We start from the raw sequence: 114,775 nt of genomic DNA, 5'->3' as shown, positions 1-114,775 counted from the left end.
ATGGAGCGGCCACGCTGCCTGCGTTGCAGGCAGCGACCGCCGCGATGCACCTGGCGGCGCTGCCGCAGTTGCTGCCGGTGCCGGGTGTGCGGGAGCCCGCTCCAGTCGCCACGGTGGGCCTCAGTGCGACCGCTCCGTGGCTGGCGACGGACACAGATGGGGCGGTCCCTTCAGCCCCGGCCGGCACGACCGGCACGCTGCACCTGCAGAACGTACTGTATGCGCCGGCGTGGCTGCCTGCCGCTACCCAGTTGTCTTCAGTGGATGCCCTGTTTCTACCGGGCACAGTGCGCTGGACAATCGGTCCCGCAGTGCTCGGCCCCTCGTCTGCGGCGATCCATTTCAGTGGCAGCGTGGAGGTGCCGCTTCGCTGTGACCCGTCCAGCGTGTGCCCAGCACAGTTCCAGCTCAACACCCCCGCGGTGGACGTGGCCATGCTCGCCTCGGACCTGAACCCAAGCAACCAGCCGCTGTTCGCGGAACTGCTGCAGCGGGTCGACGCCGCGCGCATCCGCCTGCCGGCGGTAAGCGGCTCGATCCATGCTGCGACGCTTGGCTTGGGACGGCTCCCGGTGCGCGACGCGTCGCTCGTGCTCTCAACGGTGGCGCCGGCCACCGGGCTGCGTCACCCAGAGGCGACCGGCTCCGAGGAGCAGCAGGCTGAGACCGGCCAGCTGCCTGGCGGCCCGCGCGTGACCATCAGCAGCCTGGACGGCCAGACCGTGGGTGGCCACCTGCACCTGGACGGAAGCCTTGACTGGCACGGCAATACGCCGCACTACACTGTGCGCGCCCGGTTGACTGGTGCGGACGCCCGGGGCGTGGCAGCACTCTGGCATGAGAACTGGGGCCCTGGAACGCTGAGCGGCAACGCAGAGTTCACGACCACCGGCACCCAGGCAGCGGATCTCACCAGCCACATGGATGGGCAGTTCCAGGCGTCGTGGGTACAGGGGGCCTCGCGGGCGGAGGGGCAGCTGCGGCGGCTGGCACGCTTCCCCTGCAGGTCACGCATTTCAGCAGCTGGGACGCAACAGGCCAGCTTGGTGACGACGGCATCGTCGTCCACCGGGGGCTGCTTCCGGACGGCTCTGCCCTTACGGGCAGCATCGGCTGGGACCGGGCGCTGCGGCTTTCGCTGGCGTCGAGCCACCCGGCAGCGGGGGCGAAACCGCTCTCCATCACCGGGACCCTGGCAGCGCCCGAAGCGACACCACCCGCCGGGCCCTAGCGCGCGGTGCAGAACGCCCTCCGACACCACCCCGGAACGCGCTCGAAGATTTACTGGATGATGCGCTGGTGGGCGCTGGCCTCGATCTCGGGCACCGTGCCATCGTTCACATCGACCTCGGTGGGCTCGCCCAGCAGCAGGATGCGACGGGACAGCGAGCCTCGCGCCGGAACCCGCACCATCACGGAAACACTGGTGGACGGCGAGTGCACCACCACGGGTACTGCAGCCTCCGCATAGCCGGTGTTGCTGATCTCGACTGCCACGAGCCACTGGTCGCCGGCTCCTGTTTTGCTGGAGAACACGTTGCTGATGGCGAGGTCGGGCAGGCCCGGATCCTCCAGCACCCAGTTCCGGAAGAACCACCCCAGGTCGCGCGGGTCCAGGCTGGCGGCCGCGTTGCCGGCGGAATCCGCAGGGGTGCTGGCGGTATCCTGCGCTCCAACCCGTGTGCCTGCCTGCGCGCCGGCAGAAGTCACCGCGGATGCGGACTGGCCGCCAGCGTAGGGCACATTGGGCCCGGCCTGCTCCCGCACTGCCGTCTCGACCAGCTTCTGGAAGTAGTCAGGGGTAGTGTCGGCCGAGGGCCGGTACTGCTCCAATGCCTGGGCGAGTGCCGCGTCGCCCACGATCGAGCGCAACATCCAGAGCACGTAGGTTGCCTTGGTACGGAAGAACACGGCGTCCTGGGCGGCAGGCAGTGGCTCGCCGCCGAAGCTGCCCGGGGTCGCGGGCTCTGCCAGGGCAAGAGCATCCCGCTGCCCGCCCAGTTGTTGCAGCGCCTTGTCGCGACCCTCGGTCCGCTCGGTCCAGAGAACACGCATGAGCCCTGGAACGCCCTCGGCCAGCCATGCCTGCGGCGAGTGGAACCAGGCATGCCCTAACGCTCCGCTGAGAGACCCGGCAAGCTGCGGCGGCTCGCCGGCTTTAAGCGGCAGCAGCAGCCCGTCGCCCTGCTGCGCCGGCAGCGCCGAGGCGGAAGGCAGATCAATCAAAGTAAGGGGCGACACGGGTTTTGCGCCAAGCCACTCGGTGAAGAGCGGCTCCAGCAGGGCAACGCCCGCCTGGTAATTGGCGGCCTTGTCGACGTTGGATGGCAGCGCCCCTACGCCCAGGGTGGGGCTTTGCACCGCCAGGGCGCGGGTCGCCAGAACCAGGGAGACCGCGTCGAAACCGAGCGGGGTGGGTGGCAGCTGCACCGTGGCGATGCCCGGGAAGCCTTCCGACGGGGGCGCAACCAGGGTGATGGCCGGCACAGAGTGGCCATCGAGCAGGGCCACATTGGGCATGTCGCCACTGAACTCGGTGGTGATCGCCATGCTGACCACGGCAGAGTGATTGATCGCCCGTTGCCGACCGATCTCGCGGAAGAGACGATTGCCCTCGCCCAGGCGAACCGGTACGGAAGCGACCGGATACCAGACGGTGTCGCCAAAGCCCCGCAGGGCCGTAAAGCCCTCGCCGACGCGGTCCCAGTCGGTGTTGGCGGCAATCGCTGCCGGCGCACCCAGGCGATCCAGGCGCCCGGTGTTCTGCGGGATGGCTCCGCCGTAATCCACCACCAGCGAGATGGACGCCCCGGGGGCAAGCGGCTGCGGCAACAACACCGCCGCCTCGTTGAGGGAGCCGGTGTGATCCGCATCCGTATCCAGAGTATGGACGGCGAAGCGAAGCGGGGTGGCGTCGAGGCGCACGTGCTCAAAGTGGAGGGTCGAGCTGAGCTGCAGCGGCAGGGTTCCAAGCGGCACCGCGCCGTCGTTGCGCACCCACAGGCGCACCTCCGCCTCGAGCGAAGCCATGGAGGGTTGCAGGTGCAGTGCGAAGTCGTAGCGGGTGAACACCGGCGCGCTGCGCTGCGCGTCCGTGATGGCGCTGGCTAGCGCAGCCGGAGCCATTTCGTTGGCACCTACTGTTGCCGTCGAGGCAGCAGCGGCCGCGGAACGGGAAAAGAGCACCTTGCCATGGGGCGCAGCCTCCTGCTCCGGGCCGGCAGCGGGTGCCGACTGTGGCTGCGCGGGCTTCGGGGATGGATCGGTTGGCGCAGCGGCCGCGGCAGGCGTCGCCGTTTGCTGGACAGGCTCGGCCCAGACCGGGATCGCGATAGCGCTCCCTGCAAGCACCAACCAGAAGGCCAGGGCCTGCCGCTGCGTGCGCCGCCATCGCCCGGGGCCCGTGGTACGAAGAACAACCGGCAAACGCCGCTGCTGCTGCTTCAGAATGATCCCATACCCTTCGTTTTCTTTGGCTTGGCAGGAGCCTCGGCTGGCTGCCCCAGCGCCAGAGCCGCGTTGCGACGTTGCCGGGCTGCTTCAAACAGCACCACGGCGCCCGCTACCGATACATTCAAGGACGCAATGGCGCCGGCCATGGGGATCCGCAGCAGGTGGTCGCAGGTGCGCTTTACCAGCTCGTGCAGGCCGGCCCCTTCCCTGCCCAGCACCAGCGCACAGGGTGTGGTGAAGTCGAACTGGTCGTAGGTTTGCTCGCCGCGCTCATCCAGGCCGATCACCCAGATATTGGCAGCCTTGATCTGCTCGAGCGCGCGGGTCATGTTCACGACGCGCGCCATCCGGACGTGCTCTGCCGCACCGGCAGATGCCTTGGCGGCCACGCCGCTCAGGGGCGCGGCGCGGCGCTCGGTCGCGACCACGCCATCGACCCCGGCTCCATTGGCCGTGCGCAGCAGCGCGCCGAGGTTCTGCGGATCCTCCACCCCGTCCAGGGCCAGCAGCAGGGGAGTCTTTCCCGCCTGTGGCACCAGGAGGTCTTCAAGGTCCACCAGCGCCTTGGCCCGCACCACGGCCACAACGCCCTGGTGAGCCGCGGTGTTGGCGAGCTCGGTAAGGTGGTCCCGCGGTTCCATGCGCAGGCGGATGCCGCGCTCGCGGCAAAGCGCGGCGATGCGTTCCAGCTTGGCGTCGGCGCGGTCCCGCGCAAGGCACACATGGTCAAACGTGCGGGAGCCGGCACGCACCGCCTCTTCCACCGGGTGCAAACCGTACAAGATATCCATTGATTCCAGTGTATCGGTCTGCCTGCCGGGATGCCGTCTGCCAGTCCCGCCGCCTTACTGATGAAAATGGCCACACCCTCCACGCGGGGCGTGATTCTCCCGTTTTGGTGCGCAGGAGGCACTGCGAACGTTTTTTTCATCCAACAGCGTCCTTTCCTCACACTGCGGCGTCTGATTGTGCAGAGATGAGCACGCACGCGCAAACCCTTTCCGCTCCAGGCAACACCGCCAGTGCGGACATTGCCGAACGCCTGAAACGGCAGGATCCCCTGCTGCTCGATCAGCTCATCGTCGAGTACCAGCACCGCCTGCTCCGCTACCTGCTGTACCTCACCAGCAATCGTGAATTGGCAGAAGACCTATTCCAGGAGACCTGGATGCGGGTGCTGCTGCGTGGCGCCCAGTTCAACGGCAATTCCCGCTTCGACACCTGGCTGTTTACCATCGCGCGCAATTTGGTCATCGATTTCCGCCGCCGCCGCACCATGTCGTCGCTGGAAGAGATGGCGGAGAAGGCCGAGGACGACCGGCCGTTCGAGATCGCGAGTTCCGACCCGACGCCTTTTGACGCGTTGCTCTCGCGGCAGAACAGCGCCGTGGTGGCCGAAGCCCTGCTCTCTCTCGAACCCCTGCACCGCGAGGTGCTGGTGTTGCGCTTTCACGAGGAGTTGGCGCTGGACCAGATCGCCAAGGTGACCGGGGCTCCGCTTTCCACCGTGAAGTCTCGCCTCTACCGAGGACTCGCCGCCCTGCGCCCCTTTGTGCAGCAGGCGACCAGCCGCATGCAGGAGGAGTCTCTCGCATGAGCAACAAGCTATTTGCACCGACAGAGTTAATGAACCCGGACGTTGCCGAGCGTTCCTCCCGTCCGGATCCGGGCGAGCGTCCTGATCCGGGGCTGCTGGCAGCGCTGACCGGTGGCGACGCCGCGGCCAACCGCGCACTTTCGCTCAGAACCCGCCGCGCCGTCTACAACGAGGCCGTGCGGTACCGGAGCGATCAACGCCAGGACCGGCGTGGGCTTTCGATTGCATTCCTGATCACCGGCGCATTGACGCTCGCCCTTGCTCCGGCACTGTGGGCCGGCATTGATGACATGCTGGGCGGCGAAACGCTTCTGGATCTCCCGGGTATGCTGGTGGCACTGGCCATCACCATGTTTGCCGCGGTCGCCGCGGTGCTCTCGCTGGTGGGCAGTGAACGTCGCACGCCGCAGATGGCGCATCAGCCACTGGCCCGCAACCAGCGCCGCTAATCCGTTTCGACCCTGCTCTGCCGGGTGTCCAGGTGTCCAGTATCCATGTCCACTCCTTCCACAAACCGGGTTCGCACCACCCTTGAGACCCAGTTCCCGACGTTGACCTCGGAGTTGCAATTGATTCCCCGGTGGTCGGTAGCGGCAGCCTCCCTGGCGTTTGTGACGATGCTGTACACGTTTTGGGTGATCGTCCCGGAGCATCGCCACCACCAACTGCCGTTTGGGCTGCGCCTGTACTTCGCCCTCTCCTGGAGTGCGCTTTCTGCCCTGTACATGCTCATGGTGGGTTATGTTTGCCGCGACACCAAGCGCCGTGGCATGCGGGCAAGACTCTGGATCATCGTGTGCCTGGTGTTGCCGGGCGGGATTGGCTCTGTGCTTTATTTCCTCTTGCGTCAGCCGCTGATTACCTTGTGCCCGGCCTGTGGCAGCCGGGTGCAGATGGAATACCACTTCTGCCCGCAGTGCGCCTACCAGATCTCGGCCTCCTGCGCCCGCTGCTACAACACCATGTCCGTGACGGACCGCTTCTGCATCACCTGTGGACAGGACCGCTCGCACGAGGTGTTGCCACAGCGTTTGTACGCGTTTCCGGAAGAGGTCTAGGGCCCAGGCGCGGCATAGTTTGCGAGGCTCGTCGCCGTTGGCGAGTGCGATCTTTCAAGATCTTCTCTAGTTGAACCCCACCCCGCCGGCGACCTCACTGCCCGTCCGCCTGCTACGCAGCAGGGCGAGTCCCCTATACTCAGGCAAGGCACGCTGCAAATGACACTGACCGCGTTGATCATCGACGACGAGCAACTCGCCCGAGAGGAGCTGGAGTTTCTGCTCGAAGGCGATGAGGATCTGGAGATCCTTGGGCACGGCAGCAACGGCATCGAAGCCGTGGACCTGATTCGCACCCACCGACCCGACGTTGTGTTTCTCGATGTGCAGATGCCCGGCCTGGACGGCTTTGCGGTTCTGCGCAAGCTGCTTGAGGGTGGGGGCGGCGTGGCCTTGCCACAGATCGTGTTCGCCACCGCCTTTGACCGGTACGCCGTGCGTGCGTTCGACGTCAACGCCATCGACTACCTCCTGAAGCCCTTCGACAAACAGCGAGTGCTGCAGGCACTGGCCCGCGCCCGCACCCGCGTTCTGGAGCGGAACGCGTCCCGCGCGGGCGAGGAGGTCACAACGGCTGAGGACCTCGCTTCGACAACGAGTTCGCTTTCCTCCTCGCTGGCTGGCTCCGAGTCGCAGTTGTTTGCGTTGCTCAAGCTGATCGAGCAGAACAGCGCGAGCAAGCTGCAGGCAGCCAGCAAGATCGTGCTCCAAGCCGGCTCACGCCTGCTTCTGGTGGACCAGAAAGACATCTGCTTCGCCGCTATCGATGATGGCACCATCACGGTGACGACCTCCGTGCTCGAGGGGCAATCCCGCTGCCGTACGCTGGAGGAGCTCCTGGAGTTGCTGGATCCCTCGCTGTTCTGGCGCGCTCATCGCTCCTTCGTGGTGAATCTGAACCACATTCGCGAAGTCGTGCCATGGTTCAAGAGCAGCTACCAGCTACGCATGGACGACAAGAAATCGTCCGAGATCCCGGTGAGCCGAACCCAGACCCGTCGCCTGCGGGAGCTATTCAAGCTGTAAGTTTCATTAATCCACTTTAGCTGCTACTAGGGCGGTTACAGATAAGCGAGATACCGCCGAGCTTCTAACTCAAAGGTGGCATTCCCGACGTTATGTTGCGCGCAGAAATCAGGTTCGTACTACCACAGAACCGGTTTAGTCTCAGCTTGCCGTTTCAGCTGAGGACCTTTCCGGGCATGCAACCGACACACACACCTCGCGGAGCGATGCAGGCACTTTCCTGTTATCTCTGCTTCGCCATCGTTCTGCTCACTGCCTGCTCCAGCGCGCGCACACAAGACTCCATTGCCGCCGGCGCTGCTGCGCCGACCACGGCGTCGTCCCTCGCAAACCAGCTTGCCGGCATCGACGCGCTTGAGGGTTCGCTGACGCCTGTGCGCGACCCTTCGATCGCGCGTCAGGGCAACACCTGGTACCTGTTCTCGACGGATGCAGGCGACCCCACGCGTCTCGGCTTTGTGCCGATCCGCTGTTCGGCAGATCAGCAGACGTGGCAGGTGTGTGGACATGTTTTCGCCACGCTGCCCGCATGGATCCACGACGCGGTGCCCCATGCGGCGGGGCTGTGGGCGCCTGATATTTCGTACTTCGGCGGCGAGTGGCACCTGTACTATGCCGCCTCCTCGCTGCTCAGCCAGCGCTCCGCGATCGGCGTCGCCACCAGCCCCACGCTCGACCCCGCGGCGCCTGGATATGGCTGGACCGATCATGGCATGGTGATCAGCTCGGCTCCGGGCGACGACTTCAACGCGATCGATCCCAACATCATCCTGGATGCGAATGGCGCGCCCTGGCTCAACTACGGCAGCTTCTGGAGCGGCATCAAGCAGCAGCCGGTCGATGCGGCAAGTGGCAAGCTGGTGCCCGGGGCTGCGCGTGCTCAACTCGCCGGCAGCCCGTATACCAGCGACCATGCGATCGAGGCTGCCTCGGAGATCAGCCATGATGGCTTTTACTACCTGTTTGCCTCCACCGGCCATTGTTGCGCGGCTTCCTTTGCGGGGGATGACTACCAGGAGATCGTGGGCCGGTCCACCTCCATTCACGGACCGTTCCTGGACCAGGCGGGGGTAGACCTTATGCTCGGCGGCGGCACGGTGATGCTTTCTGGCGGCACACGATGGGTGGCACCCGGCAGCGCCACGGCATGGACCGACGCTGCCACGGGACACAGCATGCTGGTGTTCCATGCCCTGGATCGCACCAGCAATGGCGACGCCACGCTGTGGATGCAGCAGATTACCTGGCTGGGAGACTGGCCGGTGCTTGTGCCGGTTACAGATGCTCCCTGACAGGAAACCTGTTGGAAAAAGCACGAACTCAAGCAGGCGGTTTGCTGCAGCGGAAGATGTTCCCTGGCGTGAAAGCTTGTGTAGGACGGGGTTAGTTGCGCCAGCAGATACGGTCCACGGGTACACGCCCGCAGTCTCTCCAGTGAGCAGGTAGCAGTCGCGGAGTAAGTCGCCGGGCGGCTGCGGCCACGCAGTTCAGGCCTTGATGGCCGGCATCAGGGGTCCGACCACACGGTTGCGGCCGCCCTGCTTGGCCTTGTACAGGGCGCGGTCCGCCGCCGCGACCAGGCGCTCCGGGTTGCATTCGGCAGCAGCTTCCACTGCCCGCGGCTCCATCGTGGCCACCCCGATGCTTACGGTCACGCGAAGCGCCCGCAGCAGCGGCCGTCGCGGGGTCTGCACCTCGGCCTCCCCATCCACTGCCTGGGAAAGATCAGGTCGCAGCTTGAGTGTTTCCACCTGCGCGCGCAGGGTTTCAGCGATCAGACAGGCTCCGCTTGTGTCGGTGCTAGGCAGCAGGATGGCCATCTCCTCCCCTCCGTAGCGGAAGGCCGCGTCTCCCGGTCGCCGCGCGGCGGAACCGATCGCATGGCCAATCATGCTCAGGCAGGCATCGCCCCTCTGGTGTCCGTTGAGATCGTTGAAGCGTTTGAAGTTATCCACGTCCAGCATCAGCAGCGACAGCAGGCTTCTCTCGCGGAAAGCGCGCGATGCTTCGCGGTGGAGGGCTGCATCGAAAGCCCTGCGATTGCCCAGCCCGGTGAGGCTATCAGTCAAGGTGAGCGCTTCCAGCGCCTCGGCGCGCAGGCGAAGGGCACTTACATCGCGAAGGCTTACCAGCATCTGCCACGGCTGCGCTGCCGTTTGCCCCGGCATGGCGCGCGTGGCGACATCCATCCACACGTAGTGCCCGTCGCGGTGGCGGACGCGCAGCGTGCCGCGCGCGCCCTGCTCCCACTGGGCGTTGGCAACCTCCATCTGGTGCCTGGCTGTTTCTGCGTCTTCGGGATGAATCAGATCTCCGGGAAACTGCTCTTCCATCTCGCGCGGCTTCCATCCCAGCACCTCCGTGGCTGAGGGCGAGGCATAGATACAACGCCCGTCCATGGTGAGGCGACACAGGACGTCCATGCTGTACTCGGCCATGAGTTGGAAGGGATCGAGCCCGTGTGTCGCCGTGGCCGTGATTGCTTCTTCGCCGTGCCGTGCGCGCGGCATACTGACCAGGCTCAATTGAGAACTAGTGGAGTTCCCGGTCCACTGCTCCCGGATGCGCCGCAAGGAATCGTCGCTGAGCATACAAGCTCCTTTTTCTTATCCGGGCAGGGGCTGCTCAGATCGATCCAAAGCCGGGGAAGCCTTGCCTTGCTTGTGCCAGGATTGCTGGGCGATGCTGGTATCTCGGGAGTTCAGTCCACGTAGGTAAAATCGTCCGGCGCTTAAAAGTCGCCATGGAGAAAAAGCATAGATGGAAGTCAGTCAAGAATCAACATTACTTCTTAGGCGACGCACTGGATGATCCCTTGCTTTCTACCCGGGAGATAGGTTACCGGGTGCTGGTTACCGCGCACCCTGCACATATCCTGGGGCAGGCAGCGTTACAAGTGCTTTTGGTGGCGGCATTCTTCAAGCGTCATTTCCAGAGTGACGAGTTACTTGGACCACTTAGTTCGAGCACGAGTAAGTGGAGCGCCTGGCTGTTCTTTCCGTTCGCTGCAAGAAACAACAGGATTTATCTCCATGAGGCGTCTGCCTCAACAAATCGAGTATGGGTACGGGCTGGCTCTTCCCTGAACGCTTCTGCGCCCGGATGGCTTTGCATTGGGAAGCGAGGCGCAAGGTATGTGTCGCAGCGGAGCCCATCGGTTCCGGTTGGCTCGACCTGCCTCGAGAGGGTGCGGGCCGGGGCACGACAGGGGCAGGTAGCCGGTTTGCTACGCTGTCGCCTGCCGTACAACAGGCGCGCACTGGCTTTACCATAGGAGGCAATGCCGCCAAGCCGCCTGCTCAACAACATCCCCGTCCCGAAGCGCCTGCTGGCCCTGCTTGTGTCTGCGACCCTGTCGCTTTCCGCGGGTCCGGCCGCGCTGGCGTCCGCCTACGACAGCCACCCCAAGCTTGTTGTGCTCGTGGTAATCGACCAGTTCCGCGCAGACTACCTGCAGCGCTACCGGTCCGAGTTCCGGGGCCGCGGCTTCCGGCTGTTTCTGGACAAGGGTGCCTACTTCCCCGACTGCTACTACGGGTATGGCAACACCAAGACAGCGCCGGGCCATGCGACCCTGGGCACCGGAGCCTACTCCGACGGCCACGGCATCAGCGCCAACGAGTGGTGGGACCTTGCGCGCAATACGAAGCGCCCCATCACCTCCGTGGAAGACGAACGCTATGCCATTGTGGGCGCGACCGCGGCGATGGCGACGCCTGTAGCGGTGCAGCAGGAGGAAGCCAACAGCGCGTCTGCCCCGGCTGCGGCCGGGGCACAGGCTCCTGCCACCGGGCAGCCGCCGGCAGCCGCGCAGCCGGCCCCCCAAGCGCCCCGGGCGCCAGTCCCCGCAATCTGCTCGCCTCTACCCTGGGGGATGAGCTGCGGCTCGCCACCGAGGGCCAGTCGCGCGTGTACGGCATCTCGCTCAAGGATCGTGCCGCGATTCTGCCGGCCGGGGCAGCCGCAAATGGCGCTTTCTGGATCGACTCTGCCTCCGGGCGGTTTGTGACCTCCACGTACTACATGCAGCAACTGCCGGAGTGGGCAGCGGCCTTTGATGATGGTCCCGATATCCAGTTGGCCGCGGGTGCGGCCAATGTCACGAGTCTCACCAACTTCTACTCGCAGGTGGGTGCAACCAACGCCGCCAATACCTACGAGGTCAGCTTCGCGGAGGCACTGATTGCCGGCGAGCAGCTGGGCACGCATCCGGCCACCGACATGCTGACACTGTCACTGTCGCCGAATGACATTGAAGGGCACCATTTCGGGCCGGACTCACCCGAGGAGCACAGCATGGTGCTCGGGCTGGACGCCACGCTGGACCTGTTCTTCTCCTGGCTCGACACCCATGTTCCCGGCGGGCTGGCCAACGTCGTGATCGCGTTGTCGGCTGACCACGGCATTGCGCCCACGCCTGCCGTTTCTTCCGCGCTCGGGCTGCCCGGTGCCTACATCAATACGGACCGGCTGGTGGCCGATCTGAACCAGGCGATGAACGCCAAGTTTTCTCCGGGCGAGAATGTGGTGTACGTGCTGCCCCACCAGGAGCTGCCGTATCTGTCGCTGAACCGCCCCACGTTTGAGCGCGCGGGCATCAACGAGCAGGAGGCAGAGGACGCGGTGCAGGTCGCGCTCGAGCCTGCCTTCCGGACGCTGGCGCCTCCTACCGGGGAACCCAGGACAGTACAGACACCTAACCCGGCTCCCGGTGGGCCCGCTCCCGCCATCGCCGCACCGGTGGTTGCGGCCTCAACGGCCAAGGCTCCACCTGCCGAAAAGACGGGACGCACGGGTGCCGCGCCGGCAGCGCCCTATGCCGGCACGATGCGTACAGCCACATCGGCAGCACCGCTGATTGCGACCGGCCCCGCTGGCGTACCCGCGAAAACAGCGCTGAACATGACGCCGCCTGACCCGGCGCCGCCCCGCGTCGCGCCCAGCCCGCAGCTCTTTCGCTCCTTCACCCGCTTGCAAATGGCTGCCGGGCAGGTGCCGCCGACCGAGTTCGGCCAGTTGCTGGCACACAGCTACAGTCCGAACGGAGGCTGGTACGTGGCGGCGTTCCCCGTGGCTTTCCAGATGGAGGGTTCCGGCAGCGGGGGCACTACGCACTTTTCGCCCTTCTCGTATGACCGGCATGTGCCGCTTGGCTTCTTCGGCGCGCCCTTCGTTCCGGGCACCTACCTCGGCCGGGTGGAACCCGTGGACATTGCGAGCACACTGGCCTCCGTGCTCGGCGTTAACCAGCCTTCTGCGGCCGTTGGCCATGTGCTCACGCAGGCGCTCAAGCCCGCGGCCGAGTTCGCCTATCCTAAGGAGCCTGCCGCCGCGCCGCACCACGCGCGCCGTGGCCGCAGGGCCGGCGCGGCAGTTGCAGTGCCGGAGAGCAGCCCCGAAGCGCCACCGGCCGGAGGCGCCAAGTGACCACCAGCGCTTTCTCCAGCGAATCTGCAGGCTGCGCCGGCAATGCAGGGCCCGGCTCACTCGCCTCCACGAGCATGGTCGCCCGGATGGCAGGGCGCCCATGAAGCCCGACATGCACGTGGACCTTGCGGGCATTCCGCTCCAGACGCCGGTGCTGGCCGCAAGCGGCACCTTTGGCTACGGCGTCGAGTTTGAGGACATCCTTGCGCTCGACCGGATCGGCGGCTTTGTCACCAAGGGCCTGTCGATTGCGCCGATGCCCGGCAATCCTTCACCGCGCATGATCGAGACCTCTTCCGGCATGATCAATGCGATCGGGCTCCAGAACGTGGGGGTGGATGCCTATGTTACGCAGAAGCTGCAGGGCTTCAGCCGCAATCCTCCACCCTGCGCGATCTTCGCCAACGTCTTCGGCTACGCCATCGAGGATTACCTGGCCGTGATTCGCGTCCTCAACACGGCGGAAGGCATCAGCGCGTACGAGATCAACGCTTCCTGCCCCAACACGGCGCATGGCGGCATGGTGTTTGGGGCCGATGCCATCCAGCTTAGCGAACTGGTCAAGCAGTGTAAGAAGCAGAGCGAGCGGCCGATCTTTATCAAGCTTTCGCCCAACGTGACCTCCATCGCTGCCATGGCCAAGGTCGCGGAAGACGCCGGGGCGGACGGTCTCACGTTGGTCAATACGTTCCTGTCCTTGGCCATCGATCTGCGCACCCGCAAGCCCAGAATCGCCAATGTAACGGGCGGCCTGTCCGGGCCGGCGATCAAGCCGATTGCCGTGCGCATGGTCTGGGAAGCGTCGGAAGCGGTCAAGATCCCGATCATCGGCTGCGGGGGGATCCGCACGGGGGAAGATGCTGCCGAGTTTCTGATTGCGGGGGCTACAGCCGTCCAAGTCGGCACCGCCTCCTACGCGGACCCTCGCGCCGTGGAGCATGTGGCGAACGGGCTCGAGCAATGGTGTGCCCGCAACCAGGTCGCCGCCGTGCGGTCCCTGACGGGCACGTTCGAGTCGGGACGGACGCCTGCGCCAAAACCCGGCATGGTGTCCAGCGTGCCGGTGGGTGCGCCCGAGGAGCTGAAGTCAGAGGGGCTAAAGCCTGGCGAGTTGAAGCCGAAAGAATCAGCGAAGGGGTAGAACGCTTAGCCTCCAGACAGCACAACACCCTGCCGCAAGCGGCAGGGTGTTGTGAAAGGTGCGGAGTTTAAGCGATCTTGCGCGGGCCACGGTTACGCATGACACGCGCCTGGGCGCTGGCAACCTCGCTCAAGAACACGGGCGCTGGCGTCATCAGTGCGATCAGCAGCCAGGCCACAACCGAGGCAAACAGGCCTGCCACAGCGATCTCCTGCAGCGTAACCGCAAAGCTGAGGCGGTGCATCGGCAGAGCGATTGCCCAGGTGCGCAGGGGTTCCACCTGGTGGATGACCGCGATGGCGAGCAGAAAGGCCAGGATCGACAGGGTAGCCACGCCAATCAGCGTTACATCGATGGTGCGGTGAAGACGAAGGCGGTTTCGACACTGCCGGCACTCTGCGAAATGCTCCTCGAGGTCTCCCCGTACCGCCGGCGACGAGCCGGAGATGTCATAGCGCCAGGACGAAAGTATGTCGCCTACGACGGGATCAGTGCATTGACTCATGCTGCTCCTCATTAACTTTCGATGCATCCGGCCCTCGGAGTTCTTCATTTTGCGGCAAAATAGGCTGCGTCGCCAGGCAAAATGACGGTCCAGGTTCACGGGAAAAAGAAAGATTCTGTCACTATTGTAAGCCAGTCATTGAATAAGTGGCTTATTCGCAGGCGGCTCGGAACCAATCCTGCTACATCCCCGGCAAGACGGCGGCCCGCTCGGCAAAGGCACAAACAACGCGCACAGTTTACAGCGAGATCGAGGTTGTGGGTTCGTGCTGCTGAGCGATGACCAGTTTATTGGCCAGCAGGTTCATGCGATTGCGCAGGGCCCACTCTGCCGCGACCCGCGCCAGCTCGGGCATGTTGTTGCTCTCCGACAGGTGCGCCAGTACCACGTACGCGGCCTGCCCATCGTAGTTTTTCTCCAGGTAATCCGCCGCCGCCGCGTTGGACAGGTGGCCCACCCGCGACAGCACGCGCTGCTTCACCGACCAGGGATAGGGGCCATCCCGCAGCATGTCGAGGTCATGGTTGGATTCAAGCATCACCACGTCGCAGCCTCGCAGCTGCTCGGAAACATTCGGGGGCATGTAACCCAGATCCGTGGCCAGGCCGATCTTGATGCCCTCGCTCCGGAGCACAAATCCTACCGGGTCGGTGGCGTCGTGGGGGATAGTAAAGGCCGAGATATCCAGATCGCCAATCGCAAAGCGTGCACCCGCCTTGAAGAACTCCACCCCGGGCAGCGCGCAGGGGTCCGCGGCAACGCTCTTGATGGGTCCCTCCGGCAGGCTGCTTGCCTCGGCGTCGTCTGGCACCACCGCGGCCGTGCTTTGAGTCTGCCCGGCGAGGCCCTCGGCTTCCGCCTGGCCGGCCATCTCGGCCTGCTCCCGGGCGCACTCCTCGAGGGCTGCCTCCCGATAGAACGGGTTAGAGGTTTCAGCGCCGTCCGGCGCGCCCGTCTGCTCGGCCTCGGCCGCTTTGGCCGCGGCTTCTGCCTTGCGTGCAGCAAGCCAGTCAGCGTAGGTCATGCGGCGCTGCGGGGTCATCCAGCGCATCCAGGCCCGGTGGGTCGCCTCGGTGAAATACACCGGGATGCCCAGCCGACGAGCCAGGACCGACAATCCCTGCACATGATCCTGGTGCTCGTGCGTGATCAGGATAGCGCTCAGTTTGGCTGGGTCTTCGCCGGCCATCTGCATGCGCTTCAGGATCTCCCGGCAACTGACCCCGGCATCGACCAGCACCGAGGTGCGGCCACCCGTCACCACTGTGCAGTTTCCCCGGGAGCCGCTGGCCAGCACTGTCATCCGTACCATTTCTTCAAGATACTCCTTGCGTCCTCGCCCCGGCTGCCCGGCTGGAGGTTGCTGGGTTGCAGGAAACGGTTCCGGGGGAGACGGTGTCCGATTGCCGGACAGTGGGCAAAACAGGGCCGGGAGCCAGGGGCTACACGGTTGCCCTAGCATCGATCGCGTCTACTCGATGCGCACCAGCATCGACGTGACGTTATCCCGTCCGCCGGCTGCGAGCGCAGCCTCCACCAGCGCCCGGTTGCGCTCGGGGAGGGGCGCATCGCCGCGCAGCAGCCCGGCGATCGCAGCGTCCGGGAGCTCCCGGCACAGGCCATCCGAGCACAGCAGAAACACGTCACCCGGCTCCAGCAGCAGCATCTGCACCTCGGGCAGCACCGAACGCCTCGTTCCCACCGCGCGCGTAATGACGTTGCGCATGGGGGAGAGTGCCGCCTGGGCTTCGGTCAGCACGCCGTTGCGAATCTGCTCGGCGATCAGGGAGTGGTCTTCGGTGCAGGCTTCCAAGGATCCATGCCGCCATCGGTAGCAGCGACTGTCACCCACGTGCACAATGGCTGCCTTGTTGGCGGCGCAGAGCGCCAGCGCAACCAGCGTTGTGCCCATGCCCTGCAGTGCTCGCTCGTGCGCGGCCCGCGCCTGCACGCGCCGGTTCGCGGCGCAGACGGCCTGGGTCACCAGGCGCGCGGTGCGCTGGGCTTCGGGCACCGGGGCGAGGTGCTCCACAAAGGCTTCCACCGCGATCTGGCTTGCGATCTCGCCGCCCGCCATGCCGCCCATGCCATCGCACACCGCAAACAGCCCTGCCTCAAGAGAGTAGCTCCAGGCATCCTGGTTGGTGCGGCGCACCTGCCCGACGTGGGTCAGCGCAGTGGCCGTGGGGTGAAGTGCGATCGACACGGTGTTGAGCTTACACGGCAAGACGCAGTGTTGGGGAACGGAAGGAGTGGTGAAGCGGTACCATCGGGTCGGCTGGCGGCCGTTGCAGCGGCGGTACGCGCGTGCTTCGCCGTGAAGCTTCCCTACTCCGCCTGGAGGCCCACTGGATCACGATCTGTCTCGTGCCTTTAGGGGCGTCGGCCAGGCGGAGGCGCGCCGCTCCTCACGCTGCGGCCGGGTACCGCTGCGATGCACGCGACGGGGCGGAGTCGCGCTGACGCAGCAGCCTCCAGAACGACGGCCACCATTCTCCCTGGCCCATGCAAAAGCATCTTTACTGCCTTGCTCGCCTCTCGACCTCGTTGTAACCGTTGCCTCACCCGATGAATTTGCGGGTAAGATGTGCATCGTTTACTTAGTATTTACCTACATCGCCACGAGTATCTTGTGGAAGCCGAGATACGTGCCTGTCCTGCCCTACGGCGATCTCGCGAGAACCAGCCCAGCAGCCTTCGCTTCGTAGCATTGCCACCTCTCGGAGCCGCCCTGGATCCTGCGCAGAAGGCGCTGCAGGCAGGCGCGGGAGGTGTTACTGTCAGTACAAACCAATGAGCGCTTCCAAACGAATCCCGCAGCTGGACGGTCTTCGAGGTCTGGCAATCGCCATGGTGGTCATCCACCACGCGTACCACGTCAAGCTGCTGTGGATGGGCGTGGACGTCTTCTTCGTGCTGTCCGGGTTCCTGATCACTTCAATCCTGCTGAAGGAAAAGGCGAAATCGTTTGGCGGATATATCGGGAGCTTTTATGCCCACCGTGCGCGTCGCATTCTTCCTGCATATCTGCTCGCGTTGGTAATTGTAGGCGCGGTCGTTACAAATGGGTGGATACACTTCTGGCCCTACTACTTCGGCGCGATGAACTTCCTGCAGCCCCTGGGCATTCACCAGTCGGAGGTGCTTCCGCTCTGGTCGCTGGCCGTGGAAGAACAGTTCTACCTGCTCTGGCCGCTCGCTGTTTTCTGGATGAGCAGGAAGCACCTGATCTGGCTGTCTTCAACATTGTTAGTGCTTGCTCCCATCCTGCGTTTCCTGTGCACTCCTTTGTCCAAGGAGCCGTGGATGATCTACATGCTGCTGCCATTCCGCATGGACACGCTTGCCGTGGGGGCGCTGATTGCCATCGCAGGAACACTGGTGCCAAGAAAGCTCTACGCCGCTGCCCTGGCTGCCGGCCTGGGCGGGTTCCTGCTGCTCTCGCATTACCACGTGAGCACGTATGCCAACACCCGCATCGGCAACACGCTCGTCTATGAGTGCACGCTGCTGATTGCTTTTGGCATGTTTGCCTATGCACTGGAGGCAACGTCGAAAGCGCTGGCGTGGACTCCGCTCCGCTCACTCGGCACCATCAGCTACTCGGTATACCTGATGCACCTTCTTGTTCTTAGCCTGATTCCCTACAGGCCTCTGGCTATCGCTGCTGTACTGGGCTACTCCACCTTGAGCTGGTTCTATTATGAGAAGCCCATCCTCCGCTACCGTCGCGGAGAGACCGCACTCCCTGCGCAGGCACAGTCGGCCACGCGTACAAAGCTTGCCTGGGCTCCTTTTGCCCAGGCGAAAGAACCGCCTGCCCCGGCTGTGCGGACTACTCGCGATCCTGTTGCCCCTGCTGGCCGGGGTGGGATGCCGAGCCCGGGTAGCGGCGAAGCCGGTTCCAGCATCCTTTCCGCTCCCCAGCACCATCAACGCTGAAACGGTCTTTCTGGGCGACTCGATTACGCATTTCTGGCCCATGCCCAGGCATAACGCGGGAATCCCCGGGCAGACCACCCGCCAGATTGCTGCCAGATTCCAGAAGGCAGTAGTGGAGACCGGACTGCCGCAGGTGGTGCTGCTGACTGGCGCGAACGACGTGCGCGTCGATAAGCCCGATTATGCGGGGGTCATGGCCGGCATCGGGAGGATGACAGCACAGGGACAGGCGGCGGGCATACGCGTCATCCTGTGCGAGCTCACACCCATCACGTGCTGCGATGTCCAAGTCCGAACCCTGAACGCGATGATCAGAAGCTACGCCGCTGCCGAGCACCTCGTGCTGGTGGACTACTACACGCCCATGCGCGGCAAGGACGCCGCGTACTTGCAGGACGGGTTGCACCCCAACGGCCAAGGCTACGCCGTCATGGAAGACACGCTGTCACAGACGCTTCAGCCAGCGACCCTTCCGTCCCATGCCACGCAGAAAAAAGGGCGAGGTCCGAAGACCCGCCCTTCCTGATTCTCACCGACATAGCAAAAAATGCGTTGCCTTTAGTGCTAAGCCCGGTGGATGTGCTTTGCCTTACTGGCCAGGAGTGCCCAGCTTGGCTTCGGCTTCCAGCACTGTTTCCCGGGCCGCGGCATACTTGCGTGGATCGTCGCCAGCATCAGATTCGAGCTTCTGTCCGTCCTTGAGCTGCTGTTCGGCTGCGCCCTTGTCCACTTCTTCTGGCTTCACCGCGTACTCGGCCAGAACGGTGACCCGGTCGGGAAGCACTTCGGCAAAGCCGCGAGCGACGATGAAGCGCTGGTCGCCGCCCTGTGCGCCACCGATGATCAGGTCGCCGGCACCGATTGCCGTGAGCAGGGGCGCTGCACCAGGCAGCGCCTCAAGCACGCCCGCGGTCCCCGGCAGCGTCACCGAGGAGGCATCCGTATCGATCAGGATGCGCTCCGGGGTGACCAGGCGGACCTTGAGCTTGCCCTGTGAAAAGCCTGCTGCTGTTTCGTCTGCCATGGCTTAGCTCTGTGCCTTCAGCTTCTCAGCGGCTTCGAGCACATCCTCGATGGTGCCCTTGAGATAGAACGCCTGCTCCGGCACATCGTCGTGCTTGCCTTCGATGACTTCCTTGAAGGAGCGCACCGTATCCGCTACCTTGCAGTAGGCGCCGGGAATGCCGGTGAACTGCTCAGCCACGTGGAACGGCTGCGACAGGAACTTCTGCACCTTGCGGGCGCGGCTGACGGTGAGGCGATCCTCTTCGGAAAGCTCGTCGATGCCCAGAATCGCGATGATGTCCTGCAGGTCCTTGTAGCGCTGCAGAATACGCTTCACACCTTGGGCGACATCGTAGTGCTCCTGGCCCACGATGCGCGGGTTCAGGATGCGCGAGCTCGAGACCAGCGGATCGACGGCGGGGTAGATGCCGAGCTCCGACAAAGGACGCGACAGCGAAGTGGTGGCGTCGAGGTGAGCAAAGGTCGTTGCGGGCGCCGGATCGGTAAGATCGTCGGCCGGCACGTAAACCGCCTGCACGGAGGTGACGGAACCCTTCTTGGTCGAGGTGATGCGCTCCTGCAGTTCGCCCATCTCGGTCGCGAGGTTGGGCTGGTAGCCAACCGCGGACGGCATACGGCCGAGCAGCGTGGAGACCTCGGAACCGGCCTGCGTAAAGCGGAAGATGTTGTCGATGAACAGGAGCGTATCCGCGCCTTCTTCATCGCGGAACTGCTCGGCGATGGTGAGCGCCGAAAGGGCAACGCGGAGACGCGCCCCTGGCGGCTCGGTCATCTGGCCGTAGATCAATGCGGCCTTGGACTTCGGGAGATCGTTGAGGTCGATCACGCCGGCTTCCTGGAACTCCAGCCAGAGATCGTTGCCCTCACGGGTGCGCTCGCCCACCCCGGCGAATACGGAGAAGCCGCCGTGCTTGATCGCGATGTTGTTGATCAGTTCCTGGATGATGACGGTCTTGCCGACACCGGCGCCGCCGAACAGGCCGATCTTGCCGCCCTTCAGGAAGGGCTGGATCAGATCGATGACCTTGACGCCGGTCTCGAACATCTCTTCCTGGGTGGACTGCTCTTCAAAGGTCGGGGCCTGCCGGTGAATTGGCATGTGCTTCTTGGCGTTGACCGGGCCAAGCTCATCAACGGGCTCGCCGATGACGTTCAGGATGCGGCCAAGGGTTTCGCGCCCGACGGGCATCATGATGGGCGCACCGGTGTCGATCACCTTCATGCCGCGCACCATGCCCTCGGTGGCTTCCATGGCAACGCAGCGCACGCGGCCGTCGCCGATATGCTGCTGTACCTCGAGGATCACGTTGACGGGATTGGGGACGTTGAAGCCATCGCTCGTGACCTTGAGCGCCTGGAAGATGCCCGGCATCTTGGCTTCATCAAACTGCACATCGACCGCCGGTCCCGAGATCTGGACGACGTGACCGATGTTCTGATTTTCACTCGACCCGACTTTGACGTCGTTGTCGTAGTGCTCGGCCATGGTATCCGGCCCTGTCTGCTGCATCGTCTCTTCTGCCATAACTGTTTTCTCCGGCAATGCGCGCACTTGGCCGGCGCATGCCTCTGTGTGGAGTAGCCGGGTTAAACCGCGGCTGCTCCGGAAACAATCTCGATGATTTCCTTGGTGATCGCCGCCTGCCGCGCCCGGTTCATCGTGAGCGTGAGCGAATCGATCATGTCTGAGGCATTGCTGGTGGCGGCATCCATGGCCGTCATACGCGCCGCGTGTTCACTTGCGATCGACTCGAGCGATGCGTAATACAGCAACGCCGAGACGTAACGCGGGAGCACCGAGGCGTAGACGTCAGCTGCCGGCTGGTCGTAAAGGTAGTCGACCTCCGCGGTGCCGAAGCGCTTGGACTCGTCTTCGTACTGCGCACGCACGGCTTCCTGCTCCTCGTCGCGCAATGCCAGGCCTGCGGACGCGGCGGCTTCCGCCATCCTCTGCCGTTCTTCATCGGAGGGCTCAGCACTTGCCTTGACATCCGGCGCCTCGAGCGAACCTTCCTTGTCCGAGATCAGGGGCAGAATGCGTTCTACCACAACCCGCTGCGACAGCACGGACTTGAACTCGTTGTAGGCCAGGTACACGGCATCGATCTCGGCCGCGGCGTAGCGCTCAACGATGTCCTCGGCAACCACCCGCACGTCTTCGAAACGGAGACGGTCGAGCACGATCTTGGCAGCATCGTCGTTCGCCAGAAACTCGACATCTTCCCGGCGGTTGCGGTTCGGACGCGGTGCGGCGTGCGTGTCCACAAAACCTTCCCGCGCGGCTTCGGTGTCCTGCTGCACTGCGGAGAACTGGGCCGTGGCGTAGTTGCGGCGGAAAAAGTCGCGTCCCTTGCGGCCCAGTGCTTCCAGGTCAATGCGCTTGTTGCGGTCGCTCTGCTGCGTGTCGCGGATGAACTGGGTGGCCGTACGAATGATGTTTGTGGAGAACGCCCCGGCGAAACCCTTGTCGCCTGAAACGATCACGAGAAGGATGTTCTTCTCCTCGCGACGCTCCAGCAACGGACTGCGCAGCTCGCTGGTCGAAGGGTCCACCGCTTCTACCCGGCGACGCATCGAGGCCAGCACGCTGGCCAGTGCGACAGCGTAGGGGCGGGCGTTGGTCATCCGCTCCTGCGCGCGACGCAGCTTGGCCGCGGCCACCATCTTCATGGCCTTGGTGATCTGGCGCGTGTTCTTCACACTGCGAATGCGCCGTCGAAGATCGAGTACGTTCGCCATGGATTACTTAGCAACCTCTTGCTTCGACTGGAGTGCGCCCGGCTGTGAAGCAGCAGGAGTGGTTGTCGACGCCTTCTTCTTCTCGTCCTCGGTGAGCGGGGCGATGGCGTCCTTGCCCTTGGCCTGCTCGTGCTCCGCCAGGAAATCCTTCTTGAAGGACTCGATGGCGGCCTTGAGCTTGGCGCGGAGGTCATCATCAAGCGCCTTCTTGTCGGCGATCGCGCTCATCAGGTCAGCCTGTGCGTCGTCGAGGTACTTGTGGAAGGCCTGCTCGAACGCGCGAATGTCGTCGACCTTGACGTCGTCGAGCAGCCCCTGGGTGCCGGCAAACAGGATAGCCACCATGTGCTCGGCGGTCAGCGGCTGGAACTGGTTCTGCTTGAGCAGTTCGGTAAGGCGCTTGCCGCGGTTGAGCTGGTTCTGCGTGACCTTGTCCAGGTCAGAGCCGAACTGGGCGAAGGCTGCCAGTTCACGGTACTGCGCGAGGTCGAGCTTGAGGGTGGAACCCACCTGCTTGACCGACTTGTACGCAGCCGAGAAGCCGACACGGGACACCGAAAGACCGACGTTGACGGCCGGGCGGATGCCCGAGTTGAACAGGTCGGTTTCGAGGAAGATCTGCCCGTCGGTGATCGAGATCACGTTGGTCGGGATGTAGGCGGAAACGTCGCCGGCCTGCGTTTCGATGATCGGCAGGGCAGTCAGCGAGCCGCCACCCTTGGCCTTGCTCATCTTGGCCGAGCGCTCCAGCAAGCGCGAGTGGAGATAGAACACGTCGCCCGGGTAAGCTTCGCGGCCCGGGGGACGGCGCAGCAGCAACGAAAGCTCGCGGTAGGCCACGGCGTGCTTCGACAGATCGTCGTAGATCACCAGCGCGTGCTTGCCATTGTCGCGGAAGTACTCGCCCAGCGCCGTGGCAGCGAATGGTGCGAGGTAAAGCAGGGGCGCGGGCTCAGATGCCGAGGCGGCCACGATGATCGTGTAGTCCATCGCACCACGCTCGGTCAGCGTCTGCACGACCTGAGCGATCGAGGAGCGCTTCTGGCCGATGGCGCAGTAGATGCAGATCAGGTTGTTCTTGGCATTGTTGAGGATCGTGTCGATGACCACGGCGGTCTTGCCCGTCTGGCGATCGCCGATGATCAGCTCACGCTGGCCACGGCCGATCGGGATCATGGCATCGATCGCCTTGATACCGGTCAGCATGGGCTCCTTGACCGGCTGGCGATCGATCACGCCCGGCGCGAGCCGCTCTACGGGCAGCGTCTCGGTGGTGGCAATGGGGCCCTTGTCGTCGATGGGCTCGCCCAGCGCATTGACCACGCGGCCTACCATGGCATCGCCCACGGGGATGCTCATGATCTTGCCGGTGCGCTTGACTTCGTCGCCTTCGCGAATCTCGGAGCCTTCGCCCATCAGCACAACGCCGACCTGCTCCTCTTCGAGCGAAAGCGCCAGGCCATTGATGCCGTGCGGGAAGGTGACGATTTCGCCGGCCATGACCTTGTCGAGGCCATGCACGCGCGCAATGCCGTCACCAACCGAGATAACGGTGCCGACTTCGTCGACCTGCATGCGGCTGTCGTAGTTCTGAATCTCCTCCCGGAGGAGGCTTGTGATCTCGTCTGCGTTGATCTTTGCCATCGGTTCCCTTGCAGCCCTTTTCTTCTAACTTGCTCTGAACTCGTTTGCTCCGGCTCGTGTCGCACCGGCCAACCGGAATGTCCTGACTGCGGTTCCTGATTGATCAGGAACCGAATCCCGCGCTCCGCAACAGCCCTTCCAAATGCGCGCAGAAGTCAGCGCGCGAAGGGTCGCTCAGGAGGCGAGCCGTTCCTTCAACTGGTCCAGCCGCCCGCGCACCGTGCCATCGTAGACCACGGAGCCGATCTGCAACCGTGCGCCACCCAGCAGAGCCGGATCTTCACGGAAGGTCGCTTCGACCCGCGTGCCGGTCAACTCTGCAATGCGCTGCTCAATCGCCCCACGCTCCTCGGTGCTGAGCGCGCGTGCGCTGGTCCATTCCACCCTGGCGATCTTGAGGTCGCCACGCACCATGCGGTCGTACTCCGAGACAATCTCCGGAAAAGCCTCCATGCGCTCATGGCGCAGGATCACCGCGATGAAGTTCCGCAGTGTCTTCTGCATGTGGAGTCGCTCGTTGAGCTTGTCCAGCAGGGAGATCTTCTTGTCAGCCGCGTAAGAGGGGTCGAGAAATACGTTGCGCAGCGCGGCACTCTCGGACCAGGCATCCAGCAGGTCGGCAAGTTCGCGACCAGCGGCTTCGGGGTCTATCTTGTTGGTCTCGACTACGTCGAGCAGTGCGCGGGCATAGCGTGCGGCATACACGGTAGCCATCAGTTCTGCCCCCGTTTGCCGAGCTCACCGGCAAGGCCCTGCAGAAACTCATCCACCAGCGCCTTGTCTCCTTCAGTGGTCAATTGCACCCGCTCCGCAGCGCGATCCACGGCAAGGTCCGAAGCATAACGCTTCAAACCACGTTCCGCAGTTGCCTGCGCTGCCTGGATCTCGGCCTGCGCGGCGCGCACGATTCTTTGCCGCTCGGTTTCAAGTGCCTGCTGCATGGCGATCTCGTCGCGATGGCTTGAGGCTGCTGCCTGCTGGCGCAACGCGTCTACTTCGGTCCCGATGGACTGCAGCTGGCGCTCAATGCGCCCGAGACGTTCCTGAGCATCGGCGGTCTGCTGGCGTGCACTCTCAAGGTCCTTGGTGATGCCCTGCCGCTTGGCGCGGAACTTGCCCGGCAGCAACTTCACCAAGAAGTACAGGATCACCAGGATCAGGACGCCAGAGTTGAAATCTTCGAAGTATCGCGCGGCCTGGGCGGTGGAAACGCCAAGGTGCTTTGCGATGGCGGCCACGGTAGAGGAGTGGGTGTACTGCTCCAGCCCTTCCTCGGGCACGCCGCCCTCCATCTTGGTCGCAGGCCCCCCGGTGGTCTGGGGATCGTGCTGCAAGTGGCTGGTCGGCTGAGGAGCCGTTTGCGCCGTGGCTTGCGCGTGGGCGGTGATTGCCGGCACCAGCGGACACAGCAGCGCAAGCGCCAGCAGGGACGGAGCTGCAAATCCCCGAAGCCGGGTTGGGCTGTTCTTGGTGTTGCGAGCGAAACAGCGCATCAGGAGCGCGCCTCCTGTGCCTGGGGCACAGTGTCGCGTGCGGCGGGCGGCAGGATCGTGGAAAGGATCTGCTGCGCCAGCGCGTCAATCGATGCGGCCATACCGGCACGCGTCTGTTCGGCGTCGGCGGCCAGGGCAGCGCGGGCGGCACGAACCTGCCCGGTGGCGGCTTCGCGCGCTTCCGCGACAGCCTTGTCACGCGCGGCGCTCCAGGCGGCTGCCTGGCGGTCGCGGTTCTGCTGAATCTCTAAGCGTGCTGCACGCAGCCGCGCTTCGTATTCCTGGGTTTTGGCCTCGGCCAGGGCAATGGCGGCATGCGCCTTGTCCACCGCGCCAGCCGTGCGCTCACGGCGCTGGGCAAGCGTTTTGCCCAACGGCCGGTGCACCAGCACGGTGTAACAAAACACGAGAAGAAGAAAGATGACCATGGTCGGGATCGAACCGAGAAACAGGTCACCGAGTTGGCGCAGAATATCGTCCATACGAGTGTCGGATCAGGTAGAGCGGTAAAGCGGGTAAAAGGGAGCGTCGCGCGGCTTGGATTTGGCGCCAGGTGAGCTCACCGGCCCCAACATGCGCGCTCCCTATTGATACCACAGGGCGGTTGGTGAAGGCGACCGGGGGCGTGTAAACACTGCGTATGCAACAATGCGCATGCAATGCACTGGCCGCGTGCTGCATGGGCTTCTGCGGCATCTCCAGTGCGATGCCGGGCAGCGGGCGCATATCTCGCTTGGCTCGCACTTAGTCGTCGCGGAAGGGTGTCTAAGGTCACATCGACCCCGCTGGACCTGGGCCGATGCAGCCAGAGCGCGCTGGCACGCGGCGCGCTCTGGCTACATACGGCAGGTGCTATCGTGCGGCCGTGGCAACCGGTGCGCCGGCAAGCAAGGAGGCTGCCTGGTCGATCTCGTCGCGGGTGGTCAACTCGGTTGCGCACCACAGCGTGGCATTGCCGAGCTCCGGGTACCATTTCTTCAGATCAAGGCCGCCGATGATCTTCTCATCGAGCAGACGCGCCTGCAGTTCCGCAGCGGTCTCGTCGGTCTGCAGCACACACTCGTGAAAGCGGGGCGTGCCGGCAAACAGCAGCTTGCCGGATGAGGACAGGGTCCTGGCTGCGTAGTCGCCCTTGGCGAGGTTATGCTCGGCAAGTTCGCGAATACCCTCGCGCCCGTACACCGTCAGGAAGATCGTCGCCATCAGCGCGACCAGGGCCTGGTTGGTGCAGATGTTGGAGGTCGCCTTTTCGCGGCGGATGTGCTGCTCGCGCGTGGAGAGTGTCAGGACGAAGCCGCGGTTGCCGTGCTTGTCCTTGGTTTCGCCGACCAGCCTGCCCGGCATCTGCCGCAGGTACTTCTCCTTGGCTGCGATCACACCGCAGTACGGCCCGCCATAGGACAGGGCAACGCCGAAACTTTGCGCTTCCAGCGAAACAATGTCTGCCTCAAAGGGTGGCCGAACCGCGCCGAGCGAAACAGCCTCGGCGATCGACACGATCAGCAAAGCTCCCCGGGCATGCACGATCTCGGCGATGGCCGGGATGTCCTCGACCACGCCGAAGAAGTTGGGCGACTGCACCAGCACGCAGGCGGTGTCGTCGGTGATCCCGGCTGCCAGCGCAGCGAGGTCCACGCGTCCGGCCGAGGCCTTGCCTTCGGCGATGTAATCGACCTCGGTCTGGCGGGTTCCCTGGTGCTGGGCGTAGGTGTGCATCACCTCGCGATACTCGGGGTGCACCGTGCGCGCGACTGCCACGTGGTCGCGGCCCGTGATGCGAATGGCCATCATCGCAGCCTCGGCCGCGCCGGTCGAGCCGTCGTACATGGAGGCATTGGCAATGTCCATGCCGGTCAGCTCGCAGATCATCGTCTGGAACTCAAAAATCGCCTGAAGGGTGCCTTGCGTGATCTCCGCCTGGTAGGGCGTGTAGGACGTCAGGAACTCGCCGCGCTGCACCAGCGAGTCGATGACCACGGGGCGGTAGTGCCGGTAAGCGCCTGCGCCGAGGAAGCTCGAGTAGCCGTTTGCGTTGTGTGCGGCTGCCTGCTTGAAGTAGCCGATGATCTCGGACTCGCCCATCTGGGCCGGGATGTCGAGATCGCGCGTGAGCCGGAACTGCTCGGGGATGACCGAGAACAAGGCGTCGATGTTGGCCACACCGATATCCTGGAGCATGGAAACGCGTTCTTGGTCGGACTTCGGGAGGTAGCGCATAACAGGATCCTTTGCGGGCAGAGGAGCTTAGTGACCGGTTTCTTCGGAGACGAACTTCTCATAGTCCGCTGCCGACAGCAGTCCGTCGATCTCGGCAGGGCTGCTGAGCTGGATGCGCATGATCCAGGCGCCGTGCGGATCGGTGTTCAACGACTCGGGTGCGGTCGCGAGCTCATCGTTGACCGAGGTGACCTCACCGGATGCCGGGGCATACAGGTCCGAGACAGCCTTTACTGATTCGACCGATCCGAAAACCTTGCTCTTTTCGACAGAGGCGCCTACCTTCGGCGCTTCCACGAAGACGATATCGCCCAGGGTGGACTGCGCGTGATCGGTAATGCCGACGGTGCCCACACCATTCTCAACGTGGATCCACTCATGTTCACGGGTGTAGCGGTAGGTGTCCGGATAGCTCATGCTTCGGTTGATCTCCTTACGACAATGAAGGGGTTGCGGTGGGGGCAGTGGTTGCTGCCTTTGCGCGCTTGTAGAACGGCGTGGGTGTGGTCAGTGCTTTCACCATCGTGCCGCGGATGCCCACATACACCTCGCGCGGCGTGCTCACATCGGCAAAGGCTGTGGGCAGGTACGCAAGCGCAATGTTCTTCTTGAGAAATGGTGCGGGAGAGCCGCTGACCACCTCACCGATCTGCTTGCCGTCCGCGTCGAACAGGGGATACCCATCGCGGGCGATGCCGCGATCGATCATTTCGAGGCCGACCAGCCGACGATCCGGACCGCCGCCTTCCTGCACCTTGCGAAGTGCCTCGGCCCCAGTAAAGTCCACACCCTTGTCGAGCTTGGCATAACGGCCCAGGTTGGCTTCATAGACATTGATCGTGTCCGAGATCTCGTGACCATACAGCGCCATGGCCGACTCAAGCCGGAGCGTGTTGCGCGCGCCCAGGCCGCAGGGCTGGATACCGAACTCGCGGCCCGCTTCCATGATCTCGTTCCATACACGGACGCTGGTTGCTTCGTCCGACGGGATGTAGATCTCGAAGCCGTCTTCGCCGGTGTAGCCGGTGCGCGCCACCATCACGTTGTACAGGCCGCACACCTTGCCCCAGCGGAACCAATAGTTCTTGATCTCAGACAGCGGCAGGTCGGTCAGCTTCTGCAGCACCTCGGCAGCGCGTGGCCCCTGGATGGCGAGCTGGGTGTAGTGGTCCGAGTAGTCCGAGACGTGGCACTTGAACGGCTGCGCCTGCTGCCGGATCCACTGATGATCCTTCTCGCGGGTACCCGCATTGATGACGATCAGGTAGTCGTTGTCCGAAAGCTTGTGCACGATGATGTCGTCCACGAACGTGCCCTGCGGGTAGAGCATCGCCGAGTACTGCGCCTGCCCGATCTGCAGCTTTGACGCATCGTTCATGGAGAACTTCTGCACGGCATCGAGCGATTGCGGACCACGCAGCTGGATGTCGCCCATATGGCTTACATCGAACAGGCCCACGCCCGTACGGACGGCCATGTGTTCAGCCGAAACACCGGCGTATTCGACCGGCATGTCCCAGCCGCCGAAGTCGACCATCTTGGCCTTGAGAGAACGATGGAGAGCATTGAGAGCGGTCTTGCGGAGTGCTGTTTCTGTCGCCGGCACGCGGTTCCTCGCTGGGGCTCAGGGCAGAGCCTTTAAGCAATAACGGTACCATGCGGCGCCATCCGGCCAAGCAGCCGGGCGCCCATGCGGTGAGGGGAGCAGGCTGCTGCCCTGCTCCCCTGCGAAGGCTGCTTAATCGTGCGAGACCTGCCAGCCGTCATCCGTATTGATCAGGTTTGCCTTGTCGACCTTGGCGCCCGACAGGTCTGCCTGGATGGTCGGAAACGCTGTCTGCATCTCGGTGGTCTTGGCCCAGTCGGCCACCCCGCCGATGGTGTAGTGGTAGTCCACGCTGGCCACCTGCGCACCCTTGCTGTCGTCGGAGGTCGTGTAGTTGTCGATGGAGGTGACCTCACGATGGCCGAAGCAGAAGTTGCCGTATCCGGGCTGCTGAGGGTCAGGCGTCCAGGTCGAACGACCCTTGGCCGACAGGTCATAGTCGTTGACCTGCTTGGACCCGAAGATGAACACCTTTTTCTGGGCGCTGGTCCGCGTCAGCAGGCCTGCATCGGTGAGCGCATCGTAGCCAGCCGTCTGATCTCCGCTCTTGGGGTCGGCCTCGATCGGGAACTTGATCGAGCTCGACCAGACACACTCGGCGTGCGCGTTGTAGTAGTTGCCGATGGTTTTTTTGAAGTTGTCCTTGGAAGCCGCCTTCTTGCTGGAGCAGCCGGACAGCAGCACGCACGAGGCCAATGCGAGGGTGGAGACAAGATAGCTGGTACGCATGGATTGTCCTTTCGTTTTCACGAGCATGGGATGCACCCGATCAGAAAGAGGTGTTGGAAATCCTCCTGGCGGCAACGGTCCCACACAGAACAGACACTCATCCCGCAGGGCGGCGACAGTATCCGTTCGGATCACAAGCTTATGCGTGGCTGTGCCATCTAGCAACGCTGAATACAAGGGTCGGGCATAAGCCGTTTGTAACTTGCGGGAGCGAGCTTAGGCCCTTTGGTGCCCTGTCTACTGGGCTATACTAACCTCAATTTGGCGGCGTGCCTTGAATCGGCGCTTCCTTTACCGCTCGTCACGGGCGCATTTTGGCGCGGCGCCTTCGGAGCCGCGGAGCCGTGCTCAGGGAACCAGGGGAGTTCGCGTACTTTTAAGACCGCTATGGATGAGAGAGAACCCCAGGAGTTCACATCGGCAACGGCGTCACGCTTCGAGTCACAGGTGGCCCCCAGCTCCGCCCGTTGCACGGTAGTGGTGCCTTGTTACAACGAAGCAGCGCGTCTCCGGACCAACGACTTCGTGACCTTTCTCCAGAACACCGAGAACCGGGACTTGCAGCTGCTGTTTGTGAATGACGGCAGCCGCGATGCCACCCTGTCGGTCCTTCAGGATCTGCGTTCCAGGTTTCCCGCGCGTATCCGGGTGCTGGACAAACAGCCCAACGGGGGCAAAGCGGAAGCGGTTCGCCACGGCATGCTCCACGCCTTGTCACTCAAGGGTTGCGAGATCACCGGTTTCTGGGATGCGGATCTTGCCACACCTCTTGAACAGATCCCCGATCTTGAAGCAATCCTGCTGCGCCATCCGCAACTGACGATGGTGTTCGGTGCGCGCGTCCGGCTGCTTGGCCGCGCTATCCAGCGCCAGCCGCTGCGCCACTATCTCGGCCGCTGCTTTGCCACCACTGCCTCGACGTTGCTGCGCCTGCCGATCTACGACACGCAGTGCGGCGCCAAGCTGTTCCGGGTCACCCCTGAGCTGACCCAGGTGCTGGCGGCACCCTTTCAGTCGCGATGGATCTTCGATGTGGAACTGCTTGCGCGCTTCTCTGCCCGTCACCGCAGTGACGAGGTGCCACTGCGCGATCAGATTTATGAGTATCCCCTTCCGGAGTGGACCGATGTAGCCGGCTCCAAGGTTGGATCACTCGACTTCTTCAAAGCGTTCGGGGAGTTGTTCCACATTTACCAGCGCTATCTTGCACGCTAGCCTGAGCCGTTAAGCCCACCGTGCGAAAGCGTGGGCGGAGATTGCTACTGGCTCAAAGCCGTGCAACCTCCGCCCAGGCTCTGTTACTGCACTGCCCTGCCCTGCCCTGTTTCCGCAAGCCTCTCTCTAAATCTCGACGAGCAGCGGCTCAGCCCCACGGCGTGTGGACGCGCGGTAGGCTGCCCAGAACGCGGCCACAAAGAAGATGGCGAGCGTAAGCTCGATGAGCGGCAAAGGCCGGTACAGCAGGATGGTCTTGAGGGTGCTCGCCTGCGCGATTGCGGGGTGATGCCCGAGAGTGAGCCGGTTGAGGTACTGGTGCGCTGTGAGAACGTATCCAACAAAGACAAGCAGCAGCGCCGCAACACCCCAGGTGCGTGCGCGCCACAGCAGCAGCATCGCCGCCGAGGCACTGAGCACAAGCAGGATGCGCGTATCGTACTGCCGGTGATAGATCGGCAGCAGCGTGATGCATGCCAGGCCCCCAAGGGCGAGCACGTGTTTCGCGCGGCTGTTGACCATGCGTATTGCTGGAACACTCCAGAACGCCAGCAGCAGGGCTGTGATGCCCAGGGCCAGGCGGTTGTAGACTGCCACCGCCGGAAACGCCGGGGCCAGCAACGCCTGCAGATTTGCCATGTTGACGGCTTCGAAGTAGCCGCGGTGCGGATCGTTCACCGCGCCTGCGCTGCTGTTGCCGCGAAGGTTGGTTTGCAGGTCCTGCAGCCAGTGCGCCGCAGCCGGGGTGTGCGCGCACCAGTAGGTACCGGCCGCCACCACGACTACACAAGCTACTGCAATAGCCACAAAGGCGCGACGCCAGGTGCGGCCCGCAAACGGGAGGTACAGGATCAGCAGCGCTGCATCATGCGGCTTGAGCACGGCAGCAAGTGACAGGCACACCACCGCCAGCCAGGTAGCCCGGCCGCGAATGAGGCACCAGAGCCCGATGATGCAAAGCGAGATCACCGGGCCCGAGATCTGTCCGAGCATCAGCAGGATGGTGCTTGTCGCCGTCATCAGCGCCAGCGGCACAAGGCTCACCACCGAAGCGAACGATAGACAGAGTTCAGCCGTCAGCACCACCGCTGCGCTGAACGACACCGCCACAAAAGCCATCCATACCCTGGCAGCGACCGGGTATGGGAGCGCGGCCACCGGGGCCAGCACCGCGAACGAGAAAGGCGGGTAGAGCGCGGAGTACGGTTCAAACACGCGCACATCGCTGTTGTCGCCGCCGGCCTGCACAAATGCGGCTTCCGTCTCGGCTTCACTGTATGGGTTGCAGCCCTTCAGCAGGCAGCGAGCGCTGGAATACGGCTGCTTGAAATCCCGCAACTGCAGTACCGTCCGCTCGTCGTCATACCCCCTGCAGAGAAAAAACAGCAGCGCGACGATCATCAGCAGGCAGCCGAGTCCCTTGCGCAGCAACGTGATTTTTACCAGGCCGGAGCTTCGGGCGGGTACTGTGCCAAGCGGAGCCTGCTCGAACGCAGACTCCGGAGGCGCAACTGTGGTCGTACCGTGCGTCATCGTGTCCAAAGAACGAGTCATGCGATTGAACTTCCTTTCAAAGACTCGCGGTGTACTGCCAGCCTGTACGTTCTCGGAGTCGGGGGAGCGAAGCACGCATGCACCCCCGACAGCAGGCACCATGCCTTCGCCGCGATTACAGCTTGGGTCGTTCATGGTTGGTCTTTCTGGCCTGGCCTCCCTGCACGTCGCGCGCAAAGGCGAGCGGCATGGAAGGCGCGTAGCCACTGTCAGGCAGCGGCACGGGCGGCCGGCGCACGGGTCGTGGCGTGCTTGGGATGTAGCGCACGCGTTCGGGCACATGCGCCGGAAGTCCCTTCTCGAGCGACGGGCGGCCGGGTGTGGCAGGGCGCGCGAGCTTGTGACCGAGTCGCATGCAGGGCAGCTCCACCAGGTGGTAGCTGGCGATGGCGCAGGCGAACACGGCAGGCCAGGTGAGCCACGGTTGTGTCAGCACGCCAAAGGGATGCAGGCCTGGCGCGAAGTGCTGGGACAGGAAAAGCTCCTGCCATAGATACAGACCGTACGAGATGCGCCCGATGTAGCGGACCGGGGCGAGCTCCAGCAGTGTGCCAACCCACGTCTGGGGGTTCAGCACCGTGCTGACCACCAGAGCGGTCGGCAGCAAGAGCATGGCGAGATGTATCGGACTCTTCTCGGGCATCGCCATCATGAGCACCATCAACACCAGCATAGGGGACATGAGGCGAATCATCTGCTGCTTAAATGCGGGACGGCGGAGCAGCAGGGCCAGCGCCGCCGGCAACAGCAGCATCTCGGCACGCACATCACTCCGCGTGATGATCTGAAAAGGCATGGCGTGGCTGTGGGCTGTGACCCAGGCTCGCCAGCCGAAATCGAGCGCGGCGAGCGAAAGGAGGATCGTGGCGCGCCCCTTCTTGACGACCCGCAGAAACGTCGGCAGGAACAGGTAGAAGTGCTCTTCCACCGAAAGCGACCAGAAATGTGCTGTGGGCCAGCTTGCGTCCAAACCCGGTTCGTTGCCGATGTAGTTCCGCACCAGCAGCAGGGAGGCCACCAGCCCCGCGGTGAAAGGCGGCAGGCAGTGCAGCACGGTGAGTACGGCCACAACGGCGAGCATCAGCAGCGCCGCGGGCTGGATCCGCAGCACGCGACGGATGTAAAAGCCCTTGAGGTGCAGCTCGCCGGTCAGCGACTCCTCGTCCAGCAGGCGGCTGCAGATCAGCAGTCCACTGATTGCAAAAAAGAGGTCGACGGCAAACGCGTCAAGCACATGAAAGTGTTCCGTGCTGAAGCGCCAGAGGTGCATGGTCGGGGAGTGATCAAGCAGCACGATCAACACAGCGAAAGCGCGCCAGCCGTCCAGGGTCGGCAGGTACGACGATCGCTTCTTTGGTTGAATCGTTGCTTGCGTCTCCGGGAAGGGTTTGCCCCCTTCAACGAGACGCTTGATAGCTGCCGACATAATCGCTGGGCTCCCAAATCATTGTTTGCTGCGGCTGCATGCAGCGTAAAGACTACACAGACGATTTATTACCCCGGTAACATTATGTTAGTAAGATTACGATTTGCCACATACCCAGGACGCAATGGCGGCTGTTGCGAATGCCAGGTGAAGACTTACCCGGGTTAGCTACACAAACGTGTTAGCGCGAATGCTCTACAACTTTCGGGGTGGGTAGATTAGGAGCTTTGCAGGCTTTTGTGGGATTGATGCTTTGCGCGCCTTCACTCGTGATGAGCCACATGCAGGATGCTGACCATTCAGTTCCTGACACGGGTCAGCAGCGCCGCGAACTCGAAGGCGCACCGGTTACCTGCAGATAGTCCTGCACAGTATGCTCACGTGCTGGATCAACCGAGTCTTCTGCAGCAGCGGTGTGCTGCTCGCCTTCACAGCTACCGGCGGCATGGGGCACCCCTGCGAATATCACGGCGCAAGTCTGTAATGACGCGTTCGTTGCAGATAGGTCCGGGATCACTCCGCATCCGGCTTGCTAGGATGGCTTACTTGCGAGGCAGATGGAGAACGGGGTTCGCTGCCTGCTCACCCGAAAGAAGTAGTAGCTGCTTGCAGTACGTCATGGCCCATCAGTCACCATCAGGGTGACCAGCCGCCCTACTATGCGAGGCTGCGTGTCGGCTTCCAGTGCATACGCGGGTACCGCGCTCGGCGTCTATTTAGATCGGGAGTGGAGATGGGGCGCGGACATACGACGCACTTAGACCGCCTGCAGTTAAGCCGAGGGCGCTTCTTCGTGCGTCGCGGCGACAGCCCCCGGGCGCATTTGCAGGAGCGTGGTGAACACCAGCACGATGCCAGCAACGGGGGCAAGCATCGATGCCAAGCCTGCGCCCACACCATGGGTCAACTTGATAGCAACCTGGTCGAACACAAAGCTGCCAAGTTCGATCGAACACAGTGTAAGCAGCGCGAGGTGCATGGGGGTAAGCGGGCGCCGTAGTGCGTTGCTCCAGAGCAACGCCAGGGCCACAAAGCTCAGGATGTAAGCATGCTTCCAGGACACCGGAGAGACACAGGTAGAGATCAGAGCGAACAACGCCAGCGTCATGGCTCGATCGGGCAGCTGCATCTGCCTGCCAAAGCGCGCGACACAGCCCACAGCGGCCATGACCAGCAGCAGTGAACAGAGTTTGCCAAGCCTGATCAGCAGCAGCGGCACCTCGATGCTGACTGATGCTGCATCGCCTCCATGCAGCGTGACATAGAGCAATTGAATGGAAGACAACAGCGACTTGTTCTCGAAGTTTGGCAGAGCACTGGACATGGACGGCATGACGTGCAGGAAGTAGTCGACGAGTGAGGCGGGAGAGTTCACCACGCAGATCAACAACCCGGTCACTGCCAGCCAACCCGCGTAGGCGCGCAGCAAGCGCCACTCGCACCAACAGAACAGGGGAGCGACCACGAGCAGCGGGGTGAGTTTGATTACGGTAGCCAGCGCGAGCATGAACGCCGCAGCCGTGTGCCAGCCGCGCAGGTAGCACAGGATCGCCGCGGTGAGCAGCAGCAGCAGCAGGATCGTGATCTGACCCCAGATCAGGCACATGACCGTGGAGAACAGAGCAAACAATCCTATAAGCACGCCAAGACTACCCAGGCTCACCCAGGGCAACCGGAGCATCTGCGTAGTCAAGGCGGCGATCAGAAGCAGAGCCGCAACGTTGGCTGCAAGCCACCAGCGGCCACCCTCCGTCGCCGGCACCAGCGAGAAAGGGATCAGCATGTCGGCAAGCACGGGAGGGTATACGTACAGTCGCAGCCGAGGGATACCGAGGCCTCTTGCGGCATGCGCATACAGCGTAGTCTCGGTTGCAAATCGAAGCTGGGGGTCGGTGCCCGTGTCGGCGCCATCGTAGATATGCGAGCCACCATGCGCACGCGCAACAGCCGCTGCCGTGTCATAAACCTGAAAGTCAGCAAGGTTGGGCGTGTGCACCTGCCTGCCCGTAGTAATAAGGCAGACAAGGAGCACGATCAGCAAAGCAATCTGCGACCGGGACATAGCGAAACGCTAGCATGCACACGGTCCGTTGTCGAACAGTATTGATTACAGATTTCGTACCGGGACCACTCATCAGCAGACGCTTCAAGGCGCACGAGAAAAGAACAAGAGCGGGCCATCCTTCACCTGGTAAGTGCCCGTGGAGTCAGAAGTAACTTACAGTTTGAATAACTCTCCCACGAAGCAAGAGGGGCCCGGCTTGCGCCGGGCCCCTCTTGTAAGTCAATAAGTACTGTGTGCGGCGGTTACTCCGAAGCTGCAAGCTCTTCGGCTTCGCCTTCCTGGCGCATGATCTCAAGCTCACGCTCTTCGGCTTCATGCTGTGCGGCCACTTCCTGCTGTACGCGCTCTGCCGCTTCTTCCAGCTCAGGCGAGAGCTGGATGTTGCGGTAGTACTCCATGCCCGTACCCGCCGGGATGAGGCGACCGACAATGACGTTTTCCTTGAGGCCGCGGAGGTTGTCCACAGCGCCATTGATGGACGCCTCGGTCAACACTCGCGTGGTCTCCTGGAAGCTGGCGGCCGAGATGAAGCTGTCGGTCGAAAGCGAAGCCTTGGTGATACCCAGCAGCAGGGGCTTGCCCGTTGCAGGACGGCCACCCTCGGCCGTGACCCGCTCGTTCTCCGCACGGAAGCGGAACCGGTCAATCTGCTGCTCGAGCAGGAAGTTGGTGTCCCCCACTTCGTCGATCTTGACCCAGCGCAGCATCTGCCGAACGATCGTCTCGATGTGCTTATCCGAGATCGCCACGCCCTGTAGACGGTAGACTTCCTGGATTTCGTTCACCAGGAATGCCTGCAACTGGTTCTGGCCAAGTACCGCCAGGATGTCGTGCGGGTTCAGCGGACCATCCATCAAAGGATCGCCGGCACGCAGCTTCTCACCTTCCTGCACGTTGACGTGTACACCACGCGGCACCGAGTATTCCTTCTCCTCGCCATCGTCCGCGGTGACATAGATCTTGCGCTGTCCCTTGGCGACTTCGCCGAACCGGACTACGCCCTCGATCTCCGAGATGATCGCCGTCTCACGGGGCTTGCGAGCCTCGAAGAGTTCGACGACACGCGGCAGACCACCGGTGATGTCCTTGGTACGGGTCGTCTCGCGCGGGATTTTCGCCAGGATGTCACCCGGGAAGACCTCCTCGCCGTCCTGCACCATGAGGTGAGCGCGGCTCGGCATCAGGTAGCGCTTGTCCTTCTTGCCTTCGGCCTTGATCAGGATAGTCGGCTGACGCTTTTCGTCGGGAGCGTCGGCAACCACCAGCCGTGAAAGGCCGGTGACTTCGTCGATCTCGTCGTTGAGCGTGATGCCTTCCTGCAGATCCTTGAAGGCTACGGTGCCGCCAACCTCCGTAAGGATGGCGAAGGTGTACGGATCCCACTCGGCAAGTTCCTGCCCGAGCGTGACCTGCTGGCCTTCGACGACCTTGAGCTTGGCGCCGTACACGATCTGATAGCGCTCCTTCTCTCGTCCGCGATCATCGATGATCGCGACCGAGCCGGAACGGTTCATGGCAACCGTATCGCCGATCTTCGAGGTAACAGACACCACGTTGATGAAGCGGACGGTTCCAACGTTCTTGGCATCGAGCTTGGACTGCTCGTTGACGCGCGACGCGGTACCACCGATGTGGAAGGTACGCATCGTGAGCTGGGTGCCGGGCTCGCCGATGGACTGTGCGGCAATCACGCCGACTGCCTCACCGAGCTCCACCAGGCGGCCCGAAGCCAGGTTGCGTCCGTAGCAACGGATGCAGACGCCACGCTTGGACTCGCAGGTTAGCACCGAGCGAATCTTGACGCGCTCGATACCGGAGGCCTGGATGGCCGAGGCGAAGTCTTCCGAGATCTCCTGGTTGATCTCAACGATCGGCGCGCCCTCGAAGTCCTTGATGCGTTCGAGAGAAACACGACCGATGATGCGATCACGCAGAGGCTCGATGATCTCGCCGGACTCGATGATCGGGCCGACATAGATGCCGTCGGAGGTTCCGCAATCGAGCTCGGAGACGATCACGTCCTGCGCCACGTCCACAAGGCGGCGGGTCAAATAACCCGAGTCAGCCGTCTTGAGCGCCGTATCCGCTAGACCCTTACGGGCGCCGTGCGTGGAGATGAAGTACTGCAGCACGGTCAGGCCTTCACGGAAGTTCGCCGTAATCGGCGTTTCGATGATTTCACCCGACGGCTTCGCCATCAGTCCGCGCATGCCGGAGAGCTGACGAATCTGCTGCTTGGAACCACGCGCGCCGGAGTCGGCCATGATGTAGATCGGGTTCATGGCTCCTTCCTTATCCGCGTTCTTCATGTTGTTGAACATTTCATCCGCCACCTTTTCGGTGACAGACGACCACATCTGGATGACCTTGTTGTTGCGCTCACCGTTTGTGATCGCACCGTCAAGATACTGCTGCGTCACAGCAACAACCTGCTGCTCGGCTTCGCGAACAACCGTGTACTTCGAGTCAGGAATGACCATGTCATCAAGACCGACCGACAGGCCCGAACGCGTGGCGTACTGGAAGCCCAGATCCTTGATGCGATCCAGCATCTTCACCGTGGTCTCAAGACCAAGGTTCAGGTAGCAGTAGTTCACCAGCTGGCCGATGCCCTTCTTCTTGAGCAGGCCATTGATGTACGGCATACCAGCCGGCAGAGCGTCGTTCAGAATCGCGCGGCCCACCGTCGTCGAGATGTACTGACGCTCGTACTGCACAGGCTCGGTGTGCGTCAGATCCTGGTCGTCGTAGGCCGTCGTCATGTCGAGCACGGGGCCCGAGTAGCGCAGGCGGATCGGCGTCAGGGTCTCGACAGCCTTGGCTTCGAGTGCCATCAGCACTTCGTCCGTACCAGCAAAGGTGCGGCCTTCACCAACGCCACCCTTCTTGGCTTTTGTCAGGTAGTACAGGCCAAGCACCAGATCCTGCGTCGGCACCGTGATCGGCTGACCGGACGCGGGCGACAGGATGTTGTGCGAAGCCAGCATCAGTACCGACGCTTCCACCTGGGCCTCAGGCGAGAGCGGGATGTGCACTGCCATCTGGTCACCGTCGAAGTCGGCGTTGAACGCCGTGCAGACGAGCGGGTGAATCTTGATAGCCTTGCCTTCGACCAGCACCGGCTCAAACGCCTGGATACCCAGACGGTGCAGCGTAGGTGCGCGGTTCAGCAGGACCGGGTGATCCTTGATGACCTCTTCCAGGATGTCCCAGACCACGGGCTCCTGCAGTTCCACCATTTCCTTGGCCTGCTTGATGGTGGTGCAGTGACCGGTCTGCTCGAGGCGGTGATAGATGAACGGCTTGAACAGCTCGAGCGCCATCTTCTTCGGCAGGCCGCACTGGTGCAGCTTCAGCTCGGGACCGACCACGATGACCGAACGGCCGGAGTAGTCGACGCGCTTGCCGAGAAGGTTCTGACGGAAGCGACCCTGCTTGCCCTTGAGGGTGTCCGACAGCGACTTGAGGGGCCGGTTGTTGGCGCCACGCAGCACGCGGCCACGGCGGCCGTTGTCAAACAGCGCGTCCACGGCTTCCTGCAGCATGCGCTTTTCGTTGCGCACAATGACCTCAGGCGCATGGAGGTCCATGAGCTTCTTGAGGCGGTTGTTGCGGTTGATCACGCGGCGATACAAATCGTTGAGATCGGACGTCGCAAAGCGGCCGCCGTCGAGCGGAACCAGCGGGCGCAGCTCGGGCGGGATCACCGGGATCACGTCGAGGATCATCCACTGCGGCTTGTTGCCCGACTTGCGAAACGCTTCGACGACCTTGAGACGCTTGGAGTACTTGAGACGCTTCTGCAACGAGGTCTCAGTCTTCATGCGCTCGCGCAGCTCGATCGACAGCTCCATGATCTCGACGCGCTTGAGCAGTTCCTTGATGGCTTCGGCGCCCATCATGCCCTTGAAGCCACTGGGGCGGTACTGCTGATCGAGTTCGCGGAACTTGGTCTCGTCCTTGATGATCTCGCGTTCCTTCACCGGAGCATCGCCTGGATCGACGACGACATAGCTCTCGAAGTACAGGACGGATTCAAGATCACGCAGCGAGATGTCGAGCAGGTGACCGATACGCGACGGCAGGCCCTTGAAGAACCAGACGTGCGAACACGGCGAGGCCAGCTCGATATGGCCGAGGCGCTCACGACGAACCTTGGACAGCGTGACTTCCACGCCGCACTTGTCGCAGATCACGCCGCGGTGCTTCATGCGCTTGTACTTACCGCACAGGCACTCCCAGTCGGTGACCGGGCCAAAGATGCGGGCGCAGAACAGTCCATCGCGCTCCGGCTTGAAGGTGCGGTAGTTGATTGTCTCCGGCTTGGTGACTTCGCCGTGCGACCAGGAACGGATCTTCTCGGGCGACGCGAGCTGAATGCGGATGGCGTCGAAATCGGTAATCGGTCCGGATAGTTCAAATGGGCTGGAACGGTACAAGGTGTTCCTCCTGGGGCGCTCACGCGCTTTCGGTCCCGGGGCTATGCGTTTTCAGGCCACTGCTCGCCCCCGGGAGCAAGTGCTCACGGAACAGCGACCCTCACGTTGCAAATCACTCGACTCGTCCGGGGCTGCCCTCGAACAGGGCAGCCCCGTGAGTCTTAGTCGGCTGCGGCCAGCTGTGGCTCCGGCTGCTTGTTCTTGGAGCCGTCCAGGTCTTCCTGCTTCATCAGCTCGACATCCAGGCAAAGCGCCTGAAGCTCGCGAATCAGCACGTTGAACGATTCCGGCACGCCAGGCTCGATTGCCGCTTCGCCCTTGACGATGGCCTCGTAGATCTTGGTACGGCCAAACACGTCATCGGACTTCGCAGTCAACAGCTCCTGCAGGATGTACGCAGCGCCATAAGCTTCGAGCGCCCACACTTCCATTTCACCGAAGCGCTGTCCACCGAACTGCGCCTTGCCACCCAGCGGCTGCTGCGTGATCAGCGAGTATGGTCCGATCGAGCGTGCGTGGATCTTGTCGTCCACCAGATGCGACAGCTTGAGCATGTAGATGTAGCCCACGGTTACCGGCTGTTCGAACTGATCGCCGGTCATGCCGTCGAACAGTGCCGTCTTGCCGGAGCTCGGCAGCCCTGCGGCCTTGAGCAGCGCCTTGATCTCGGTTTCGCGCGCGCCGTCAAACACGGCCGTGCCAAACCAGATGCCGCGCTTCATGCCGAGGCCCACACGCATCACCTGCTCGTCGTCAAGCTCGAGCAGCTGGCGCAGCGCAGCGGTGCCTTGGAATGCCTCCTTGAAGACCTCCCGCACCTTGTTCGCGCCGTCATGCTGCTCCTGGTGTTCCTTGACCAGCTCGGCAACCTTCTTGCCCAGCTCGTGCGCGGCCCAGCCAAGATGCGTCTCGAGGATCTGTCCCACGTTCATACGGGACGGAACGCCGAGCGGGTTCAGCACGATTTCGACCGGCGTGCCATCGGGCAGGTACGGCATGTCTTCCTCGGGAAGAATGCGCGCGATCACACCCTTGTTGCCGTGACGGCCTGCCATCTTGTCGCCGACACTCAGCTTGCGCTTCATGGCGATGTAAACCTTCACGAGCTTGATCACGCCCGGAGACAGTTCGTCGCCCTTCTGCAGCTTGCCGATCTTGTCATTGGTGATCTTGCGCAGCACATCGATCTGACGCGAGGTCATCTCCTCGATCTCGTCGATCTGCTCGTTGACGCGCGGATCCTTGTCGTTGTAACGGATGCGCTTGAGGTTCTTGGTCGAGATCAGCTCAATCGCCTCGCGGTCGAGGATGTTGCCCTTGACCAGAAGACGCTTGTTGGTGCGCTCGTCATGCAGGTCAGCCTGCACTTCCTTGCCACCCAGAATGCCTTCAAGACGCTTGAGGCGCTCGTCGGTGAGAATACGGATTTCGTCCGCGAGGTTCTTTTCGAGCTTCGCGATCTGTTCCGTCTCGATCTGCAGGGCGCGTTCGTCCTTGTCCTGGCCCTTGCGGGAGAAGATGCGGACGTCCACCACGGTGCCTTCGATACCGGGGGGCACGTGAGGGAGGCGTCGCGTACATCGCCGGCCTTTTCACCGAAGATGGCGCGCAGCAGCTTCTCTTCCGGCGTCAGCTGGGTCTCGCCCTTGGGCGTTACCTTGCCCACGAGGATGTCGTTGTGTCGGATCTTGGCGCCGATCCGGATCACACCACTCTCGTCCAGGTCACGCAGCGCGTGCTCGGAAACGTTGGGGATATCGCGCGTGATCTCTTCCGGTCCAAGCTTGGTGTCGCGCGCTTCGATCTCGAACTCCTCGATATGCACGGACGTGTAGTAGTCCTCGCGTACGAGCTTTTCCGAGATCAGGATCGCGTCCTCAAAGTTGTAACCGCGCCACGGCATAAACGCGACCAGCACGTTGCGGCCAAGGCCAAGCTCACCCTGCTCCGTGCACGGACCATCCGCGATTACCTGGCCCTTGAGCACGCGGTCGCCCTTGCGCACAATCGGCTTCTGGTTGATGCAGGTGTTCTGGTTGGAGCGCTTGAACTTGATCAGTTGGTAGATGTCGGAACCCACCTCACGCGACAACTGTGTGGGGTGGTGCTCGCCTTCAACGCGGATGATGATGCGCTCGGAATCGACCGAGTCCACCACACCGTTACGGCGGGCCGAGATGACGGCGCCGGAGTCGCGCGCTGTCACACCTTCCATGCCGGTACCGACAAACGGAGCTTCTGCCACAAGCAAGGGCACAGACTGCCGCTGCATGTTGGCGCCCATCAGTGCGCGGTTCGCGTCATCGTGCTCCAGGAACGGCACGAGCGAGGCTGCAACCGACACGAGTTGCTTCGGGCTTACGTCGACATAGTCGATCTCGTCGCGCGACACGAGGACGAAGTTGCCCTGGCGGCGTGCGTTGACGAGCTCATTGGTGATGCGGCCTTCTTCGTCCAGCTCAACATTGGCCTGTGCAATCGTGTGACGATCTTCTTCCCATGCCGAGAGGTAAAAGGAGAACGGATCGAACTCGATCTCGCGCTTGCCTGCCGCGCTCAGCTCTTCGTTCTTGACCCGGGCCTGTTCCTTCTCAAGGTGATCCCCAACACGCAGACCACTTTCGCCGGCGTTGGTCACCTGCACGTAATCGATCATCTGTGCGCCACGCACGCGACGGTACGGGCTTTCGATAAAGCCATACTCGTTGATGCGCGCAAAGCACGACAGCGACGAGATCAGTCCGATGTTGGGACCTTCCGGCGTTTCAATCGGGCAGATGCGGCCGTAGTGGGTCGGGTGTACGTCACGCACTTCGAAACCGGCACGCTCACGCGAAAGACCACCGGGCCCGAGCGCCGAGAGACGCCGCTTGTGCGTGATCTCGGAGAGCGGGTTGGTCTGATCCATGAACTGCGACAGCTGCGAGGAGCCGAAGAACTCACGAATGGCAGCCATGACCGGCTTGGCATTGATGAGGTCATGCGGCATCGCCGTCGACATCTCCTGGTACACGCTCATCTTTTCCTTGATGGCGCGCTCCATGCGGACCAGTCCGATACGGAACTGGTTCTCCATCAACTCGCCCACAGCGCGCACGCGGCGGTTTCCGAGATGATCGATGTCGTCCACCGCGCCGATGTTCTTGCGCAGCTTCAGCAGGTACTTGATGGTCGCGTAGAAGTCATCCGGTGTCAGCGTCCGGTGATCGAGCGAGGTCGCGTCCTGGTTCTCGTACAGCTTGATGTTGAACTTCAAGCGGCCTACGCGGGAAAAGTCATACTTGCGCGGGTCGAAGAACATGCCCTCGAACAATGCAGTTGCGGTGTCCAGCGTTGGCGGGTCGCCTGGACGCAGCTTGCGGTAGATCTCGATCAGCGCCTCTTCCGGCTTGCGCACGGAGTCGCGACGAAGGGTGTTGGTAATGATGTTGCCGACTTCGTCCTTCTCCGGGAAGAAGACCTGGACCTGCGTGATGCCGGCCTCGGTGATCTTGTGCAGCTTGTCCGGGGTGAGCTCAAGATTGGCCTCGAGAAACACCTCGCCCGTTTCCGTGTCGAGCACGTCCGCCGCAATCATCGCGCCGTCCAGCTCCAGGCTGTCGACCTCGATCTCCGTCACACCTGCGGCGCGCAGGTTCTTGAGCAGCGAAGGCGAGATCTTGCGTCCCGCCGCGACCACTTCCGTGCCGTTCGAAGAGACAGCCTTGGCCGGCTTGACCCCCAGCAGGTTGGTCGGGGCGGTGCCTTCGGCATCCAGCGTCCACAGCATCTTGCCGTCGCGCAGGTTGATTGTGTCGACCGTGTAGAAGGCACGCAGGATCTGCTCGTCGGACCTCAGTCCAAGCGCTCGGAGAAAGATCGTGCCCAGGAACTTGCGCTTGCGATCGATACGCACATACAACGTGTTCTTCTGGTCGTACTCAAACTCGACCCACGAACCGCGATACGGGATGATCTTGCCCAGGAAATAGGTGCGGTTGTTCGCCGTCTCGAAGAAGACACCGGGCGAGCGATGCAGCTGCGACACGATCACACGCTCGGTGCCGTTGACGATGAAGGTGCCATTCTGTGTCATCAGCGGAATGTCGCCGAAGAACACTTCCTGCTCCTTGATGTCGCGCACCGACTTGGCGCCCGTGTCCGGGTCCTTGTCGTAGATGGTCAGGCGCACCGTGACCTTGAGCGGCGCGGCGTAGGTCATGCCACGCTCTTCGCACTCGGCCTGGTCGTACTTCAGCTGCAGACCCACCGGGTCGCCGCACTTGTTGCAGAAGTCAGGCGTGTTCTTGTTGTACGTGCCGCACTTGTGGCACAGCACATCGCCCGGGTGGAACGGGTCAGTGATGACCATGTTGCCGCAGTTGCAGCAGGCAGTACGCAGGTGGTGCAGCCCCTTGAGGTGCCCGCACTTGCACTCCCAGTTACCAATGGAAAAATCCACAAAGTCCAACTGTGAGATATTCCGGAAATCAGTAATTGGAAAAACAGACGTGAAGACCGAGTGGAGACCGTTGTCGTCACGCTCTGAGGGGAGCTTGTCCATCTGCAGGAAGCGCTCATAGGAGCGTCGCTGCACCTCGATGAGGTTGGGGATTTGGATAGGAGTAGGGATCTTGGAAAAGTCGAGTCGGCTGCGAAGGGCGCGGGTCTCGTTCGGCATCGATTGCTCCTCTTGGCCCGGAAACACGAGAACAAAACAGACTGCCCGGACCACGCAGCCTGCGCGAACTACCTGAAGCAGAGCGCCTACCGCTCTCGACCGTCTCGTTCAGCCGAGAACAACCCTGCGAAACCTTGTGCCACCCGCCTGCCTGATCCGGCGAGTGCCTCCCTGCGCTTTCGGTGCAACCGAACGAAGTACCAGGGGCTCTAAGTCACCATCCCCCACCCTTCGATGTGCCCCACCTCCGCACTGAAACCGCGCGGAGAGCACATGTCCTGCAAACGACAAATGGCTTGTGAGCCTAGGGCACACAAGCGCGTGGTGCAAGCGAGCTAAAGATCGATCGCGATGCTGGCTACTGCTTCCTGCCGCATGGGGTATACATAGCTGCTCCCCTTCGGGCTAAAGAGGACAGCGATTCCCTCGCACGCCATTTCTGGGGCGAAACAACACAGGATATGAGGTGAAGACGGAGTACCAAGCGGTGGCTCGGAGTGAAAAGGCACAATCTGGATCCTAACGCATCTCCGGCTACAAAGCAAACAAGAGGCTCTGACCTGCCAGGGAGCAGCAGGTCAGAGCCTCTCGCAAGCAGAAAGCTACTTGATTTCTACAGTGGCGACGCCATCGAACTTCTTCTTGACCGCTTCGGCATCTTCCTTGCTGACATTCTCCTTCAGCGGCTTGGGAGCGCCATCAACCAGGTCCTTGGCTTCCTTCAGACCGAGTGACGTGACTTCACGCACTGCCTTGATCGTGTTGATCTTGTTCGCGCCCGCGTCCTTGAGGATCACGGTGAACTCGGTCTGCTCAGGAGCGGCTTCCGCTGCTCCTGCTCCGGCGCCACCAGCCACCATCACCGGAGCTGCTGCCGCTGCCGACACACCCAGACGCTCTTCGAGCTTCTTCACCAGGGCTGCCGCATCCAGCAGGGTCAACCCAACAATCTGTTCTTCCAACTGCGCGAGATCCGCCATGTTTCTTCTCCCTTGAACTACTTACTCTAAATCGCCGGGAATGCCCGGCGTCTTACATGTTCTTGTCGTGGTTGGCTCGCGCCTACCGCGACTGGCCCGATGAACTGTCCGGTTTCCGATGTGCCCAGACCCGCACCCCGATACCGCCCGATCGTTCCAAATTCTTCAGGACGCCCCCCCGCTCTCCGCAGGACGCAATCCAAACTGTGCGCTTACGCGCCTTCTGCAGGGGCTTCTGCTGCCGCGGCTTCTGTCTGCGACTCGGCCACTGCCTCGGGCTCGGCCACTGCTTCCGTCGCTTCCGGCGCGGTTGCCTCGGGAACAGGAGCCGCCGGCTCCTCGCTTACCGGAGGCGCTGCCTGCACAGGAGCCTCGCCCGGTGCAAACTTTTCCTTCTCGACGCCCTGGTTGAGCACAACTGCCAGGTCGCGGCCGGTGGCTGCCATCACGGTAGCCAGGCGCTGCGCCGGAGCATTGATCAGGAACAGCAGCTTCGAGAACAGCTCTTCCTTGCCCGGCATTGTCGCCAACGCCTGCACCTCGGCAACATTGATCACCTTGCCGTCGACGATGCCCAGCTTGAAGGTGAACTCCGCGTTCTCCTTGACCCAGGCCGAGAGTGTCTTCGCCAGTGCTACCGGATCCCCGCTTGTGTATGCCACAGAGGAAACGCCCTTGAGACCCTGCAGCGCTGCTGCAATCTCGGTGCCCTGCGAGGCCCGGCTCGCCAGCTTGTTCTTGAGCACGCGGTAGCGTCCGCCTGCCTCGCGCACCTTGCGCCGCAGTTCAAAATCCTGTGAGACCGTCAGCTTCGTGAAGGTGCCGACGATGGCGCTGGTGGAGCCCTGCAGCTCTGCCGCAAGCGCTTCAACCTTCTGCGTCTTCTTTGCTCGTGTTAATGCCATTTCCAGACCCCAATCGTTCTAGCCGATACCTGAGCTTCCGGCCTGCCGCGTGGTGCAATCGCTGGCTGCGGAAGTACGCTCGTTTGCGGCAGATGCGGCTAGCAGTTCTACCCGAAGCGTGTCAAAACAGTGGAGCGGCAGGGTGGGCGGTGTCCGATGTGCGCGGATGCCGACCGCCGATGCGCCTAGCTCTTGGCGGCGGCGTCAGCCACGGATCCGTCGAGCGAAATGCCGGGCCCCATCGTGGAAGACAAGGTGATTCCCTTGACATACTTCCCCTTGGCAGCAGACGGCTTGGCACGCATCACGCTGGAGATCACGGTCATCGCGTTCTCGATCAGCTTCTCCGGCGGGAAGGAGATCTTCCCCACGGGTACGTGCACCAGAGCTGTCTTGTCCGTGCGGAACTCGACCTTGCCGGCCTTGATCTCTTTGATCGCGGCAGCGACATCACTCGTAACGGTGCCGGTCTTGGGGTTCGGCATCAGGCCGCGCGGACCCAGTACCTTGCCGAGACGACCGACCGACTTCATCATGTCAGGCGTGGCAATCAGGGCGTCAAAGCCCGTCCAGCCTTCCTTCTGAATGCGCTCCACCATCTCTTCGCCGCCAACAAACTCAGCGCCGGCAGCTTCCGCTTCCTTGAGACGGTCGCCCGAGGTGATCACAGCCACTGTCTTGGTCTTGCCAAGGCCGTGCGGCAGCACAACCGTGCCACGCACCATCTGGTCAGCGTGACGAGGATCCACACCCAGGCGGAGGGTCAGATCCACCGTCTCATCAAACTTGGCGAACTTGATCTTCTGGAGAAGGGGAACGGCATCGGTCAGCAGGTAAGGACGAGCCTCAACCTGGGCGCGTGCAGCCGCGATGTTCTTTGTGATTTTCTGAGCCATGATTTTCCTGTCTCCCACCGCGCAGCGATCGGCTGCTGGCCGTGGTTCTGTTGACGATAACTGGGACACATGCCACGGCTGTCGCGGTGGCATGCAAACGCGCAACCCTTTAAGTATCTCCGAAAGGAGAACAGGGCGCAACCAGGAACTAAGCCGTAACTTCGATACCCATGGAGCGGGCCGTACCCTTGATGCTCTTGATCGCCGTCTCAACCGAGGCAGCATTCAGGTCAGGCATCTTCTGGGTGGCGATCTCGCGGACCTGCTGCTCGGTCACAGTGCCGACCTTGGTCTTGTTGGGCACGCCCGAACCCTTTTGCAGACCGGCTGCCTTCTTGAGCAGGACGGCGGCAGGAGGCGTCTTGGTGACGAACGAGAAGGTGCGATCGACGTAGACCGTGATCACTACCGGAATGACCAGGCCTTCCATTTCCTTGTTGCTCGTGCGCGCGTTGAACTGCTTGCAGAACTCCATGATGTTGACCTGGGCCTGGCCGAGGGCGGGACCTACCGGGGGAGCCGGCGTGGCCTTCCCGGCAATGATCTGGAGCTTGACGTATGTTTGTACTTTCTTGGTCGGTGGCATCGCTGTATCCCTTTTTCTGGCCGACTGCCCTTCGGTTCAGGCGCGGCAATCCTTGATCTCAACTACGCAGAAGCTGTTTACGCTTCGACCTTCTCAACCTTGCCAAACTCAAGCTCCACCGGGGTGGAGCGGCCAAAGATCGTGACCATGACCTTGACCGTCTGGCGGTCCTCGTTCACTTCATCCACCAGCCCGTTGAAGTTGGCAAACGGGCCTTCGGTGATGCGGACAGATTCGTTCTTTTCAAACTTGATCTTGAGCTGCGGCTTCTCTTTACTTGCTTCCGAGCGGAACAACAGAGAAGACACTTCTTCTTCGCTCATCGATACCGGCTTATCGCCGGTACCCAGAAAACCGGTCACGCGAGGCGTGTTCTTGATGGTGTGCCAAAGATCGTTGTCGAGATCCATCTCCACCAGCACATAGCCCGGCAGAAACACTTTCTCGGTGATCTTCTTCTTGCCGTTCACCAGCTCGGTGTGCGACTCCAGTGGAATCTCAATGCGGCCGATCTTGTCCTGCAGGCCGAACGAGTGCTTGCGGGTTTCAATGGCTTCCTTGACCTTGCGCTCAAAGCCCGAGTACGCGTGGATCACATACCACTTGAAACGCTCGTTCGCCGGCGGCTCAAGCGATGCTGCGCCTTCGGCATCCACAGGCGCACCCGCTTCGAGCGCCGCGGGAGTGGTCTCCTCGACAAACTCTTCCGGGTCCTGTGTGAACTCATGCTGCTGCTCTTCCGACATCGATCCTCATATCCCGCGCGATCGGCATCCCGCTGATCTGCACGCACCACTAGAGCCCATCCGCCTGGCTGCTTAGGACGCCCCGAGCCACCGGAGTACCGCCTGAAGCGAAAACCCGAGGACCGAATCGACAATGTAAAAGAACCCAGCGAACACAAACACCGCCAGGATCACCACGGTCGTGGTCGTCTGTACTTCTTCCCGCGAAGGGGACGAAACCTTGCGCATCTCACTGCGAACCCCGGTCAGGAAGGCGCGGCTACGGACCAGGGCGTTGTCCCGGGGCGATTCACTCGCGGGCACAGGGAGAACAGCCGTTTTCGCCATTTGCTTCTCTCGCTTTTCTTGCTCGTTGACGGGCATCCGCCCACTCCAGCCGCATCGCTGCGGGTTTACTGCTGATCTTGGCGGGGGCGCTCGGATTCGAACCGAGAAGTTCGGTTTTGGAGACCGACAGTTTAACCGTTGAGCTTACGCCCCCGTGTTGCGGCCGCCCTGCGGTGGCCGCATGTAACGACTCCTCCGGATACTGGCGCCACAAGAAAGGTGCCGTCCGAAGGGCGTGACCTACTTTGTTTCCTTGTGCGGGGTGTGCTTGCGGCAGCGGTTACAGAACTTCTGGAACTCGAGGCGACCAGTGGTCGTCTTCTTGTTCTTGGTTGTCGAGTAATTCCGCTCCTTGCACTCTCCGCAGGCCAACGTAACGATTTCGCGCATTGATTTATCCTATCTGAACTTGCGGCGCTTCTCCAGCGACGCAGAAGCGGCAGGACATCCCTGCCGCCTGTTCTGCATTATTTCTGCCGCGATAACGCGGCACCCGCGCACTGCTACGCGATGATCTCAGAGATGGTGCCGGCGCCCACGGTACGGCCGCCTTCGCGGATCGCAAAACGCAGACCCTTCTCCATCGCCACCGGCGTGTGCAGCTCGATCTCCAGCGCGATGTTGTCGCCCGGCATCACCATCTCCGTGCCTTCCGGCAGCTTCGCGGTGCCCGTTACGTCCGTCGTGCGGAAGTAGAACTGCGGGCGGTAGCCGTTGAAGAACGGCGTGTGACGACCACCCTCTTCTTTCGACAGAACATAGATCTCGCCCTTGAACTTGGTGTGCGGCTTGATGGAGTTGGTCTTGGCCAGCACCATGCCGCGCTCCACGTCTTCCTTGGCGATGCCGCGCAGCAGCAGCCCCGCGTTGTCGCCGGCCATGCCCTCGTCCAGCTGCTTCTTGAACATCTCGACGCCGGTCACCACCGTCTTGCGCGTGTCGCGGAACCCGACGATCTCGGCTTCCTCGCCCACCTTGATCTTGCCGCGCTCGATGCGGCCAGTCACCACCGTGCCACGACCCGAGATCGAGAAGATATCCTCGATCGGCATCAGGAACGGCAGCTCCACCGCGCGCGCCGGCAACGGCACATTGTCGTCCACTGCCTGCATCAGCTCGTCGATCTTGGCTTCCCACTCTGCCTCGCCGTTCAGGCCGCCGAGCGCCGAGCCGCGGATCACGGGCACGTCATCGCCGGGGAACGAGTACTTCGACAGCAGCTCGCGCACTTCCATCTCGACCAGGTCGATTAGTTCCGGGTCATCCACCGCGTCGCACTTATTCAGGAAAACCACGATGTACGGCACGCCCACCTGGCGCGCCAGCAGCACGTGCTCCTTGGTCTGGGGCATCGGGCCGTCCGTTGCGGCGACCACCAGAATGCCGCCGTCCATCTGCGCCGCACCCGTGATCATGTTCTTGATGTAATCCGCGTGACCCGGGCAGTCGACGTGCGCGTAGTGACGGTTCGCCGTCTCGTACTCCACGTGCGAGGTCGCGATCGTGATACCACGCTCCCGCTCCTCAGGCGCGTTGTCGATCGTGTCGAACGAACGGAACTTGTTGTTCGGGTTGTGCTTCGACAACACCTTCGTGATCGCCGCCGTCAGCGTCGTCTTGCCGTGATCAATGTGACCAATCGTGCCTACGTTGACGTGCGGCTTGCTGCGGTCAAACTTTTCCTTGCCCATAACGACTTCTCTCCCTAGCGTTGCATGGCTCTACAGCTGATGGGGGTCTTCCGAAACCGATCGCGCGGCCGGCCGCATTCCTGGCTCAGTAGTACGCGTACACTTTTAAAAATTTGGCGCGGAGCTCAGGCGCTACCTGCTCCACCATGCTCAAGTACTGCTCGCGCACGTGGCCGCGGTCCGAGTCGCCGAGAGCAGCGTAGTGTCCCGAGGTCTCCGCGCCAAGAAGGCCACTCGCCACGATCGCCTCGAACTGACGCGCACGCAACCGGTTCCGCTGCAGCTGCTTGAGGAAATTGGCAATCTGCGGAGAGGAAAAGGTCCGGTCGAGCGAGGCGCGTACCTTGCCAAAAGTCGCTTCGTCCTGGATGGGAAGTACAGCTTGCTCAAACATGCTCTGCTATTTCAACTCCAGATCCCGAGAATCCCGCTTACCGCAAAAACCGTGTCGACACTGGGGAGACGAGGAATGCTGGAGCGGGAGACGGGAATCGGACCCGCGACCAACAGCTTGGAAGGCTGTGACTCTACCACTGAGTTACTCCCGCATCTGGAACGGTCGCCCGGTGGAAGCGCGCCCGCCTGCATCCTGTTGCCGCCAAAACCGGTACACACTTCAACTGCTACTTGTAAATTCTGGAGCTGATGATCGGGATTGAACCGACGACCTCTCCCTTACCAAGGGAGTGCTCTACCGACTGAGCTACATCAGCCCTGCTGGACACCTGCGTCTGTTTTCACAGGCGCCCCTACCATCCTACTGTGCAATCACTGCTCTTGCACTTCTTTGTTGTCGACTGCGCGCTCCGGGACCCTTGCCACCTGGGCCAGGGTGATGCGTAACGCGAAGCCAGCCAACACAACCAAAACCCCAATCCGGATGGAACCACGCTCCATCGTAGACCAGGCAACACCCGCAAGCACTGCAAGCATGGTGACGGCCACCCAGAACCGGCGTCCCTCTGCCATGCGCATCGAGCCCTTTCATCGTGCCGCGGCCGTGCTTATCAAAATGTGTGGTGCACAGGGGAGGATTTGAACCTCCGTAGCTCCTAGGAGCGGCAGATTTACAGTCTGCTGCCATTAACCACTCGGCCACCTGTGCCCGTTTGTGCTGCCTTGTTGCTTCCGGGTTTCGTGCAACCCGGACCTGGACGCGCAGCCGATGCCGCGTCCACGTACTGCCTTGAACCACCGCTGAGCTGTTGTTTTGTGGAGCTGGCGAAGGGACTTGAACCCCGACCGTCTGATTACAAATCAGATGCTCTACCAACTGAGCTACGCCAGCTTATCCCGGACGCTGCCCTGAAAGCTAGCCCACCGACTCGCCTGCCTCCTCGCACCAGGTGCGAGGAATCAAGCTTGCGGCGTAAAGCAACGCACGAGTTCTGAGCCTAGCACAGGGTGGCGGGAGGCGCAATGAAGCCGCGGGCGGAGAGCGCCGTCACCCCAATGGCAGCCACGCGGCGGTTGCACTGCCGGGTGCCTTTCGGGTGCTCTATCCCGCCGGGAGAGCACGATGCGTGCGCACCTGCATGCTACTGTGTTGCCACAGGAGACAAGCGTCGTGCCCAACCAGCAAGCAAGTGCAGGCGCCGCAGCAGGAGCCCAGGAGCCGGCCGGCGACCCGGTACAGTACCGCGGACACATTCTGCCGCTGGATGGACTGCGCGGCGCAGGCATGCTCGCTGTGCTGCTGTTTCACGCGTTTTTCGATTCGAACTACCCGGCAGCTCCCGGCTCGTGGCAGGCCTTCCTGATCCGCTTCACTTCGCTCGGCGCCGCCGGCATGACGATGTTTTTCTCGCTTTCCGGCTTCCTGATCACCGGCATCCTGCTCGACTCGGTGGAGAAGCCCCACTACTGGAAGAACTTCTACGTGCGCCGGGCGCTGCGCATCCTGCCTGCCTACCTGCTGATGCTGGTGGTGCTGTTTGCCGGCCACTTCGTCTCCGGCCGCTTCGTGCTGGCCTGCCTGCTCTACATCGGCAACATGGCCCGGCTTGTGGGCGCGCGCTCGCAGGAGTACGGGGTGATGTGGACGCTGGCCGTGGAAGAGCAGTTTTACCTCATCTGGCCCTTGTTCGTGCGCTACGTGGGCCGCAGCAAGCTTCTCTGGCTCACCCTGGCCGGCGTGGTGCTCACCCCGTTCTTCCGGCTGCTGCTCGCCTCCCACGGCATCGAGACGTTCCTGAATACGCCCTCCAACGTGGACTGCATCCTTTCGGGCGCGCTGCTGGCGATCCTGCTGCGCAATGGCACGATCCACCGCGGCAACATCCGCAAGGTCTCGCGCTGGCTGGCCTGGGTCAGCGGGCTGCTGCTGCTGCCCATCGTGCTGATCGCGCTGCACGGCTTCTCCAGCCGCCCGGTCACCGTGTTCATGGCAGCCTTCAAACAGCCGCCGATCCTGGGCCTGTTTGCCGCGTATGCCCTGTGGGCGGTCGCGCGGCACCGCAAGGGCGGTCCGGCACCCAGCCGCACGCTGCGCTTCTTTGTGTTCTTCGGCGACATCTCTTACGGGCTCTACCTGGTGCACCAGCTCGTCTTCCGCCTGTATGACAAGTACACGGTGCACTCCGTGCTGGGCGGCTTCAACAGCAATTTCGGGCTGCTGTTCGTGCGCTTCCTGATCACCAGCCTCATCGCCACGGGCATTGCGTGGCTGTCGCGCCGCTACTTTGAAGACCTGTTCCTGGCGCAGAAGAATCGCCTCGCCCCGTACAAGGGCGATCCGCAGAAGCCTTCGGTTCCGGAGCCCGGCGTGCTGCCCGGCATGGAAACCTCCTAGCGTCAGCCCGGGCGCGACCCGGAACCACGCAGGCAAACGCGATACCCTGAGTCCTACGGGAGTTTTCCCCTGGGAGTCGCTTCATGCGCTGGTCGCGTCGCCGCAGTGTGTTGCTTGGGGCGCTGCTCCTGGCCGCCGTCGTTGTGTGCCTGTTCCTGTGGCGGCAGTCCACCGCACCGCTGGTCGCCAGGGTTCTGCCCGAGTCTGAGGGCATCCTCTACTTCAACCTGTCTCCACTCCGGGCTGCCACGCACTTCGACCGCCGCCCGGTCGAGCACGATCCCGGCTATCAGCGCTTCATCGATGCGACCGGGATCAACTTCGAGCGAGATCTGAACGAAGCAGCCTTCGCGCTGGATCATCTCCCGGACAGCACCGGTCCCAATGGGGGCCTGGCCTTTTCCGAGGTGTTCGCCGGCACCTTCGACGCGGCACGGTTGAGCAACTACCTGAGCGGCATCGCGACCTCCACGGAAAGCTACGACGGCAAAACCATCTTCAACGTGCCCAGCGAGAGCCGCACTGTCCGGGTGGTCGTGCTGAATCACTCCATGGTCGCCATCAGCAACACCCCCACCACCGAGCAGATCCACTCCATCCTGGATCGCGCCCGCGGCGCATGGCTGCCCTTCAACTCTGCTGGTCCTACCCTGCTGAGTGAGCACTACCGCGACCTGCCGGTGCTGTCACTGGCATGGGGGCTGGGACAGATCGGCCTTCCGCTGGAGGATCACGGGGTGCTGAGCCTGTTCGGCGTCACCCTGCCATTCCGCCTGGACGCCACCTTCATCGCGTCGCTGCGCTGGACCGGGGCATTGCGCCTGCGGATTGAAGAGGTTGCGCCGAATGCCGCCTCGGCACGCGCCTCGGCCAAGGCGCTCTCAGGGCTGCTTGCCGTGGGTCGCATCGCCGAGAACAACCTGCCCGGCCGGCTCAGCAATGCGGACACGCAGGCGCTGCTCAACAGCGCCACCATCACCCAGCACGACGATCGCGCGATCCTGGCGGCAACCCTGCCCGAGAACCTGCTGCACTCGCTCATGCGCACCCCGGATGGGCTCGCCACGGGGACGTCGAAGCCCTAGCCAAGCTATCAAGCGTTGCTGCAAACAGAAAAGGCCACTGAAGTGGCCTTTCTGATGGGGTGAAGGGAATCTGTCGTCCAGCGACCCTACGGAGCGCCCCGCGATGAGCCTGCTGCGCCGCTCGCGGCGAGGGCCATCCGTGTCTCCTGCTGATCCATGGTCTCGCGCAGGTACTTGTGCGGGTTCACCGGCATGTTGTTGACGCGCACCTCGTAATGCAGGTGTGGCCCGGTACTCCGGCCGGCCGAGCCGACATAGCCAACGATCTGGCCCTGCCGGACCAGTTGCCCGGCGATCATGGCGAATGCCGAGAGATGGCCATAGACGGTTGTGACGCCGCCCCCATGATCGATGATCATCTCCCGGCCATAACCACCCGCCGGACCGGCCTTGGCGATCACGCCGTCTGCGGGCGCATGGATCGGCGTGCCGTACGAGGTGGCAATGTCCAGGCCCGCATGGAAGGCGCCTTCCCCGTTGAAGGGGTCAGACCGCTCGCCGAACGAGCTGGTCAGGCGACCGGTTACGGGCCAGAGGGAAGGGGTCGCCGAGCCGCCCAGCACCGTGTCGGCGTTAGTGGCGAACGGGTGCGGCTGGTAGGTAAACTGCGGCTCCATGTGGCCCACCAGGGCGGCTGTGCGCAGTTCGGCAAACTGGTCGAGCGACCGCGCATACGCCTGCTGGCTGAAACCGGCCGAGCTGTCAGGGGAGCTGTTGGCGAGCACGGGTACCGCTGCAGTGCTTACGGCTTTGGAGGTGCGTCCGTGAAAGCCATAGAGTGCGGAAATCTGCGTGGCGAGCGAGCCTAGGGACGCGGCCTGCACATCCTTCTGATGCGCCTGTACCTCGAGCTTGGCGTAGTCCTTGCGCAGGGCTTCCCGCTGCGATCGCACCTGGTCGAAACTGGCCGTCTTGAGCAACATCCGGCTGTAGGAACCGGCCATCCCGGCGATCGTGAACGCACCCACCAGCGCGGCAGCTACAAAGATATAGGCGTAGTGCAGTGGAACCGGCACCTTGCGCAGGCGTCCATCTGCTTCGCGAGCGACAAAGATGATGTAAAAGCGCTTCTTCAACGTTGAACCTGACTCCGCGTACGCAGCGGAAAGAGTTTGAAGCCGCAGGTCGCACGAAGCGGCATCTCAGCACGGCTGCTTTTCACCAACCGTCCAAGTCTGACGCTATCAGCCACGGCCGGCGGGGTCAACGGAATAGCACAGCGCGTCATCATCCGGTAATTGCCCTGATACGCACTAGGCAAAGGCTCTTTCTCTCGTTGGGAATTGATTGAAATGCCATAAATTCGCAGTTGATAACCGGATAGGTCTCGCCTAAGATCGTCGAGGTGAAAAACGACGACATATTGCAGGCAATTGATGAGGAGTTGACTCGTCTGCGCAAGGTAAGGAATCTTCTTTCCGGCGCACCGGTTGACGCCAGCTGGAGTCCCTTTTCACAGGTCCGTGCCGCCAAGAAGCGGTTTCTCAGCGACGACGCCCGCCAGCGGATCGCTGATGCCCAGAGGCGTCGGTGGGCTGCGCACCGGGCCAAGGCCTAGCATCCACATTCTCGCTTGCCATTGCCGCTCCTGGACGATCCCGAGTGCCGGCTACGCGCGCCTGTGGTCTGCGCTGGGGCTCTGAGTCGTGGCTGCCCGGCAACCTCCCCAGCGCGCGAGCGAGGACGCGGGACCTCCTGAGGGCCGCACCCAACGACTGTCCGGCGAGCGAGCGATCATTGCGGCGCTCCGCGCCCAGGCACAGGCCATGCGCTCGACCTCATCGCGGGCCGTGCGCGTCGGCATCGGGGATGACTGTGCCGTGCTTGCTGTGCCCCGGGGCCACGAGCTTACCGTCACCACTGACCTCCTGCTCGAAACCACACATTTTCGCCGCGACTGGCACACCCCCGAAGCCGTGGGGCATCGCTGCCTGGCGCGCGGCCTCAGCGACCTCGCTGCCATGGGAGCGCGTCCACTGGCCGCGTTCCTGTCCTTTGCCATTCCTCCCGAGCTGGCGGGCGCATGGGCATCCCGTTTTCTGCGCGGGCTGCTGGCACTGGCGCAAGCAGCCAAGGTACCGCTCGCCGGGGGCGACACGGCCCAGGCTCCCGGCGGTCGACCACTGTTCACCGCCGACATCCTGCTGCTCGGATCAGTCCCAACGGGCACAGCCATGCTGCGCAGCGGCGCCCGCGCGGGTGACCTCGTCTATGTCTCCGGGGCCCTGGGCGGCGCGGCAGCCGAACTGGCGACCCTTGCCGCTGGCCCGGGCCGCCTACGCAGGCTCCGGACCGCGAGTCGTGAGCACCCCCACCTGTTTCCCCAGCCCCGCCTTGCCCAAGGATTGCGCCTGCGCTCCCTTGCCACCGCGGCCATCGACCTGAGCGACGGACTGTCCACCGACCTTGCCCACTTGTGCGAGGCGTCCCAGGTAGGCGCTGAGATCGAGCAGGCGCTGCTGCCCGTGCACGCGCTCGCCCTCCGCAGCCGGGATCCTCACGCACTCGCCCTACACGGCGGCGAAGACTACGAGCTACTCTTCACCGCATCCGCCAAAATCCCCATTCCTCGCACCATCCAGGGAGTCAAGCTCCACCGCATCGGCCGCATCACGCCTGCGCCTGGTGCCAGGAAGCCGCGCCTTTCCCTGCTCCGCGCAGACGGCACCCGGGAGGTTCTTGAAAACGGCGGCTGGGAGCATTTCCGCACCCCTGCCTCGCGCTAGCGCCGCGCCGCAACCAACCGGGTCACTGGCGGCCACCTGCAACGTTCCGATCGCACACACAGGCCGGGCGCTTCCCTGCGCGGCGTTCGCTGCTTTCCCCTGGGAAGCAGTTAGCATCGAGCTATGGCTCCTGTTCGCGTCCGCTTTGCACCCTCCCCGACCGGTATGCTCCATGTCGGTAACGCCCGCACCGCTCTTTTCAACTGGCTGTTCGCACGCGGCCAGGAGCCCGGCAGCGTCTTTGTGCTGCGCGTGGAAGACACCGACGTGGAGCGCAGCGAGGAGAAACACGAGCTCCAGCTCATGGAAGACCTGCTCTGGCTTGGCCTCCGCTGGGACGAGGGCCCTGTCACCGGCGGCCCGTACGCGCCGTACCGGCAAAGCGAGCGGCTGGCCGTGTACGCGCGTCACACCGAGCAGCTGCTGACAGAGCGCAAGGCATACCGCTGCTTCTGCACGGTGGAGGAGCTCGAGGCAGACCGCGAGCTTGCCCTCGCGACGCACCAGCCGCAGAACTACGTCGGCCGCTGCCGCGCCATCCCCTTGGAAGAGTCCACAGCGCGCGCTGCGGCGGGCGAGTCGTTTGCCGTCCGTCTGCGCATTCCCGAGCATCCCCTGCGCTTCCACGACCTGGTTCGCGGCCCCGTTGAGTTTCCGCACGAAACCATCTCCGACCCTGTGCTGGTGCGTTCCGGCAATCTCAAGGAACCCGGCACGCCGGTGTACAACTACGTCGTCACCGTGGACGACGCGCTGATGGGCATCACCCACGTCATCCGCGGCGACGACCACATTTCCAACACGCCCCGGCAGGTCGCCATCTACGAAGCGTTCGACTGGCAGGTGCCTGAGTTTGCGCACCTGTCCACGATCCTCGGCGCGGACCGGGAACGGCTGTCGAAGCGGCACGGAGCCACCTCCGTTGCCAGCTTCCGGGACATGGGCATCCTGCCTGAGGCACTGGTGAACTACCTGGCCCTGCTCGGCTGGGGGCCCGCAGGCGGCGATCGCGAGATCTTTTCGGCCGAGGAGCTGGTGCAGGCATTCCAGCTGGAGCGCGTGACCGCTTCGCCCGCGGTGTTCGACTGGGACAAGCTCCACTATCTGAACCGCCACTACCTCAAAACCGGCGATCCGGCCCGAATGCTGGAATTGGCGTGGCCGTTCTTCACTGGCGCCGGGCTGCTGCCGCCGCGCGGCGCGACCCCTCCGGAGATCAGGGGCTGGGCAGCCTCGCTCCTGGCGCTTTTCCTCCACTCGGTAAACCAGCTCGATGAGCTGCCGGCCCGGGCAGGTTTTCTGTTCGCATTCGACCCCGCCAGCATCCAGGCAGACCCAGAAAACGCAGCGATCCTCGCGAGCGAGGGTGCGCAGCGAGTGCTGGCGGCTTTCGAGTCCCGTTTGGCCGCGTACACCGGACCAGTCACGGCGGAGATTTTCAAGCAGTGGATGAACGAGATCAAGGTCGAAACCGGAATCAAGGGCAAGGATCTCTTCCACCCCGTGCGCATCGCGTTGACCGGCGCTCACTCCGGCCCGGAGTTCGACAAGCTGTTACCGGTCATCGAGCATGGCGCGGAGGTGCCGCTGCCTACGCCCGTGCTGAGCGTGCGGGAGCGGATCCGGGCCTTTGCGGGCCCCGGTTCGCAGCAGGCTTGAGCGCTCTGCGCTTCGGCCCGTTTTCTGGACACAGCCAGGGTCTGGACCACTAGCTTTCGCTGTGTTCGGCTCGCGCCGCTGCGTAAAAGCTCAACACGGCGTCGCCCTGTTCGAGCACCCGGGTGCGCTGCAGGGAGCCGTACCGCTCGGCAAGGGCCGTCGCCGGAGTTGGGCTGGCAGCGGCGGCTCTGGCCCGCCCACTACTGCGGCTCCGTGCGTGCTCTGCCACGACCAGAGCACCCGGCGCCAGCAGCGCGGCCGCGCCTGTGCCCAGCAAGCCGAGCGTAGCCGCGTACGCCTCGTTGTCGTCATAGGGCGGGTCAAGAAAAACGATGTCGAACCCGCTGGGCGCGACCACGCCCTCTGCCGCTCCTGTAGAAGCCGACGCGGATGCCGCCGTGCGCACAGCCTGCGCGAGCCAGCGCTGCACCGATAAGCCTTCCACGCGCACCCGGCTGCGCACTCCCAGCACTTCCACGTTGCGTCGAATGGCCGACAGCGCGGCCGTTGCCTGCTCCACGCAGACAGCCTCGGCCGCTCCGCGACTGACAGCTTCAAGACCGTTCGCGCCAGAACCCGCATACAGATCCAGAAAGTGCGCACCGTGCAGACGCGGCTGCAGCACGTTGAACAGTGTCTCGCGCAGGCGGTCCGTGGTCGGCCGCGTCGCCATGCCGCGAGGCGTCTCCAGGATCCGGGAACGAAACTCTCCTGCAATGATGCGCATCGGGACCCTCCTGCTCCACTCTAGATGGCAGCCCACCCACTACAATCAAGAGCACGCCCGGACACCAGGCTGAAGGAGTCTCGTCAACATGCGCGCCTGGAGCTTTCCACTCGGTAAACCGTTCGGCGTTGAGCTCCGCATTCACGGCCTGTTCGTATTCCTGCTCTTCCTGGGGTCGACGCTTACCAGCACCAGCGGCCTTGGTCCCTGGCGCGGTGTCGCCTTGTGGCTGGTGCTTTTGTTCGCAATCGCGGTACGGGAGACTGCCCGCGCGCTGGCCGCGGCCGTGCTGCACATCAGCCTGCGCTCCATTCTCCTGCTGCCCATCGGAGGGTTGCAGTCGCCGCTCGACCCGGAAGCGGAGACAGAATCCCGCAAGCCGCGCGCGCAGTACACGCTGGCCATCGTGGGGCCGCTCGCCAACCTGCTGGTAGCTGCCATCATCGCCGGGCTCCTGGCCGGCGGCAGTCCGGGGGTGCCGCTGCTGGATTACCCGGTGGTGAGTGCCCTGCACCTGCTGCGCTCGCTGGTATGGTTCAACCTGGCGCTGGCCCTGCTGCACTGCATCCCGGCTTTCCCGCTCGACGCGGGACGCCTGTTGCGCGACCTTTCCGTACCCAGGCATGGCATCCAGGAAGCGAGCCGCGCTGCCGCCGGACTGGGCCGCATGCTTGGTTCCGCCGCAGCAGCGCTGGGCTTTGGCCTGCTGCTGTTCCCCAACGTTGCCCTCGCCACCATGGCCAGCCCCTGGCTGCTGCTTTGCGGCTTCTTCGTAGCCGTCGGCGCCCAGCTGGACGACCAGGGAACCGTGTTCCAGACCGTGATCGACACGGTGGCGATGCGCGACGTGATGCTCACCAGCTTCAGCACCGTTTCGCCTTCCGACACGCTCCAGGACGCACTTGAGAAAGCCGTGCACTCGCTGCAGGACGAGTTTCCCGTGGTGCGCAACGACGAGATCATCGGCGTAGTCTCGCGCGGTGCCATCCTGGCTTCGCTGCGTGGTGAAGGCAATGGGTATGTGCAGTCCGTAATGGCGCGCAATTTCCTGGTCGCCGCTCCCGAAGACTCGCTCGGCACCACCATTCGCCGCATGCGCGAAGGCCGCGTCGGCATGATCCCGGTTGCCAACGAAGAGGGGCGGGTGCTCGGCATGGTGACGCTGCAGAACCTGCGGCAGAGCATGGTGCCGCTGCTGGAGCAACGGAAACTGCGCGCCAACGGCAATGGGGCGATGTAGCCGCGCGACCCTGCAAAGTCACCGGAAGCGCGTTCTTCCATCCAAGTGCGATCAGCTGCGATGCATCCTGGTTGACCGCACCCTTCGCCCGGCAGGCAATCAGACACACACAAGGGCGCGCGCCCGGCGCGACACGCCCAAGAAAACAACATCCATGAGCGACCAGCAGCCAATCTCCAAAATCACTGCAAGCGATGCAACAGAAAGCGCGTCGGGAACGGATGCGCAGCTCGCCCCGCCCGCGCAGGACACAGAAAAACCGCTCGCACCCGGGCTGTACCTCGTGGCCACGCCGATCGGCAACCTGGAAGACATCACCCTGCGCGCCCTGCGTATTCTCCGCACCGCCGACCGGATCGCCTGCGAAGACACCCGCCAGACCGCAAGGCTGCTCAACCACTTCGGCATCACCACGCCGTCCATAAGCCTCCACGCGCACAACGAGCAGGCGCGCGCCACTGACGATCTGCTGCCCCTCCTCACCGCCGGGGGCCGCCTGGCCGTGGTCTCCGATGCGGGGATGCCGGGGATCTCCGACCCGGGCATGCTGCTGGTCCGGGCCGCTGTGGCCGCAGGGGTTCCGGTGTTTCCCGTCCCCGGTGCAAACGCCGCGCTGAGCGCCCTGATCGCGTCCGGGCTGCCCACCGAGCAGTTCACCTTTCATGGCTTTCTGCCGGAGAAGTCGGGCGGCCGCCGCACCGCGCTCGAGGCGCTCTCGGCAGCCGCGCAGCCTGGCTCGACCCACATCTTCTACGAAGCCCCGCACCGCATCCTCGACACCCTCGCCGATCTCGCGGCCATTTTTAGCGACAGTGCACGGGTGGTGGTCGCGCGCGAGCTCACCAAGCTGCACGAGGAGTTTCTCCGCGGAACAGCAGGTGTCATCCTGGCAAAGCTGGCCGACAGGGACCGGGTACGTGGCGAAATGGTGCTGCTGCTGGAACTCGCCGAAAAGACAGCCGCGCCCGCGACGCAAAGCATTGGGGCAAGGGTGGCCGAGCTACAGGCAGCCGAGGGGCTGGACGAAAAAGATGCGCTGAAACGCGCCGCCCGCGAGCGCGGGCTGGGCAAGAGCGACGCCTACCGTGAACTGCAGCGTGAACGATCAGCTCGACGCTGACCTGCCGTCAAGCAATGGCCGGGGCAACACACCCCGGCCTTCCGCACCTCGCTCCTACTTCACTTCACCCGGAACACCCAAAGCTACCGGCTGCTCCCAGGCGGGCTGGGGCCGCTCGCTCTCGGGCAGGTTGCGCCCCTTGACGCGGTCATACATGTACTCATCGCTCACCGAGCCCATGGACTCGTTGTACAGCGAAATGCCGCCAATGGCCTGGCGCAGCTCTTCAGAAAAGCGGTGCAGCGCGCGCAGGTACTCCGCGGTCGCGGGGCGCGTCACCGAGTGGGTCTTGATGAACTTCTGGTAGCCACGGTCGAGTACATGGCCAATTTCGCCGTCGATCAGCACGCCGGGCTTGACCACCATCGCAGCCGGTGCGCCTTTGACCGCCGAGATGATCGCCGCGCAGCCGTACTTGGCAACCTGCATCGCCCCGGAAGGAAAACTCTGCTTTGCCGTGGAGCCTGCGACCGCTGAGGGGCCGGAAACATCAAACTTGTAACCGCGCAGGGTAGCGAGGGACTCGTCGAAGGAAGGCTGCTTGGAAGACTGATTGTTCTTATTCAGCATGGCGGGTCTCTTTCACGAAAAAGCTACACTCAAAAATGTCGCATAGCGCGCGCCGAGTAGCAACGCCGCCATCGACATCAGACCATATAGGGATTGCACCAACGGCGCCCCAGGGGCAGCCAGGGAGAGCAGGCACACGGCATGGCAGCAGGTACGATCAGCGCGCACGCACCCGCAGATCCCGCATTTGCTTCAAATCTGGAGAAAGCACCGGCACCCCTGTTTGGCGCAGTTCCGCACGAGCGCGTCGGGGATACTCCCCTGCTTCGACTGGGCAAGCTCACCGCGCGTCTGCCCGGGGTACAGCTTCTCGGCAAGGCCGAGTGGACTAACCCCGGGGGCAGCGTCAAGGACCGTGCCGCCACCGCGATCGTCAAGGCGGCGCAGGCCCAGGGACGCATCCTGCCCGGCTCCGGCGAGCACCTGCTCGATGCCACCAGCGGCAACACCGGCATTGCCTATGCCATGCTTGGCTCGGCCATGGGCTTTGGTGTCACCCTGTGCATGCCCACCAATGTTTCGCCCGAGCGCAAGCGCATCCTCGCCGCGTACGGCGCGCAGGTTGTGTGGACTGACCCCGGCGACGGCTCGGATGGCGCGATCCGCAAGGCGCGGGAGCTGGCTGCCGCGGAACCCGGGCGGTATTTCTACGCCGACCAGTACGGCAACGAAAACAACTGGCAGGCGCACTACCACACCACGGCCAACGAAATCTGGCGGCAGACCGACGGCCGCCTCACCCACTTCGTAGCCGGCCTGGGCACCAGCGGCACCTTTACGGGCACCACCCGGCGCCTGCGCGAGCTTAACCCGGCGATCCAGTGCATCTCCATGCAGCCTGATTCGCCGTTCAACGGGCTGGAGGGCATGAAGCACATGGCCACCGCCATCGTGCCGCCCATCTACGACCCGGCCCTGGCTGACCGCAACCTTGAAATGGAGACCGAGCGTGCCCACCGCATGGCGCGCCTGCTCGGCAAGACCGAGGGGTTGCTGGTCGGGGTCTCCGCCGCGGGCAACATCGCCGCCAGCCTGCAGATCGCCGAGGAAGAAGCAGCAGCGGGACGCAGCGCCGTGATCGTAACGATCCTGTGCGATGCGGCCGACAAGTATTTGAGTGAGCGTTTCTGGGAGGAACAGTAAACCGTGTTGAAAGTGTCGCAACTGGTCTTGAACACGCTTCGAGCGCATGGTGAGGAGACGTATCCGCATGAGTGCTGCGGCGTTCTGCTGGGTCACTCGGCAGCCGATGGAAACACGGTCGAAGCCGCAGTGCCTGCCGGCAATACCCGGACCGACTCGGCGCATAACCGCTACCATATCGCTCCCGGCGAGCTGATCCGGGTGCAGCGCGAGGCCCGTGCGCTTGGCTTTGACATCGTCGGGTTTTACCACTCGCACCCCGACCATCCGGCCCAGTGGTCGCAGACCGACTTCGCCGAGGCCCACTGGATCGGCTGCTCCTACGTCATCACCGCGGTGGAGCAGGGCAAGGCGCAGCGGACGAACTCCTTCCGGCTGGAAGGCACGACCGAGGAAGACAAGCATTTTGTCGATGAAAGTGTGCATGTCCAGGCCGCGGAGACACAGCAGCCGGACAACACTGCCGCCGCGACCGAATCCTCCGCCGGCCGATGTTAGCGCCGATGCGCCGCTCGCACGGAAGCTCTTGCACCCCGACCCTCCCGCGCAACATCTAGTCCCCTGAGGAACTCATGCAGATTCACATTCCCACCCCTTTGCGTGCCTATACCGCACAGAAGTCCGTCGTCACCGTCGAAGCCGCCAACGTGACCGCCGCACTCGATCAACTGACCCAGGCCCACCCCGAGCTTCGCCGCCATCTTTTTGGCGAAGATGGCAAGCTGCGTGCCTTTGTGAACCTGTACCTGAACGACGAAGATGTCCGCTACCTGCCGGACCGCGAAGCGACCGCCGTGCACCCGGGCGACGCACTCTCGATCATCCCCTCCATCGCCGGCGGAGCCCCCTCTGTGGTGGAAGCCCCGCAGGCGGAGCTCCCCGAGCTGACCACCGATGACCTGCAGCGCTATTCGCGCCACCTGATCCTTCCCGAGGTCGGCATAGAGGGCCAGCGCAAGCTCAAGGCGGCGCGGGTGCTGTGCGTGGGGACCGGAGGGCTTGGCGCCCCGCTGGCGCTTTACCTCGCGGCAGCCGGCGTCGGCACGCTTGGCCTGGTCGACTTCGACACGGTGGACGTCTCCAACCTGCAGCGGCAGATCATCCACTCCACCCCCGATGTGGGCCTGCTCAAGGTCGACTCCGCGGCCAACAAGCTCCACGCGCTCAACCCGGCGCTCAACATTGTGAAGCACAACACGATGTTGACCAGCGCCAACGCACTCGAGATCTTCCGCGACTACGACATCATCGCCGACGGCACTGACAACTTCCAGACCCGCTACCTGGTCAACGATGCTTGCGTGCTGCTTAACAAGCCCAACGCCTACGGCTCCATCTTCCGGTTCGAGGGCCAGTGCAGCGTCTTTGCGACCAAGGAAGGCCCTTGCTATCGCTGCCTGTATCCGGAGCCACCGCCGCCGGGCTTGGTGCCTTCCTGCGCTGAAGGCGGCGTCCTGGGCATCCTGCCGGGCCTCGTGGGCGTGCTGCAGGCCACCGAGGTCATCAAGTTGATCCTGGGTGTAGGCGAGCCACTGATCGGCCGCCTGCTGCTGGTGGACGCGCTGACCACGAAATTCCGCGAGCTGAAACTGCGCAAGAGCCCGGACTGCCCGGTCTGCGGACCCAACCCCACGGTGACCGAACTCATCGACTACAACCAGTTCTGCGGTGTCGCCGGCGCCCAGGAGTCTGTAACTGAAACCGTTGCGAAACAGGGAGCAGCCTTGCCTCAGCAGAATGGCGTCACCCAGATCCCCGTCACCGAACTCAAGCGTCGCCGCGATGCGGGTGAGAATCCGTTCGTGCTCGATGTACGCGAGCCATGGGAGTACCAGATCGCCAATATCGGCGGCCATCTGATTCCACAGGGCGAGCTCGCGACGCGGCTGGCTGAAGTGCCCAAGGACAAGCTGATCGTGGTGCAGTGCAAGAGCGGCGGCCGCAGCCAGAAGGCAGCGGAACTGCTGCAGGCGCAGGGGTATCAGGTGGAGAACCTTGCCGGCGGCATCACCGGGTGGGCCAATGAGATCGACCCTAAGGTAGCCAAGTACTAAAGCAGTCAGGACGCACACAGCACGCCCGGGGCCTGGAGGACGCTTCTGTCTGCCAGGCCCCGGGCTTTTTGTGGTCCTTGATAGGAGGAATGAATGACATGCGCGAGGGTTTCAACCCCTCCCGCTTGTGACCGCTGGGAGGGTATTACGCAACAATTACAGCGCTCCGCGACCCGCCTGCTAGCCTGAGAAAGATGGCTACCGTTTCAGCAGTTTCCCCTGATGAACAAAGCACTACGGCACTTCTCGATGCGCCTTTCGAAACGCCGCACAATGCGCGTGCAGAGGCCGATGCGCAAGCGCTCGACCACGCCATGGCCCAGCAGCACACCGGCAAACTGAACTGGCAACTGGTCCTGCCGCTGGTGATCTTTCATCTGCTTGCACTGAGCGCCCTCTTCTTCTTCACCTGGTCCGGTCTGGCCATTGCCGCGGTCACCTGGGTGCTGGGCACCAACATCGGCATCGGCATGAGCTATCACCGGCAGCTCACCCATCGTGGCTTTCACACGCCCAAGTGGGTCGAGTACGGCATGGCACTCTGCGCCACTCTCGCGCTTGAGGGCGGTCCCATTTTCTGGGTCGGCGTCCACCGCCTGCATCATCAGGTGACCGACAAGCCCGGCGACCCGCACTCTCCGCGCGATGGCGCATGGTGGTCCCATCTTGGGTGGATGCTGTGGGGCAGCCTGCACAACCATGACCCCATTCTCGACCGCTACGTTCCTGACCTGAAGCGTCAGCGGTTTTACCGGGTGCTGAGCCGCTGGCACTGGGTGCCTCTGACCACCCTCGGCTTTGCCCTGCTGTTCGCCGGCGTCTTCGCACAGGGCGGCAGCCTGTATCGCGGGGTCTCCTGGGTTCTCTGGGCAATTTTCCTGCGCGTCACTATCGGTCTCCACGTCACGTGGGCGGTAAATTCGGCAACCCATATGTGGGGCTCGCGCCGCTTTGCTACCCGCGATGATTCCCGCAACAACTGGTGGGTAGCATTGTTGTCGGGCGGTGAGGGCTGGCACAACAACCACCATGCGCACCCGGTTTCCGCACGGCATGGCATGGCCTGGTACGAGGTTGACGTCAACTACTGGGGCATCCGACTGCTGGGCTTTCTCGGGCTGGCGAAAAAGATCACGGTGCAGGGTCCGGATCATCAGCCCGGTGCTCGCCCGGGATCAGCCACCACGCGCATTCTTCACGGGTAATGCGGCGAGTGGATCGCAAGAAAAGCGGGTGTGCCTTCAGGCACACCCGCTTTCTTGTTGGAACCATAACCGGGCTCTCAGGCACGGGTGTGATGGTCAGCCCAGGCTTCCGCCAGCATGGCCGCGGCCTCTTTTGCTGGAATCTTGGCCACCTTGGTCCGTCCGGAAGCAGAGCGCCCCGCGGCGAAAGTAAGCCAGCTCACAACGGCCAAAATGGCTCCGAGCACTACAAAAATCTTCTTCATAACTTCCTCTCTACGTTTGTCGGTGCAAGGGAATGGGGTAGGCAGGGTGGCTTGCTCGTGCGCCCTGTAGCGGGGGCCGGAGATCGACTCCCCCGGCAGAAGCCATCCACGTAGCTCATAAGAACAACGGGTATCAATTGGAGTTGTACCTTCGACACGGATTCATCGTCAGTCATCGAACACTTCCGCCGTTCCCAAGCCGAAGGCTCCCGTAGCTGGCGAAGTTCCTTCGCACGTATCGACCTCTCGGACGGCAAGACGAGCCTGTCGCGCGAATGATCCTGCTTCAAGCAGACGCATAGCTTTGTAGGCTCCTGCCGCAGCGATACCGTCTGTCGTCTTTTGCCCTGGTCAACGCATACGATCCGTTTTGTCCTTCTGTGCGATAAACCTTCTAGGATGAATGCAAGAGGAGTCCTGATGCCGCGTTCTCTTGTTCTTTCCCGTACCGGCGCTCCGGGCCGCGTGCTGCTTTCCTCTGCCCAGGCCCGCATGGTCCATACCTTTACACCCGGGCATGCCCTCAGCAGCTCTGTTGTGCTCGAGGTGACGCCGTAAGCGCGTGGCGTGCCGGCGACCAGCCTGCCGGCGCTGAAATCTCGGCGAAGTATGACGCAGTGGTTCTCGGCGCTGGAGCCGCCGGTCTTTTCTGCACGGGACTGCTGGTGAAACAGGGACTCCGGGTCCTGGTGGTCGACCATGCTCCCGAAGCTGGACGCAAGATCCTGATCTCCGGCGGAGGGAGGGCGAACTTCACCAATCTCAACACCGGACCGGAGAACTTTCTCTCCGAGAACCCGCACTTCGCGAAGTCCGCCCTGGCTCGCTACACGCCTCACCAGTTCGTGGAACTGGTCGATCGGTACGGCATTGGCCACCATGCCAAGGCTCCCGGACAACTCTTCTGCGATGGTTCGGCGCGTCAGCTGGTATCGATGCTGCTGGCCGAGGCTGAGGGAGCAGAGCTGAGCCTGCAGACCACCGTGCGTCAGGTTACCCAGACAGCTGACGGCTTTCTGGTGCGCCTGCTGCGCACCGGTACAGAGTTCATCGTGGCAACCACCCATCTGGTAATCGCTACCGGCGGCCTGTCGATCCCCAAGCTCGGCGCAACCGGATTGGGCTACGATCTGGCCAGACAGTTTGGCCTCAGCGTTGTGCCCACCCGCGCGGCGCTGGTGCCGCTTACTTTCGATGCTGAAGACGCCGCCCACTTCGAGGGGCTCAGCGGGGTTGCCGCTGAAACAGAGGTCACCATCTCGGTACAGCAGGGCAAGAAGCGCCCTGAGACCACGACGTTCCGCGACAAGCTTCTAATTACGCATCGCGGCCTGAGCGGTCCTTCGATCCTGCAGATCTCCTCCTACTGGCGCCCGGGGTACACGCTGAATATCGACCTGGCACCGAACCAGCTGGTGACCGCCCCCCTGCTGCGCGCCAACGCGCGACGCGACGAAGGAGCAGCCCTGGCAGCCTGGGCGGCAGTGCTGCCGCGCCGCCTGGCGGAACGCCTCCTGCGCCTTGCGCCGCCGGCTGCGTGGACCAACGATGCGTTGATGGCAGCAGAGCACCGCCTGCACCAGTGGCCGGTAACGCCAGGCGGCACGGAAGGCTACGCCAAGGCTGAAGTTACAGCGGGCGGCATCTCGACCCGCGACCTGCACGCGCAGACGCTGGAAGCGCGCCGCGTACCAGGGCTCTACTGCATCGGAGAGGTCGTCGACGTCACCGGGCACTTGGGTGGTTACAACTTCCAGTGGGCATGGGCATCCGCAGCGGCGGCGGCAAGCAGTATTGCAGCCCCAGGGAAGTCGCCCGAGTCATCGAAACGACTGGCACAGCCTCGCCTCGTCTCTTGAGCAATTGCGGCTGCCGTTCCGTTGACACACAAATAAGACCAACTGGGGCCAGGGCTTGCGCGGTGCTTGCGGTAACTCCCCCTTGTAGCCGCGATACACTGAACGTGTTCGCTCCGCGCGCCGACTTTTGTCCGCGCGAGCGCCTCAGACTTCGCTGCGATCAAGAATCCCTTACCCAGGACCGACACCCACACCATGAGCATCGATCTCCAGACATCTACCGGCAATGCGCTTGTTGAATCCGCCCGCGAAGCCGGCCTTACTCCCGCCGGCGTGGTCGCAGGCACCGATTTCCACGGCAAGCCCACCGCGCGTCTCTCGTTTCAGGCTGCCGACGCCGCCGGGCAGGAGTTCTCCGTTGCGCCCCTGTACCTGGAACTTTCCGACGGCTTTGACCCGGCCGCCGGCAATCTGCGCGCCGGTCTGAACCGCCATCTGCACGATGTGGCACGACGCCTGCGCACGGCGCAGCCTGAGACATACGTCACCATGAGCGGGCTTCCGCTGCGCTTCACCGGCTTCCAGTGGCCGTTCCATCGCTCCACCTCCGGCGCCGATACGCTGATCGTGCATGGCGTGACGTGGCTCGCGGACGGTACCGGCAGCCCGTTGCACGCCAAGATCTCGGCCAGCATGACCGTGACCTTTGCCGAGATCGTGGATGCGCTCGAGCAGCCGTACGCGGAAGACTTCATCTACAACGCGATTCGCAAGACCTTTGACTACAGCCAGCTCGAGCTGCTGAAGAGCGGCAACCGCCAACCGGTTGCCGTGACCACGCGCTACTACAGCCGCTGGCAGAAGAAGTTCCTGTTCACGGACACTTCGGAAGAGCAACGCCTGGAGTTCCTGACGCGCAAGGCTTTCTGGCTTTCGGCGGCGATCGGGCCCAATGCTCCAGTGTGGCTTGCGGATCCCCGCGATGCGCAGTACCTGAACACTACCGAGGAGCAGCTGCAGCAGGACGCCGCAAAGCTGCAGCAGGCCGGACTGGTTTCGCTTGCCGATGGGTCAGGATTCGCAGTCGCCACCGCGGCGCTCGCAGCCCGCGAGCCTGAATACCGCGCCGCGCTGGAAGTAGCACTTAACAGCATCAAGCCCGCCTTCAACGAATCGATGCGCGGTGGACACACCAATATGTAGTGTTCAGGCGGTTCGCGCCTGGCTCTGTACAGGAGCCGGGCGCGAACACACGACGAGCCTCAGCCTGCCCCGAAGCGCTCGCCCCGACTTTCCCACGGTCACCCTAAAGTTGCTTTTCGCGCCCGGGATTTTCTTCTCGCGAGTCGCCCCATGCATCTACCACTGCGGATGCAAACTCGAACACCGCCGCCCGAACGCACCAAGCGGCAGACCCTCCAGGAAAGCAGCATCTTCACGCGAGAGCCCATCCTGCTGCTCGGGCTGCTGCTCGCCGTATTTTATTTCGCACGTCCCCTCCTGATTCCGCTGGCCCTTGCACTGACTTTCAGCTTTCTGCTGGCGCCCCTGGTCTCCCGCCTAGAGGCCATTCGCCTCCGGCGCACGGTCTCGGTGCTGCTGGTGATCTTTGCCGCGACCGCCATGGTGGCAGGCATCGTCTGGCTTGTGGCTGGCCAGCTCCTCACCGTGGTGAACGATCTTCCTAGCCATGCGCCCAACATCCGCGCCAAGCTCGACAAGACCCATGTTCCCGCGCAGAGTGCGCTTGGCCAGGCGCTGGTCAGCATGGAAGGCCTGTCGCACGAGTTTTCTTCCAACCCGGAACAGCAGGATGCGCAGCAGCGTTCCCTGACCAACACGGCCACCGCGCGCGCGCGTAGCGCCGCCGGACGAGAGGCTGCGCGCAAGGCAGCCTCCACTGGCCACGCAGCCGACCCGCCGGTGCCGGTCGTGATCGTCCAGACGCCGGCATCCGAGTCTGCTTACCTGGGCCAAGTGCTGCGGCCCGTGGCCGGCCCGCTTGGTACCGCCGGCATGGTGCTGATCTTCACGATCTACATGCTGATCAAGCGGGAAGACCTGCGGAACCGCCTGCTTCTGCTTGCCGGGATGGGCCGACTCAACCTTGTTTCGCATGCGCTCGATGATGCCGCAGCCCGCATCTCCCGCTACCTGATAGCCAACGTTGCAGTGAACACCGGCTTCGGCATCGTCTTCGCCGGCGGGCTCTATGCAATCGGGGTGCCTTATGCGTTTCTGTGGGGCGCACTGCTGGCGCTGCTACGTACCGTGCCCTACATCGGTCCGCTGGTGGGTGGCAGCCTGCCGGCGATCTTCGCCCTGATCTACTTCCCGACCTGGTGGCAGTCGCTCTGCACGATTGCCCTGATCGGCCTGCTTGAGATCCTGGTGTCGAACTTCCTCGAACCTTGGCTGTACGGTGCGCATACCGGCATCTCCGAGCTTGCGCTGGTGGCCATGGCGATTGTGTGGACACTGCTTTGGGGCTGGCCCGGACTGGCACTATCCACGCCTCTGACTGTGTGCCTGATCGTGATCGGCCGCACCATGCCGCAGATGTCGTTCCTGCACATCCTGCTGGGCGACGATGCAGAGCTTGCGCCGGAGGCCCGTTTTTACGAGCGTATGCTGGCCTTCGACAATGTCGAGGCACACAATGTCGCGGAACGCTTTCTGGCGCAGCGCAACCCGGGCCGCGGCGCCGGCTCGAACGGCGCGGAGCAGCGTACGCCGCTCGAACTGTATGACACCGTACTGCTACCCGCGATCGCCCTGGCGGAAAACGACCGGCACAAGGGCGTTCTTCGTGAGGATCGTGCCTCGTTCTTTATGCAAAGTGTGGCTGAGCTGGTCTCGGAGCTGACAACCTATTCCATCAAGACACCGGGCGCAGCCGCCTCCGCACTGCCGCTCTCCGGGGCAGCGGATGCCTCGCTGGCGCAGGCGCTGCGCGAGCAGAGTTGCTGCCCGGTCGTCTGCATCCCGGCCAGTGACCAGGCTGACGAGATTGCCGCAACCATGCTCGCGCAGATCCTGGAAGCCGCGGGCCACAAGACCCTGCTGCTGCCCTCTTCGGCGCTCACCCCGGAGCTGCTGGCCCGTTTCGCGTCGGAGCCGCAGACGAGCCTCTTCATCTCCGCCCTGCCGCCGTTTGCGTTCGCCGATGCGCAGGCCCTCTATCAAAGGCTGCGTGCTGCACTTCCCAAGAACCCGATCTTGGTCGGCATGTGGTGCAGCCAGGGTGAAGCCGACCTGCTGCGCAGCCGCTTTGGGATGATCCGAGAGCGCGACACGGTGGCGACTACCCTGGACGCCGCGCTTCACGTCCTCCATGGACAGGAAGGCAAGAACCGGCGGCTTGAAGATATTTATGCGCGCAGCCCTACGCAGACGCGCCCAGCTTCCAGGGAGCGCGTCGCGCAACGCACCCCGCGTGGGGAGTGACCCAGTGGCAGCCCCTCGATCGCCCGCATGGCTGAATTGGCGCGCGACACCGACTCATTGCAGCAGCATGGGGCTTGCCTCAACCGTGACATTGCCCCCGGCGATGTTGGTGATGTTGCCTTCCAGGTCGGTGCTTGTGGATGCACCCAGGCTGCTGCTCGCCACCGAGCCATTCACCGACCAGAGCACCCACTCGGTCCTGCCGGCACGCACCAGCTGGCACGTCCAGACGCCTGAGGCAGTGGCTGCGCAACCATTCATCTGCGCGCCCACCAGCCAGCTTTCAGCGCTGGCAAATGCCGCGGCAGACTCGGTCGGCTGGTGCGAGGCGCCGGTCAGCGCGAGGTCGCCCGCATTGCTGTCATCCCACGCATACCAGTGCATGCGCTGCACGCCGTAAGCAGCATTCAGGATCAGGGCGCGCGCCACGTAGGCGGCTTGCACCTGGCTCGACAGGCCGCCCTGGGGCAGCACCCACGCGCCCTGGTCGTTCCACAAAGGCGACCCGTCGACGCTGGTGCCTGCCATTACGCTCCGCAGTGCCTGGATTGTGGCGGCAGCATCCTCGGGACCGCTGCCGGAGGTACTTGCCAGGGTGCTTCCGACAACATCTACCGAGGTACCGCCCCCGGCCATCAGAAATGCCGCCAGCCCGGTCGGCGAGAGGGCCGGCGAGACCACCAGCGCCGCAGAGTCCGCGCTATGCACGGCCGCAGCTGCATGGGCCGCCAGCACCGACATGTTCTCGCCCATCTGCGCAGGCGCTCCGGACCAGTACGCCGGGGTCTCGGGAGCGTTCCACACTTCGTACGCCCGAATGCGCCCGCTGTAACGGGTGGCCACGGCCCCCACGTAGGTATCCCAGTCCGCAAGGCTGGCCGGCATGGCGGTCGCGCCGACTCCGTACGCGGAGGGCATTACCGGGCGCGAGGAAGCCCACTGCGGCGTCATCCCGAGACACAGCGTGATTTCTGCACCGGCCTGCTGGGCCGCGGCCACCTCGGCATCCAGCGTTGCCCAGGCAAAGCTGCCGCGCGCCGGCTCCAGCGCCGCCCAGGTGACACCGGAGTCCCAGAGCCGGCGCGCGCCCGTAGCCACTCCGGGCTGCGCTGCCGGAGCCTTCACCACCATGCCGAAGAAGCTGGACGGGATCACACCGGTGGACGAGCCAGCCTGGGCCTTCTGCGCAGCCGACGAGACGCCGCCACTCGCCGCGACAGAGCAACCCATGGGCAGCAGCAGCGCCGGAGCAAGCACTCCAGCAGCAAGGGCAACAGGCTTTACGCGGCGAAGGGACCGGGACAGAGTCGCGAACACAGTGAGTAGGTGCGGCATGGCGTGTATCTCCTGTGCAGCATCATGCGGCGGTAAGACCTGCCTTTCGCGCACAATCGCCATGCCGTTTTTTGCCCTGTTTCAGGACGAAACCTGCGCTCCTTCAAATGCCCGAAGTGGGAGAAAGCTGAAAAGATTTGCGGTTCATCGCGGCCCCACCTTGAGCGCATCCCCATGCCTGCACAACCCCTGCACCAGACCTGCGCTACCTCGCAAAAAACTGCAGAAAGGCATTGCCAACCATAGAGAAGCTGGCGCTATATTCGGGGATAGATCAGGCGGGAGCACCCCCGCCTCCCTGCTGAGTTCAAACCATAAGTGTGCATTTCACTTACCCCGAAGAAGGAGCCAGAATGCAAGTTCTTTGCATGGTTACGGCTGAAACGCTCTGCGATGTGCAGTGCCCCTGTTGCTCACAAAGGTATGTTCTGTATTACGCGCGCCCCTGCAAGGCAGAGTGCGCTGAAGCTCTTGAAGACGTGCGCGCCGCGCTTATGGAGCACCATCGCATCGATCCTCTCGCAACCGCGCATCCAGGCGACGCCTTCACCGTTCCGGCGTGGGATGGACCGCTGCACACCTCGGCGGCAGCACTGCTGGGCGGCGCCCCGCTTCGCAGCACGCGGCAGCGCTCGGCACCTCTGACGTTCCCGCACAATGTCGCTCAGCGACGCGTGTCCTGAGAGCAGGCGTCGATCAAGCAAGTATCGACAAACGAAGCCACCGCACAAGAAAGGCCACCCCGAGGGTGGCCTTTCTCACTGCGTTGCAACGCTTATTCGCGGGTCGTATCCACAAATGCCTTGAGCTTGCGCGACCGCGAGGGATGACGCAGCTTGCGCAGGGCCTTTGCTTCAATCTGCCGGATCCGCTCACGTGTGACCTGGAAGCTCTGCCCCACTTCTTCCAGGGTATGTTCCGAGCCGTCTTCAAGTCCGAACCGCATCTTGATCACGCGCTCTTCCCTCGGCGTCAGCGTGCGCAGTACCTGCGACGTGTACTCCTTGAGATTGACGCTGATCACCGCGTCGGATGGGGACACGGCCTGGCGATCTTCAATGAAATCGCCAAGATGCGAATCTTCTTCTTCTCCAATCGGCGTCTCGAGCGAGATGGGCTCCTGCGCGATCTTCAGGACCTTGCGGACCTTCGCGACAGGGATATCCATGCGACGCGCAATCTCTTCCGAGGTTGGCTCGCGCCCAAGCTCCTGCACCAGTTGACGTGAGGTGCGGATCAGCTTGTTGATCGTCTCGATCATGTGCACCGGGATACGGATGGTGCGTGCCTGATCGGCGATCGCGCGAGTAATGGCCTGCCGAATCCACCAGGTGGCATAGGTCGAAAACTTGTAACCGCGGCGATACTCGAACTTGTCCACGGCCTTCATCAGACCGATGTTGCCTTCCTGGATCAGGTCGAGGAACTGCAGGCCACGATTGGTGTACTTCTTCGCGATGGAGACCACCAGCCGCAGGTTGGCTTCGATCAGCTCGCGCTTGGCCTGCTCCGCGTCCATGTCGCCCTGGATCATCTCGCGCTGTGTGCGCTTGATCTCGGACAACGGAACCCCGGTCTCCTCTTCCATTTTCTCGAGGTCGACGCGGCAGTTCTTCTGCTGGCGGCGGTATTCCTTCTTGAGCTCCTCGCTCTTGGAGGCTTCGAACTTCACATCGAGCGAACGAATCTGCCGCTCCAGCGTGCGCATGGAGTCGACCGACTTGTTGAGCTTGTCCAGCAGGCGCTTGCGCTCGCCATTGGTGTACTTCAGCTCACGCACAATGCGCGAGATGTACACGCGCTCACGGGCAATCAGCCAGCGGGTCTTGCGTGCTTCCTTCGCCTTCGCCTTGACACCGTCCAGCGTGGGCAGCTTCTCTTCAAGCAGCGCCGCCTTCTTGATGTGCTTCTGCATTGCCTCGATACGTACCGAGGTCGCCTTCACCCGAGTAACTACCACCTCTTCGGTGACTTCTTCCTCGTCGAAGATTACGACTTCCTTGATGTTGCGAACGCCGCGCTTCAGGTCCTCGCCAAGCGCGATGATCTCGCGCACCACGATCGGCGAACGCGAGATCGCCTTCATCACACGTACCTGCCCGCGCTCGATGCGCTTGGCAATTTCCACTTCGCCTTCGCGCGTCAGCAACGGCACAGTGCCCATCTCGCGCAGGTACATGCGGACCGGGTCGTTGGTCTTTTCCAGTGTTCCAGGTGTCAGGTCGAGCTCGACGTCTTCGCCGTCTTCGCTCTCTTCAAACTTGTCCCCGCCGAACTTGGGGCCGCCTTCCAGAATATCGATGCCCTGCGTCCCGATGGTGGTCATCAGGTCGTCGAGATCGTCCGGAGAATGGACGTCACCAGGGATCAGGTCATTGACCTCGTTATAGGTCAAATACCCTTTTTCCTTGCCTGCTTCAATCAGGTTCTGGATATCGTCTTCGTACTTGTCTTCCATGGCCAAGCGAGTCGTCTCTCCAGCAAAAATTTCGGACGTTTCCAGATGTCTGGTATTTAGCTGTCGCAGCTTCTCACAGGAAGGGGCCAATCTAGGCGTCCCTCAGAGGGGAGCGCAGGCCGGCACAGCGTAGCCCAAGACCTCCAGAATAGCAGCTTTTGGTAACACCAAGGCGGTCGCCCCGATGCCCGGCTCTCACCGGTGATTGAAGCTGCACGGTCCATCCGCTGTATGTATAGATGTCGCCGCGGGGAATTCGTTTCTCTATGCCGCTGTTTATCTTTGACGCGTCATGAAAGGCCGCAGCACTACAGCGCGCGCAACGAGCGTTCCAGCTGCTGCTTGCGCGCCATCAGCAGCAGGATCTGTTCCTCATCGTTGCGGCGTTCGGCGTCGGCGAGGGCGACCCGTACCGATCGCTGTTCCCGCTCGAGCGCGCTGCACTCGATTGAGCGCAACGCGGCCTCGGCGCTGCCCAGCTCGATCGGCTGCTGGCCCTCGGCAAACAGCACCTCGGCCAGCAGCGTCTTCTCCGGGCCTTCCGGCAAGGACTGCAGGGCATCCCCGCCTGCGGGGCGATGTCGCAACAGGCGCAGGGTTTCCACCGCCGCCAAGGCCGCGAAGTGCTCCGGCCGACCGTCGAGTGCCGCGGCCACGGCAAGAAACGCCGGTGAGTGGGTCTCGGCTGCCGCCGCCCGCAGCAGCTCGCGCTCGGCTTCGCTCAGCTTGGGGCCAGAGGCAGCAAGGGCTGGTTTTCTGCCGGCGGCGGCCTGCTTCAACTCTTCGCGTACCAGGGCGGAATCAATCCCCAGCCGGTGCGAAGCCTCGTTGGCAAACTCCTCGCGGCTGATGGCATTCGGCATTCTGCGGATGTGCGGCAGCAGGTAGTTCAGCGCCTGGATCTTGCCCTCGGCGGTGCTCGGCGGGTGCAGCTGCCGGGCACGATCCAGCAGGTACTCGGAGTGGCGCCGGGCGCCGCGCACCGCTGCCGTGTAGGCAGGCAAACCGCGCTCTCGCACGTAGCGGTCCGGATCGAGCCCGTCCTCAAGCGTCACCACCCGCACCTCAAACCCTTCCTCGGTCAACAGGGCAATCGACTTCTCTGCTGCATTTGCGCCTGCCGTATCCGGGTCGAAATTGACGATCACGCGCTTGGTGTAGCGGCCCAGCAGGCGCACCTGTGCCTCAGTAAAGGCGGTGCCGCTGGTAGCAAGCACGTTCTGGATCCCGGACAGCGACACCGAGATGCAGTCCATCTGTCCTTCCACCAGCAACGCAAAGTTGAGCTGGCGGATGGGCTGCCGCGCCTGGTGCAGGTTGAACAGCACCTGCCCCTTGGAATACAGCGGCGTCTCGGGGGAGTTCAGGTACTTGGGGCCGGCCTTGTCGCCACTCTCCAGCGCCCGCGCGGTAAACGCGATGACACGACCGCCCTCATTCGCGATCGGAAAAGTAATTCTCTTGCGGAACCGGGGATACAGGGGGCCCTGCGAGCCATCCTCCTGCTCTTTCGCGGTGAACAAGCCAGCTAGCCGCAGCTGCTGCGCGAAGGCCCCGCTGCGCACGTGCTCCGGGTTGGCAAGCCGCTCCAGGTGCTGCCGCAATGCGGAGGATGAGTCCGGCGCATAGCCGATCCGGAACTTCGTGAGACCGTCCGTGCCGAGGCCCCGGCCGGCCAGGTACTCGCGCGCCGCCGAGCCTTCCGGGGTCTGCAACTGCTGCTCGAAAAAAGCGCTCGTCTGCTCGTGCAGCTCGATCAGGCGCGCCCGCTCGCGGTGCTCCTGCGCCTCCTCGGGCGAGGCAAACTCGCGCTTGGGCAGCGAGATGCCCATCTTCAGGGCCACGATCTTGACTGCTTCGGGAAAGGAGCAGTTCTCGATCTTCTGGATAAACGTAAATACATCGCCCGACACGCCGCAGCCGAAGCAGTGGAAAAACTGCCGCGCGGCGTGCACCGAGAATGAACCCGACTTTTCCGAGTGGAACGGGCACAGGCCTGACCAGTTCTGCGCCCCGGCCTTGCGCAGGCGCACGTGCTCTCCAACAATCTTGACGATGTCGGCCTGGGCTTTGACGAGTTGGGCAAAATCATCGGGCATAGAGAAGAGGGTGCGAGATGGCCGGGCACACCACCAGCTACCTCCATTCTCCGACGAGTCACCCCGTCGCACCAACAGGCTCGGGGGCCAGCGCGTTGCAAAAGAAGTCCCCGTGCTGATGCGACGCACACTCGCGATTGCAGCCAGGCTCGGTCAACGTGCCAGCGGAGCGCTGCCAGCCTCTTCGAGCACCCGGCGTGCCGAGTAGCCCTGTTCCCGCAGCGCCCGGATCGACAACGCGTCATTCCGCTTGGCCAGGCGCTCGCCCTGGCGGTCCAGCATCAGCGGGCAGTGGAACCAGCCGGGCGCCGAGAGGCCGAGTGCCCGGTACAACAGCAGCTGGCGTGCCGTGGACAACAGCAGGTCCGCACCGCGCACGACCTCGGTGATGCCGGTGGCCGCGTCATCCACCACCACCGCCAGCTGGTACGACGGCACATCGTCGCGGCGCCAGATGGCGAAATCGCCAAACGCTTCACCCGCGATAAACTTCTGCGGTCCGAAGCTGCCATCCGCGAACTCGATCGCCCGCGCATCCGGCACGCGAAAGCGCCAGTTTCGACCGCTCGGTCCCGCGGCGCACCATGCCTGCCGCTCGGCAGCACCCTGGTTTTCGCCCGGCTGCCACCGCGGCCGGCAGGTGCCCGGGTATACCGGCTCGTCATCCGGCAGGGGCGAGGCTCCGCGCGCCGTCTCGTGCGGGGCGGACGCGAGCTGCTGCAGCTCGCGCCGCGAGCACTGGCAGGGGTACACCCAGCCACCCAGCACCAGGCGCTCCCACGCGCCGCGGTAGTACGCCCTGCGCTCGCTCTGCCGGCAGGGCGCTTCGTCCCAGTCAAGCCCCAGCCACCGCAGGTCTTCCACGGCAGCCTCTGCGAATGCCGCCCGGCTCCGGTGCGGATCCAGGTCGTCGATGCGCAGCAGCAGGGTGCCGCCTGCTGCGCGGGCCCGCTGATGCGCCACGGCAAACGTGCGGGCATGCCCCAGGTGCAGCAGTCCCGTAGGGGAGGGCGCGAGGCGTCCGCGGTATGGGTGGCTCGATGGAGGCAGTGCCATGGCCCAGTGTAGCGATGGGCGGCGTTGCATAAACAGGCAGGCTGGCGCAGCAGCGAATGCGTGGGCACGTGCGCACGCGCACCACCCAGGCGGAAGGGCTAGAACAGGTCGGGGATGTTGGTGAACGCGATCCGCGTAGGAGCCGACGCCCCGGCAAGCAACATGCTCGCGGTCGCCAGCGTGTTGGTCCCGTATTTCTCGTTCACCGCATCCATGGCCGAGGCCAGCCGGGTGCGCTTCGCTTCCACCCCGATGTCGGAGAACAGCGAGAGCGTGTGCAGGTTATCGGGCACGAGCTGACCCAGCCAGATGCCTACGTAGAACGGCGCCTGGTGATGGACGCCCGAGGGTCGACGCGCCCAGAGCTTTTGCAGCGCCTCCACCAGGGTCTGCGTGTCCTGGCACTCGATCACGGAGGTGCCCTGCGACCAAGTGGCCTGCGGGATGCCCGAGCTGTGCGTGCGCTGCTGCTCGGCGCGTGGCACCGCGTACTTGATCGCGAGCGTCATGTGCGTGCTCCAGAGGCGCGCAGCCCGCAGGCGCATGGCAGCCTTGTGCAGCAGCTTGTGCAGCACGGCGTAGGCGCCCTCCACATTGCGCAATGAAGGCGACAGGACATGGCTCTGCGAGATGGACTTCTGATGCTCAAGCTTGGGATCGTTGAAGTCCTCACCCTGCAGCCAGAACCACAGCTTTTCGCCTGCGGCCCCATTCCAGACGGAGCGCATGCCTTCGCGACCCAGTGCCAGCAGTTGCGTCATGGTGTGGATGCCCGCAGTATGCAGCCGGCGCTCCATCTGGGCGCCCACGCCCGGCAGGTCGCGCAGCTCGAGCCCGGCCAGCGCGGGCTGCAGGATGTCGTGCGTAAGCGCGACCAGCCCGTCCGGCTTCTCCATGTCCGAGGCGATCTTGGCAAGGTATCGGTTGGGAGCAAGGCCGATGGAGCAACGCAGCGTGGCGCCCGCGTGCGTGCGCACTGACTGTTTCACCTCCTGCGCGAGCTTGAGCGCATGCAGCAAATGCTGTTCGCGCCCCATCAGCGAGCAGGCCATCTCATCGATCGACAGCACCGCCGCGACGGGCACACACCGCTCCACGGCCTCGATGATGCGGTGGTGGTACTCGACGTACTCGCGGTGGCGTGCCTCCACAAGCACAAGCCCGGGGCACAGGCGCTTCGCATCGCCTACTTTCACACCGGTCTTGACGCCAAATGCCTTCGCCTCGTAGCTGGCCGCAATGCAGGTGCCGGAGTCCGCCACGACAGGCACCACGGCGATGGGACAGCCCCGCAGCTCGGGGCGCAGCTCCTGCTCCACCGAGGCAAAGTAAGAGTTCAGATCAAGAAACAGCCAGCGCACCAAGGGCCCCGCGGCAGCGGCCCCAGCCGTGGCGTTTTCCCGCGTGCTGTGTGCGTCCTGCGCTTGTTTCTGCACGTCCATAGGCAAGATTGGAAGCCGAAGCCTCGCAGCTTCTATTTTCGCTTTTCTTTTGCTTTTGCGCCAGAGTGAAACCGCGCTTCGGGCGACCGTCCCTGCCCATTCGGGGAACAAGCCCGGAATAGCCCCGCCGGTTACCACAACACGGCCCGGAGCAACGGAATTTCATTGCGAGGGTATCCAGTTCGGTGACAGCATAACGCTTGCACGCACAACTCGGAACAGACGAGCATCGTCTAAGTAGTTGTCGATTCTGACGAGGTAGGGCCATGTGGTTTCTTCACTTGCACGATGTCCTGGGACATCTCTCTTCCCTCAGTGCACACTGGGCTGAAATCGCCATCACTTCCGGCGCGGCGATCCTGATCGGTTGCGCCGCCTCCTGCGCCTGCAGCCCATGCAAGGAAAAAGACGACCTGTTCCACAAGCACGTTTCCTGAGCCGGACTGATTCGAGCCGCTTGCCAAAGTGGCGCCGCGGGATCCAGACTGGGGTGGCGCTCCGCAAGGCGTGCGGCCAGTCGACGGGTCGCCGCACCGCATTCACCACCGCGTGAACTGAGCAAACCCTTGCAGTCACGCGCCGACTCTCACCGTGTTCTTTGCGCGGCATGCATACGAGGCTGCGCGGTACAGCGCCCGTTGATCCACAGTTTCTAAATCAATACGCCAAGTTTTCCTCCTGCGCGTACTCTGCGCGGGACTGGCCCGATGCTTTAGCGTGGTTGGCAGAGGTGCTGTTCATGAGTGGTACTGACCCCGAGAACCAGGCGCGCGTCACGCTCGCCGCAAGCGCAAACCCCTTACCCGCAGAATCCTCGCAGACCGGCCCCATCGCGCCGGACCAGATCCTTACCGTGTCCGTGATTACCCGGCGCAAGAAACCACTCGTGCTCTCGGACTTAGGTGGACAGGTGCTCACGCATCTTGAGTTCGAACGCGAATACGCCGCGGACGCCGATGACTTCGAGGCGCTGCGGGTCTTTGCCCATGAGCATGGCTTGTCTGTCGATGAAGCCGCGTCCAGCCTTGCCCGCCGCACCCTGGTGTTGAAGGGACCGGCCTCCCGCATGGAGACGGCGTTCGGCGTCAAGCTCCACACCTACCAGCACCTCAAGCACAACAAGCACTTCCACTGCTTCGAGGGCAGCCTGTCGTTGCCCGCGGACCAGGCAGACCGGATCGAGGCCGTGCTGGGGCTCGATACCCGCCCGATCGCAAAGTCGCACATGCGGCGGCTCGAGACCGGCGTGGACGGCAACATCATCCGCGCCAACGCCACCTCTGCCAGCTTTTCACCCGTGCAGGTGGCAGCACTCTACGGCTTTCCGAAGAACCTTACCGGCGCCGGGCAGTGCATCGGCATCCTGGAGCTTGGCGGCGGCTACGAAGCAAGCGACATCACGTCGTTTTTCGACAGCCTTGGCCTCACTCCACCCTCGGTGGTCGCGGTCTCAGTAGACGGCGGCACCAATGTGCCGGGCGGTGATCCCAATGGCGCGGACGGCGAAGTGGCCCTGGATATCCAGGTTGCGGGCGCGGTGGCTCCCGGCGCCAAGCTCGCGGTCTACTTCTCGCCCAACACGGACCAGGGCTTTATCGACTGCATCACCACCGCGGTGCATGACTCCGCAAACAAGCCCTCCGTCCTGTCGATCTCCTGGGGCGGACCGGAGAGCAGCTGGAGCGCGGCATCCCGCACGGCGCTCGACAATGCCTGCCAGTCGGCGGCTGCGCTGGGCGTCACCATCACGGTCGCATCCGGCGATAACGGCTCAAGCGATGGGGGCTCCGGCAATAACGTCGACTTCCCGGCCTCGAGCCCGCACGTGCTGGCCTGCGGCGGTACCCGCCTGGCCGGTTCCGGCGCGACGATCTCGTCCGAGATCGTGTGGAACGACCAGCCCAGCGGTGGCGCAACCGGCGGTGGGGTAAGCACCGTGTTCGCGCTGCCCACCTGGCAGGCGAACGCGAACGTGCCCAAGAGCAGCACCAGCGTGGGTGGCCGCGGCGTTCCGGATGTTGCAGGAGACGCCTCGCCCGAGTCGGGCTACAGCGTTCTGGTGGACGGACAGCAGCAGGTGGTCGGTGGCACCAGCGCGGTGGCGCCCCTATGGGCCGGGCTGCTGGCGCTGGTGAACCAGCAGCGCTCGGCCTCCGGACTAGGGCCGGCAGGCTTCGTCAACCCGCAGCTCTACGCCGACACAGCGGCGCTGCGAGATATCACGAGCGGCTCCAACGGATCGTTTAAGGCTGCTACCGGCTGGGACGCATGCACGGGGCTTGGCTCGCCCATCGGAACATCGGTGCTGCAGTCATTGTCGGGCACGACGGCAGGTGTAGGCGGGACCACGCCGACGCCCAACCCGACACCTACGCCTGCGCCCACCCCGGTTCCGACACCCGCACCCACGCCCGCGCCGCCGCCGAAGCACAAGAAGAAACATCATCACGAAAGCTAGGCAGCATGAAAGAAGAAAGGCCCGCAACGCATTTCGCTGCGGGCCTTTCTTTGCGCCCCGCTTAGCGCGCTGCCAGCGTCGTCCGCAGCCACGCGGCCATTTCGCCCGCCGCGCGCTCGCTCTGAGGAAAGCGCGCTACCGAGGACGGTCCGACCGCGAAGTTGTGATGCATGTCCGGCGCGTGGATGTGCGTGACGTTCACACCGGCTGCCTTGAGGAACCGTGCATACGCAATGCCCTCGTCGCGCAGCACGTCGTACTCCGCCGTGGTCACAAGCGTTGGTGGCAGGGGCGGCAGCAGCATGTGACGCAACGGCGAAATCTCCGGGTTACCGGGATCAGCACCGGGGGCGTACTGCTCCCAGTACCAGCGCATGGCATTGGCTTCGAGACCGTAGCCCGTCGCGTTTTCCGCGTAGGAGCCGTGGTGCGCGCTGGGGTGGTCGGTCACCGGGTACAGCAGCGCCAGGGCCTTGAGGCGCGGCGCATCTTTCCGCAGGGCCAGGCGATTGGCAGCCACCGCGGCCAGGTTTGCCCCGGCACTGTCGCCGCCCAGTGCCAGCAAGGCAGGGTCACCGCCCCACGCGCCGGCATGCTCCGCGACCCAGCTCACCGCCGCCTCGGCTTCGCCGATCGCTTTCGGAAATGGGTGCTCCGGGGCGCGCGAGTACTCCAGGGAAACCAGCATGACCCCGGCAAGCTGCGCCAGCAGGCGGCAGAACGGGTCGTGCGTCTCAACCGAGCCGGCCACCCACCCGCCACCATGCAGATACACCAGCACCGGCAGCGCTACGCCGTCCCGCGCCGGCGGGGTGTACACCCGCGCCGCAAGGCCCCGCACGCCTTCCTGGTCAATCACCACGTCGCGGCTCGTTACAGCATTCGGCAGAAATGAGAATACGCGGCTGTGCAACTGGCGCAGCATCCGCGCCCGCGCATCCTCCGCGGTCTGCACCGGCCCCTGCGAGGCTGCTGCCTGCTCATCCAGAAAGCGGCGCAGGGCGGGATCGATTGGCTCCCGTGGGTTCATGGTTTCGTGGCTCATACCAGCTTCGATGCCGGCAGGATACGTTACGAGCCCTCGGAACGAAGCACCGCACCTGCTTTCGCGGCTTCAAGGTAGCCGGCAGGCGTGGCGGCATCGTGCGTGAACAGCACAAGCCACTGCTCCGCGATCGCCCGTGCGTAAAAGCGCTTCTTCTCGGCGATTACCCGCATGGGGTCAAGGTCGAAACCCATGCCCCAGGTCAGCGGCAGGTGCGCCGCGGTCGGCACCAGGTCCGAGATGTAACAGGCCCGCTTGCCCGAGGCGCCATCGCGCACGTGGATCGCCATCAACTGCCGCGTGTGTCCGGGGAACAGCTCCACCGCGATGCCGGGCGCCAGCTCACGCTCTTCTCCTTCGGCCACGTCCAGCGCCGTCATCTGCCCGGTGGCGAGCAACGGCTCGTAGTTGTCGGCTAGGTAGGAGATGCGGTCGCGCTCGTGTTGCGCGCGCCCGTGCGCCACCTCGCCGGCGTGGGCGAAGTAGCGCGCATTCGGAAACGTCGGAACCACACCCTGCCCGCCTTCGACAAAGCGGGTGTTCCAGCCGCAGTGGTCCCAGTGCAGGTGCGAGTTGATCACCATGTCCACCGACGCGGGCTCGACACCGGCTGCCGCGAACGCGTGGAGCAACCGGGCCTGCGCGCCCGTGATCGCAGCAGCCTTGGGTGGCAGCTTCTCGCCGAAGCCTGTCTCGATCACTACCGTGTGCGCTGCGGTGCGCACCACCACCGTATTAAGGCCCAGCACGACCCGGTTTTCCGCGTCCGAAGCGACCACCCGGCCCCAGAGCGCCTTGGGCACCACGCCGAACATGGCGCCGCCGTCGAAGTGAGCAGTGCCGTCGGAGAGAACGAGCAGCTCAGTCTCTGGCCCGAGCCGGTAGCGTCCACGCACCAGCTCGTCGGTAACCGCATTATCCGGAAGATCGCCCGCTGGGGTCATGTCAGCGGGGATCCTGTTCCGGCTTCAAATACTGCTCGAACTGCGCCAGAATGCGCTCATACAGGTGGGTTCGCGCATCGGGCCCGGCGATCGAGTGTGTCTTGCGCGGGTACAGTTGCAGGTCGTACGGCTTGTCGGCGTCGACCAGCTTCTGCACAAACTGGATGGTGTTGGCCATGTGCACGTTGTCGTCGCCGGTGCCGTGCACCAGCAACAGGTGCCCGTGCAGTTTCGCGGCCGTGCTGAGCACAGCCGCCGCGTCATAGACGCTTGCTTCCGCAGGCTCGCCTGCCCGCGCCACCGGCAGCCCCAGGTAGCGCTCGGTGTAGATCGAGTCGTAGTTGCGGAAGTCGGTCACGGGCGCCACGGACACCCCGGCGCGGAAGCGGTCCGAGTGCGTCATGGCGTTGAGCGTGAACGTGCCGCCCCAGCTCCAGCCCCACCAGCCCAGCCGCTTTGGGTCGAGCTGCGGATACCTGGCCAGCACCTGGTCGATGGCCGCGAGCTGGTCAGCAAGCTGCACCGCTCCAAAGTCGTGATAGGCCGCCTGCTCGAATGCGCGACCCTGCCCGTGCATGCCACGGTTGCGCACGTGGAGCACGGCAAACCCATGCTCGGCCAGCAGGTCATCGAAGTACAGCGCCGGGCCGCCCCAGCTATTCGTGATTCCCGGCGAACCCGGGCCGCCGTAGGGGTTGGTGATCAGCGGCTGGCTCGCAGAGCTGCCCTGCCCCGCGGCCGGCAGCAGCAGCGTTGCATAGATCGTCGTCTGCCCATCCGCGGCCTTGAGCGTCAGCAGTTCAGGTGTGCGCACGGCATGCGCCCCTGGGCCGGGGTCGTGCCAGAGCGGCGCGCACGCGGAGCCAGCGGAACAGAGGCTGAGCGCTGGCGGCGTTGTTAGCGAGGAGTAGTTGTCGGTGAATGCGGCATGCGCCTCCGCAAACGCCACCCGGTGAATGCCTTTGCCTTGGGTCACCTGGTGCTTGCCGGTGCCATCGAGCTGCACTGCCCAGACCTGCTGCCCGAGCGGCTCGCCCTCGTTGCTGGTGTAGTACACCGTGTCGCCCACGACCGAAGCAATATCCGCCACTTCGTAGTCGCCACTCTCGAGCCGCGCTTCCGGCTTCAGCTGTGTCGTGGCGGGGTCGGCATAGGTGTAGTGGTTGATGTGCGCGTGCCCGCTCTGCCAGGAGAGCAGCAGCACGTGTCCGGGGCGCGAGCAGTCCACGTCGTAGGTGTCGTTGAAGAACTTCGCGTCCTGCTGCGATAACACCTTGCGCGCCCGGCCCGTCCGTGCGTCGGCGAACCACAGGTCCAGGTGCTTGTGGTCGCGCGCCAGCGTCTCGACCCATACGGTCTTCGCGTCCAGCCAGCCGATCCTGGGAATGTAATCCTCATCGGGGCGCACGCCGGGCAGGTCGATCCACCGCGTGTCGCCTCCGGTAGCCGCCACGACGCCCACGCGGACCGTTGGGTTCGGATCACCGGCCTGTGGGTACTTCTGCTGGTCCACGGTGGCATGGGTCGGGTTGAAGTCGGTGAGTGGGTACACCGGCACATGGGTTTCGTCCATCTGGATGTACGCAAGGTGCGCGGAGTCAGGCGCCCAGGTGTAGTTGCTGCGTGACTTCAACTCCTCGAGGTAGACCCAGTCAACCTCGCCATTCAGAAGATTCGGGTCAGCGGTGCCGGTGAGCGCGACCGGCTTCCCGCTGCCGCGTTGCACATACAGGTTGTGATTGTGCAGGTAAGAGATGGCTGCCCCATCCGGCGAGAATTTCACATCATCGCCCGAGCCCTGCCCGGTGTCGCCTACCTGGCGCACCTCGCCTGTTTTGAGTGAGTCCAGCCACAGGGTTCCGTCTTCGTCGAACAGGATCTGCGCACCGTCCGGCGACCAGAAGTAGCCGCCCTGGTTGTACCGCGCACGGTGATCCCGATCCTTCTCGTTGATTGGCCGCTTGCTCACTCCCGCCAGCTTGTCGCCCGGCGTCAGCACGGTGCGCGCCCCAGTGCGCGCATCGATCGCGCCAAGCGCACCGTCCGGCATGCGATAGCTCAGACGGGTGCCGTCCGGGGACCACGCGGTCTCGGCCGGTGCGGCCTCCTTGGCCTTGGCGGGGTGGTAGATGTCAAACACGGTCCACGGAGTAGGGGAGGGGTGCGCTGACTCCGTTTGCGCATGCCCTGCAACAGGGACTAGACCGGTAATCAGCAAAGGCAGCAGGCAACGAAGGCGTGCGGAGCGGGTGGAACGGCTACAACGGTTGAAACGACGGACTTTCAGCATCTGGCTCCATGAACAGGCCCGGGGGAGATGGGCGCTTCTGCGCGCGACGAGCTTCGCGCACTGATGAGCCCTAGTGTAGCGGCACCCGCGCGCGCCCCACCGGGGCACAACAAAGGGCAGCAGGAAACCGTCCCTGCTGCCCTTTAGAAGATTGCTGTGGCGTATGGATTGGCTAGAGCGAAGCGCCCGTACCGGTTCCACGCGCGGCCTGCAGGATCGGCTGGGTTGCACCGGCCTGCTTTCCGCCCAGTGTGCCAGCGGTGGCAGTGCTGGTCTTGCCTACGCGCGCTACGTTGAGGGGACGCACCGTGTTTTGTGCGTGCTGCGCCTGCTGCTGGTGCATCGTCACGATGATCACCTGCGTGGGCGTTTTACCGCTGCAGCGGTACGAGTGCGGAGTGCTTGCGTCGAAGTACACGCCGTCCCCGGTTTCCACGATGTGGACCTTGTCCGCGTGCCGGATCTCAAGTTCCCCATCCAGGATGTACAGGAACTCGAAGCCGGTGTGCACATGCGGGCGCACGTCACTCGCCTTGCGTGCCGGCAGGAACTCGGCAATGTAGGGATCGAGCTGGCGGTCGGGCACCATATAGCCGAGGCTTTCGAAGTAGTAGGTGGGATCATCCACGCCACTCTGCGGCTGGCGCTGACGCTCGCTCTTGCGATGGACGCGGAACATCGGCTGCGGCTCGGCCTCGAAAAAGTAGTTGAGGTCCTTGCCGAACACCAGTGCGACGCGTGCCAGGTTGCGAAGGGTGGGTACGACCCTGCCCGTCTCCAGTTGGGAAAGGAAGCTGGCGGAAAGACCGGTCTGCCGGCCCAGTTCAACAAGGCCCATGGATTTCTTTAGCCGCAGCCGCTTGATGCGTTCGCCGATGTGCTTCTCCGCGATAAACGCCTCAGCGCTTGCCTGGTCGACCGAGCCTTTTTCCTCGCTGGCCGCAGCGGTCATCGGCGGAACTTCCTGCTCATCAACTTCGAGTTTCAACTTGCTTTCTGCCATGGGACGGTCCTCCCGGACCAGATAGTAAATATTCTTTTCGGAGATACCTTATCTGATGCATCTTTGAGAGCAGTTGTTGAATATTTTGTGCTCTTCGTACAGGTGCGGAGGTCGCTCCTCGCGTACCGATATTTGTGACTACAACGGCAAATTGTGACAACGTCTGTCGTATACCGTACTCATCCGCCATCAAACCATGCGAGCAGAAATAACCATGCCCCACGCGCCTGCCTGCGTACTCGTTTGTTGCAATATCTCTACAAATTCTCGACAGGCGGGCATCCAATCCACTTACTCAAGCAATCGCGGTACTGCCACAATCACCCACGCTCCAGGGCTATTCCATGCCTGCCGACCTGACTGAAACGAGGACCCTTCTGTGACGCAGCCACCTATATCGGATCCTTCCAACCCCGCTCCCTTTCGCCTCCTGGTGACCGGCGCTAACGGCATGATCGGGCACGCCCTGGTCGCCGCAGCCCGCGCCCGTGGAATGGAGGTGCTGGCTGTGCAGCGGCCCATGCCCGTCAAACTCGGCAATGGTGCCGCCCCGGCCCCGGCAGCCCCTGGCACCATACTCTGGGAGCCCACCGCCGCCCAGCCCATTGCCTCGCTCGAGGCGCTCGAAGACTGTGATGCCGTGGTGCACCTTGCCGGCGCGAACCTGGCCGCCAAGCGCTGGAGCCCGGAGTACAAGCGCGTCATCGTCGAAAGCCGCACCCAGCCCACCGGAGCGCTTGCACTGCTGCTGGCTCGCCTGCAAAGGCCGCCCAGGATCCTGCTTTCGGCTTCGGCAACCGGGTTCTACGGCTCCCGTGGTGACGAAACACTGACCGAAGACTCTGGTCCCGGATCGGACTTCCTGAGCGAGACCTGCCAGGCCTGGGAAGCGGCAACAGCACCGGCGAGCGTAGCCGGCATGCGGGTCATCCACATGCGGTTCGGCGTGGTGCTTACGCCATTTGGCGGAGCTCTGAAACAAATGCTGCCGCTGTTCCGGTCGGGCGTGGGTGGCAGGCTGGGCGACGGCAAGCAGTGGATGAGCTGGATCGCGCTGGAAGATCTGCTGCAGTCCATCTTTCACATGCTTTCGAGCGAGCGGCTCGACGGCGCCATCAACGTGGTGTCCCCCGAGCCGGTACGCAACGCCGAGTTCACCAAGGCGCTCGGCGCCGCATTGCACCGGCCGGCCGTGGCCCCTGCCCCGGCCTTCGCCCTGCGCGCTGCCTTTGGCGAGATGGCCGACGCGACCCTGCTCGGAAGCTGCCGCGCAGTGCCCGCCAAGCTGCAGGCAGACGGCTTCCAGTTTGCCAGCCCCGACATAGCAGCCGCACTGGCGAAGATGCTGGCCTGAACAGTCCCAGGCCATAGCGGCGGGGCACGGCAGGGCCGTCGTCGCCCTCTGCTAGGCTGGGCTTGCGATGATGGAAGTACGCCGCTTCGCGGCCCGGGTCTCCCCTCTAATCTTGTCCAGCTCTCTGCTCCTGGGTGGTTGCGGCAACCCTGGCGCGCCCATGCCACCCTCCCTGATGCTGCCCCTGGCCGTCACCGACCTTGCCGCGATGCGCATCGGGGACAAGGTCGCACTGCACTGGACCATGCCACGCCGCACCACCGACCGGGTGGTGCTCCAAGCGGATCAGCAGGTGGAGATCTGCCGCGCGGCCGGTGCGGAACCCTGCGCGGTGTTTCGCGTCCTGCTGCTGGCGCCGGGCTCCCAGGCGCAGACCACGGACCAGCTGCCCGCCGCTTTGCAGGTCGGCACGAACCGGCTGATGCACTACGAAGTTCGGCTCAAAAACCATGCTCAGCATGATGCAGGACCCTCCAACCTGGCGTTTGTGCCTGCCGGCTGGGCTCCACCGGCGATCCAGTCGGTACAGCTTGCCAACAAGGCACAGGGCATCGCCGTAAGCTGGGAGGCTCCTGCGGAGGACTCGCAGGCAATGACCGCGCCGGGCGCGGTGCTGCGCGTAAGGTTGTTGCGCCACCGCCTCGCCGCAGAGAGCGCGACGGCCCCCACCAAGGAGTCGACCGAGGCGGGTGTGCCGCAACCCACAGAGCAGACGCTGGAAGCGCCCGAGCACCCGGCGGCGATGGCCGGCGGCAAATGGACGCCCGACTCCATCGTCGATGCGGATGCACAGCAGAATCGCTCTTACTCCTACACGGTGCAGCTTGTGGAGCAACTGACCCTGGAAGGGCACCTCCTGGAAATGAACGGCCAGCCCGCGGAAACCGCTGCGCTCGAGGCCCGGGATACCTTTGCCCCGGCAGTGCCCGAAGACCTTGCGGCGGTGGCGAATGCCACGGGCAAAGCCATTGACCTCTCATGGACCGCGGGCCCCGAGCCCGACCTGCGTGGGTACCGCGTCTACCGCAGGGAGACCGATCTCGCGGCACAGTCCGCAGCCACCTCCACGCCGGTCCTGGTCAGCGGCCCGGCGCTCGTGACCGTGCCCTCCTGGAGCGATACGGCGGCGCACCCGGGTGTGCGGTACAGCTACTCAGTTGCCGCCGTGGACCAGAGCGGCAATGAAAGCGCGCGCTCTGCCGAGGTGGTCGAGGCGCTGCCGCAGTAGAGCCGAAAAGCCGGCTTAATCAGGCGGCTCGCGGGCGGCAGGCTCTTAGTGGAACGGGATCTCGGGCGGCGGCGGCAGGGTGCGATCCCGGAGCCACTCCATGGTGATCGTCTCCCCGGGCTTGCTTGGCGGCAGGGCGCTCACATTAGGCATAAAAATCTGCAGCCCTGCCTGCGGAGTCATGCGCGTAATGCCGTTCACCAATTGCGCCTGGTAGTTGATCAGGTCCAGGTCGAACCACGATGCATTGGAAGCGTCGATCATGATGAGATCGACGTGGTGCATGGTGAGCTTCCCGAAGTCCAGGGTTCCGTTGGTGAGCTGCAGGAAGTTATGCCATTTCTGGGCCAGGGCCGGGTCGGCATGCGTATCGCCATAGACGGCCTCGAGGTACGCCCCGTGCTTGTCGGTCGCCAGACGCAGGCTTGTAATTGGCCCGGTGATATGCGGCGAAGGAAAGATCACATCCGTGTTGAACAGGATGTCGTTGCCGGCGACGCGGATGCCGGGCTGGTTCGACTGCAGCAGGTCGGCAAGGGTGAGGTGAAAGCCGCTAAGCAGCCCCGTAATGGGCAGCTTCAGCATGGACACCTTGAGGACATGCAGGCGAATCACCGTAGCCTGCTCCGCAGAGATCGTGCCTACAATTTCCACGGGGATCGGCAGCAGCTTGTGCGCCGTGCCGAGCAGGTGGATCTGCCCACCGCGCGCGGACAAGGAAATCCTGGTAAGCCGCGCGTGGGGAACAGCCGAAGCATTCAGGTAGTGCGCCAGGTCTTCCAGTCGCACCTCCATGATGCCCTTCTCTACATGCAGCCCGAAGGAACTGGCGTTGTCGAAGCTTGGCGTGCGCCCGGGGTCGGTGCGCACCATCGTGCCTCGCATCCACGGGATATACACCCGAAAATTGGGTCCTTTGCGCAACAGGAGGTTGTGTGCGTAGACGTCGGTGGGAGCCTCTGCCGTGGTGGTGTCGGTAGCGCTGGGCTGGTGCGGCACGGCGAGCGTGGGTACGCGCTCACGGGGAACATCCGCACTCCGTTCATGCCCGTGATGCAAGGCCCAGTACAACAGGACCCCAACGCAAAGGACGAAGCAAATGATGGGCCACCGACGCATACTGTGACACTCTACAGAGCCATGCCGGCAACCCGGTGCGAATTCGACCGCTGCCGGCGCCGACGTGACTCGCCACGGGGCACATTTTCCTGTCATGAAAAAGGCAGCAGACCCAAACGGCAGCCGTTTTCGTGATGTCCGGATCTGCGCGGGGAGAGGATCTGCCGCACATAAGCGCGCGCAATGTGCGTGTGATAATAAAGGCCACTGCTCCGCTGCCGGCCTGCTCCGGGTCCGTCCCTGGTTTCCTGAGCCGCGCAGAGAGCTGGAAAGAGCGCGATGCGCGCCAGTTTCGCGATGTCGAGGCGGCCGCCGCATCCAATGTTGAGAAGCTCTTGCGGCCACGCATCCGTGGTTTCAAGCGCAACAAGGGAGAGAGTGCATGGCCCAGACACTGCTGGAACAGCTCCGCAAGATCACAACGGTTGTCGCCGATACGGGCGACATCCAGGCTATCGAACAGGTCAAACCGCAGGACGCTACGACCAATCCGTCCCTGATCACCGCAGCCGCCGGCATGCCCGCCTATTCACAGATCGTGGATGACGTGCTGTTGGAAGCCAAGAAGAACCTGGGTGACGGCGCCGACGACAAGGCAGTCGCCAAGGAAGCGTTCAAGCACCTGGCAGTCGCCTTCGGCAAGAAGATCCTGGCGATTGTGCCGGGTCGCGTTTCCACCGAGGTAGATGCCCGTCTCAGCTACGACACAGAGAAGACCCTGGCTGAGGCACACGAGATCATCAAGATGTACGCCGATGCCGGCATCGACAAGAAGCGGATCCTGATCAAGATTGCTTCCACCTGGCCTGGTATCAAGGCCGCGGAAAAGCTGGAGCAGGAAGGCATCCACTGCAACCTGACCCTGCTGTTCGGCCTGCACCAGGCCGTTGCCTGCGCCGAAGCCAAGGTCACGCTGATCTCGCCATTCGTCGGCCGCATCCTCGACTGGTACAAGAAGGACACCGGCAAGGAATACGAAGGCGCGGACGACCCGGGCGTGCAGTCCGTCACCACGATCTACAACTACTACAAGAAGTTCGGCTACAAGACCCAGGTCATGGGCGCGAGCTTCCGCAACATCGGCGAGATCCAGGAGCTGGCGGGTTGCGACCTGCTGACTATCGCGCCAAAGCTGCTGCATGAGCTCGATGAAAAGCAGGCCGAACTGCCCCGCAAGCTTGACCCGAAGAACGCCGAAGGCCATCAGATTGAAAAGCTGACCATCGACGAGAAGACCTTTGAGGAAATGCATGCCAAGGATCGCATGGCCCACGACAAGCTGAAGGAAGGCATCGAGGGCTTTTCGGAAGCGCTGGAAAAGCTGGAACAGCTGCTTGCCAAGAGGCTCGCGGAGCTTGGCGCCAACAAGGAACAGACGGTCGGCGCGAAGTAAGCTGCCGGTTTGTCCTAAAAGAGGCAGCTCGCCGGCTGCCTCTTTTTGCGGGCCACTGCTTCCCCCGCTGCCTTGTGCCAGCGTCACAACTCGGATACACTGAGGGTTCGGTGCAGGTGCGCTTCCCTACTCCATGTAGCGCGAGGGCACGACCCGCAGACCATTCTCAAGTGGTAGATGCGTTGGGGCATCCGAAACATTTCTTACGAGTTCGCTCGCATCGGAGTTTGATAATGGCTGCAGTCTGCGCAATCTGCCAAAAGGGTCCTCAGTTCGGAAACAACATCTCGCACGCCCACAACGTGACGCGTCGTCGCTGGAACGTCAACCTGCGCCCGGTCCGGGCCAAGGTTGAGGGTGGTTCGCGCAAGATGCGCGTCTGCACCTCCTGCATCAAGAGCGGCAAGGTCGTCAAAGCCTAGTCTTCTACCTACACATCGCGGAACGCTGCGGCGGAACGCACAGTACAGAAAAGCCCCGGGCACTCGCCTCGGGGCTTTTCTATGCTCACCGCTGTCTACGTTTACTTCTTTTCGAACGCCAGGGACGCGGAGTTAATGCAGTAGCGCAACCCGCTGGGCTTGGGGCCGTCCGGGAACACGTGTCCCAGGTGCGCGTCGCAACGGGCGCAGGTCACCTCGACCCTCCGCATGCCGTAGCTAGAGTCCTCGTGGTTCACCACCGCATTGTCGCTGACCGGCGTCCAGAAGGACGGCCAGCCGCTGCCGGACTCGTACTTTTCGTCGGAGCGGAACAACGGCGCACTGCAGCCGATGCAGTGGTACACCCCGTCGGCATCATTCTTGTAAAGCGCCCCGCTGAACGCAGGCTCCGTTCCCTTCTTGCGGGTCACATGGTATTGCTCGGGCGTGAGCCGCTCCTGCCACTCCTGCTCACTCAGCACTACCTTCTCGTTTGTGTCGGTCGTCGCCATAGAAACCTCGTATTTGTTAGATGGAGCAAGGAGCCCGCAGGACGCCTTGATTCGAAGCGCCGCCTACTGGCGGGCGATCACTTCAATTTCGACGCGCGCATCCCGGGGCAGCCGAGCGACTTCGACGGTGGACCGCGCCGGGGGAACCACGCCCTCCGGGCTCAAGTGCCGCGCGTAGATCGCGTTCATCGCGGCGAAGTCGTTCATGTCCTTGAGGAAAACAGTGGTCTTGATAACGTCGGCCATGCGGCAACCGGCTGCCGCTAGCACTGCCTTGAGGTTGCGCATGACCTGCTCAGTCTGAGCCTCGATGCCGTCGGCGCTGATCTGTCCCGTGTACGGGTCGAAGCCGACCTGACCGGAGGTGTAGACAAATCCATCGACCACGACTGCCTGCGAATAGGGACCGATGGCGGAGGGTGCTTCCTCGGTGATAACAGCCTGCTTACGGGGTTCGCTCATGCTTCTATTCTGCCTTGGATCTGCTGCTTCTTCATCCCTGTTCGCGCGTCGCAGCCCAGACGCGACCATGCCCTTGTCCTACCCTCTTTTTCGGAGACCACAGCAATGTCGCGCACGACTCGCGACCCCGCCGCATCGGAACTACGATAGGAACTCCATTCTCTCCGTGAGAGCGCGCTCTCGAAAGGTCTCACCCCGTGCTTATGCTCGCGCTCGCTTTGTTGCTCGCCACACCTTCCCCTGCTGATACCCAGGCCTCCCAACTCACCGGCGACTGGAAAACCCCGAACAACTCGGTGCTGCGGATTCAGCCATGCGAAGGGTCGCATCTGTGCGTGCGGATCGTGACGATCGGCCCGAAAGACCAGCCTTCGCACGATGTAAACAACCCGGACGCATCCCTGCGCGCGCGCGACCTTTGCGGCCTGATGATCGGCACGGCCTTCACGCCGGACGGAGCAGCCGCTGCAAAGGACGGCAAGGTCTACGACCCGGAGTCTGGCAAGACGTACTCCGCCAAGATGCAGGCAGAGGGAGACTCCCTGAACCTGCGCGGCTTTATCGGGTTCTCGCTGCTGGGTCGCACAGAAACCTGGCACCGCACCAGCACAGCCGTCGCGGCATGCAAGTAAGGTGAGCTCGGGCCGCAGGGTCAAACCCTCGCGGCCCTCTCGCTGTCCTGCGCTGAGATGAAACAAGTCTCGCGCTGAGATTTCGGCTTTAAAGCTTTGAAGAGCGCTGCACGTCGCGCACGCCGGGGATGCTGCGCAATCCCTGCTGGAGCCGCTCCAGGTGGCGCAGGTCATGTGCGTCGAGCGTAAGGTCGATCACCGCGCCGGCTGCTCCACCCGCGCGCGTGTCGCCGCGCGTATCCATGGACCGGATATTGGTATTGCCCTCGCTCACGATCGCCGTAATCTCGCGGAGCAGGCCCGGGCGATCATCACAGAGCAGCGTCAGGCGGACCGGGTACGTCGCACGCCGGTTCGGCACTTCGCCGCCACTCTCGCGCGCCCACTCCACCGCAATCCTCCGGTCCGACTCGTACAGCAGGTTCTGCACGTTGGGGCAGGTGCGCCCGTGCACCGCGACGCCTTTGCCCCTGGTTACATAGCCAATGATCTCTTCACCGCGAATCGGGTTGCAACATCGCGCGCGGTACACCAGCAGTTCGTTCGAGCCTTCCACTTCCAGAGTGTCCGACGCGGCATTGGCATGCAGTTGCAGTCGCTTGGCATCCTCGGCGCTGGTGGGCAATGCCTGGTCTTCGCCCGAGCCCGGCTGCTGCAAAATGCCGGGGGCCAGCCGGTTCAGCACCTGCCGTGCCGAATACTTGCCGAAGCCGATTGCGGCCATCATGTCGTTCGGGGTCGCTACCGAGTAGTCCGCGGCGAGCCTGGCATAGTCCGATTCTTCAAACTTCGAGAGCGCGATCTTGTACTTGCGGGCCTCGCGCTCCAGCAGCTTACGACCAATCTCGATGGCACGCTCGCGCTGGTGCTCGTTGATCCAGTGCTTGATCTTGTTGCGGGCCCGCGAGCTTTTAACAAACGTCAGCCAGTCGCGCGACGGCGTGTGGCCGTTCTGCGTGACCACTTCCACGATGTCGCCGTTGTTGAGCTTGGCGCGCAGCGGCACGATACGTCCGTTGACCTTGGCCGAGACGCAGGTGTGGCCGACCTCGGTGTGCACCGCGTAGGCAAAGTCGAGCGGGCTGGCGTCCTTGGGCAACACTACGACCTTGCCCTTGGGGGTGAAGGTGTACACCTCTTCCGGGTACAGGTCGATTTTGAGCGTCGAGATGAACTCGTTCGGGTCCGTCATCTCGCGCTGCCACTCTACGAGCTGGCGCACCCAGGCCAGGCGCTGCTCGTCGCGTGCCGACACCGGCGAGCCGCCGGCCTTGTACTTCCAGTGCGCCGCGATGCCTTCTTCGGCGATGCGGTGCATCTCCTCGGTGCGGATCTGCACTTCGAACTGGTGGCCCGCCTCGCCCATCACCGTGGTGTGCAGCGACTGGTAAAGATTCGGCCGCGGCATCGCGATGAAGTCCTTGATACGGTTCGGCACTGGGCGGAACAACGAGTGGATCAGCCCCAGCACGGCGTAGCAATCGCCCACCGAGCCAACAATCACGCGCAGTGCAAGCAGGTCATGCACCTGGTCGACGCCCGTGCCTGTCTCCTGCAGCTTCTGGTGGATCGAGTACAGCCGCTTGATGCGCCACTCGACCCGGCCCTTCAAACCGTTTTCGGCGATCTTCTCCGACAGCAGCGCTTCCACGCCGGCCAAGAACTGCTCGCCCTCGGTACGGCGGGCGTCAATCGCGGTCTGCAGCTCTTCAAAGCCGTGGGTGTCCACATAGCGGAACGCAAGGTCTTCAAGCTCGCCGCGCACCTTGCCCATGCCGAGGCGATGCGCCAACGGCGCATAGATGTCGAGCGTCTCGCGCGCGATCGAAGCCTGACGATCGGGACGCAGATGCTCCAGCGTGCGCATGTTGTGCAAACGGTCGGCCAGCTTGATCAGCACCACGCGCACATCGGTGACCATCGCGAGCAGCATCTTGCGGACGCTCTCCGCCTGCCGGTCTTCGCGATTGGCAAACTGGATCTTGTCGAGCTTGGTGACGCCTTCCACAATGTGCGAGACCTGCTCGCCGAACAACGCCGTGATCTCGGGCGTGGTGACCGGCGTATCCTCCACCGCGTCGTGCAGCAGCCCGGCGGCAATGGCGGTCGAGTCAAGCTTCATCTCGGCCAGCACCAGCGCTGTCTCGAGCGGGTGCAGCACATACGGCTCGCCCGAGGCACGCAGCTGCCCGCGATGATGGCGCAGGCAGAACTCCCAGGCTTTTCGAATGATCTCGGTATCGTCCGATGGACGGTTGCGATGCACTGTTTCGATCAGCAGTTCGTAGCGCGGACCCGTGATGGAGGCGGTGTCGCGGTCGTACTGTGCCAGCGCTTCCGCGGAGTACGCAGCGGGCGCAGTCTTTTTCCCCGGCGCGGCTGGCGTGCGCGGAGTGGAATCAGGTTGCGCTGAAAACATTTGCGCAGGCGCCATACCTGATTATAGGCGCGTTCCTTACTGATTACGGCCACATCGAGAACCACCGGCATCCGCATCGCCACGCATCCTAACCCAGATGCAGGTCACCGACGGAGTCGAAGCATGATCAAGCAAGCAGCGATCGAAGACGTATTCCTCCTGGAGCGCTTTGTGAGTGCGCAGGCGGGCATCTACGAGCAAGCGCTGGCCGAGCTGCAGGCCGGCCAGAAACGCAGCCACTGGATGTGGTTTATCTTCCCGCAGGTTGCGGGCCTGGGGTCGAGCTCGATGGCGGCTCGGTATGCCATTCACTCGCGCGCGGAGGCTCGGGCCTATCTTGAGCATCCGCTGCTGGGGCCACGCCTGCACGCATGCACCGAAGCGGTGAACGCCGTTACTGGCAGAAGCGCGAACCAGATTTTCGGCACGCCGGACGACATCAAGTTCCGCTCGTCGATGACGCTGTTTGCGGCCTGTAACGGTGAGGGTCCGGGCAGCCCGCCGGAAGCCGCAGAAGAACCATCCAGCCCCTTTGACGAGGCCTTGCGGAAGTACTTCCAGGGGGAGGCTGACCCCGCTACCCTGTCCCGCCTGCGCTAAGTCGCCAGCGCAACAGCGGCCAGGGTCTCAGCCTTTTCCAGCAATGCAGGGTTGCTCCCGACACCTTGCGAGGTACGCAGAGACACGCGTTCATCTCCGCAGTCTAGGCCGGGCCGGAACCCGCACCAACCAGTGGAGTTCCGCCCGCTGCGAACAACTGTTGCCACCACGTCAGGCGGGAATCAGCTTTCTCGCCCGCAGTTCATCAAACAGCTCGGTAAACGAGGCCAGCGTCGGCTGGTACTCAGTGAAGCCACGAACCCTGCTGTTGTGCATGTCATTCAGGCACTCGAGCTCGCGTCCCAGGTCGCCATCTGTATGCCATGCGGAGGCAAGCGCATCCATATTCGGCTCGGCAAGCCCGTACTTCGCGGCGATTGCTGACCAGCGCTCTCCCGCGACCGCCAGCTTGGGCGTGAGCAGATCGCGGCCATCGTTGGTTCCGTCAGCAACCGGCGGCCCCTGCGGTTCCACCCCGAAGTACGCGGCAAGCTGCGACCACAGCCAGCGCCAGCGGAACACATCCCCATTCACGATATTGAAAGCGGTATTCGCAGCCGCCGGGGTGGTTGCCGCCCACGCAAGGTGGCGAGCCAGCAGGCGCGCGTCCGTCACGTCGGTGATGGCATTCCACTGGAAGTGCGAGCCCGGGAACACAAACGGTTCACCATACTCGCGGCAAAGTGTTGCATACACCGCGAGAGTTACGCCCATGTTCATGGCGTTGCCGACCGCAAAACCGACGATTGAATGCGGCCTGTGCACGCTCCAGGTGAACCCACTCCGCGCAGCAGCGGCGAACAGGATGTCCTCCTGCGTGTAGTAGAAGTTCAGCCCCGGCAGACGCGGGTTATCTTCGCGAAAGGGCGTCTCCGCGGCTGTCTGCCCATAGGCTTCAAACGGCCCCAAATACTGCTTGGTGCCGGTCACGAGTGCTGCGTGCTGTATCGGTGCTCCCGTCTCCGCCAGTGCATCGAACAGCGTCTGCATCATGCCGCCATTGACCCGGACATTCTCCGCCTCGGTGTCGTTTCGGAGCCAGGTGCCATAGAACACATGCGTGGGCGCCAGATTCCGCAACGCTGTCACGACAGAGGCGCGGTTCGTGAGATCGGCGGCCACCGGCGTGATCCCCGGCAGCTTTCCAGGCCGCCTCGCCAGCCCGAGTACTTCCCAGCCCGTTGCGCTGAGATGCGCGGCCAGGTTGCCTCCTGTAATGCCCGTGCTGCCGACTACCAATGCCGTCTTACCCTGCGTCTGCTCTGTCAAAACTGCTCCTCCCGCGCGTGGCCATGCCCCGTCGCGAACCTTCTGTGGATTGGATGAGTCCGGGCGCCCGGCGACTCGCAGTCCGGGCGAATCGCCGGGCCTCTCGCGGCAAGGTTCCGCGAGCTGGCCGCTGCCAGCCCTGCGGGATAAACTGGGCAAGGCCTCTTCACTCGCCCGCGTCGCCACTGCTTGGCTGAACTCAACGCATCGGAAGGAACTGCTTGCGACCGCTCTACACTGCACGCCTCGACCGCAAGCTTCTGCTCTCCGCGTCCGCCCAGTGCTACCACCTGGAGTTCTGCATCGATGCGCTTGCCAGGTTCGACTTTGAAGCAGGCCAGTTTCTTTCGTTCGTGGCGCCGGACGCGCAGGGCAAGGAACAGACGCGCGCCTATTCCATCGCGTCCGCGCCCGATGCGAACCGCTTCGCTTTGTGCGTCAACCGGGTCGAAAATGGCTTTTTCTCGAACCTGCTATGCGATCTGGCGGAAGGCGACACGCTGGCATGCCATGGACCGCATGGAACCTTTGTGCTGCGGGAGCCGCTCACCCATAGCCTGTGCATCGCGACCGGCACCGGGATCGCGCCCATGCGCGGCTTTGCGCAGGCCCTGTTTCCGGCGACCAGCGAGGATCGCTCGGGCGGCAAGGACTTCTTCCTCGTATACGGCACGCGCTACGCCGGCGATGTGTACTACCAGGACTACTTCGAGGATCTTGCGGCGCGTTACCCGAACTTCCACTACGTCGCCACGCTGAGCCGCGCGGAGGCGAGTTGGACCGGCGCGCAGGGCTATGTCCAGGAGCATGCCGCCCGGCTGCTGGCAACGTTCGCGGCCGGGCACGCGGCGCCGCCGACATCTCCTGATGCGCCGGCTGCTCCGCCAGACCCAGCCGCTGCTGCGTTTGAAATGCATGCCTACGTATGTGGCCTGAACCAGATGGTGTCCGCAAGCCGTGAACGGCTCAAGGCTCTGGGCTGGCATCGCAAGCAGATCATCTTCGAGCGCTACGACTAGAACCGGGGCTCTTTTCGCGCGTGAGGCCGAGCCCGCGAACAAGCCACCCCGCGACCGGCATGGTGCTGTATACTCATGCAAGCGGCAGCCCTGCCGCGCATACGCAGGCGCGTAGCTCAGTTGGTTAGAGCGCTACCTTGACACGGTAGAGGTCGCTGGTTCGAATCCAGTCGTGCCTACCATATACATCAAATCTCAGAATATCGCCCGGTTCATGCAGCGGCGGCTGGTCGCGTGCGCCGTGGCTGATCATTGGCCGGCACCTTTCTGCTCGGTCCAGGTGTCACACGCACAGCTCTCGCGTTTCGGGCATACCAGACGCACGATTTGCGTGCGCCGCATCTTGGCGAACTCTGCGCAGAACCAACTGCTGCAATCAGGGCGCCGGGACCCAGGAAGCCTGCTGTCCGGGCGCGAGTTCCATATGGAAGCGGACGCCCACCCGTGGCACGGGAGCGGTGATCTTCCAGGCGCCATGCGCGCTGCCAAGTGCCGACAGGTCCACATCGACCCGGCGGGTCTTGGCGGCAAGGTTCTTCAGGGTGAAGCCCTCTGCGTTGTAGCTGTAGCGAACAGCGTAGGCCGGGTTAGCGAATTCTACTTCGCCGTACTCTACGAGGTGGGGACTCACGGACAGGTCCGCATCTGCCGGTATCTCCAGGCCCAGGTACTTGTTGATCAAGACTGCGGCGTACACGTTGGGGTACTCGTAGTATTTCTCCGCACCATGAGCGTCTTTCCCGTCGATGTAATACACGTGATCCATGTCATAGCGCTCGCCCATGAAGTAGCCATTCCGGCTACCCTCCGCGGCAACAGTTTCGAGTTGGCGAGCCAGCAAGGCATTCTGGTCCTGTACGGCGCGAAAGGCCGCGTCCCAGTACCAGTAACGACCGGCCGCACTTAGATCATAGGGTCCAGCGGTGCCCATCTCGGAGCTATCGTAGGCTGCAATGTCCGCGGCAACAAACGACGGAAATTGTTCAAACTGCGCTGCATTCGCCTCCATCAACTGCTGCACTGCGGCAGTCTGTGCCTCAGTGGCATACCCGAAGGTGAGTGGCAGTGTGTTCGCAAGCAGCGGGGTGTGGTCGTGGGCCTGACCGTTACGATCCACCCAGTCTACAAATCTGTGCGTGCGTGGGTTCCAGTAGCCATCGGGAAGAGGAGCGATCAGCGCGGCGGCCATCTTCCTGGAAGTCGCTGCATAGAGAGTGGCTTGATCCTTGCGCCCGAGCAGGCTTTCCATGTCCGCGAGCAGCTGAAAGGCATGTGCCGCAAACGCCTGCGCTTCTGTTTCCCGGCCGTCTTTTATGACCTGGTCTTCGTAGTAAACATCCGACCAGGCACGTCCGTATGAATCCGTATTCTGCAGCACCCAGCCGGCTGCGTTTTCAAGATGCGCGATGTTGCTGCGCAGCCATGCTGCATCCTTACGCGCCGCATAGTAATGCCAGCTCTCTTCGAGAACCTCGATGTTTGCCGTCAAAGGAAACATGGCCGCGTTCTGATGCGCGTCCTTGCTATCTCTCCGAATGTGGTACTCCCGGGTTCCATTCGGCTGCACCGACGTTGGGCTGCGATAGAGCTTCTCGGGGTCGTCGTCCATCAGCTTGAACTGCAGTGCCAGCATGCGCTGCACAATATCGAGATCAGCTTCGGTCGCCATCGCGACGCGGCCGCGGATTTGAAACTCATGATCCACAGCTGGGTAGGAGCCTGCGTACGATTGCACGTTCAGCGTGCTCAGCACATAGCCACTGCTGTACGGAAAGTGGGCGGCCATGGTCTTCTCAACCACTGAGGGAAGCATGGTGCCCCAGTAAAAAGCAGCGAGTGCGTTTTCAAGCGCGGGGCCCTGCTGGATGTTGAGAGCAAAGCGATTGCCAAACGGGTCGCTGTGCGGCCGCGCTTCGTCGGTCGAGAGCGCGAGGCTTTGCGCATCGAGCGAGACAACCAGCCCGGCACCTTGTGCACTCGCGGTCAGCTCGGCACCTTTCACGTCAAGATGCCAGGACTTGTTCTGCGACATGGGGTCTGCGGGCAGCACCCAGAAGTCATGGTTGGCATGTACCGGGCCTTTTGCCAGACCGGTGGGAACGATCCACCACTGCGCGGCTTCGCGCTCTACGCCGATGCCCTGGCAGTCTGCAAAGTGAAGCTGCATGGGTACGCCGCGGTCGATGCGCTCAAGCACGAGGCCGTGATCCGCCGAGCGAACAGTGGCATTTTCGACCGATTGCAAAATGCCTGAAGGCAAGCGTGTCTGGGGCATCGGCAGGTCCGAGCCCTGTACTGGAATCGACCAGGTCGCCATTACCAGCAGCAGCGCCGCGAACTGTGTATGCATACGCGTCATCAATCTCAACCTTGCTTCGACACCAGGATCATTTCGGCACAACACGGGTGAAAGGATCGCTCCCTTCGTGACCCATGCAACTATGGCACACGCCTGTGCCAAGGTCGAGGGTGCACCCACTGATGCATACCGCGACGGCGCGGCGTTCCCCGGAGGCGAAGCTTCTTCCCAGTGCCCGCGCCCGTATGCGAAGGTGATAGGCAAATGAAAAGCCGGTCTCGTCGACTCACTGTGGTCGCTGCTGCGATCCTTGTCTCCTGCACCCCCCAGTGCGCGCTCGCGTCCAACGGTTCAGCGGTGCGCGCGGAGTGGCCGATCCAGGACATGCCCAACCTGCTGGACCTGCACCACGAGCCAGCGTCCCCGAGCGACCGGTCGCCTGCGATGTTCTTCGACCAGGGCGCGTGGCATGGCTACGCACTGCCATCGATTGCAGATGCGAGCACAGGCTTTATCGGCCCTTTTCTGGGAGCGACTGGAGGCGGTCTCTGGACAGGTGGACGCTTTGCTGTGCTGACGCTGCACGATGCAACCACGGGTAAGGCGATCCCCCTTGCGGCCTGCGACGATGGTGGCGTTGCGCTCGCCGGCGCGCTCGTGCGCAACGCCTGTGGAGCGGGAATCGCTGCGACCGAGACACTGTTTTATGCCTCTGCTTCAACCACGCTTGTGCACGTAACATTGCGAGCGGACCATCCTACGCTCGTGCGCGTGAGCCTTGGTGGCACGCAGCCAGGCAACGTGCTGGCAGCAGGAGATAGCCTCACGGAGAAGGTGCCGGGCATCGAGGTGCAACCTGCGCATAGCCAGGGCGGAAGCTACAGTTTTACGCTGCCCGATGCCACCCGACTGGAAGCGCATACACCCGCAACCTTGTACCTGGAGCAAACCTACCTGCCAGGGACAAGCGGCGCCAGGCTTCAACCATGGACCGGCGACCCGGAAGAGGCTTGGGCGCTGGCCGGGGAACGATGGCAGCACTATCTGCAGAAGAGTGCGCAGCTTTTGCCCGCACTTACCCACCGCGACGATGTGCGAAGAATCAATCGCAAGGCGGTGATCACGCTGCTTGGAAACTGGCGCGCGCCGCTGGGCGACTTACAGCATGCCGGCCTCTTCCCCTCCTACTCCAACCCGGACTTCAACGCGTTCTGGGCGTGGGACTCGTGGAAGCATGCAGCGGCACTTGCGCGGTTTGCGCCCGAGCTTGCCAAGGACCAGGTTCGCGCCTTGTTTGATTGCCAGCTGCCTGATGGCATGATCCCGGATAAGATCTCGCGCAGCCGCGCGGAGAACAACCTGAGGGACTCCAAGCCTCCGCTTGCAGCCTGGGCTGTAAGTGCGATCTACACGCAAACGCACGATCGCGCGTTTGTCGCAGAAATGTTCGACAGGCTCTATCACTATCACCAGTGGTGGTATACCAGCCGCGACCACGATCACAATGGCCTGGCCGAGTATGGCGCCACGGACGGCACGCTGGAGGCCGCGCGCTGGGAGAGCGGCATGGACAATGCCGTGCGGTTTGACCATGCCAGGATGCTGAAGAACACAGATGCTGCCTGGTCCCTCGACCAGGAGTCCGTCGACCTGAACTGTTATCTCTACCAGGAGAAGCTCGAACTCGCGGACATGGCAGCCCTGCTTGGAAAGAACACACTTGCGCAGCGATTGCGCAAAGAGGCTGCCGACCTGCGGAAGCGCATTCAGCAGGTTTTTTACGATGCATCGGCAGGCTACTTTTTTGACGTGCACCTCGGAGATCAATCACGCATCCGCGCCTATGGACCAGAAGGTTGGATTCCATTGTGGACAAAGGTCGCAAGCCAGGAACAAGCCACGCGTGCGATCGCAATCATGAGCGACCCGGACAAGTTCGACACGCACTTTCCATTCCCGACACTCGCCAAGGATGATCCATTGTTCACTCCCGGCGCCGGTTACTGGAGGGGCCCGGTCTGGATCGACCAGGCGGTGTTCGCCATACAAGGCATGGAGAATTACAGCGCAGCAGCAACGGTACACAGGATGCGCGACAAGCTGCTCAGCAACTCGCCTGGCCTGAGTGGCGCCGAGCCCTTTCGCGAGACATATAACCCGGTGACGGGCGCAGGGCAGAACTCGTTCAACTTCAGTTGGAGCGCAGCCGAGTACTACCTCCTCATTCATCCTCGACGTTAGATCCGCGCTGAACGCGAAGGAGAAAGAAAGTACGACCTAGTACGTGTTCTTCTCGTTGCCTTTCAGCACCGCTGGTTCTTATTCAAAGCCTGCGCTTCCCGTCGGTCGCGGGCCGCGATACCATCCCTGCATGGACCCGCTGGTTTCTCCTTCATGGCTCTTTGAGCGACTTGGCAGCGCGCGGCTCAACATCCTCGACGCAACACTCGCGCCGCCAGGGTCCGCGCCCGGCATTCCTCCTTACGAGCAATATCTATCAGCGCATATTCCCGGGGCACACTTCTTTGATATCGACAGACTCTCGGACAACACGACGCCCTTGCCGCACATGCTGCCCTCCGCAGAGCGGTTTGCGCGGGACATGCAACAACTCGGCGTAAGCGAAGACGCATTGATCGTCGTCTATGAACAGGGTGATGTCTTCTCCGCACCGCGTGCCTGGTGGATGCTTCGAAGCCTCGGGGCAAAACGCGTGTACATCCTCGATGGCGGACTGCCTGGCTGGCAGCAGGCTGCGCTGCCTGTAGAAACCGGCCCTGTACCAACAACCGCCGCTTCTTTTCACGCTGCGCCTGATCCAGAAGCCGTAAGCAGCATCCACCGCATCAAGCTGGTGCTTTCTGAAGAAGCGCAGCACCGCACGCAGATTCTGGATGCGCGCTCCCGCGCCCGCTTTGCAGGCACAGCACCCGAGCCCAGGCCAGGCATCGCATCCGGCCATATGCCGGGTTCTTTGAACGTGCCCTACACCGAGTTGATCCGCGACGGCCGCATGAAGCCGAGCACTGAACTTACAACACTGTTCCGCCAGTGGGGCGTCGATCTCGAGCGACCCGTCATCACAACCTGCGGTTCTGGCGTGACGGCTGCGGTGATCGCGCTTGCGCTGGCTATCTGCGGCGCCACGCAGGTAAGCCTCTACGACGGCTCGTGGGCCGAGTATGCTCGGGATCCAGAAGCAGTGATTGAAAGGGCTCTATGACAGGCGACACCACCGCCGCATCTTCCCTGGCCAACAGGCACGCCACGCCGCTGATCAACACACCAAGGCAGGTGCTCTTTGCCAGCCTCGTAGGCACAGCGGTGGAGTTCTTCGATTTCTACATCTATGCCACGGCAGCGGTCCTGGTGTTCCCCCGGCTTTTCTTTCCCGCATCCGACCCCGCCACCTCCACACTTGCCTCGCTGGCGACCTTCGGCATCGCCTTCTTTGCGCGCCCGATAGGCTCGGCGTTGTTTGGACATTTCGGTGATCGCGTGGGCCGCAAGAAGACCCTGGTGCTGGCGCTTTCGACCATGGGTATCTCGACCTTCGCCATCGGCGTGCTGCCTACGTATCACAGCATCGGCATCGCGGCGCCGCTGTTGCTTGCCTTGTGCCGCTTCGGCCAGGGCATCGGCCTCGGCGGTGAGTGGGGCGGAGCCGTGCTACTCGCGGTTGAGAACGCGCCTCCAAGCAAGCGCGCCTTGTATGGCATGTTTCCCCAGCTGGGCGCCCCGATCGGCTTCTTTCTCTCGGGCGGCGTGTTTCTGCTGCTCTCCCACTATCTGTCCAACGCGCAGTTCGCGGCATGGGGTTGGCGCCTGCCGTTCCTCGCGAGTGCGCTGCTTGTGTTGTTAGGCCTGTACGTTCGACTGGCCATCACGGAGACGCCCGTATTCGCCGCGGCAATGGAACGCGCAGAGCCGGTGGGCTTCCCGATCGTGACGGTGCTGCGCACGCATACGCGCGCGCTTGTTGCCGGCATCCTCATCTGCATGGCCACCTTTGTTCTCTTCTACCTCATGATCGTGTTCACCCTCTCGTGGGGAACAACCGCGCTCCACTACGACCGGGGTACCTTTCTGCTGCTGCAGTTGATCGGTACCGGCTTCTTCGCAGCCGCGATTCCAGTATCTGCAGCGCTGGCAGAACAGGGTCGCCGCCGAATCATGTTAGTCGTTAGCCTTGCGATCGCGGTTTACGGTTTCGCACTCGCCCCCATGTTCGCAGCCGGAATGGCGGGAGCCGGAGCCATGCTCGCAGTCGGACTCACGCTGATGGGACTTACTTATGGCCCTCTGGGGACGGTGATCTCTGAACTCTTCCCTACGCCGGTTCGTTACACCGGCAGCTCCCTGGCGTTCAGCCTGGCAGGCATCTTCGGCGCTTCCCTCGCACCTTATATTGCGACGTGGCTCGCGCACACCTACGGGCTGCAGTACGTCGGGTACTATCTCACACTCTCTGCGCTGCTTACCCTGGGCGGCCTCGCGTTGATCCGTGAGACCAAGGATGATGACCTGGGTGGCACCGCCGGATGACACAGGCGTAACAGCAGCGCGGCCTCTTCGTTCTTCCTGGGGCTCGCGAACAAGGACACTTGCCGCCTGCCGGCAACACTTCATCTTCGTTGTCGTGATCGAGCATTGCGCATTCCGGGCTTCAACGTTGGCTCGTTGCACGCAGGTTCTGAAAGCTCGGCGCGCCCCGATCGCAGTTCCACATCGCACTTAGTGCGGGCAGGCACACCGGGAAACATCCGCATGCAATGCCGGCGCTCCGAGGCGGGCAAGAGCGGCCTCTTCACCTTTTCTGGTTACGAAAAGAGTTGCCGAGGTGGCTTTCAGGTCGACCTGGTCACTATCTCATAAAGAATGAGTGAAGAAAATACTGCTCGTTTCCGAGTACAAAGCACCTAGTTCCTCTAAGCTAAGAGAATGGCAAAAAATAATCTCCTCTCCGTCATTGATCAGGCCATGAACGCACTCGCTGTGGCTCGCAAGTCGCTTGTTGCTTCCTCGGCTGAAACGGCTACACCCACTCCGCGCAAGACCGCAGCCACAAAGCAGGCAAAGCCTGTGACCCGCCGGACCATGAGTGAAGAAGGTCGCCAGAGGATCGCAGAAGCACAGCGGAAGCGCTGGGCCACACAGAAGCGTGCCGCCAAGAAGGCTGCACGGCTGGCAGCCAAGTAAGAGCGTTTCTGCTGCCTTATGCTGTGCATGGGTAGATAGCTGGTAGCAGGCCTGGGGGCGTTTGGGGAGAAGTGGTACTGAGCACAAGCGCCAGCCTCGCATCCTTCGGAAACGCCGCATGCAGAACACCCTCGTTGCACAACAGCTTCAATCAGCATTGGCTGCACACAGCGCAGGCGACCCGGCGACCGCGACGACACTTTGCGAACAAGTGCTTGCAAGCGAGCCGGAGCAACCCGTTGCGCTGCGCCTATTAGCGTCGGCAGCTATGCAGGCAGGCAAAGCAACACGTGCGCGCACACTCATAGCGAGAGCTGCCCGGTCGGCCCCTGCCGACTTAGACGTGGCAATGCTTCAATGCACGATTCTCGTGATGAGCCAGTCGTGGGCAGAAGCCGCAGATGCACTGGCGCGCACGCTCTCGCTGGCTCCAGCGCGGGCCGAGTTATGGAACGATTTAGGCATCTGCCTGCACCGGTTGCAGCAGCCTGCCGCTGCAATCCAAAGCTTTCTCCATGCGCTTCTCCTGGATCCTCGACTTGCCGTGGCACATAACAACCTTGGCAGCGTTCTCAAACAAGAAGGCGATCTCGATGGCGCGATGGAGCAGTTTGAAGCTGCCCGCGCAATCGATCCGTTGTATGCAGAGGCCTGCAGCAACCTGGCAACCGTGCACCGCGATCGCGGAAACTATGCCGCGGCCGTGTCTCTGCTGCGCAATGCAGTTGCCCTCGAGCCGCGCTTTGCCGCCGCACACAGCAATCTTGGCGAGGTACTAAGCCTCATCGCAGAGGCGGACGCAGAAGAGCACCTGCAATCGGCAGTGAAGCTTGAGCCGGACAATGCTCTCTATCACTGGAACCTGGGCGTGCACCTTCTGCGGAGCGGCAACTACGAAGCTGGCTGGCCGCACTACCAGTGGCGATGGAAGTGGGATCACTACCGCCAGGCAGGGCGCACCTTCACCACCCCATGCTGGCTTGGCGATTTCGACATCCAGGGCAGGACCGTGCTGATCCACGCGGAGCAGGGTCTCGGGGATACCATCCAGTTCCTTCGCTATCTTCCCCTGGTCTTCGCCGCGGGCGCGCAAGTGATCCTCGAGATACAACCGCTTCTCTGCTCGCTCGTGCAGCGCCTCAGTGCATCCATGCCCGGGTTGGTCGCAGTGGTAAAGCAAGGCGAAGCCGCTCCGCCCGCAGACTGCCACACGCCCCTGCTCAGCCTGCCCCTTGCATGCGGAACCACGGGTGCAAGCATCCCGCCACCTCTGCCCTTTCCCGATGCAGCAGGAGCAGAGACATTCCCTGCCAAGAAGTACGGAGTCACTTTGCGGGTCGGGCTGGCATGGGCTGGTGACCCGACACATCGACGTGACCACGAACGCTCCATACCGCTAGCCCTGTTTGCACCCCTGAGCGCCGTGCCGGGTGTTGAGCTGGTTTCGCTGCAGGTCGGCGCGGCCACCAGCCAGATCGCGCACTGTGGCTTTGCCCTGGAGACACCAACACTTGCCACCTTCTGCGACACGGCGGCGGTGCTGGCGTCGCTCGACCTGGTGATCTCTGTGGATACGGCGGTGGCACACCTCGCGGCCACGCAGAATCTTGCCACCTGGATCCTGCTGCCACGCATCGTGGACTGGCGTTGGCTGGCTCCTCCATCGCCGCAGCCCGAGATAGAAGGCAGCCCCTGGTATCCATCGGCCCGGCTGTTTCGACAAGCCGAACTGCCGGTTTATGGCTGCACTGCGGCAGGGTGGGAACCGGTAATCGCGCGCGTGGTAGCTGCCCTGCAACAATACTCCGCCCCCGCCATGGCAGAAGCGCCACGCACCGGGGAGTAACCAGCCGGGCCATAGAGGCGACGCGAGTCAAAGGCAACGCTGCACTTAGCCAGGAATACTTATCCGGCAGACTTACTCCCGCATGCACCCTGCGCAGAGGGCTATCGCCGCAGGTGATCCAGGATGGCTGCCACGACCGCCTTCGGAGCTTCCCGCTGCGGGAAGTGCCCCACCGCATCCAGCAGCAGGCGGCGATACGGCGCTCGGAAGTATTGCTCCGCACCGTCGGTCGTCTCGGCAAGGGTGCAATGGTCTTCCCGGCCGTGGATCAACAGCGTCGGGGTACTGAGTGTGCGCACCGCCGCAAAGCGTGCCTGCAACTGTGCATACCTCGGATCGAGCGGAGCATGCCCCCAGCGGGAACGGTAACTATGCAGGACCACATCCTGAAAGTCCGTGCCACGCCAGCTTGCTGCAGCCTCTTCCAGTTCGGCATTGCTGTACCAGGAGCCCGGGCTCCATGCATCCCACTGCGCCCTGCCGTATGCCACCGGATCCTTGCGGAAGCGCTGCTCTCCGGGCTTGGTGCACAGAAGCCACTGATACCAGTAAGCCTGTGCTTGAGGCAGTGGAGGCGGGGTCACCGGTTCCGGCTGGAATGGTACCGAAAGAGTAACAAGCGACCGCACCCGCCGGGGCGCAAGCGCGGCCAGCGCGTAGCCCGCGTGTGCACCCCAGTCGTGGCCGACAAAGCAGAACTGCTCCAGCTTCAAGTGGTTCGCGAGGGCAAGGATATCGTGGGCAAATGCGACGGGCTGCCCAGTGCGACGTGGCTTGCGGCCGAAGATCGGGTCGCGAAACCGGGAAGGCCCGTACCCGCGCAGGTACGGCGCGATGGTGCGGAAACCGGCAGCGTGGAGCCCGGGCAGCACCTTGTCCCAGGTGCGGGGCGAGTCGGGCCAGCCGTGCACCAGCAGCAGCGGCTGCCCTTTCCTGGGGCCGCTCTGCTCGTAATGGAGCTGTACTTCGCCGGCATTTACCTTGTGCGTGCGCATATGCAAAGGTGGGATGCCGCGCCGCGCACATGCGTGTCGAGGTACGTCGAACTCCTTCCACCTGCCACCCCGATAGATGCAGACCGATGGTGTTTCCAGAGCACGATGGTAACGTGGCTGCCTGTCACCACTGAACTTATACTCTCCTTACAAACGACCTAGAACCAATCTAGCTTGTCGTATAGCAGTCCAACCTGGAAGCGCGTCGGCACAGCGCTGCAGTCGATGCGGAGGATTAGAAGCTTATGATGAAGCCCAAGAGTGCCCTAGTTATCGGAGCTCACCCAGATGATTGCGCCCTGGGGGCTGGCGGCTTCTCAGTGCTGCTGCGCATGTCCGGGTGGCGGGTCACGTTCCTGACCATGACGGATGGCGAACTGGGTGGCGATCCCTCGCTGCGCCTCGATGAGGAACGGAACAGCGCGAAGATCCTCAACGTAAACGTGGACTTCGGGCATCTACCGGATGGTTCCCTGTCCGGTCCTCGCACCGTCCGCGTGCTCGAGGAGAAGCTCGACCTGCACAAGCCGGACCTGATCATGACGCATGCACCGATGGATTCCCACTCGGACCATCGTGTGCTCAGCGAGTCGGTTGTCTCGGCGGCACGTCGCAGCCCGAGCATCCTCTTCTACGAAGGCCCCTCCACGTCACAGTTTGTCGGCTCACTCAAGGTCGAGATCGCTGTCTCGTGGGGACTCAAGGTAAAGAGCTTGGCCGCACACGCCTCCCAGCGGGAGCGGGTGCGCACGATCGAGTGGGCAGAAACTGCCGGCAGACAGCGTGCATGGCCGGACTATCGCAGCGTGTGCGAGGCATTCACGCCAGTCCGTCTGAACCTTGCGCTGATGGTCAGCGCCGCACTGCAAACCCCGATGGTCCTGCCCAACTTTGAGCACGCTCAGCCCAGCCCGAACGATCCGCCGATCGCCCGGCTGGTTTAGTTCAACACCAGAGCTCCTCTGAAACGAAAAAGCGCAGGCCTCATGGCTTGCGCTTTTTTTAACTCTGCAGCACTCTCGACAACAGAAAGCGTAGCTTAAGCAACAAAGCAAGGGCCAGCCAAAATAGAGGGCAAGGCAGAGGAGCAGGCGATGCAGGAGGCACAAGCGACACAGGTACCCGGGTGCTTGATGACGATCTTTGGAGCGAGTGGTGATCTGTGCAAGCGCCTGTTGCTACCTTCGCTCTACAACCTGGTTGCGGCTAAGGTGCTGCCCGATACCTTCCAACTCCTGGGCGTTGCCATGGATGCATGGGACGATGCGAAGTTTCGCGACCACGTCTCCACCACGCTGAAGGAGTTCTGGGGCGAGGATGCCGATGCGGGCGTAGTCAGCTGGATCACGGACCGCTCGCACTACCAAACGGCCAACTTCACCGAACCTGCGTCGTTCGACACGGTCAAGAGCACGATCGAGGCACTGGAAAAAAAGGCACAGGGCCCGGCGAACCGGCTCTTCTACCTGGCAGTCGCGCCCAGCTTTATCGCAACCATGGCTTCGCAGTTGTCGCGCACCGAGCTGCTCACCGAAGACGAACATGCCTGGCGCAGGCTCGTGATCGAAAAGCCCTTCGGTCATGACCTGGAGTCGGCCGTCGCGCTCAACGCGGAGCTGCAGAAAAGCCTGCGCGAGGACCAGATTTACCGGATCGATCACTTTGCTGGCAAGGACGCGGTGCAGGACCTTGCTGTATTCCGCTTCTCCAATGCCGTGTTTGAGCCGCTTTGGAATCGCTCCATGATCGACAATGTGCAGATCACGGCGGCGGAGACCGTGGGTGTGGAAGGCCGGGCCGGCTACTACGAGGCATCGGGAGCCCTGCGCGATATGGTTCCCAACCACATGGCCGAGCTCCTGTCCCTGGTAGCGATGGAACCACCGGTCTCGCTGAGCGCGGAGCACATGCGCAACAAGCAGGTGGAGCTCTTGCAGTCGATCCGCCCGATCGCGCCGGACGAGGTGGACAAAAGCGCGGTGCGCGGCCAGTACGGAGCAGGCAAGCTGAAGGGCGCGGATGTGCCCGGGTATCGCAAGGAGCCCGGCGTCAAACCCGAATCCAACACGGAGACCTACGTTGCCATGCGCGTCGAAATCGACAACTGGCGCTGGTCGGGCGTTCCGTTTTATCTGCGCACAGGCAAACGGCTTTCCTGTGCGATGACAGAGATCGTCGTGACCTTTCGCCAGCCACCCGCGCGCCTGTTTCCCCAGGACCACCAGAAGCCGCAATCGCCCAACCAGCTTTTCTTCAACCTGCAGCCCGAGCAAAGCATCGAGCTGTCGTTTGGCACCAAGGCGCCCGGAATCGAAACGGTCGTGGAGCACGGCGCCATGCGCTTTCAGTTCCCGGCAGGGCCTTTCAAAACACATGGAAAAGGCTACGAGCGCCTGCTCCACGACGTTATGAAGGGCGACGCAACGCTGTTTCAGCGGGCGGAGTTTGTGGAAGCAGGCTGGCGCATGGTGCAGCCACTGCTGGATGCCTGGAAGTCTCCGGCTGCGGAGTTCCCGGACTATGCGGCGGGCTCGACCGGTCCGGACGCGGCCGACGCCTTGCTGGCTACTTCGGGCCACACATGGCATTCGCTGGAACAAGCCTGACCCGGGCGACGGCAAACAGAACACCAGGCGATCCTTTCCCTGCGAGGGCGGATCGCCGCGGTGTTTAACCCTTGATCAGGTTGAGCTCGGCACAGGAGTACGCCTCACCGTAGTGCTCGCCGGTTGCCATAAGGGCTTCGATCTTCTCGCGTGACTCAATGCCCCCGCGGGCGCCGGCGCCCATGCAGTTCATGGCGGCGGCGGCACAGGCGAAGTCCAGTTGGCGCTCGAGTGGCCACTCCTGCATCAGCCCGTAGATAAAGCCAGCATGAAAGATATCCCCTGCCCCTGTAGTGTCCAGCACCGGCACGCGGTACGCCGCGCGGTAGTGATACTGCTGCCCGTCCCACGCCAGAACTCCATCCGG

Annotated in this window: 95 protein-coding genes, 6 tRNA genes and 2 pseudogenes (2 of these 103 running past the window's edge); 45 read left to right on the top strand and 58 right to left on the bottom strand. The window is 63.2% G+C overall.

Annotated elements, in window-relative coordinates:
- On the top strand, positions 1-1,292 hold the 3' portion of the coding sequence (locus D1Y84_RS09970) for an AsmA family protein (protein ID WP_124848371.1). The gene continues 1,423 nt to the left of window position 1, outside the view; 1,292 of the gene's 2,715 nt are visible here — the last part of the coding sequence; its start codon lies beyond the left edge, outside the window; it ends in the stop codon at positions 1,290-1,292.
- Here the strand turns inward: D1Y84_RS09970 and D1Y84_RS09965 are convergent.
- Positions 1,282-3,426: a hypothetical protein gene (locus D1Y84_RS09965; RefSeq protein WP_124848370.1), complete on the bottom strand. Its 2,145-nt coding sequence runs from the start codon at positions 3,424-3,426 to the stop codon at positions 1,282-1,284. The genes D1Y84_RS09970 and D1Y84_RS09965 overlap by 11 nt on opposite strands.
- A 17-nt stretch (positions 3,427-3,443) precedes the next feature.
- Positions 3,444-4,244: a 23S rRNA (guanosine(2251)-2'-O)-methyltransferase RlmB gene (rlmB, locus tag D1Y84_RS09960; RefSeq protein WP_124848369.1), complete on the bottom strand. Its 801-nt coding sequence runs from the start codon at positions 4,242-4,244 to the stop codon at positions 3,444-3,446.
- Between the two features lie 185 nt (positions 4,245-4,429).
- Between rlmB and D1Y84_RS09955 the strand changes: the two genes are divergently transcribed.
- The 5 genes from D1Y84_RS09955 to D1Y84_RS09935 all read left to right on the top strand — a co-directional run bounded on the left by D1Y84_RS09955 (position 4,430) and on the right by D1Y84_RS09935 (position 8,426).
- Positions 4,430-5,050, top strand: coding sequence for an RNA polymerase sigma factor (locus D1Y84_RS09955; RefSeq protein WP_124848368.1), 621 nt, complete (start codon positions 4,430-4,432; stop codon positions 5,048-5,050).
- Complete coding sequence (locus D1Y84_RS09950; RefSeq protein ID WP_124848367.1) at positions 5,047-5,499, top strand: hypothetical protein; 453 nt, start codon at positions 5,047-5,049, stop codon at positions 5,497-5,499. The genes D1Y84_RS09955 and D1Y84_RS09950 overlap by 4 nt, the downstream gene beginning before the upstream one ends.
- 45 nt (positions 5,500-5,544) lie before the next feature.
- Entirely contained in the window at positions 5,545-6,108 is a 564-nt protein-coding gene (locus D1Y84_RS09945) for a zinc ribbon domain-containing protein (RefSeq protein WP_124848366.1), read from the top strand.
- A 159-nt stretch (positions 6,109-6,267) separates the two neighbouring features.
- Positions 6,268-7,134: a LytTR family DNA-binding domain-containing protein gene (locus tag D1Y84_RS09940; protein WP_124848365.1), complete on the top strand. Its 867-nt coding sequence runs from the start codon at positions 6,268-6,270 to the stop codon at positions 7,132-7,134.
- 176 nt (positions 7,135-7,310) lie between these two features.
- Complete coding sequence (locus tag D1Y84_RS09935) at positions 7,311-8,426, top strand: arabinan endo-1,5-alpha-L-arabinosidase (protein ID WP_158615416.1); 1,116 nt, start codon at positions 7,311-7,313, stop codon at positions 8,424-8,426.
- 195 nt (positions 8,427-8,621) lie between these two features.
- Here the strand turns inward: D1Y84_RS09935 and D1Y84_RS09930 are convergent, their stop codons facing one another.
- Positions 8,622-9,725: a GGDEF domain-containing protein gene (locus tag D1Y84_RS09930; protein ID WP_124848363.1), complete on the bottom strand. Its 1,104-nt coding sequence runs from the start codon at positions 9,723-9,725 to the stop codon at positions 8,622-8,624.
- Between the two features lie 689 nt (positions 9,726-10,414).
- Between D1Y84_RS09930 and D1Y84_RS18450 the strand changes: the two genes are divergently transcribed.
- The 3 genes from D1Y84_RS18450 (at position 10,415) to D1Y84_RS09915 (ending at position 13,702) form a co-directional block, all read left to right on the top strand.
- Positions 10,415-11,143 carry an alkaline phosphatase family protein gene (locus tag D1Y84_RS18450; protein WP_233581319.1) on the top strand — a complete coding sequence of 243 codons (729 nt, stop codon included), beginning with the start codon at positions 10,415-10,417 and terminating at the stop codon, positions 11,141-11,143.
- Positions 11,044-12,561, top strand: coding sequence for an alkaline phosphatase family protein (locus D1Y84_RS09920; RefSeq protein ID WP_158615415.1), 1,518 nt, complete (start codon positions 11,044-11,046; stop codon positions 12,559-12,561). Before D1Y84_RS18450 ends, D1Y84_RS09920 begins: the two co-directional genes overlap by 100 nt.
- A 100-nt stretch (positions 12,562-12,661) precedes the next feature.
- A complete protein-coding gene (locus D1Y84_RS09915; RefSeq protein WP_124848361.1) occupies positions 12,662-13,702 on the top strand; it encodes a dihydroorotate dehydrogenase in 1,041 nt (346 codons plus the stop codon).
- A 67-nt stretch (positions 13,703-13,769) separates the two neighbouring features.
- Here D1Y84_RS09915 and D1Y84_RS09910 read toward each other — a convergent pair whose 3' ends face one another.
- The 3 genes from D1Y84_RS09910 to D1Y84_RS09900 all read right to left on the bottom strand — a co-directional run bounded on the left by D1Y84_RS09910 (position 13,770) and on the right by D1Y84_RS09900 (position 16,413).
- On the bottom strand, positions 13,770-14,207 hold the full coding sequence (locus D1Y84_RS09910) for a hypothetical protein (RefSeq protein WP_233581318.1): 438 nt from the start codon (positions 14,205-14,207) through the stop codon (positions 13,770-13,772).
- 238 nt (positions 14,208-14,445) lie between these two features.
- Complete coding sequence (locus D1Y84_RS09905) at positions 14,446-15,519, bottom strand: MBL fold metallo-hydrolase (protein WP_124848359.1); 1,074 nt, start codon at positions 15,517-15,519, stop codon at positions 14,446-14,448.
- A 159-nt stretch (positions 15,520-15,678) separates the two neighbouring features.
- Positions 15,679-16,413, bottom strand: a complete 735-nt coding sequence (locus D1Y84_RS09900) for a PP2C family serine/threonine-protein phosphatase (protein ID WP_233581317.1) — start codon at positions 16,411-16,413, stop codon at positions 15,679-15,681.
- A 587-nt stretch (positions 16,414-17,000) separates the two neighbouring features.
- On the opposite strand from D1Y84_RS09900, the gene D1Y84_RS09895 reads away from it, so the two are divergent.
- Complete coding sequence (locus D1Y84_RS09895) at positions 17,001-18,149, top strand: acyltransferase (protein ID WP_124848357.1); 1,149 nt, start codon at positions 17,001-17,003, stop codon at positions 18,147-18,149.
- A 40-nt stretch (positions 18,150-18,189) separates the two neighbouring features.
- The gene (locus D1Y84_RS17925) at positions 18,190-18,675 is read left to right on the top strand and encodes a GDSL-type esterase/lipase family protein (RefSeq protein ID WP_158615414.1); all 486 of its coding nucleotides are present in this window, start codon (positions 18,190-18,192) and stop codon (positions 18,673-18,675) included.
- 63 nt (positions 18,676-18,738) lie between these two features.
- On the opposite strand, the gene atpC is transcribed toward D1Y84_RS17925, so the two are convergent.
- The 11 genes from atpC to D1Y84_RS09835 all read right to left on the bottom strand — a co-directional run bounded on the left by atpC (position 18,739) and on the right by D1Y84_RS09835 (position 29,603).
- Complete coding sequence (atpC, locus tag D1Y84_RS09885; RefSeq protein WP_124848355.1) at positions 18,739-19,173, bottom strand: ATP synthase F1 subunit epsilon; 435 nt, start codon at positions 19,171-19,173, stop codon at positions 18,739-18,741.
- A gap of 3 nt (positions 19,174-19,176) precedes the next feature.
- Complete coding sequence (gene atpD, locus D1Y84_RS09880) at positions 19,177-20,661, bottom strand: F0F1 ATP synthase subunit beta (protein ID WP_124850048.1); 1,485 nt, start codon at positions 20,659-20,661, stop codon at positions 19,177-19,179.
- Positions 20,662-20,762: 101 nt separating this feature from the next.
- The gene (locus D1Y84_RS09875; RefSeq protein WP_124848354.1) at positions 20,763-21,914 is read right to left on the bottom strand and encodes a F0F1 ATP synthase subunit gamma; all 1,152 of its coding nucleotides are present in this window, start codon (positions 21,912-21,914) and stop codon (positions 20,763-20,765) included.
- Between the two features lie 3 nt (positions 21,915-21,917).
- On the bottom strand, positions 21,918-23,558 hold the full coding sequence (gene atpA / locus D1Y84_RS09870) for a F0F1 ATP synthase subunit alpha (protein WP_124848353.1): 1,641 nt from the start codon (positions 23,556-23,558) through the stop codon (positions 21,918-21,920).
- Positions 23,559-23,732: 174 nt separating this feature from the next.
- Positions 23,733-24,272, bottom strand: coding sequence for an ATP synthase F1 subunit delta (gene atpH / locus D1Y84_RS09865; RefSeq protein WP_124848352.1), 540 nt, complete (start codon positions 24,270-24,272; stop codon positions 23,733-23,735).
- Positions 24,272-25,051: a hypothetical protein gene (locus tag D1Y84_RS09860; protein WP_124848351.1), complete on the bottom strand. Its 780-nt coding sequence runs from the start codon at positions 25,049-25,051 to the stop codon at positions 24,272-24,274. Before D1Y84_RS09860 ends, atpH begins: the two co-directional genes overlap by 1 nt.
- Positions 25,051-25,533 carry an ATP synthase F0 subunit B gene (locus tag D1Y84_RS09855; protein WP_124848350.1) on the bottom strand — a complete coding sequence of 161 codons (483 nt, stop codon included), beginning with the start codon at positions 25,531-25,533 and terminating at the stop codon, positions 25,051-25,053. The genes D1Y84_RS09860 and D1Y84_RS09855 overlap by 1 nt, the downstream gene beginning before the upstream one ends.
- A 370-nt stretch (positions 25,534-25,903) precedes the next feature.
- Positions 25,904-27,268, bottom strand: coding sequence for an aminomethyl-transferring glycine dehydrogenase subunit GcvPA (gene gcvPA, locus D1Y84_RS09850; protein WP_124848349.1), 1,365 nt, complete (start codon positions 27,266-27,268; stop codon positions 25,904-25,906).
- A 27-nt stretch (positions 27,269-27,295) separates the two neighbouring features.
- Positions 27,296-27,685 (bottom strand): glycine cleavage system protein GcvH, encoded by a 390-nt coding sequence (gene gcvH / locus D1Y84_RS09845; RefSeq protein ID WP_124848348.1) that lies wholly within the window; start codon positions 27,683-27,685, stop codon positions 27,296-27,298.
- 16 nt (positions 27,686-27,701) lie between these two features.
- Complete coding sequence (gcvT, locus tag D1Y84_RS09840; protein WP_124848347.1) at positions 27,702-28,874, bottom strand: glycine cleavage system aminomethyltransferase GcvT; 1,173 nt, start codon at positions 28,872-28,874, stop codon at positions 27,702-27,704.
- Between the two features lie 132 nt (positions 28,875-29,006).
- Positions 29,007-29,603 (bottom strand): hypothetical protein, encoded by a 597-nt coding sequence (locus D1Y84_RS09835; RefSeq protein WP_124848346.1) that lies wholly within the window; start codon positions 29,601-29,603, stop codon positions 29,007-29,009.
- A 387-nt stretch (positions 29,604-29,990) separates the two neighbouring features.
- Here D1Y84_RS09835 and D1Y84_RS09830 point away from each other — a divergent pair, with 387 nt between their 5' ends.
- On the top strand, positions 29,991-30,818 hold the full coding sequence (locus D1Y84_RS09830) for a glycosyltransferase (RefSeq protein ID WP_124848345.1): 828 nt from the start codon (positions 29,991-29,993) through the stop codon (positions 30,816-30,818).
- Between the two features lie 126 nt (positions 30,819-30,944).
- On the opposite strand, the gene D1Y84_RS09825 is transcribed toward D1Y84_RS09830, so the two are convergent.
- The 20 genes and pseudogenes from D1Y84_RS09825 to D1Y84_RS09735 all read right to left on the bottom strand — a co-directional run bounded on the left by D1Y84_RS09825 (position 30,945) and on the right by D1Y84_RS09735 (position 52,381).
- Positions 30,945-32,372, bottom strand: a complete 1,428-nt coding sequence (locus tag D1Y84_RS09825; RefSeq protein ID WP_158615413.1) for a glycosyltransferase family 87 protein — start codon at positions 32,370-32,372, stop codon at positions 30,945-30,947.
- A gap of 115 nt (positions 32,373-32,487) precedes the next feature.
- Entirely contained in the window at positions 32,488-33,798 is a 1,311-nt protein-coding gene (locus D1Y84_RS09820) for an acyltransferase (RefSeq protein WP_124848343.1), read from the bottom strand.
- A 772-nt stretch (positions 33,799-34,570) separates the two neighbouring features.
- Positions 34,571-35,860, bottom strand: a complete 1,290-nt coding sequence (locus D1Y84_RS09815; RefSeq protein ID WP_124848342.1) for a glycosyltransferase family 87 protein — start codon at positions 35,858-35,860, stop codon at positions 34,571-34,573.
- Positions 35,861-36,105: 245 nt separating this feature from the next.
- Positions 36,106-40,302 (bottom strand): DNA-directed RNA polymerase subunit beta', encoded by a 4,197-nt coding sequence (gene rpoC, locus D1Y84_RS09810; protein ID WP_124848341.1) that lies wholly within the window; start codon positions 40,300-40,302, stop codon positions 36,106-36,108.
- A gap of 161 nt (positions 40,303-40,463) precedes the next feature.
- A pseudogene (gene rpoB, locus D1Y84_RS09805) lies at positions 40,464-44,962 on the bottom strand (DNA-directed RNA polymerase subunit beta).
- A 602-nt stretch (positions 44,963-45,564) separates the two neighbouring features.
- Positions 45,565-45,942 (bottom strand): 50S ribosomal protein L7/L12, encoded by a 378-nt coding sequence (rplL, locus tag D1Y84_RS09800; protein ID WP_124848340.1) that lies wholly within the window; start codon positions 45,940-45,942, stop codon positions 45,565-45,567.
- A gap of 212 nt (positions 45,943-46,154) precedes the next feature.
- A complete protein-coding gene (gene rplJ, locus D1Y84_RS09795) occupies positions 46,155-46,847 on the bottom strand; it encodes a 50S ribosomal protein L10 (RefSeq protein WP_124848339.1) in 693 nt (230 codons plus the stop codon).
- A gap of 185 nt (positions 46,848-47,032) precedes the next feature.
- A complete protein-coding gene (gene rplA / locus D1Y84_RS09790; protein ID WP_124848338.1) occupies positions 47,033-47,743 on the bottom strand; it encodes a 50S ribosomal protein L1 in 711 nt (236 codons plus the stop codon).
- A gap of 148 nt (positions 47,744-47,891) precedes the next feature.
- Positions 47,892-48,329, bottom strand: coding sequence for a 50S ribosomal protein L11 (rplK, locus tag D1Y84_RS09785; RefSeq protein ID WP_124848337.1), 438 nt, complete (start codon positions 48,327-48,329; stop codon positions 47,892-47,894).
- A gap of 77 nt (positions 48,330-48,406) precedes the next feature.
- Entirely contained in the window at positions 48,407-49,075 is a 669-nt protein-coding gene (gene nusG, locus D1Y84_RS09780) for a transcription termination/antitermination protein NusG (protein WP_124848336.1), read from the bottom strand.
- Positions 49,076-49,147: 72 nt separating this feature from the next.
- Positions 49,148-49,438 carry a preprotein translocase subunit SecE gene (gene secE / locus D1Y84_RS09775; RefSeq protein WP_233581316.1) on the bottom strand — a complete coding sequence of 97 codons (291 nt, stop codon included), beginning with the start codon at positions 49,436-49,438 and terminating at the stop codon, positions 49,148-49,150.
- Between the two features lie 42 nt (positions 49,439-49,480).
- A tRNA-Trp gene (locus tag D1Y84_RS09770) sits at positions 49,481-49,556 on the bottom strand.
- Between the two features lie 86 nt (positions 49,557-49,642).
- Positions 49,643-49,792: a 50S ribosomal protein L33 gene (rpmG, locus tag D1Y84_RS09765; protein ID WP_124848335.1), complete on the bottom strand. Its 150-nt coding sequence runs from the start codon at positions 49,790-49,792 to the stop codon at positions 49,643-49,645.
- Between the two features lie 113 nt (positions 49,793-49,905).
- A complete protein-coding gene (gene tuf, locus D1Y84_RS09760; protein WP_124847609.1) occupies positions 49,906-51,093 on the bottom strand; it encodes an elongation factor Tu in 1,188 nt (395 codons plus the stop codon).
- 85 nt (positions 51,094-51,178) lie between these two features.
- Entirely contained in the window at positions 51,179-51,487 is a 309-nt protein-coding gene (locus tag D1Y84_RS09755) for a hypothetical protein (protein WP_124848334.1), read from the bottom strand.
- Positions 51,488-51,566: 79 nt separating this feature from the next.
- Positions 51,567-51,641: transfer RNA gene (locus tag D1Y84_RS09750), tRNA-Gly, on the bottom strand.
- A gap of 89 nt (positions 51,642-51,730) precedes the next feature.
- Positions 51,731-51,806: transfer RNA gene (locus D1Y84_RS09745), tRNA-Thr, on the bottom strand.
- Positions 51,807-51,861: 55 nt separating this feature from the next.
- The gene (locus D1Y84_RS17735; RefSeq protein ID WP_158615412.1) at positions 51,862-52,062 is read right to left on the bottom strand and encodes a hypothetical protein; all 201 of its coding nucleotides are present in this window, start codon (positions 52,060-52,062) and stop codon (positions 51,862-51,864) included.
- A 48-nt stretch (positions 52,063-52,110) separates the two neighbouring features.
- Positions 52,111-52,198 (bottom strand) — tRNA-Tyr (locus tag D1Y84_RS09740).
- A 108-nt stretch (positions 52,199-52,306) separates the two neighbouring features.
- Positions 52,307-52,381, bottom strand: a tRNA-Thr gene (locus tag D1Y84_RS09735).
- Between the two features lie 279 nt (positions 52,382-52,660).
- Here D1Y84_RS09735 and D1Y84_RS09730 point away from each other — a divergent pair.
- On the top strand, positions 52,661-53,884 hold the full coding sequence (locus D1Y84_RS09730; protein WP_158615411.1) for an acyltransferase: 1,224 nt from the start codon (positions 52,661-52,663) through the stop codon (positions 53,882-53,884).
- 83 nt (positions 53,885-53,967) lie between these two features.
- On the top strand, positions 53,968-54,969 hold the full coding sequence (locus D1Y84_RS09725; protein ID WP_124848332.1) for a hypothetical protein: 1,002 nt from the start codon (positions 53,968-53,970) through the stop codon (positions 54,967-54,969).
- 86 nt (positions 54,970-55,055) lie between these two features.
- On the opposite strand, the gene D1Y84_RS09720 is transcribed toward D1Y84_RS09725, so the two are convergent.
- On the bottom strand, positions 55,056-56,045 hold the full coding sequence (locus tag D1Y84_RS09720; protein WP_124848331.1) for a M23 family metallopeptidase: 990 nt from the start codon (positions 56,043-56,045) through the stop codon (positions 55,056-55,058).
- 269 nt (positions 56,046-56,314) lie between these two features.
- On the opposite strand from D1Y84_RS09720, the gene D1Y84_RS09715 reads away from it, so the two are divergent.
- From D1Y84_RS09715 to gltX, 3 genes are all read left to right on the top strand, one after another.
- Positions 56,315-56,527: a hypothetical protein gene (locus tag D1Y84_RS09715; protein WP_124848330.1), complete on the top strand. Its 213-nt coding sequence runs from the start codon at positions 56,315-56,317 to the stop codon at positions 56,525-56,527.
- Between the two features lie 208 nt (positions 56,528-56,735).
- Positions 56,736-57,695, top strand: coding sequence for a thiamine-phosphate kinase (thiL, locus tag D1Y84_RS09710; protein WP_124848329.1), 960 nt, complete (start codon positions 56,736-56,738; stop codon positions 57,693-57,695).
- 123 nt (positions 57,696-57,818) lie between these two features.
- Positions 57,819-59,354: a glutamate--tRNA ligase gene (gltX, locus tag D1Y84_RS09705; RefSeq protein ID WP_124848328.1), complete on the top strand. Its 1,536-nt coding sequence runs from the start codon at positions 57,819-57,821 to the stop codon at positions 59,352-59,354.
- Positions 59,355-59,403: 49 nt separating this feature from the next.
- On the opposite strand, the gene rsmD is transcribed toward gltX, so the two are convergent.
- Positions 59,404-60,081 carry a 16S rRNA (guanine(966)-N(2))-methyltransferase RsmD gene (gene rsmD, locus D1Y84_RS09700; RefSeq protein WP_124848327.1) on the bottom strand — a complete coding sequence of 226 codons (678 nt, stop codon included), beginning with the start codon at positions 60,079-60,081 and terminating at the stop codon, positions 59,404-59,406.
- Positions 60,082-60,169: 88 nt separating this feature from the next.
- On the opposite strand from rsmD, the gene D1Y84_RS09695 reads away from it, so the two are divergent.
- On the top strand, positions 60,170-61,321 hold the full coding sequence (locus D1Y84_RS09695) for a CBS domain-containing protein (protein WP_124848326.1): 1,152 nt from the start codon (positions 60,170-60,172) through the stop codon (positions 61,319-61,321).
- A gap of 154 nt (positions 61,322-61,475) precedes the next feature.
- Entirely contained in the window at positions 61,476-62,441 is a 966-nt protein-coding gene (gene rsmI / locus D1Y84_RS09690) for a 16S rRNA (cytidine(1402)-2'-O)-methyltransferase (RefSeq protein WP_124848325.1), read from the top strand.
- A 54-nt stretch (positions 62,442-62,495) separates the two neighbouring features.
- Here rsmI and D1Y84_RS09685 read toward each other — a convergent pair whose 3' ends face one another.
- Positions 62,496-63,011: a hypothetical protein gene (locus D1Y84_RS09685; RefSeq protein WP_233581315.1), complete on the bottom strand. Its 516-nt coding sequence runs from the start codon at positions 63,009-63,011 to the stop codon at positions 62,496-62,498.
- 141 nt (positions 63,012-63,152) lie between these two features.
- Here D1Y84_RS09685 and D1Y84_RS09680 point away from each other — a divergent pair, with 141 nt between their 5' ends.
- From D1Y84_RS09680 to D1Y84_RS09665, 4 genes are all read left to right on the top strand, one after another.
- Positions 63,153-64,154, top strand: a complete 1,002-nt coding sequence (locus D1Y84_RS09680) for a PLP-dependent cysteine synthase family protein (RefSeq protein WP_124848324.1) — start codon at positions 63,153-63,155, stop codon at positions 64,152-64,154.
- A gap of 3 nt (positions 64,155-64,157) precedes the next feature.
- Positions 64,158-64,652 carry a Mov34/MPN/PAD-1 family protein gene (locus D1Y84_RS09675; protein WP_124848323.1) on the top strand — a complete coding sequence of 165 codons (495 nt, stop codon included), beginning with the start codon at positions 64,158-64,160 and terminating at the stop codon, positions 64,650-64,652.
- 74 nt (positions 64,653-64,726) lie between these two features.
- Positions 64,727-66,208: a molybdopterin-synthase adenylyltransferase MoeB gene (moeB, locus tag D1Y84_RS09670; protein ID WP_124848322.1), complete on the top strand. Its 1,482-nt coding sequence runs from the start codon at positions 64,727-64,729 to the stop codon at positions 66,206-66,208.
- A gap of 194 nt (positions 66,209-66,402) precedes the next feature.
- Positions 66,403-67,413 (top strand): fatty acid desaturase, encoded by a 1,011-nt coding sequence (locus tag D1Y84_RS09665; RefSeq protein WP_233581314.1) that lies wholly within the window; start codon positions 66,403-66,405, stop codon positions 67,411-67,413.
- Positions 67,414-67,490: 77 nt separating this feature from the next.
- Here D1Y84_RS09665 and D1Y84_RS17920 read toward each other — a convergent pair whose 3' ends face one another.
- Positions 67,491-67,658: a hypothetical protein gene (locus tag D1Y84_RS17920; RefSeq protein ID WP_158615410.1), complete on the bottom strand. Its 168-nt coding sequence runs from the start codon at positions 67,656-67,658 to the stop codon at positions 67,491-67,493.
- A gap of 420 nt (positions 67,659-68,078) precedes the next feature.
- Here D1Y84_RS17920 and D1Y84_RS17915 point away from each other — a divergent pair, with 420 nt between their 5' ends.
- From D1Y84_RS17915 to D1Y84_RS09650, 4 genes are all read left to right on the top strand, one after another.
- A complete protein-coding gene (locus D1Y84_RS17915) occupies positions 68,079-68,216 on the top strand; it encodes a hypothetical protein (protein WP_158615409.1) in 138 nt (45 codons plus the stop codon).
- A gap of 59 nt (positions 68,217-68,275) precedes the next feature.
- The gene (locus D1Y84_RS09660) at positions 68,276-69,517 is read left to right on the top strand and encodes an NAD(P)/FAD-dependent oxidoreductase (protein ID WP_370245747.1); all 1,242 of its coding nucleotides are present in this window, start codon (positions 68,276-68,278) and stop codon (positions 69,515-69,517) included.
- A 195-nt stretch (positions 69,518-69,712) separates the two neighbouring features.
- Entirely contained in the window at positions 69,713-70,660 is a 948-nt protein-coding gene (locus tag D1Y84_RS09655; protein WP_124848320.1) for a hypothetical protein, read from the top strand.
- Positions 70,661-70,828: 168 nt separating this feature from the next.
- Positions 70,829-72,904, top strand: coding sequence for an AI-2E family transporter (locus D1Y84_RS09650; protein WP_158615408.1), 2,076 nt, complete (start codon positions 70,829-70,831; stop codon positions 72,902-72,904).
- A 54-nt stretch (positions 72,905-72,958) separates the two neighbouring features.
- Here D1Y84_RS09650 and D1Y84_RS09645 read toward each other — a convergent pair whose 3' ends face one another.
- A complete protein-coding gene (locus tag D1Y84_RS09645) occupies positions 72,959-74,239 on the bottom strand; it encodes a hypothetical protein (RefSeq protein WP_124848318.1) in 1,281 nt (426 codons plus the stop codon).
- Between the two features lie 353 nt (positions 74,240-74,592).
- Here D1Y84_RS09645 and D1Y84_RS09640 point away from each other — a divergent pair, with 353 nt between their 5' ends.
- A complete protein-coding gene (locus D1Y84_RS09640; RefSeq protein ID WP_124848317.1) occupies positions 74,593-74,922 on the top strand; it encodes a hypothetical protein in 330 nt (109 codons plus the stop codon).
- Between the two features lie 92 nt (positions 74,923-75,014).
- On the opposite strand, the gene rpoD is transcribed toward D1Y84_RS09640, so the two are convergent.
- The 4 genes from rpoD to D1Y84_RS09620 form a co-directional block, all read right to left on the bottom strand.
- The gene (gene rpoD / locus D1Y84_RS09635) at positions 75,015-76,703 is read right to left on the bottom strand and encodes an RNA polymerase sigma factor RpoD (protein ID WP_199726387.1); all 1,689 of its coding nucleotides are present in this window, start codon (positions 76,701-76,703) and stop codon (positions 75,015-75,017) included.
- Positions 76,704-77,005: 302 nt separating this feature from the next.
- Positions 77,006-78,796 carry a DNA primase gene (gene dnaG, locus D1Y84_RS09630; RefSeq protein ID WP_124848316.1) on the bottom strand — a complete coding sequence of 597 codons (1,791 nt, stop codon included), beginning with the start codon at positions 78,794-78,796 and terminating at the stop codon, positions 77,006-77,008.
- Between the two features lie 153 nt (positions 78,797-78,949).
- Positions 78,950-79,852 carry a tRNA glutamyl-Q(34) synthetase GluQRS gene (gluQRS, locus tag D1Y84_RS09625; RefSeq protein WP_124848315.1) on the bottom strand — a complete coding sequence of 301 codons (903 nt, stop codon included), beginning with the start codon at positions 79,850-79,852 and terminating at the stop codon, positions 78,950-78,952.
- Between the two features lie 98 nt (positions 79,853-79,950).
- Positions 79,951-81,294, bottom strand: coding sequence for a DNA polymerase (locus D1Y84_RS09620; protein WP_124848314.1), 1,344 nt, complete (start codon positions 81,292-81,294; stop codon positions 79,951-79,953).
- Between the two features lie 739 nt (positions 81,295-82,033).
- Between D1Y84_RS09620 and D1Y84_RS09615 the strand changes: the two genes are divergently transcribed.
- Entirely contained in the window at positions 82,034-83,752 is a 1,719-nt protein-coding gene (locus D1Y84_RS09615) for a protease pro-enzyme activation domain-containing protein (protein ID WP_124848313.1), read from the top strand.
- Positions 83,753-83,813: 61 nt separating this feature from the next.
- On the opposite strand, the gene D1Y84_RS09610 is transcribed toward D1Y84_RS09615, so the two are convergent.
- The 4 genes from D1Y84_RS09610 to D1Y84_RS09595 all read right to left on the bottom strand — a co-directional run bounded on the left by D1Y84_RS09610 (position 83,814) and on the right by D1Y84_RS09595 (position 89,034).
- Complete coding sequence (locus tag D1Y84_RS09610; RefSeq protein WP_124848312.1) at positions 83,814-84,797, bottom strand: alpha/beta hydrolase; 984 nt, start codon at positions 84,795-84,797, stop codon at positions 83,814-83,816.
- A 26-nt stretch (positions 84,798-84,823) separates the two neighbouring features.
- A complete protein-coding gene (locus D1Y84_RS09605; protein WP_124848311.1) occupies positions 84,824-85,741 on the bottom strand; it encodes an MBL fold metallo-hydrolase in 918 nt (305 codons plus the stop codon).
- A gap of 1 nt (position 85,742) precedes the next feature.
- Positions 85,743-88,031 (bottom strand): DPP IV N-terminal domain-containing protein, encoded by a 2,289-nt coding sequence (locus D1Y84_RS09600; protein ID WP_124848310.1) that lies wholly within the window; start codon positions 88,029-88,031, stop codon positions 85,743-85,745.
- Between the two features lie 172 nt (positions 88,032-88,203).
- Complete coding sequence (locus tag D1Y84_RS09595; RefSeq protein ID WP_370245745.1) at positions 88,204-89,034, bottom strand: helix-turn-helix domain-containing protein; 831 nt, start codon at positions 89,032-89,034, stop codon at positions 88,204-88,206.
- A 379-nt stretch (positions 89,035-89,413) separates the two neighbouring features.
- Here D1Y84_RS09595 and D1Y84_RS09590 point away from each other — a divergent pair, with 379 nt between their 5' ends.
- Together D1Y84_RS09590 and D1Y84_RS09585 are read left to right on the top strand one after the other, a co-directional pair.
- On the top strand, positions 89,414-90,388 hold the full coding sequence (locus D1Y84_RS09590; protein ID WP_199726386.1) for a TIGR01777 family oxidoreductase: 975 nt from the start codon (positions 89,414-89,416) through the stop codon (positions 90,386-90,388).
- 160 nt (positions 90,389-90,548) lie between these two features.
- Positions 90,549-91,616, top strand: a complete 1,068-nt coding sequence (locus tag D1Y84_RS09585; protein WP_124848309.1) for a fibronectin type III domain-containing protein — start codon at positions 90,549-90,551, stop codon at positions 91,614-91,616.
- 45 nt (positions 91,617-91,661) lie between these two features.
- On the opposite strand, the gene D1Y84_RS09580 is transcribed toward D1Y84_RS09585, so the two are convergent.
- A complete protein-coding gene (locus tag D1Y84_RS09580) occupies positions 91,662-92,687 on the bottom strand; it encodes a hypothetical protein (protein WP_124848308.1) in 1,026 nt (341 codons plus the stop codon).
- A gap of 430 nt (positions 92,688-93,117) precedes the next feature.
- On the opposite strand from D1Y84_RS09580, the gene D1Y84_RS09575 reads away from it, so the two are divergent.
- Both D1Y84_RS09575 and rpmB read left to right on the top strand, forming a co-directional pair.
- On the top strand, positions 93,118-94,128 hold the full coding sequence (locus D1Y84_RS09575; protein WP_124848307.1) for a transaldolase: 1,011 nt from the start codon (positions 93,118-93,120) through the stop codon (positions 94,126-94,128).
- Positions 94,129-94,361: 233 nt separating this feature from the next.
- Positions 94,362-94,550 carry a 50S ribosomal protein L28 gene (gene rpmB / locus D1Y84_RS09570; RefSeq protein ID WP_124848306.1) on the top strand — a complete coding sequence of 63 codons (189 nt, stop codon included), beginning with the start codon at positions 94,362-94,364 and terminating at the stop codon, positions 94,548-94,550.
- A 101-nt stretch (positions 94,551-94,651) separates the two neighbouring features.
- On the opposite strand, the gene msrB is transcribed toward rpmB, so the two are convergent.
- Together msrB and D1Y84_RS09560 are read right to left on the bottom strand one after the other, a co-directional pair.
- Positions 94,652-95,062, bottom strand: coding sequence for a peptide-methionine (R)-S-oxide reductase MsrB (msrB, locus tag D1Y84_RS09565; RefSeq protein WP_124848305.1), 411 nt, complete (start codon positions 95,060-95,062; stop codon positions 94,652-94,654).
- Between the two features lie 63 nt (positions 95,063-95,125).
- Positions 95,126-95,524 (bottom strand): RidA family protein, encoded by a 399-nt coding sequence (locus D1Y84_RS09560; RefSeq protein WP_124848304.1) that lies wholly within the window; start codon positions 95,522-95,524, stop codon positions 95,126-95,128.
- Positions 95,525-95,727: 203 nt separating this feature from the next.
- Here D1Y84_RS09560 and D1Y84_RS09555 point away from each other — a divergent pair, with 203 nt between their 5' ends.
- A complete protein-coding gene (locus D1Y84_RS09555; RefSeq protein WP_233581566.1) occupies positions 95,728-96,156 on the top strand; it encodes a DUF2147 domain-containing protein in 429 nt (142 codons plus the stop codon).
- Positions 96,157-96,244: 88 nt separating this feature from the next.
- On the opposite strand, the gene D1Y84_RS09550 is transcribed toward D1Y84_RS09555, so the two are convergent.
- Positions 96,245-98,575 carry a bifunctional (p)ppGpp synthetase/guanosine-3',5'-bis(diphosphate) 3'-pyrophosphohydrolase gene (locus tag D1Y84_RS09550; protein ID WP_233581312.1) on the bottom strand — a complete coding sequence of 777 codons (2,331 nt, stop codon included), beginning with the start codon at positions 98,573-98,575 and terminating at the stop codon, positions 96,245-96,247.
- 123 nt (positions 98,576-98,698) lie between these two features.
- On the opposite strand from D1Y84_RS09550, the gene D1Y84_RS09545 reads away from it, so the two are divergent.
- Positions 98,699-99,175: a DUF1810 domain-containing protein gene (locus tag D1Y84_RS09545; protein ID WP_199726385.1), complete on the top strand. Its 477-nt coding sequence runs from the start codon at positions 98,699-98,701 to the stop codon at positions 99,173-99,175.
- A gap of 171 nt (positions 99,176-99,346) precedes the next feature.
- On the opposite strand, the gene D1Y84_RS09540 is transcribed toward D1Y84_RS09545, so the two are convergent.
- A complete protein-coding gene (locus D1Y84_RS09540) occupies positions 99,347-100,444 on the bottom strand; it encodes an SDR family oxidoreductase (protein WP_124848301.1) in 1,098 nt (365 codons plus the stop codon).
- Positions 100,445-100,665: 221 nt separating this feature from the next.
- On the opposite strand from D1Y84_RS09540, the gene D1Y84_RS09535 reads away from it, so the two are divergent.
- Both D1Y84_RS09535 and D1Y84_RS09530 read left to right on the top strand, forming a co-directional pair.
- Positions 100,666-101,463: a ferredoxin--NADP reductase gene (locus D1Y84_RS09535; RefSeq protein ID WP_124848300.1), complete on the top strand. Its 798-nt coding sequence runs from the start codon at positions 100,666-100,668 to the stop codon at positions 101,461-101,463.
- A 105-nt stretch (positions 101,464-101,568) separates the two neighbouring features.
- Positions 101,569-101,645: transfer RNA gene (locus D1Y84_RS09530), tRNA-Val, on the top strand.
- A gap of 194 nt (positions 101,646-101,839) precedes the next feature.
- Here the strand turns inward: D1Y84_RS09530 and D1Y84_RS09525 are convergent.
- On the bottom strand, positions 101,840-103,813 hold the full coding sequence (locus D1Y84_RS09525) for a hypothetical protein (protein WP_124848299.1): 1,974 nt from the start codon (positions 103,811-103,813) through the stop codon (positions 101,840-101,842).
- Between the two features lie 213 nt (positions 103,814-104,026).
- Here D1Y84_RS09525 and D1Y84_RS09520 point away from each other — a divergent pair, with 213 nt between their 5' ends.
- The 6 genes and pseudogenes from D1Y84_RS09520 (at position 104,027) to D1Y84_RS09500 (ending at position 110,807) form a co-directional block, all read left to right on the top strand.
- The gene (locus tag D1Y84_RS09520; protein ID WP_124848298.1) at positions 104,027-106,003 is read left to right on the top strand and encodes a trehalase family glycosidase; all 1,977 of its coding nucleotides are present in this window, start codon (positions 104,027-104,029) and stop codon (positions 106,001-106,003) included.
- A gap of 130 nt (positions 106,004-106,133) precedes the next feature.
- Complete coding sequence (sseA, locus tag D1Y84_RS09515; RefSeq protein ID WP_124848297.1) at positions 106,134-106,985, top strand: 3-mercaptopyruvate sulfurtransferase; 852 nt, start codon at positions 106,134-106,136, stop codon at positions 106,983-106,985.
- Positions 106,982-108,307, top strand: a complete 1,326-nt coding sequence (locus D1Y84_RS09510; RefSeq protein ID WP_124848296.1) for an MFS transporter — start codon at positions 106,982-106,984, stop codon at positions 108,305-108,307. Before sseA ends, D1Y84_RS09510 begins: the two co-directional genes overlap by 4 nt.
- Before the next feature lie 396 nt (positions 108,308-108,703).
- Positions 108,704-108,961, top strand: a complete 258-nt coding sequence (locus D1Y84_RS09505) for a hypothetical protein (protein ID WP_124848295.1) — start codon at positions 108,704-108,706, stop codon at positions 108,959-108,961.
- Positions 108,962-109,079: 118 nt separating this feature from the next.
- A pseudogene (locus tag D1Y84_RS18925) lies at positions 109,080-109,307 on the top strand (tetratricopeptide repeat protein); the annotation flags it as partial.
- Positions 109,308-109,334: 27 nt separating this feature from the next.
- A complete protein-coding gene (locus D1Y84_RS09500; RefSeq protein ID WP_233581311.1) occupies positions 109,335-110,807 on the top strand; it encodes a tetratricopeptide repeat protein in 1,473 nt (490 codons plus the stop codon).
- Positions 110,808-110,908: 101 nt separating this feature from the next.
- Here the strand turns inward: D1Y84_RS09500 and D1Y84_RS09495 are convergent, their stop codons facing one another.
- Positions 110,909-111,802: an alpha/beta fold hydrolase gene (locus tag D1Y84_RS09495; protein WP_124850040.1), complete on the bottom strand. Its 894-nt coding sequence runs from the start codon at positions 111,800-111,802 to the stop codon at positions 110,909-110,911.
- A 245-nt stretch (positions 111,803-112,047) separates the two neighbouring features.
- Here D1Y84_RS09495 and D1Y84_RS09490 point away from each other — a divergent pair, with 245 nt between their 5' ends.
- The gene (locus tag D1Y84_RS09490; RefSeq protein ID WP_124848293.1) at positions 112,048-112,746 is read left to right on the top strand and encodes a PIG-L deacetylase family protein; all 699 of its coding nucleotides are present in this window, start codon (positions 112,048-112,050) and stop codon (positions 112,744-112,746) included.
- A gap of 150 nt (positions 112,747-112,896) precedes the next feature.
- On the top strand, positions 112,897-114,408 hold the full coding sequence (gene zwf / locus D1Y84_RS09485; RefSeq protein WP_124848292.1) for a glucose-6-phosphate dehydrogenase: 1,512 nt from the start codon (positions 112,897-112,899) through the stop codon (positions 114,406-114,408).
- 64 nt (positions 114,409-114,472) lie between these two features.
- On the opposite strand, the gene D1Y84_RS09480 is transcribed toward zwf, so the two are convergent.
- Positions 114,473-114,775: the final stretch of a carbohydrate kinase family protein gene (locus tag D1Y84_RS09480; RefSeq protein ID WP_124848291.1), read on the bottom strand. 660 nt of this gene lie beyond the right edge of the window; the window shows 303 of its 963 coding nt (coding positions 661-963); the start codon falls outside the window, past its right edge; it ends in the stop codon at positions 114,473-114,475.

The organism is Acidipila sp. EB88 (assembly GCF_003858395.1).
Classification (GTDB): domain Bacteria; phylum Acidobacteriota; class Terriglobia; order Terriglobales; family Acidobacteriaceae; genus EB88.
Note: the sequence above shows the minus strand (reverse complement) of the source record. Positions and strands in the feature narration are given on the sequence as shown.

Excerpts from the sequence above, each read along its gene's own strand:
- D1Y84_RS09665 (WP_233581314.1), top strand. The coding sequence starts at position 66,403 with ATGGCTACCGTTTCAGCAGTTTCCCCTGATGAACAAAGCACTACGGCA.
- D1Y84_RS17735 (WP_158615412.1), bottom strand. The coding sequence starts at position 52,062 with ATGGCAGAGGGACGCCGGTTCTGGGTGGCCGTCACCATGCTTGCAGTG.
- gcvPA (WP_124848349.1), bottom strand. The coding sequence starts at position 27,268 with ATGCGCTACCTCCCGAAGTCCGACCAAGAACGCGTTTCCATGCTCCAG.
- D1Y84_RS09495 (WP_124850040.1), bottom strand. The coding sequence starts at position 111,802 with ATGCGCACGCACAAGGTAAATGCCGGCGAAGTACAGCTCCATTACGAG.
- dnaG (WP_124848316.1), bottom strand. The coding sequence starts at position 78,796 with ATGCCCGATGATTTTGCCCAACTCGTCAAAGCCCAGGCCGACATCGTC.
- thiL (WP_124848329.1), top strand. The coding sequence starts at position 56,736 with ATGCGCTCGACCTCATCGCGGGCCGTGCGCGTCGGCATCGGGGATGAC.
- D1Y84_RS09620 (WP_124848314.1), bottom strand. The coding sequence starts at position 81,294 with ATGGACGTGCAGAAACAAGCGCAGGACGCACACAGCACGCGGGAAAAC.
- D1Y84_RS18450 (WP_233581319.1), top strand. The coding sequence starts at position 10,415 with ATGCCGCCAAGCCGCCTGCTCAACAACATCCCCGTCCCGAAGCGCCTG.
- gluQRS (WP_124848315.1), bottom strand. The coding sequence starts at position 79,852 with ATGGCACTGCCTCCATCGAGCCACCCATACCGCGGACGCCTCGCGCCC.
- D1Y84_RS09545 (WP_199726385.1), top strand. The coding sequence starts at position 98,699 with ATGATCAAGCAAGCAGCGATCGAAGACGTATTCCTCCTGGAGCGCTTT.
- gltX (WP_124848328.1), top strand. The coding sequence starts at position 57,819 with ATGGCTCCTGTTCGCGTCCGCTTTGCACCCTCCCCGACCGGTATGCTC.
- msrB (WP_124848305.1), bottom strand. The coding sequence starts at position 95,062 with ATGGCGACGACCGACACAAACGAGAAGGTAGTGCTGAGTGAGCAGGAG.
- D1Y84_RS09520 (WP_124848298.1), top strand. The coding sequence starts at position 104,027 with ATGAAAAGCCGGTCTCGTCGACTCACTGTGGTCGCTGCTGCGATCCTT.
- nusG (WP_124848336.1), bottom strand. The coding sequence starts at position 49,075 with ATGTCGGAAGAGCAGCAGCATGAGTTCACACAGGACCCGGAAGAGTTT.
- D1Y84_RS09550 (WP_233581312.1), bottom strand. The coding sequence starts at position 98,575 with ATGTTTTCAGCGCAACCTGATTCCACTCCGCGCACGCCAGCCGCGCCG.
- D1Y84_RS09610 (WP_124848312.1), bottom strand. The coding sequence starts at position 84,797 with ATGAGCCACGAAACCATGAACCCACGGGAGCCAATCGATCCCGCCCTG.
- secE (WP_233581316.1), bottom strand. The coding sequence starts at position 49,438 with ATGCCCGTCAACGAGCAAGAAAAGCGAGAGAAGCAAATGGCGAAAACG.
- D1Y84_RS09860 (WP_124848351.1), bottom strand. The coding sequence starts at position 25,051 with ATGCGCTGTTTCGCTCGCAACACCAAGAACAGCCCAACCCGGCTTCGG.
- sseA (WP_124848297.1), top strand. The coding sequence starts at position 106,134 with ATGGACCCGCTGGTTTCTCCTTCATGGCTCTTTGAGCGACTTGGCAGC.
- rsmI (WP_124848325.1), top strand. The coding sequence starts at position 61,476 with ATGAGCGACCAGCAGCCAATCTCCAAAATCACTGCAAGCGATGCAACA.
- atpA (WP_124848353.1), bottom strand. The coding sequence starts at position 23,558 with ATGGCAAAGATCAACGCAGACGAGATCACAAGCCTCCTCCGGGAGGAG.
- D1Y84_RS09875 (WP_124848354.1), bottom strand. The coding sequence starts at position 21,914 with ATGGCGAACGTACTCGATCTTCGACGGCGCATTCGCAGTGTGAAGAAC.
- rlmB (WP_124848369.1), bottom strand. The coding sequence starts at position 4,244 with ATGGATATCTTGTACGGTTTGCACCCGGTGGAAGAGGCGGTGCGTGCC.
- D1Y84_RS09955 (WP_124848368.1), top strand. The coding sequence starts at position 4,430 with ATGAGCACGCACGCGCAAACCCTTTCCGCTCCAGGCAACACCGCCAGT.
- zwf (WP_124848292.1), top strand. The coding sequence starts at position 112,897 with ATGCAGGAGGCACAAGCGACACAGGTACCCGGGTGCTTGATGACGATC.
- D1Y84_RS17915 (WP_158615409.1), top strand. The coding sequence starts at position 68,079 with ATGCCGCGTTCTCTTGTTCTTTCCCGTACCGGCGCTCCGGGCCGCGTG.
- D1Y84_RS09830 (WP_124848345.1), top strand. The coding sequence starts at position 29,991 with ATGGATGAGAGAGAACCCCAGGAGTTCACATCGGCAACGGCGTCACGC.
- D1Y84_RS09950 (WP_124848367.1), top strand. The coding sequence starts at position 5,047 with ATGAGCAACAAGCTATTTGCACCGACAGAGTTAATGAACCCGGACGTT.
- D1Y84_RS17925 (WP_158615414.1), top strand. The coding sequence starts at position 18,190 with ATGCCCAGGCATAACGCGGGAATCCCCGGGCAGACCACCCGCCAGATT.
- D1Y84_RS09910 (WP_233581318.1), bottom strand. The coding sequence starts at position 14,207 with ATGAGTCAATGCACTGATCCCGTCGTAGGCGACATACTTTCGTCCTGG.
- D1Y84_RS09640 (WP_124848317.1), top strand. The coding sequence starts at position 74,593 with ATGCAAGTTCTTTGCATGGTTACGGCTGAAACGCTCTGCGATGTGCAG.
- D1Y84_RS09650 (WP_158615408.1), top strand. The coding sequence starts at position 70,829 with ATGCAAACTCGAACACCGCCGCCCGAACGCACCAAGCGGCAGACCCTC.
- D1Y84_RS09755 (WP_124848334.1), bottom strand. The coding sequence starts at position 51,487 with ATGTTTGAGCAAGCTGTACTTCCCATCCAGGACGAAGCGACTTTTGGC.
- D1Y84_RS09835 (WP_124848346.1), bottom strand. The coding sequence starts at position 29,603 with ATGCGTACCAGCTATCTTGTCTCCACCCTCGCATTGGCCTCGTGCGTG.
- D1Y84_RS09655 (WP_124848320.1), top strand. The coding sequence starts at position 69,713 with ATGAGCATCGATCTCCAGACATCTACCGGCAATGCGCTTGTTGAATCC.
- D1Y84_RS09855 (WP_124848350.1), bottom strand. The coding sequence starts at position 25,533 with ATGGACGATATTCTGCGCCAACTCGGTGACCTGTTTCTCGGTTCGATC.
- D1Y84_RS09940 (WP_124848365.1), top strand. The coding sequence starts at position 6,268 with ATGACACTGACCGCGTTGATCATCGACGACGAGCAACTCGCCCGAGAG.
- D1Y84_RS09695 (WP_124848326.1), top strand. The coding sequence starts at position 60,170 with ATGCGCGCCTGGAGCTTTCCACTCGGTAAACCGTTCGGCGTTGAGCTC.
- rplJ (WP_124848339.1), bottom strand. The coding sequence starts at position 46,847 with ATGGCATTAACACGAGCAAAGAAGACGCAGAAGGTTGAAGCGCTTGCG.
- D1Y84_RS09505 (WP_124848295.1), top strand. The coding sequence starts at position 108,704 with ATGGCAAAAAATAATCTCCTCTCCGTCATTGATCAGGCCATGAACGCA.
- D1Y84_RS09605 (WP_124848311.1), bottom strand. The coding sequence starts at position 85,741 with ATGACCCCAGCGGGCGATCTTCCGGATAATGCGGTTACCGACGAGCTG.
- D1Y84_RS09645 (WP_124848318.1), bottom strand. The coding sequence starts at position 74,239 with ATGCCGCACCTACTCACTGTGTTCGCGACTCTGTCCCGGTCCCTTCGC.
- rsmD (WP_124848327.1), bottom strand. The coding sequence starts at position 60,081 with ATGCGCATCATTGCAGGAGAGTTTCGTTCCCGGATCCTGGAGACGCCT.
- atpC (WP_124848355.1), bottom strand. The coding sequence starts at position 19,173 with ATGGCAGACGAAACAGCAGCAGGCTTTTCACAGGGCAAGCTCAAGGTC.
- D1Y84_RS09595 (WP_370245745.1), bottom strand. The coding sequence starts at position 89,034 with ATGGCAGAAAGCAAGTTGAAACTCGAAGTTGATGAGCAGGAAGTTCCG.
- rplK (WP_124848337.1), bottom strand. The coding sequence starts at position 48,329 with ATGCCACCGACCAAGAAAGTACAAACATACGTCAAGCTCCAGATCATT.
- gcvH (WP_124848348.1), bottom strand. The coding sequence starts at position 27,685 with ATGAGCTATCCGGACACCTACCGCTACACCCGTGAACATGAGTGGATC.
- D1Y84_RS09820 (WP_124848343.1), bottom strand. The coding sequence starts at position 33,798 with ATGTCGGCAGCTATCAAGCGTCTCGTTGAAGGGGGCAAACCCTTCCCG.
- D1Y84_RS09615 (WP_124848313.1), top strand. The coding sequence starts at position 82,034 with ATGAGTGGTACTGACCCCGAGAACCAGGCGCGCGTCACGCTCGCCGCA.
- tuf (WP_124847609.1), bottom strand. The coding sequence starts at position 51,093 with ATGGGCAAGGAAAAGTTTGACCGCAGCAAGCCGCACGTCAACGTAGGC.
- rpmB (WP_124848306.1), top strand. The coding sequence starts at position 94,362 with ATGGCTGCAGTCTGCGCAATCTGCCAAAAGGGTCCTCAGTTCGGAAAC.
- D1Y84_RS09600 (WP_124848310.1), bottom strand. The coding sequence starts at position 88,031 with ATGCTGAAAGTCCGTCGTTTCAACCGTTGTAGCCGTTCCACCCGCTCC.
- D1Y84_RS09815 (WP_124848342.1), bottom strand. The coding sequence starts at position 35,860 with ATGTCCCGGTCGCAGATTGCTTTGCTGATCGTGCTCCTTGTCTGCCTT.
- D1Y84_RS09685 (WP_233581315.1), bottom strand. The coding sequence starts at position 63,011 with ATGCTGAATAAGAACAATCAGTCTTCCAAGCAGCCTTCCTTCGACGAG.
- D1Y84_RS09895 (WP_124848357.1), top strand. The coding sequence starts at position 17,001 with ATGAGCGCTTCCAAACGAATCCCGCAGCTGGACGGTCTTCGAGGTCTG.
- D1Y84_RS09725 (WP_124848332.1), top strand. The coding sequence starts at position 53,968 with ATGCGCTGGTCGCGTCGCCGCAGTGTGTTGCTTGGGGCGCTGCTCCTG.
- D1Y84_RS09905 (WP_124848359.1), bottom strand. The coding sequence starts at position 15,519 with ATGGTACGGATGACAGTGCTGGCCAGCGGCTCCCGGGGAAACTGCACA.
- D1Y84_RS09490 (WP_124848293.1), top strand. The coding sequence starts at position 112,048 with ATGATGAAGCCCAAGAGTGCCCTAGTTATCGGAGCTCACCCAGATGAT.
- D1Y84_RS09525 (WP_124848299.1), bottom strand. The coding sequence starts at position 103,813 with ATGCATACACAGTTCGCGGCGCTGCTGCTGGTAATGGCGACCTGGTCG.
- D1Y84_RS09680 (WP_124848324.1), top strand. The coding sequence starts at position 63,153 with ATGGCAGCAGGTACGATCAGCGCGCACGCACCCGCAGATCCCGCATTT.
- D1Y84_RS09510 (WP_124848296.1), top strand. The coding sequence starts at position 106,982 with ATGACAGGCGACACCACCGCCGCATCTTCCCTGGCCAACAGGCACGCC.
- D1Y84_RS09825 (WP_158615413.1), bottom strand. The coding sequence starts at position 32,372 with ATGACTCGTTCTTTGGACACGATGACGCACGGTACGACCACAGTTGCG.
- D1Y84_RS09555 (WP_233581566.1), top strand. The coding sequence starts at position 95,728 with ATGCTCGCGCTCGCTTTGTTGCTCGCCACACCTTCCCCTGCTGATACC.
- rplL (WP_124848340.1), bottom strand. The coding sequence starts at position 45,942 with ATGGCGGATCTCGCGCAGTTGGAAGAACAGATTGTTGGGTTGACCCTG.
- D1Y84_RS09560 (WP_124848304.1), bottom strand. The coding sequence starts at position 95,524 with ATGAGCGAACCCCGTAAGCAGGCTGTTATCACCGAGGAAGCACCCTCC.
- rplA (WP_124848338.1), bottom strand. The coding sequence starts at position 47,743 with ATGGCTCAGAAAATCACAAAGAACATCGCGGCTGCACGCGCCCAGGTT.
- D1Y84_RS09945 (WP_124848366.1), top strand. The coding sequence starts at position 5,545 with ATGTCCACTCCTTCCACAAACCGGGTTCGCACCACCCTTGAGACCCAG.
- moeB (WP_124848322.1), top strand. The coding sequence starts at position 64,727 with ATGCAGATTCACATTCCCACCCCTTTGCGTGCCTATACCGCACAGAAG.
- D1Y84_RS09500 (WP_233581311.1), top strand. The coding sequence starts at position 109,335 with ATGAGCCAGTCGTGGGCAGAAGCCGCAGATGCACTGGCGCGCACGCTC.
- D1Y84_RS09575 (WP_124848307.1), top strand. The coding sequence starts at position 93,118 with ATGGCCCAGACACTGCTGGAACAGCTCCGCAAGATCACAACGGTTGTC.
- rpmG (WP_124848335.1), bottom strand. The coding sequence starts at position 49,792 with ATGCGCGAAATCGTTACGTTGGCCTGCGGAGAGTGCAAGGAGCGGAAT.
- atpH (WP_124848352.1), bottom strand. The coding sequence starts at position 24,272 with ATGGCTACCGTGTATGCCGCACGCTATGCCCGCGCACTGCTCGACGTA.
- D1Y84_RS09935 (WP_158615416.1), top strand. The coding sequence starts at position 7,311 with ATGCAACCGACACACACACCTCGCGGAGCGATGCAGGCACTTTCCTGT.
- atpD (WP_124850048.1), bottom strand. The coding sequence starts at position 20,661 with ATGGCCGAGCACTACGACAACGACGTCAAAGTCGGGTCGAGTGAAAAT.
- D1Y84_RS09930 (WP_124848363.1), bottom strand. The coding sequence starts at position 9,725 with ATGCTCAGCGACGATTCCTTGCGGCGCATCCGGGAGCAGTGGACCGGG.
- D1Y84_RS17920 (WP_158615410.1), bottom strand. The coding sequence starts at position 67,658 with ATGAAGAAGATTTTTGTAGTGCTCGGAGCCATTTTGGCCGTTGTGAGC.
- D1Y84_RS09915 (WP_124848361.1), top strand. The coding sequence starts at position 12,662 with ATGAAGCCCGACATGCACGTGGACCTTGCGGGCATTCCGCTCCAGACG.
- D1Y84_RS09585 (WP_124848309.1), top strand. The coding sequence starts at position 90,549 with ATGCCACCCTCCCTGATGCTGCCCCTGGCCGTCACCGACCTTGCCGCG.